At 68.3% G+C, this 112,184-nt stretch carries 115 protein-coding genes and 4 pseudogenes; 48 read left to right on the top strand and 71 right to left on the bottom strand.

The genetic code is table 11. The annotated features are described in order from the left end of the window. Positions 1-515: 515 nt before the first annotated feature. On the top strand, positions 516-773 hold the full coding sequence (locus AB0I94_RS35750) for a hypothetical protein (RefSeq protein WP_363313931.1): 258 nt from the start codon (positions 516-518) through the stop codon (positions 771-773). Positions 774-1,175: 402 nt separating this feature from the next. Here the strand turns inward: AB0I94_RS35750 and AB0I94_RS35755 are convergent, their stop codons facing one another. Together AB0I94_RS35755 and mobF are read right to left on the bottom strand one after the other, a co-directional pair. Continuing rightward, positions 1,176-2,579, bottom strand: coding sequence for a replication-relaxation family protein (locus AB0I94_RS35755; protein WP_363313932.1), 1,404 nt, complete (start codon positions 2,577-2,579; stop codon positions 1,176-1,178). Positions 2,580-3,408: 829 nt separating this feature from the next. After that, positions 3,409-5,379, bottom strand: a complete 1,971-nt coding sequence (gene mobF, locus AB0I94_RS35760) for a MobF family relaxase (protein ID WP_363313933.1) — start codon at positions 5,377-5,379, stop codon at positions 3,409-3,411. 296 nt (positions 5,380-5,675) lie between these two features. Between mobF and AB0I94_RS35765 the strand changes: the two genes are divergently transcribed. The 5 genes from AB0I94_RS35765 to AB0I94_RS35785 all read left to right on the top strand — a co-directional run bounded on the left by AB0I94_RS35765 (position 5,676) and on the right by AB0I94_RS35785 (position 11,436). Beyond that, positions 5,676-6,017: a hypothetical protein gene (locus AB0I94_RS35765; RefSeq protein ID WP_363313934.1), complete on the top strand. Its 342-nt coding sequence runs from the start codon at positions 5,676-5,678 to the stop codon at positions 6,015-6,017. A 1,041-nt stretch (positions 6,018-7,058) separates the two neighbouring features. After that, positions 7,059-7,271 carry a hypothetical protein gene (locus AB0I94_RS35770; protein ID WP_363313935.1) on the top strand — a complete coding sequence of 71 codons (213 nt, stop codon included), beginning with the start codon at positions 7,059-7,061 and terminating at the stop codon, positions 7,269-7,271. 61 nt (positions 7,272-7,332) lie between these two features. After that, positions 7,333-8,820: a helix-turn-helix domain-containing protein gene (locus AB0I94_RS35775; RefSeq protein WP_363313936.1), complete on the top strand. Its 1,488-nt coding sequence runs from the start codon at positions 7,333-7,335 to the stop codon at positions 8,818-8,820. A 271-nt stretch (positions 8,821-9,091) separates the two neighbouring features. After that, a complete protein-coding gene (locus AB0I94_RS35780) occupies positions 9,092-10,246 on the top strand; it encodes a ParA family protein (protein WP_363313937.1) in 1,155 nt (384 codons plus the stop codon). Further along, positions 10,243-11,436, top strand: a complete 1,194-nt coding sequence (locus tag AB0I94_RS35785; protein ID WP_363313938.1) for a ParB/RepB/Spo0J family partition protein — start codon at positions 10,243-10,245, stop codon at positions 11,434-11,436. The genes AB0I94_RS35780 and AB0I94_RS35785 overlap by 4 nt, the downstream gene beginning before the upstream one ends. Positions 11,437-11,679: 243 nt before the next feature. Here the strand turns inward: AB0I94_RS35785 and AB0I94_RS35790 are convergent, their stop codons facing one another. Further along, the gene (locus AB0I94_RS35790) at positions 11,680-12,144 is read right to left on the bottom strand and encodes a hypothetical protein (protein WP_363313939.1); all 465 of its coding nucleotides are present in this window, start codon (positions 12,142-12,144) and stop codon (positions 11,680-11,682) included. A 282-nt stretch (positions 12,145-12,426) separates the two neighbouring features. Here AB0I94_RS35790 and AB0I94_RS35795 point away from each other — a divergent pair, with 282 nt between their 5' ends. From AB0I94_RS35795 to AB0I94_RS35805, 3 genes are all read left to right on the top strand, one after another. Beyond that, the gene (locus AB0I94_RS35795; RefSeq protein WP_363313940.1) at positions 12,427-12,672 is read left to right on the top strand and encodes a hypothetical protein; all 246 of its coding nucleotides are present in this window, start codon (positions 12,427-12,429) and stop codon (positions 12,670-12,672) included. A gap of 131 nt (positions 12,673-12,803) precedes the next feature. Continuing rightward, complete coding sequence (locus AB0I94_RS35800) at positions 12,804-13,244, top strand: sigma-70 family RNA polymerase sigma factor (protein WP_363313941.1); 441 nt, start codon at positions 12,804-12,806, stop codon at positions 13,242-13,244. After that, entirely contained in the window at positions 13,241-14,320 is a 1,080-nt protein-coding gene (locus tag AB0I94_RS35805) for a hypothetical protein (RefSeq protein WP_363313942.1), read from the top strand. Before AB0I94_RS35800 ends, AB0I94_RS35805 begins: the two co-directional genes overlap by 4 nt. 249 nt (positions 14,321-14,569) lie before the next feature. Here AB0I94_RS35805 and AB0I94_RS35810 read toward each other — a convergent pair whose 3' ends face one another. Both AB0I94_RS35810 and AB0I94_RS35815 read right to left on the bottom strand, forming a co-directional pair. Then, positions 14,570-15,202, bottom strand: a complete 633-nt coding sequence (locus AB0I94_RS35810) for a hypothetical protein (RefSeq protein WP_363313943.1) — start codon at positions 15,200-15,202, stop codon at positions 14,570-14,572. Continuing rightward, a complete protein-coding gene (locus AB0I94_RS35815) occupies positions 15,199-15,948 on the bottom strand; it encodes a histone-like nucleoid-structuring protein Lsr2 (protein ID WP_363313944.1) in 750 nt (249 codons plus the stop codon). The genes AB0I94_RS35810 and AB0I94_RS35815 overlap by 4 nt, the downstream gene beginning before the upstream one ends. A 628-nt stretch (positions 15,949-16,576) precedes the next feature. Here AB0I94_RS35815 and AB0I94_RS35820 point away from each other — a divergent pair. The 4 genes from AB0I94_RS35820 to AB0I94_RS35835 all read left to right on the top strand — a co-directional run bounded on the left by AB0I94_RS35820 (position 16,577) and on the right by AB0I94_RS35835 (position 22,794). Beyond that, positions 16,577-16,951, top strand: coding sequence for a hypothetical protein (locus AB0I94_RS35820; RefSeq protein WP_363313945.1), 375 nt, complete (start codon positions 16,577-16,579; stop codon positions 16,949-16,951). After that, positions 16,936-17,892, top strand: coding sequence for a hypothetical protein (locus AB0I94_RS35825; RefSeq protein ID WP_363313947.1), 957 nt, complete (start codon positions 16,936-16,938; stop codon positions 17,890-17,892). The genes AB0I94_RS35820 and AB0I94_RS35825 overlap by 16 nt, the downstream gene beginning before the upstream one ends. 338 nt (positions 17,893-18,230) lie before the next feature. After that, entirely contained in the window at positions 18,231-22,262 is a 4,032-nt protein-coding gene (locus AB0I94_RS35830) for a transglycosylase SLT domain-containing protein (protein ID WP_363313949.1), read from the top strand. Positions 22,263-22,320: 58 nt separating this feature from the next. Continuing rightward, positions 22,321-22,794, top strand: a complete 474-nt coding sequence (locus AB0I94_RS35835; protein WP_363313950.1) for a hypothetical protein — start codon at positions 22,321-22,323, stop codon at positions 22,792-22,794. 365 nt (positions 22,795-23,159) lie between these two features. Here AB0I94_RS35835 and AB0I94_RS35840 read toward each other — a convergent pair whose 3' ends face one another. The 10 genes from AB0I94_RS35840 to AB0I94_RS35885 form a co-directional block, all read right to left on the bottom strand. Then, positions 23,160-23,534 (bottom strand): hypothetical protein, encoded by a 375-nt coding sequence (locus tag AB0I94_RS35840; protein ID WP_363313951.1) that lies wholly within the window; start codon positions 23,532-23,534, stop codon positions 23,160-23,162. Continuing rightward, the gene (locus tag AB0I94_RS35845; protein WP_363314055.1) at positions 23,531-23,710 is read right to left on the bottom strand and encodes a hypothetical protein; all 180 of its coding nucleotides are present in this window, start codon (positions 23,708-23,710) and stop codon (positions 23,531-23,533) included. Before AB0I94_RS35845 ends, AB0I94_RS35840 begins: the two co-directional genes overlap by 4 nt. Next, a complete protein-coding gene (locus AB0I94_RS35850) occupies positions 23,707-24,168 on the bottom strand; it encodes a hypothetical protein (RefSeq protein ID WP_363313952.1) in 462 nt (153 codons plus the stop codon). Before AB0I94_RS35850 ends, AB0I94_RS35845 begins: the two co-directional genes overlap by 4 nt. 10 nt (positions 24,169-24,178) lie before the next feature. After that, positions 24,179-24,670 carry a hypothetical protein gene (locus tag AB0I94_RS35855; RefSeq protein WP_363313953.1) on the bottom strand — a complete coding sequence of 164 codons (492 nt, stop codon included), beginning with the start codon at positions 24,668-24,670 and terminating at the stop codon, positions 24,179-24,181. A gap of 2 nt (positions 24,671-24,672) precedes the next feature. After that, entirely contained in the window at positions 24,673-25,515 is an 843-nt protein-coding gene (locus AB0I94_RS35860) for a histone-like nucleoid-structuring protein Lsr2 (protein WP_363313954.1), read from the bottom strand. A 2-nt stretch (positions 25,516-25,517) separates the two neighbouring features. Continuing rightward, positions 25,518-26,075 carry a WhiB family transcriptional regulator gene (locus tag AB0I94_RS35865; protein WP_363313955.1) on the bottom strand — a complete coding sequence of 186 codons (558 nt, stop codon included), beginning with the start codon at positions 26,073-26,075 and terminating at the stop codon, positions 25,518-25,520. Next, positions 26,072-26,533, bottom strand: coding sequence for a hypothetical protein (locus AB0I94_RS35870; RefSeq protein WP_363313956.1), 462 nt, complete (start codon positions 26,531-26,533; stop codon positions 26,072-26,074). The genes AB0I94_RS35865 and AB0I94_RS35870 overlap by 4 nt, the downstream gene beginning before the upstream one ends. Next, entirely contained in the window at positions 26,530-27,210 is a 681-nt protein-coding gene (locus tag AB0I94_RS35875; protein ID WP_363313957.1) for a GGDEF domain-containing protein, read from the bottom strand. The genes AB0I94_RS35870 and AB0I94_RS35875 overlap by 4 nt, the downstream gene beginning before the upstream one ends. A gap of 88 nt (positions 27,211-27,298) precedes the next feature. Continuing rightward, positions 27,299-27,604, bottom strand: a complete 306-nt coding sequence (locus AB0I94_RS35880) for a hypothetical protein (protein WP_363313958.1) — start codon at positions 27,602-27,604, stop codon at positions 27,299-27,301. Positions 27,605-27,710: 106 nt separating this feature from the next. Continuing rightward, positions 27,711-28,088 carry an NUDIX hydrolase gene (locus tag AB0I94_RS35885; protein ID WP_363314052.1) on the bottom strand — a complete coding sequence of 126 codons (378 nt, stop codon included), beginning with the start codon at positions 28,086-28,088 and terminating at the stop codon, positions 27,711-27,713. A gap of 187 nt (positions 28,089-28,275) precedes the next feature. On the opposite strand from AB0I94_RS35885, the gene AB0I94_RS35890 reads away from it, so the two are divergent. The 3 genes and pseudogenes from AB0I94_RS35890 (at position 28,276) to AB0I94_RS35900 (ending at position 30,723) form a co-directional block, all read left to right on the top strand. Further along, the gene (locus AB0I94_RS35890; RefSeq protein WP_363313959.1) at positions 28,276-29,085 is read left to right on the top strand and encodes an ATP-binding cassette domain-containing protein; all 810 of its coding nucleotides are present in this window, start codon (positions 28,276-28,278) and stop codon (positions 29,083-29,085) included. Beyond that, a complete protein-coding gene (locus AB0I94_RS35895; RefSeq protein WP_363313960.1) occupies positions 29,082-29,843 on the top strand; it encodes an ABC transporter permease in 762 nt (253 codons plus the stop codon). The genes AB0I94_RS35890 and AB0I94_RS35895 overlap by 4 nt, the downstream gene beginning before the upstream one ends. Before the next feature lie 15 nt (positions 29,844-29,858). After that, positions 29,859-30,723 (top strand): annotated as a pseudogene (locus AB0I94_RS35900) (MerR family transcriptional regulator). Between the two features lie 450 nt (positions 30,724-31,173). Here the strand turns inward: AB0I94_RS35900 and AB0I94_RS35905 are convergent. The 8 genes from AB0I94_RS35905 to AB0I94_RS35940 all read right to left on the bottom strand — a co-directional run bounded on the left by AB0I94_RS35905 (position 31,174) and on the right by AB0I94_RS35940 (position 36,049). Then, positions 31,174-31,743 (bottom strand): hypothetical protein, encoded by a 570-nt coding sequence (locus tag AB0I94_RS35905; protein WP_363313961.1) that lies wholly within the window; start codon positions 31,741-31,743, stop codon positions 31,174-31,176. 44 nt (positions 31,744-31,787) lie between these two features. Next, entirely contained in the window at positions 31,788-32,132 is a 345-nt protein-coding gene (locus tag AB0I94_RS35910; protein ID WP_363313962.1) for a ParB N-terminal domain-containing protein, read from the bottom strand. Positions 32,133-32,193: 61 nt separating this feature from the next. Then, positions 32,194-32,829 carry a hypothetical protein gene (locus AB0I94_RS35915; protein ID WP_363313963.1) on the bottom strand — a complete coding sequence of 212 codons (636 nt, stop codon included), beginning with the start codon at positions 32,827-32,829 and terminating at the stop codon, positions 32,194-32,196. A 92-nt stretch (positions 32,830-32,921) separates the two neighbouring features. Continuing rightward, positions 32,922-33,608 carry a hypothetical protein gene (locus AB0I94_RS35920; protein WP_363313964.1) on the bottom strand — a complete coding sequence of 229 codons (687 nt, stop codon included), beginning with the start codon at positions 33,606-33,608 and terminating at the stop codon, positions 32,922-32,924. A 93-nt stretch (positions 33,609-33,701) separates the two neighbouring features. Then, positions 33,702-34,082, bottom strand: a complete 381-nt coding sequence (locus AB0I94_RS35925) for a hypothetical protein (protein ID WP_363313965.1) — start codon at positions 34,080-34,082, stop codon at positions 33,702-33,704. A 107-nt stretch (positions 34,083-34,189) separates the two neighbouring features. Further along, the gene (locus tag AB0I94_RS35930; protein ID WP_363313966.1) at positions 34,190-34,756 is read right to left on the bottom strand and encodes a hypothetical protein; all 567 of its coding nucleotides are present in this window, start codon (positions 34,754-34,756) and stop codon (positions 34,190-34,192) included. Positions 34,757-34,895: 139 nt separating this feature from the next. After that, entirely contained in the window at positions 34,896-35,387 is a 492-nt protein-coding gene (locus AB0I94_RS35935) for a Pycsar system effector family protein (protein WP_363313967.1), read from the bottom strand. An 80-nt stretch (positions 35,388-35,467) separates the two neighbouring features. After that, positions 35,468-36,049, bottom strand: coding sequence for a hypothetical protein (locus tag AB0I94_RS35940; RefSeq protein WP_363313969.1), 582 nt, complete (start codon positions 36,047-36,049; stop codon positions 35,468-35,470). 455 nt (positions 36,050-36,504) lie between these two features. Here AB0I94_RS35940 and murJ point away from each other — a divergent pair, with 455 nt between their 5' ends. Continuing rightward, on the top strand, positions 36,505-38,187 hold the full coding sequence (gene murJ, locus AB0I94_RS35945; protein WP_363313970.1) for a murein biosynthesis integral membrane protein MurJ: 1,683 nt from the start codon (positions 36,505-36,507) through the stop codon (positions 38,185-38,187). A 574-nt stretch (positions 38,188-38,761) separates the two neighbouring features. Next, positions 38,762-39,511, top strand: a complete 750-nt coding sequence (locus AB0I94_RS35950) for a hypothetical protein (protein WP_363313971.1) — start codon at positions 38,762-38,764, stop codon at positions 39,509-39,511. 453 nt (positions 39,512-39,964) lie between these two features. On the opposite strand, the gene AB0I94_RS35955 is transcribed toward AB0I94_RS35950, so the two are convergent. From AB0I94_RS35955 to AB0I94_RS36000, 10 genes are all read right to left on the bottom strand, one after another. Next, positions 39,965-40,450 (bottom strand): Pycsar system effector family protein, encoded by a 486-nt coding sequence (locus AB0I94_RS35955; protein ID WP_363313972.1) that lies wholly within the window; start codon positions 40,448-40,450, stop codon positions 39,965-39,967. Between the two features lie 93 nt (positions 40,451-40,543). Next, the gene (locus AB0I94_RS35960; protein ID WP_363313973.1) at positions 40,544-40,978 is read right to left on the bottom strand and encodes an RRQRL motif-containing zinc-binding protein; all 435 of its coding nucleotides are present in this window, start codon (positions 40,976-40,978) and stop codon (positions 40,544-40,546) included. Further along, the gene (locus tag AB0I94_RS35965; RefSeq protein ID WP_363313974.1) at positions 40,962-41,462 is read right to left on the bottom strand and encodes a hypothetical protein; all 501 of its coding nucleotides are present in this window, start codon (positions 41,460-41,462) and stop codon (positions 40,962-40,964) included. Before AB0I94_RS35965 ends, AB0I94_RS35960 begins: the two co-directional genes overlap by 17 nt. A 146-nt stretch (positions 41,463-41,608) precedes the next feature. Beyond that, positions 41,609-41,773, bottom strand: coding sequence for a hypothetical protein (locus AB0I94_RS35970; protein ID WP_363313975.1), 165 nt, complete (start codon positions 41,771-41,773; stop codon positions 41,609-41,611). Beyond that, positions 41,770-42,498, bottom strand: a complete 729-nt coding sequence (locus AB0I94_RS35975) for a GIY-YIG nuclease family protein (protein ID WP_363313976.1) — start codon at positions 42,496-42,498, stop codon at positions 41,770-41,772. The genes AB0I94_RS35970 and AB0I94_RS35975 overlap by 4 nt, the downstream gene beginning before the upstream one ends. Further along, positions 42,495-43,826 (bottom strand): DUF2637 domain-containing protein, encoded by a 1,332-nt coding sequence (locus tag AB0I94_RS35980; protein ID WP_363313977.1) that lies wholly within the window; start codon positions 43,824-43,826, stop codon positions 42,495-42,497. Before AB0I94_RS35980 ends, AB0I94_RS35975 begins: the two co-directional genes overlap by 4 nt. 169 nt (positions 43,827-43,995) lie before the next feature. Continuing rightward, positions 43,996-46,152, bottom strand: coding sequence for a hypothetical protein (locus tag AB0I94_RS35985; RefSeq protein ID WP_363313978.1), 2,157 nt, complete (start codon positions 46,150-46,152; stop codon positions 43,996-43,998). Continuing rightward, positions 46,152-46,613, bottom strand: a complete 462-nt coding sequence (locus AB0I94_RS35990; protein ID WP_363313979.1) for a hypothetical protein — start codon at positions 46,611-46,613, stop codon at positions 46,152-46,154. Before AB0I94_RS35990 ends, AB0I94_RS35985 begins: the two co-directional genes overlap by 1 nt. A gap of 105 nt (positions 46,614-46,718) precedes the next feature. Next, entirely contained in the window at positions 46,719-46,925 is a 207-nt protein-coding gene (locus AB0I94_RS35995) for a hypothetical protein (RefSeq protein WP_363313981.1), read from the bottom strand. 956 nt (positions 46,926-47,881) lie between these two features. Next, positions 47,882-48,262, bottom strand: coding sequence for a hypothetical protein (locus AB0I94_RS36000; RefSeq protein ID WP_363313982.1), 381 nt, complete (start codon positions 48,260-48,262; stop codon positions 47,882-47,884). A 263-nt stretch (positions 48,263-48,525) separates the two neighbouring features. On the opposite strand from AB0I94_RS36000, the gene AB0I94_RS36005 reads away from it, so the two are divergent. The 3 genes from AB0I94_RS36005 (at position 48,526) to AB0I94_RS36015 (ending at position 51,063) form a co-directional block, all read left to right on the top strand. Next, positions 48,526-49,278, top strand: coding sequence for a GntR family transcriptional regulator (locus AB0I94_RS36005; protein WP_363313983.1), 753 nt, complete (start codon positions 48,526-48,528; stop codon positions 49,276-49,278). 181 nt (positions 49,279-49,459) lie between these two features. Further along, entirely contained in the window at positions 49,460-50,497 is a 1,038-nt protein-coding gene (locus tag AB0I94_RS36010; RefSeq protein ID WP_363313984.1) for an AAA family ATPase, read from the top strand. Next, on the top strand, positions 50,494-51,063 hold the full coding sequence (locus AB0I94_RS36015) for a guanylate kinase (protein WP_363313985.1): 570 nt from the start codon (positions 50,494-50,496) through the stop codon (positions 51,061-51,063). The genes AB0I94_RS36010 and AB0I94_RS36015 overlap by 4 nt, the downstream gene beginning before the upstream one ends. Before the next feature lie 7 nt (positions 51,064-51,070). On the opposite strand, the gene AB0I94_RS36020 is transcribed toward AB0I94_RS36015, so the two are convergent. Then, positions 51,071-51,910 (bottom strand): DUF1932 domain-containing protein, encoded by an 840-nt coding sequence (locus tag AB0I94_RS36020; protein ID WP_363313986.1) that lies wholly within the window; start codon positions 51,908-51,910, stop codon positions 51,071-51,073. Between the two features lie 4 nt (positions 51,911-51,914). After that, complete coding sequence (locus AB0I94_RS36025; protein WP_363313988.1) at positions 51,915-52,559, bottom strand: HAD family hydrolase; 645 nt, start codon at positions 52,557-52,559, stop codon at positions 51,915-51,917. Between the two features lie 257 nt (positions 52,560-52,816). On the opposite strand from AB0I94_RS36025, the gene AB0I94_RS36030 reads away from it, so the two are divergent. From AB0I94_RS36030 to AB0I94_RS36045, 4 genes are all read left to right on the top strand, one after another. Further along, positions 52,817-53,209 carry a hypothetical protein gene (locus tag AB0I94_RS36030; protein WP_363313989.1) on the top strand — a complete coding sequence of 131 codons (393 nt, stop codon included), beginning with the start codon at positions 52,817-52,819 and terminating at the stop codon, positions 53,207-53,209. Positions 53,210-53,319: 110 nt separating this feature from the next. Next, complete coding sequence (locus AB0I94_RS36035) at positions 53,320-53,586, top strand: helix-turn-helix transcriptional regulator (RefSeq protein WP_363313990.1); 267 nt, start codon at positions 53,320-53,322, stop codon at positions 53,584-53,586. A 978-nt stretch (positions 53,587-54,564) separates the two neighbouring features. Then, entirely contained in the window at positions 54,565-56,055 is a 1,491-nt protein-coding gene (locus AB0I94_RS36040; RefSeq protein ID WP_363313991.1) for a transcriptional regulator, read from the top strand. A 274-nt stretch (positions 56,056-56,329) separates the two neighbouring features. Then, positions 56,330-57,076, top strand: coding sequence for a phage Gp37/Gp68 family protein (locus tag AB0I94_RS36045; protein WP_363313992.1), 747 nt, complete (start codon positions 56,330-56,332; stop codon positions 57,074-57,076). Positions 57,077-57,106: 30 nt separating this feature from the next. On the opposite strand, the gene tcmP is transcribed toward AB0I94_RS36045, so the two are convergent. The 4 genes from tcmP to AB0I94_RS36065 form a co-directional block, all read right to left on the bottom strand. Beyond that, positions 57,107-58,285, bottom strand: coding sequence for a three-Cys-motif partner protein TcmP (tcmP, locus tag AB0I94_RS36050; RefSeq protein ID WP_363313993.1), 1,179 nt, complete (start codon positions 58,283-58,285; stop codon positions 57,107-57,109). 385 nt (positions 58,286-58,670) lie between these two features. Beyond that, a complete protein-coding gene (locus AB0I94_RS36055) occupies positions 58,671-59,381 on the bottom strand; it encodes a hypothetical protein (RefSeq protein ID WP_363313994.1) in 711 nt (236 codons plus the stop codon). Continuing rightward, on the bottom strand, positions 59,381-59,935 hold the full coding sequence (locus tag AB0I94_RS36060; protein ID WP_363313995.1) for a sigma-70 family RNA polymerase sigma factor: 555 nt from the start codon (positions 59,933-59,935) through the stop codon (positions 59,381-59,383). The genes AB0I94_RS36055 and AB0I94_RS36060 overlap by 1 nt, the downstream gene beginning before the upstream one ends. After that, the gene (locus AB0I94_RS36065; protein ID WP_363313996.1) at positions 59,932-60,126 is read right to left on the bottom strand and encodes a hypothetical protein; all 195 of its coding nucleotides are present in this window, start codon (positions 60,124-60,126) and stop codon (positions 59,932-59,934) included. The genes AB0I94_RS36060 and AB0I94_RS36065 overlap by 4 nt, the downstream gene beginning before the upstream one ends. A gap of 1,335 nt (positions 60,127-61,461) precedes the next feature. On the opposite strand from AB0I94_RS36065, the gene AB0I94_RS36070 reads away from it, so the two are divergent. Then, complete coding sequence (locus AB0I94_RS36070; RefSeq protein WP_363313997.1) at positions 61,462-62,082, top strand: restriction endonuclease; 621 nt, start codon at positions 61,462-61,464, stop codon at positions 62,080-62,082. 139 nt (positions 62,083-62,221) lie between these two features. Then, positions 62,222-63,787, top strand: coding sequence for a hypothetical protein (locus AB0I94_RS36075; protein WP_363313998.1), 1,566 nt, complete (start codon positions 62,222-62,224; stop codon positions 63,785-63,787). Between the two features lie 48 nt (positions 63,788-63,835). Here AB0I94_RS36075 and AB0I94_RS36080 read toward each other — a convergent pair whose 3' ends face one another. Both AB0I94_RS36080 and AB0I94_RS36085 read right to left on the bottom strand, forming a co-directional pair. Continuing rightward, complete coding sequence (locus AB0I94_RS36080; RefSeq protein WP_363313999.1) at positions 63,836-64,738, bottom strand: DUF4231 domain-containing protein; 903 nt, start codon at positions 64,736-64,738, stop codon at positions 63,836-63,838. Between the two features lie 400 nt (positions 64,739-65,138). Continuing rightward, positions 65,139-65,663, bottom strand: coding sequence for a hypothetical protein (locus AB0I94_RS36085; RefSeq protein ID WP_363314000.1), 525 nt, complete (start codon positions 65,661-65,663; stop codon positions 65,139-65,141). 466 nt (positions 65,664-66,129) lie between these two features. Between AB0I94_RS36085 and AB0I94_RS36090 the strand changes: the two genes are divergently transcribed. Further along, positions 66,130-66,696, top strand: coding sequence for a hypothetical protein (locus tag AB0I94_RS36090; RefSeq protein WP_363314001.1), 567 nt, complete (start codon positions 66,130-66,132; stop codon positions 66,694-66,696). Between the two features lie 247 nt (positions 66,697-66,943). On the opposite strand, the gene AB0I94_RS36095 is transcribed toward AB0I94_RS36090, so the two are convergent. Next, positions 66,944-67,993 carry a hypothetical protein gene (locus tag AB0I94_RS36095; protein WP_363314002.1) on the bottom strand — a complete coding sequence of 350 codons (1,050 nt, stop codon included), beginning with the start codon at positions 67,991-67,993 and terminating at the stop codon, positions 66,944-66,946. A 260-nt stretch (positions 67,994-68,253) separates the two neighbouring features. Between AB0I94_RS36095 and AB0I94_RS36100 the strand changes: the two genes are divergently transcribed. Continuing rightward, a complete protein-coding gene (locus AB0I94_RS36100) occupies positions 68,254-68,463 on the top strand; it encodes a DUF6207 family protein (RefSeq protein ID WP_363314003.1) in 210 nt (69 codons plus the stop codon). A gap of 21 nt (positions 68,464-68,484) precedes the next feature. Here AB0I94_RS36100 and AB0I94_RS36105 read toward each other — a convergent pair whose 3' ends face one another. Then, positions 68,485-68,835 carry a hypothetical protein gene (locus AB0I94_RS36105; RefSeq protein WP_363314004.1) on the bottom strand — a complete coding sequence of 117 codons (351 nt, stop codon included), beginning with the start codon at positions 68,833-68,835 and terminating at the stop codon, positions 68,485-68,487. A 98-nt stretch (positions 68,836-68,933) separates the two neighbouring features. Here AB0I94_RS36105 and AB0I94_RS36110 point away from each other — a divergent pair, with 98 nt between their 5' ends. Both AB0I94_RS36110 and AB0I94_RS36115 read left to right on the top strand, forming a co-directional pair. Beyond that, positions 68,934-69,119, top strand: a complete 186-nt coding sequence (locus AB0I94_RS36110) for a hypothetical protein (protein ID WP_363314005.1) — start codon at positions 68,934-68,936, stop codon at positions 69,117-69,119. 45 nt (positions 69,120-69,164) lie between these two features. Further along, positions 69,165-69,500: pseudogene (locus AB0I94_RS36115) on the top strand (ATP-dependent DNA ligase); the annotation flags it as partial. A 97-nt stretch (positions 69,501-69,597) separates the two neighbouring features. On the opposite strand, the gene AB0I94_RS36120 reads toward AB0I94_RS36115, so the two are convergent. From AB0I94_RS36120 to AB0I94_RS36145, 6 genes and pseudogenes are all read right to left on the bottom strand, one after another. After that, a complete protein-coding gene (locus tag AB0I94_RS36120) occupies positions 69,598-69,891 on the bottom strand; it encodes a sulfurtransferase TusA family protein (protein ID WP_363314006.1) in 294 nt (97 codons plus the stop codon). After that, positions 69,888-70,178, bottom strand: a pseudogene (locus tag AB0I94_RS36125) (MFS transporter); the annotation flags it as partial. The gene AB0I94_RS36120 and the pseudogene AB0I94_RS36125, both read right to left, overlap by 4 nt. Before the next feature lie 57 nt (positions 70,179-70,235). Continuing rightward, positions 70,236-70,802, bottom strand: coding sequence for a carboxymuconolactone decarboxylase family protein (locus tag AB0I94_RS36130; protein ID WP_363314007.1), 567 nt, complete (start codon positions 70,800-70,802; stop codon positions 70,236-70,238). 84 nt (positions 70,803-70,886) lie between these two features. Next, positions 70,887-72,071 carry a PLP-dependent aspartate aminotransferase family protein gene (locus AB0I94_RS36135; protein ID WP_363314008.1) on the bottom strand — a complete coding sequence of 395 codons (1,185 nt, stop codon included), beginning with the start codon at positions 72,069-72,071 and terminating at the stop codon, positions 70,887-70,889. Between the two features lie 49 nt (positions 72,072-72,120). Then, complete coding sequence (locus tag AB0I94_RS36140; RefSeq protein WP_363314009.1) at positions 72,121-73,302, bottom strand: cysteine desulfurase family protein; 1,182 nt, start codon at positions 73,300-73,302, stop codon at positions 72,121-72,123. Beyond that, positions 73,299-73,976 carry a metalloregulator ArsR/SmtB family transcription factor gene (locus AB0I94_RS36145; protein ID WP_363314010.1) on the bottom strand — a complete coding sequence of 226 codons (678 nt, stop codon included), beginning with the start codon at positions 73,974-73,976 and terminating at the stop codon, positions 73,299-73,301. Before AB0I94_RS36145 ends, AB0I94_RS36140 begins: the two co-directional genes overlap by 4 nt. Before the next feature lie 87 nt (positions 73,977-74,063). On the opposite strand from AB0I94_RS36145, the gene AB0I94_RS36150 reads away from it, so the two are divergent. Together AB0I94_RS36150 and AB0I94_RS36155 are read left to right on the top strand one after the other, a co-directional pair. After that, the gene (locus AB0I94_RS36150; RefSeq protein ID WP_363314011.1) at positions 74,064-75,443 is read left to right on the top strand and encodes an MBL fold metallo-hydrolase; all 1,380 of its coding nucleotides are present in this window, start codon (positions 74,064-74,066) and stop codon (positions 75,441-75,443) included. Beyond that, complete coding sequence (locus AB0I94_RS36155) at positions 75,440-76,717, top strand: MFS transporter (protein WP_363314012.1); 1,278 nt, start codon at positions 75,440-75,442, stop codon at positions 76,715-76,717. The genes AB0I94_RS36150 and AB0I94_RS36155 overlap by 4 nt, the downstream gene beginning before the upstream one ends. A gap of 118 nt (positions 76,718-76,835) precedes the next feature. Here the strand turns inward: AB0I94_RS36155 and AB0I94_RS36160 are convergent, their stop codons facing one another. After that, positions 76,836-78,005: a cytochrome P450 gene (locus AB0I94_RS36160; RefSeq protein WP_363314013.1), complete on the bottom strand. Its 1,170-nt coding sequence runs from the start codon at positions 78,003-78,005 to the stop codon at positions 76,836-76,838. A gap of 136 nt (positions 78,006-78,141) precedes the next feature. Here AB0I94_RS36160 and AB0I94_RS36165 point away from each other — a divergent pair, with 136 nt between their 5' ends. Continuing rightward, positions 78,142-78,693, top strand: a complete 552-nt coding sequence (locus AB0I94_RS36165; RefSeq protein WP_363314014.1) for a TetR family transcriptional regulator — start codon at positions 78,142-78,144, stop codon at positions 78,691-78,693. Positions 78,694-78,923: 230 nt separating this feature from the next. Here AB0I94_RS36165 and AB0I94_RS36170 read toward each other — a convergent pair whose 3' ends face one another. Continuing rightward, the gene (locus AB0I94_RS36170; RefSeq protein WP_363314015.1) at positions 78,924-79,625 is read right to left on the bottom strand and encodes an NAD(P)H-binding protein; all 702 of its coding nucleotides are present in this window, start codon (positions 79,623-79,625) and stop codon (positions 78,924-78,926) included. A 114-nt stretch (positions 79,626-79,739) separates the two neighbouring features. Here AB0I94_RS36170 and AB0I94_RS36175 point away from each other — a divergent pair, with 114 nt between their 5' ends. Both AB0I94_RS36175 and AB0I94_RS36180 read left to right on the top strand, forming a co-directional pair. Continuing rightward, entirely contained in the window at positions 79,740-80,459 is a 720-nt protein-coding gene (locus AB0I94_RS36175) for a TetR/AcrR family transcriptional regulator (RefSeq protein ID WP_363314016.1), read from the top strand. 125 nt (positions 80,460-80,584) lie between these two features. Beyond that, positions 80,585-82,333, top strand: a complete 1,749-nt coding sequence (locus AB0I94_RS36180; RefSeq protein WP_363314017.1) for an ISL3 family transposase — start codon at positions 80,585-80,587, stop codon at positions 82,331-82,333. 187 nt (positions 82,334-82,520) lie between these two features. Here the strand turns inward: AB0I94_RS36180 and AB0I94_RS36185 are convergent, their stop codons facing one another. Further along, on the bottom strand, positions 82,521-83,183 hold the full coding sequence (locus AB0I94_RS36185) for a class I SAM-dependent methyltransferase (protein WP_363314018.1): 663 nt from the start codon (positions 83,181-83,183) through the stop codon (positions 82,521-82,523). Positions 83,184-83,383: 200 nt separating this feature from the next. Here AB0I94_RS36185 and AB0I94_RS36190 point away from each other — a divergent pair, with 200 nt between their 5' ends. Further along, positions 83,384-84,328: a hypothetical protein gene (locus tag AB0I94_RS36190; protein WP_363314053.1), complete on the top strand. Its 945-nt coding sequence runs from the start codon at positions 83,384-83,386 to the stop codon at positions 84,326-84,328. A 28-nt stretch (positions 84,329-84,356) separates the two neighbouring features. On the opposite strand, the gene AB0I94_RS36195 is transcribed toward AB0I94_RS36190, so the two are convergent. The 4 genes from AB0I94_RS36195 to AB0I94_RS36210 all read right to left on the bottom strand — a co-directional run bounded on the left by AB0I94_RS36195 (position 84,357) and on the right by AB0I94_RS36210 (position 89,780). Then, positions 84,357-84,818 carry a hypothetical protein gene (locus AB0I94_RS36195; RefSeq protein ID WP_363314019.1) on the bottom strand — a complete coding sequence of 154 codons (462 nt, stop codon included), beginning with the start codon at positions 84,816-84,818 and terminating at the stop codon, positions 84,357-84,359. Then, complete coding sequence (locus AB0I94_RS36200; protein ID WP_363314020.1) at positions 84,815-86,917, bottom strand: integrase; 2,103 nt, start codon at positions 86,915-86,917, stop codon at positions 84,815-84,817. Before AB0I94_RS36200 ends, AB0I94_RS36195 begins: the two co-directional genes overlap by 4 nt. Then, entirely contained in the window at positions 86,914-88,581 is a 1,668-nt protein-coding gene (locus AB0I94_RS36205) for a hypothetical protein (RefSeq protein ID WP_363314021.1), read from the bottom strand. The genes AB0I94_RS36200 and AB0I94_RS36205 overlap by 4 nt, the downstream gene beginning before the upstream one ends. Before the next feature lie 74 nt (positions 88,582-88,655). Further along, the gene (locus AB0I94_RS36210; RefSeq protein ID WP_363314022.1) at positions 88,656-89,780 is read right to left on the bottom strand and encodes an integrase; all 1,125 of its coding nucleotides are present in this window, start codon (positions 89,778-89,780) and stop codon (positions 88,656-88,658) included. 348 nt (positions 89,781-90,128) lie between these two features. Here AB0I94_RS36210 and AB0I94_RS36215 point away from each other — a divergent pair, with 348 nt between their 5' ends. Beyond that, entirely contained in the window at positions 90,129-90,881 is a 753-nt protein-coding gene (locus AB0I94_RS36215) for an ATP-dependent DNA ligase (RefSeq protein WP_363314023.1), read from the top strand. A gap of 179 nt (positions 90,882-91,060) precedes the next feature. On the opposite strand, the gene AB0I94_RS36220 is transcribed toward AB0I94_RS36215, so the two are convergent. Then, positions 91,061-91,636, bottom strand: a complete 576-nt coding sequence (locus AB0I94_RS36220; protein WP_363314024.1) for a CGNR zinc finger domain-containing protein — start codon at positions 91,634-91,636, stop codon at positions 91,061-91,063. A gap of 84 nt (positions 91,637-91,720) precedes the next feature. On the opposite strand from AB0I94_RS36220, the gene AB0I94_RS36225 reads away from it, so the two are divergent. Continuing rightward, on the top strand, positions 91,721-92,929 hold the full coding sequence (locus tag AB0I94_RS36225) for an MFS transporter (protein WP_363314025.1): 1,209 nt from the start codon (positions 91,721-91,723) through the stop codon (positions 92,927-92,929). A gap of 132 nt (positions 92,930-93,061) precedes the next feature. Here AB0I94_RS36225 and AB0I94_RS36230 read toward each other — a convergent pair whose 3' ends face one another. The 6 genes from AB0I94_RS36230 to AB0I94_RS36255 all read right to left on the bottom strand — a co-directional run bounded on the left by AB0I94_RS36230 (position 93,062) and on the right by AB0I94_RS36255 (position 98,458). Beyond that, on the bottom strand, positions 93,062-93,391 hold the full coding sequence (locus tag AB0I94_RS36230; protein WP_363314026.1) for a DUF6233 domain-containing protein: 330 nt from the start codon (positions 93,389-93,391) through the stop codon (positions 93,062-93,064). Next, complete coding sequence (locus AB0I94_RS36235) at positions 93,391-93,615, bottom strand: hypothetical protein (protein WP_363314027.1); 225 nt, start codon at positions 93,613-93,615, stop codon at positions 93,391-93,393. Before AB0I94_RS36235 ends, AB0I94_RS36230 begins: the two co-directional genes overlap by 1 nt. Beyond that, complete coding sequence (locus AB0I94_RS36240; RefSeq protein WP_363314028.1) at positions 93,612-93,812, bottom strand: hypothetical protein; 201 nt, start codon at positions 93,810-93,812, stop codon at positions 93,612-93,614. The genes AB0I94_RS36235 and AB0I94_RS36240 overlap by 4 nt, the downstream gene beginning before the upstream one ends. Before the next feature lie 116 nt (positions 93,813-93,928). Further along, on the bottom strand, positions 93,929-94,528 hold the full coding sequence (locus AB0I94_RS36245) for an abortive infection system antitoxin AbiGi family protein (RefSeq protein WP_363314029.1): 600 nt from the start codon (positions 94,526-94,528) through the stop codon (positions 93,929-93,931). A 262-nt stretch (positions 94,529-94,790) separates the two neighbouring features. After that, positions 94,791-95,648: a hypothetical protein gene (locus AB0I94_RS36250; RefSeq protein ID WP_363314030.1), complete on the bottom strand. Its 858-nt coding sequence runs from the start codon at positions 95,646-95,648 to the stop codon at positions 94,791-94,793. A 137-nt stretch (positions 95,649-95,785) separates the two neighbouring features. Further along, positions 95,786-98,458 (bottom strand): tetratricopeptide repeat protein, encoded by a 2,673-nt coding sequence (locus AB0I94_RS36255; RefSeq protein WP_363314031.1) that lies wholly within the window; start codon positions 98,456-98,458, stop codon positions 95,786-95,788. A 260-nt stretch (positions 98,459-98,718) separates the two neighbouring features. Here AB0I94_RS36255 and AB0I94_RS36260 point away from each other — a divergent pair, with 260 nt between their 5' ends. Continuing rightward, on the top strand, positions 98,719-99,072 hold the full coding sequence (locus tag AB0I94_RS36260; protein ID WP_363314032.1) for a hypothetical protein: 354 nt from the start codon (positions 98,719-98,721) through the stop codon (positions 99,070-99,072). A gap of 74 nt (positions 99,073-99,146) precedes the next feature. Here AB0I94_RS36260 and AB0I94_RS36265 read toward each other — a convergent pair whose 3' ends face one another. Further along, a complete protein-coding gene (locus AB0I94_RS36265; RefSeq protein ID WP_363314033.1) occupies positions 99,147-99,497 on the bottom strand; it encodes a hypothetical protein in 351 nt (116 codons plus the stop codon). Positions 99,498-99,759: 262 nt separating this feature from the next. Between AB0I94_RS36265 and AB0I94_RS36270 the strand changes: the two genes are divergently transcribed. Further along, positions 99,760-100,014 carry a hypothetical protein gene (locus AB0I94_RS36270; protein WP_363314034.1) on the top strand — a complete coding sequence of 85 codons (255 nt, stop codon included), beginning with the start codon at positions 99,760-99,762 and terminating at the stop codon, positions 100,012-100,014. On the opposite strand, the gene AB0I94_RS36275 is transcribed toward AB0I94_RS36270, so the two are convergent. From AB0I94_RS36275 to AB0I94_RS36285, 3 genes and pseudogenes are all read right to left on the bottom strand, one after another. Continuing rightward, positions 99,978-101,777 carry a zeta toxin family protein gene (locus tag AB0I94_RS36275; protein ID WP_363314054.1) on the bottom strand — a complete coding sequence of 600 codons (1,800 nt, stop codon included), beginning with the start codon at positions 101,775-101,777 and terminating at the stop codon, positions 99,978-99,980. The two genes, AB0I94_RS36270 and AB0I94_RS36275, sit on opposite strands and share 37 nt — an antisense overlap. A 12-nt stretch (positions 101,778-101,789) precedes the next feature. Continuing rightward, a pseudogene (locus AB0I94_RS36280) lies at positions 101,790-102,008 on the bottom strand (type II toxin-antitoxin system RelE/ParE family toxin); the annotation flags it as partial. Beyond that, entirely contained in the window at positions 102,005-102,262 is a 258-nt protein-coding gene (locus AB0I94_RS36285; RefSeq protein ID WP_363314035.1) for a type II toxin-antitoxin system Phd/YefM family antitoxin, read from the bottom strand. The pseudogene AB0I94_RS36280 and the gene AB0I94_RS36285, both read right to left, overlap by 4 nt. Before the next feature lie 127 nt (positions 102,263-102,389). Between AB0I94_RS36285 and AB0I94_RS36290 the strand changes: the two genes are divergently transcribed. Further along, positions 102,390-104,591, top strand: coding sequence for a helix-turn-helix domain-containing protein (locus AB0I94_RS36290; protein ID WP_363314036.1), 2,202 nt, complete (start codon positions 102,390-102,392; stop codon positions 104,589-104,591). A 3-nt stretch (positions 104,592-104,594) separates the two neighbouring features. Next, positions 104,595-105,152: an XRE family transcriptional regulator gene (locus AB0I94_RS36295; RefSeq protein WP_363314037.1), complete on the top strand. Its 558-nt coding sequence runs from the start codon at positions 104,595-104,597 to the stop codon at positions 105,150-105,152. A 166-nt stretch (positions 105,153-105,318) separates the two neighbouring features. On the opposite strand, the gene AB0I94_RS36300 is transcribed toward AB0I94_RS36295, so the two are convergent. The 4 genes from AB0I94_RS36300 to AB0I94_RS36315 all read right to left on the bottom strand — a co-directional run bounded on the left by AB0I94_RS36300 (position 105,319) and on the right by AB0I94_RS36315 (position 108,731). Continuing rightward, the gene (locus AB0I94_RS36300; RefSeq protein ID WP_363314038.1) at positions 105,319-106,023 is read right to left on the bottom strand and encodes an AbiV family abortive infection protein; all 705 of its coding nucleotides are present in this window, start codon (positions 106,021-106,023) and stop codon (positions 105,319-105,321) included. Between the two features lie 124 nt (positions 106,024-106,147). After that, positions 106,148-106,942, bottom strand: coding sequence for a hypothetical protein (locus AB0I94_RS36305; RefSeq protein WP_363314039.1), 795 nt, complete (start codon positions 106,940-106,942; stop codon positions 106,148-106,150). Positions 106,943-107,210: 268 nt separating this feature from the next. Next, positions 107,211-108,146 (bottom strand): PIN domain-containing protein, encoded by a 936-nt coding sequence (locus AB0I94_RS36310; RefSeq protein WP_363314040.1) that lies wholly within the window; start codon positions 108,144-108,146, stop codon positions 107,211-107,213. Positions 108,147-108,308: 162 nt separating this feature from the next. Beyond that, positions 108,309-108,731, bottom strand: a complete 423-nt coding sequence (locus tag AB0I94_RS36315; protein ID WP_363314041.1) for a hypothetical protein — start codon at positions 108,729-108,731, stop codon at positions 108,309-108,311. Between the two features lie 149 nt (positions 108,732-108,880). On the opposite strand from AB0I94_RS36315, the gene AB0I94_RS36320 reads away from it, so the two are divergent. The 5 genes from AB0I94_RS36320 to AB0I94_RS36340 all read left to right on the top strand — a co-directional run bounded on the left by AB0I94_RS36320 (position 108,881) and on the right by AB0I94_RS36340 (position 111,499). Further along, on the top strand, positions 108,881-109,492 hold the full coding sequence (locus tag AB0I94_RS36320; RefSeq protein WP_363314042.1) for a helix-turn-helix domain-containing protein: 612 nt from the start codon (positions 108,881-108,883) through the stop codon (positions 109,490-109,492). A 330-nt stretch (positions 109,493-109,822) separates the two neighbouring features. Continuing rightward, the gene (locus AB0I94_RS36325; RefSeq protein ID WP_363314043.1) at positions 109,823-110,344 is read left to right on the top strand and encodes a hypothetical protein; all 522 of its coding nucleotides are present in this window, start codon (positions 109,823-109,825) and stop codon (positions 110,342-110,344) included. Further along, positions 110,341-110,607: a hypothetical protein gene (locus AB0I94_RS36330; RefSeq protein ID WP_363314044.1), complete on the top strand. Its 267-nt coding sequence runs from the start codon at positions 110,341-110,343 to the stop codon at positions 110,605-110,607. The genes AB0I94_RS36325 and AB0I94_RS36330 overlap by 4 nt, the downstream gene beginning before the upstream one ends. 414 nt (positions 110,608-111,021) lie before the next feature. Further along, positions 111,022-111,252: a hypothetical protein gene (locus tag AB0I94_RS36335; protein WP_363314045.1), complete on the top strand. Its 231-nt coding sequence runs from the start codon at positions 111,022-111,024 to the stop codon at positions 111,250-111,252. Beyond that, positions 111,242-111,499, top strand: coding sequence for a hypothetical protein (locus AB0I94_RS36340; RefSeq protein ID WP_363314046.1), 258 nt, complete (start codon positions 111,242-111,244; stop codon positions 111,497-111,499). Before AB0I94_RS36335 ends, AB0I94_RS36340 begins: the two co-directional genes overlap by 11 nt. Positions 111,500-112,184: the final 685 nt, after the last annotated feature.

Consider the following 112,184-nt stretch of genomic DNA (forward strand, 5'->3'; position numbering starts at 1 on the left):
ATGAGTCACGGCGGGATTGTGCGTGGCAATGTCCGGCTCATCCCAGGAGTTCATGGCCCTGAAGCTAAATGGCGCCACCGACAGCGCATCCCTCAAATGGCCTACAGAAAGGCGCATCACGGGTTTTCATTCCCCGGAACGGCCTAATCGTAAGAAGAAGAAGGAACGTCTCTCCGAACATCATTTCCCCCTCTGACGTTGGTAGTTGATGATTCAGATCCGATGTTCATTCGCCCGAAAGAGTGTCGGCTGAGAAGGCGGCCATGGCGGCGTGCGAGGGCTCCTGAGGCAAGTCCGGTGTCCGGAGCGGGCATCGGCGCGGTAGTCACTGCCGATCTGGCGGCTCTACGGCCGAGGCGGCGCGGCTCGACCAGCGCGGGTGAGCTCTTTACCGTGCTCTGATGGTTCTCGTGACCTTCTTCACGGCCCGTCGGTGACAAGACTCGTCGGGCGTCCTAGCGAGAGCCAAGAGCATTGCCTCGTCCTCGCAAGGCACCCATCGAATGGAGTTGTTCGTGAATGGTCCCGATCTGCCCGAGGCCGAGGCACCGATGTTGACGCAGGTGCTCGTAGCGCGCTGGCCGACCGGAGCCACCAAGAGTGAGCTCATCCACGGAGTTCTGTACTTCACCGGAGCCTTCGACCAGCGGGACGTCGCTACCGCCGAGCGGGCCTATCCGGGACGGCGGGCCCTCGTGAACCGTGACGGGGCCCTCGAGGTCCACCCCGCAGGGCAGGGAGAGCCTCATTCCCTGCTCGACAGCCTCATGTGAAATCCGAACGAGAGGGCTCAGCATTCGACCGGGCCGGGATTCCGCAGACCGCTCTCATGAAGGGAGCCGCCGCAGGACCGCCGACCGCGAGGCGTGTACCCCCACGCGGACGACACCACCTCAGGCCCCGCTGTCCTCGAGCCCTTTCAAGGGAGCAGCATCATGACCCGGGACAACTCCCGCGCCGGTCCCAGCCGGTCCGACCCCACGCCCGCCCCTCAGCAGCCCGCTGTCGGTGCCCGCCTGACCGCGCGATAGGCCCGGCGCCGTTCAGGGCGCTGCCCGCTCCATCACCGACTGGCTGGCTCAGAACCCTCCCTATGGCACGCGCTACCGCGGCCCTAGGAGTAGCCGCTGCGGCCGGGCAGGACGGACCTGCCCGGCCGTGTCGCCGCTCGCGCGTCAGCCGCGGAAGCGGGAGAGCCAGGTGCCGCCGGCCTTCTGCTCCGGCACGGCCTGGTCGTGCTCCTGCTCGGGCCTGGCCTGCTCGGCTTGGCGTTCAGCGGTGATGGCGCGCTGTTTGCAGTCATCGCACAGGTACAGGTGGGTGTCGGGCGGGGTGCCCCACCCGGCGGGTTCGATGGCCTTCCACCGTTCGTCGGTGAACTTCGCCCTGCAGCCGGTGCACACGGGGCGGCGAGCCTCTCGCTCAGCTGCCTGCTTCGCCACCTGCTCCTGTGCTGCCCACCGTAGGTCTGCCTGGTACGCCGCCGCGCGGGCCTTGGCCTCTTCTGCCTCGCGGGCTTCGGCCGCCTCACGGCGGGGGTTGCCGAGCGCCTCCCGCAGGGGCTCCATGTGGTCGCGGCCGAAGCGGAGGAACACCGGACCGGTCGGGCCGTGCTGGCTCAGGTTCTTCAGCCCTGTGGCGATGATCGGGATACACCCGTCGTAGTCGTGGAATCCCTTCTCCCGCTGCCCCTGCCACAGGTGCCGGGTGAGCTCCATCAGGCGCGGGACCGTGCGGTTGGGGTTGCGCTCACCAACGCGGTTGAACACCAGCAGCACGGGCGGATGCGTCCTGTCACCGGACCGGGTCTCCGGCGCCATCCAGCGGGTGCGCCACATCGGGCGCTCTCGGCCGTCGGTGTCCTTCACCTTCCGCCGGAAGAACCGAGCGTACTTCTCCAGCTTGGCGGCGAGCTCCTCCGCGGTCTCATGGCAGTTGTCGACCTCGATGAACAGCAGCGGCACCCCAGCCTGCGGGGCCGTCAGGACAAGGTCGGCCTGGGCGCCGCCCCTGCCCGGCGTGTTCCACGTGCCGGTCGCGGGCAGCGGGACTTCGGTCCAGTACGAGGCGATCGCGCCGATCCCATCCGGTCCATCGACGGCGGCCTGGGCGGCGGCGCGGACTTCGGCCGGGTCGTCGGCGAGCCTGGCCATGTTCGGCTTCGGGCGCAGCAGTGCGATCATGGTCTCGTTGACGGCCATCGGGTGTGAGGCCCCGCTGGCGCCCGCGCCGCGTGCGGTGGAGCCCATCTCCGTCGCCGGCCGGTTCAGCTCGTAGGAGGCGGCCTCCAGACCCTTGAGGGTGAGGTTGCGCAGGACATCTCCCGTCTCGGTGGAGCCACCGTTCTCGGACAGGCCGTGCTTGCGCATGTCGGAGAGCGCGCCGGTGTGTGAGGCGGTGCGGGCCTGCTTCTGCTTCGAGGGTGTCGGCTTGTTCGCGTGCCGGAACGTCAGGTGCGGGGCACCGATCCGCTGGATCTGATCGGCTGTGGCGACCTTCAGCGCTCCGAGCACGCGCAGCACGTCGCCGCGGTAGCTGTTCGTCGACCCCGCCGGGTTGTTCCTCCGCTTCCCCGCCATCAGCTCTGCTCCCCCGGTGTCCGCGGCCGGCCGCCGGCCGGCCGGCGCTGCTGGCCGCGCCCGGCCCGGGAGGGCGTCCGGCCCCCCTCCCGGAACCCGATGATCTCCTCCACTACGGACATCAGGAGTAGATAAGAGGGTCGTGACGGCGCAGTTTTCGCGCCGATTACGGCTCTGACAAGGGGGTCTCCTCCGACCCCGGGTGCCGGGCACCAAAGGGGGTTCCCAAGGGGCCTTCGAAGTGGACACCCAGGGAGCCTCCTTGGGCTTGCCCGCCACGGGCCGACCTTCCGGTGTGATCGGCCCGAGCGGTGGCCTTGTCCGGCCCTCGGGTGGGTGGTCGCCATCGTCTCGTCTCCTTCGCTTCGGGCCGCCCTGGTGGGCGGGGACTCGAGGGAGCAGCGTGCAGGGGACCCCCTTGACCGCGGTCTAACCGTGGCCAGGTCAAGGAGAAACGCGACGGTGGGCGGGCGGTAGCAGAGGTGGACAAGGGGTCAGGGTCGGGTTCGCGGTCGGGCCGACCACCCTGGACAAGGGGGCTCGGTTTGGCCCTTGCAGCCCGATTCACCGGCTTCTCTTGAGCAGGGGATGCGGTGCGGTGGAGTGGAGTGGGCCCGGGTGGGGCGGTGCGTTTCTCCTTGACCTGAGCTGAGGTCAAGGAGAAACGCACCGGGTGGTGGCGTCCACTCCCGGTCGGAGTGGGCTCCACTCGGTGGAGTAGATGTCGAGCACGGTGGCGTCCACTCCCACCGAGTGGAGCGCACCGAGTGGGGCCCACCGAGTGGAGTGGAACCGCACCACCGCACCGGGTGCGCACCATCGGGTCCACTCAGTGGCCGGCCTCCCGGCCGCGGTGCGGTCCCGGATCCTGCGGGTGGTGCGCCTGCTGATCGTCCCGGCGCACCGGGTGCGGCGTCTCGGTGTCGTCGCGGCACGTGTAGCGATTCATCGTGGTGTGGGCCCGGTCGGCCGCCTCGCTGAACGCGTCCTGGAGGTGGCGCAGGCGTTCGGCGGTGACGTCGAGGGCTTCGACGTCCGTGCGGGAATCCCGCAGGGCCCGCAGCGCCGTCATGTCCAGCGCCTCGCGGCGGCCGGGCTTCTGCTCCTGATCGTCGTACTCGGGGTCGGCCGGCTCGGGCGCGAGCAGTTGCTTGGGCATCGCCGCCTGCTGGTGGGCGACGACGTCGTACGCCCGGCCCCGCACGGCGGCGGCCGTGGTGGTGCGCAGCTTCTCCCGCACCACCGCACCGGCGAGGACGGCCCGGTCGTACTGGAGCGGGATGCGGGGGATCTCCCACTCCCCCGCATCCTGGCCCGGCGGGCGGGGCGCAGCCGGCTCGCCGGGGTCGGCCGGGGGGTGCCGGTCCAGGTCGGGCGCGGCAGTCGGAGATCGGCGCCGGGCGGGGAGGTCGGACAGGGCCCACCGGGCGGTGTAGAGGCGATAGCCGGCCTCCAGGCCGCGTACGGTCTTCGGCTCGCTGATGTCCAGGCAGTGAGCGGAGATGGCGGCGGCCACGACCTGGTCGTCCAGGCCGGGGTCGCGGCGGCGGCCGCGCAGGACCAGGGCGAGATGGCGGCGGGCTTCGGCGAGGAGGTGGCGGCGGTGGAATCGGCCGCCGTCGTTCATCACGAACACGGTCGCGGTGACGTCGACGGCCGCCAGGGCGACGTCGACCACGGCAGCGACCCGGGCCCGGATCACGGCGGCTGCGGCACGGGCGTACTCGAGGAGAGAGGTGATGACGTCGGCGGCGACACCGGAGGTGAGGATCGCGCTCACCTTCCACCACGCGCGCAGCTGCGCGAGCGGCCGGGCCGACTGCTTGGGCGGGCGGGTCTTGCGGGCGGCGATCTGATTCAGCTTGGCGCGGGCCCGCTCGGAGACCACGGGCAGGAACAGCGGCTCACCGTCGTCGTCGACGGCGGTGACGTACTCGTGCTCCAGCTCTGCCAGGCAGGCTGCGATCTGATCGCTACGCCGGGAGGTCCAGCGGATCAGCTCGTGCGGCACCCCGGCAATCTCCATCACCGGCCGACGCCCCGGGGTGACCGTGTGCGGCTCGGTCGCCAACCCCAGCGCCTCACAGACGTCGGAGGCGACCAGCTCGTTGTAGAGCGCGGACGCCGCGACCGTGTTCTCGTGCAGGGCCGTGGTGTGGATCGAGCCCCACTTCCCGTCCAGGCGTTGCCCCTTCACCGACAACAGCAGATGGTCATGCAGCAAGGGTCGCCCGGAACGCGCCTCGTAGTGGCGGAAGCGGGCGGCGACCAGACCGCCGGGCGGCCGGACCCGGTAGATGCCGTCCTTGCCGTACCGGATCACCGCCACCTCGTCCTCGATCCACTCCAGTACCCGCTCGATCGCCCGCTCGTGCGCGGCCTCGATCACCAGACGGGTCTCCTCATCCCCGAACGCCCACAGGAGGTAGATCGTCGGCTGCGGCCGGAACACGAAGTCGACCCCGGTCACCGTCACCTGGCGTCCGAGGGCGCCGGCCCGATACGCCTTCTTCGGGGAGTCGCCCGCGGCGAGCCGGTCGGCCTCGATCCGGTCCGCGTACGGGTGGCGGCCGCGCTCGCCGAACAGGTTCCGCAGCTGCGCCTCGGTGACCTCCTCTCCCGCCGTCAGCCCGAGCACAGCAAGGCCGCGGCCCATCCAGCGCCCGACCGGGACACCGGCCTGCTCCTGGGCGGCGCGCAGCGGCGTGCGGGCCGGGCGGCGGCCATCGCCGACGACGGTCTCGCGCAGGTAGTAGCGGTACATCTGCCCGGCCCGGATGACCCTGATGTCGACTGTCATGCAGACCACGCCACACGGCTCTGACCTGCAAGAAAAGGCCAATCAGCAGCACGTCCCGCCAGGCGGGAGCAGCGGCCGAAGTTTCTTCTCAGGTGCCCGCCGGGCGGGAAGCGGCGCCGGGCCGGACGCGAATGTCATCGCTCTCCGGCAGCACGCTCACCACGACCCGAACGACACCAACCAGCACCACTGAGCACCGCCAAGCGCCAAGAGACGAGCACCGCCAAGGAAGCACCGCCTAGATCAGCCCCCGGCAACCGCCGGGGGCTTCGTCGTGCTGCCCGGAGGAGACCACCGTGCCGACCTTCGAGACCTGCCCCCGCTTCACCGCCGACCTCCAGCACCTCACCCCCGCCCAGCGCCGGCGTTTCCGCCGCACCGTCCTGGACGCCTTCGTTCCGGACCTGCGCACCGGCCGCCAGTTCCGCCCCGGCTTACGGATCAAGGGCGTGCGCCGCGCTCCTGGCGTCTACGAACTCACCTGGGCGCCGGACGGGCGCGCAACGTGGTCGTACGGCGGGGAGAAGGTCGCCGGACTCCCCCACGTCGTGTGGCACCGGATCGGAACCCACAGCATCCTGGACCGGCCCCTGGCCGAAGGCCATCTCGCGGGCCCAGATAGCCGGTTGGTTGGCTGATCCTCCGATAACCAGGGCGGGGAGCGCCGTGGCAGAGAAGAGGCCGGGACCGAGCTGGAGCACCTGAAGTCGTTGATCATCAGCACCGCACAGGAGCTGTAAGAGGACAAGGAAGCACTGGGCACGTTCCTCAACGTCGTCCGGCGCAGCGAGGGATTCATGAAGCTGGCCGATGCCTTGGAGCAGTCCGACGTCCGGCCTGCGAACCCGTCGTTCTTCGGAGTGAAGAGCACCGAGTTCCAGAGCTGACTGAACGGCCGCGCAGGCCTTAGCGGACCGACGGCATCGGGCCCTTGAGTGCCCGTCAGGCGGAAGCAGCCTGCATCGCCGGTGAGTGCCGTCGCTCCCTGGCTCGGCCGATGAGTCTTCGGCGCACCGCAGCGGGTTCCTGCGGGCAGGCGTGGCAGGCGTGGCAGGAAAGCCTGGCAAGTCGCCGGGACAGCGGAGCCGGGCAATGTTCTGGCGCCGCTGTGGGCGGCGCCAGAACGGTGAGCTTTCCCGCGGCAACGGGTGGCTCTGTCTCCTGGGTGACTGTGTTGCCCGCAGTACTTCGGAGAGCCCGCTGGTGGCCGTGAGGCCGTGCAGTCGGGCACGCATAAAGATCAGGCATGTCGGCACGAAGGTCAAGGCTGGGACGCGGGTGCGGATTTTGGGGTGTCAATTCCCGTTCTGAGCTGGGGTTTTGGGTGTTCCGGCCTGTCCGAAAGCTGTAGTGGATCGCGGGACGCAGCTGCGGATTGTCACCCTGGGTGACGATCATGGTGGTCGAAAGGTGGGACACAACTGCGGAAAGGTGGCCGCCTCGCTGCCTGTGAGCAGGGGCGATGCCCGATGGGGAGCCGCGACGGAGCCAGACCGGTAAAAGGACACATCTGCGGATTGGGCGCACGGCGGATAGTGCTGAAGGCCGGGATGCTGCAACATCGCTAATCACCTGGGCGGCGGCAACCGCCCCGGAGCGCAATAAGCACAATCCGCCGTACCCGCAACTGAGCCCGCAGTACGTGCAGTTGAGCCCGAAACGAACAGTTAGGCAATAAGTTGAAACACGCAACTTGCGTCACGCCGCGTCCTCTGACCACGCCCGAGGCAGTCGTTCTCGTTGTGGTCATCGTCGTCGCAGCCGCCCTGGCCGCCGTCGGCCTGCCGGCCGTGAGCGTGCTCGTCCTGGTCCTCGAGGCCGTCTCCCTGGGCCGCCTCCTGGTGAGGTTGCGGCGCGGGCGTACGGCCGCCCTGAGGGCCGCGCAGGCCTGAACGTCCGATGGCGCGCCGCGAGAACTCGATCCCCCCGTGCAGCCGGTCACTACGGACCCTGGTGACCTGGCTGCGTGACGGCAGGGCTGATGCCGCGCTGACCTACGGGCAGCTCGCCTCTCGTACCGAGTACAGCGCGGACACTCTCGCGCGCGCCGCCTCCGGGCGCAGCGTGCCGCAGAACCTGGCCGTGGTCCTGGCCTACGCAGCGGCCTGCGGACGCAGCACGAAAGAAGCCGAACGGCTGTGGAAGCACGCCCGGCGTGACGAGGCCCGCGCTCAAAGCGTGGTCAGCGGTCGCCGCAGCGGAGTGCACATCAGCGTCGTCAAGGACTTCGCTGATCTGCACTCCGCGCTCGTCGATCTCCACCACGACGACGGCCGGCCGGCCCTGCGTTCCCTCGACGCCCGTCTGGGCGGAGTGGGGCGGCTGCCGCGCAGCACCGTCGGACGGGTCCTCGCAGGCTGCTCGACACCCAGTCGGACGTTCGTGGCGGCCTTCGCCGAGGCCTGCAATGTCCGCAGAAGTGAGCTGCCCGAGTGGACCAAGGCCTGGGACCGTGCGGACGCCGACCGCAGAAGCGGCCGGCTGCGCTCCCGCACGCCCGGCACCGTACGGCGTGTGACCGTCCACGACGACCGCGTCACGCCCAGAGACCTGCAGCTTCTGATGAGCGAGATGGAGTCGACCTCACGCAAGACGCCCGCTCTCAAGCTCACGATCCACGTGCCTGACCCCGCATCCTCCGAAGCAGAAGCCGCCGCGCGAATGAGCCGCGAGCTCCTCATCGACCAGGCGCAGCGCCGCGGCGAGCTCGCCTGCCCCCAGTGCCGCCGGCCCTCCTTCGGCTACAGCGATGAGCGCGGCTGGGCATCGCAACTGTGCTCCAACTGCGCCCCTGATGCGCCACACGAAGGGCATCTCCCCGCCTCCAGCTGCGACGCTCCCAGGCCGGAGCTGCTCGGGCCCACGGCTGGTCCGTCGAAGGTTTCCGCTGCGGACACCCCGACACTGGTCTTGCGCACGCCCGTGCCGGGTGTCCGGCCTCCTCTGCCCCGGCGGAAGGCTGTCGGGTCATGGCCCCAGCCCGCCACGCGGTCGCCCGCACCGGCGCTGGACGCCGACCAGATGCCCACCCTGGACGAACCGGTGAGCCCGCAGCCGTTCATCCCGTACCGCGGCACACCCCGCGCTTTCAGGCCCCGCCCGACGCCAGCTTTTCCACCGGCGACCTGCGAACTGGGCAGTGGGTGCCCCGAGCACGGCGAGGGGAACTCGACCACCGGACAGCGGCAGGACCATCAACCCGCCACGGTGCTGGCCACTCGCATCCGCATCAACATTCCCGGCTTCCGGCCCATCCCGCCCGTAATCGTGCGCACCCCTGGCGAAACGGCCCCGGGCCCGCATCAGCCGAGCGCTCCCACGAGCACCCCGGCAGACGAAGAGGGTTGGCCGGGCGCCCAGCATTCCACTCACCACCCCCCGGGCAGCGTTGAGCCAATCCCGCGCGGTCACCTGACGGACAGGACGCCACCGTCGTCGTGACGATGTCTCCCTCTCTCCGAGCATCTACTGACCCCAGCAGGCAGTCGACCGCAGCCAGCAGCCGGGATCGCAGCCTAGGAGCCTGACATGCGCTGGTACTCGAGCGCGGTACTTGATGTCTGGGCCAGTTGAGGCGGGTATATCGGGACAGCGCCCTGTTTCACTGCCTGAGAGGTCTGGTTCGAATGCACTTCCACTGGCGCCTCATCAACCGTGCGACACGCGTGGCATGTTCTTTCGCCGCACCCACAGCAGTTAGTAAGGTACCCACATGACCGTCCCTTACGATCCCGATGACCGGGAAAAGGTAGTCGCCAAGCTGCCGGGCGCCCTGCGCCAGGAACTCAAGGTCCGCGCCGCAGAGTTGGGCGTGGACATCAAGGATGCCGTCACCGAAGGCATCCACGCCTGGCGTGCCGCTCCCTCGCCTCGCCCTCAAGTAGACACCTCGGGTGGCAGCTCCTTCTCGACATACGTACCGACCGGCCTGTACGCCGCTCTCAAGAGCGACTGCCAGTCCCGTGGGATCGCTATCAACCAGGGCCTGGCGCAGGCAATCCGCCTCTGGCTCGACAGTTCCCCTTCCCCTCGCCGCATTCCGCGGCCGACCGGAGCGCGTCGTCTGGTCTTCGGCAACCAGAAGGGCGGCGTCGGCAAGACCGCCACGTCCGCCGGGGTCGCCGAAGCTCTCGCAGAGTCAGGGCAGCGCGTCCTGCTGATCGACTTCGACCCGCAGTGTCACCTGACCAAGCAGCTCGGCTACCCGATGCTCGCCATCGACGACCCTAGCCTGGCCAAGCACATGCTGGGCGAGGGCAAGGGGAAGCTGCGTGAACTGCTCGTCCCGATAGAGGAAGGCGCCTTCGGCGGCCGTCTGTTCCTGCTGCCCGGATGCAAGGACGCCTTCCTCCTGGACGCCAAGCTGGCGACCACCCGGCACGTGCGGATCAAGGAAACGGCGCTGGAGAAGGCACTGGAGCCGCTGGAGGCCGAGTTCGACTACATCGTCATCGACTGCCCGCCCAGCCTGGGCTACTCCATGGACACCGCCCTGTACTACGGGCGCACCCGCGACGACGAGGCGCCGGGTACCTCGGGGGTCCTGATCCCCGTCCTGGCCGAGGACTCCTCCGCCGACGCCTACGACATGCTCTTCGACCAGATCGAGGACCTGTCCGAGGACCTCGACATTCAGATCGCCAAGCTGGGCTTCATCGTGAACATGTACGACGCCCGCAAGGGCTACATCGCCACCTCTTCCCTCGGCAGCTGGAAGAGCATCGGCGAACCCCCCGTGCTCGCTGTCATCCCCGAGCGCAAGGAGCAGCGTGAAGCGGCCCGCCTCAAGCAGCCTCTGCTGTACTGCGCACCTGACTGCGAGCAGGCTGAGGCCATGCGCACCGTCGCCAAGGCGGTGAACGGATGAAGGCCGCCGACCGGCTGGGCACCGGCTCCTCCTTTGGGAAGGTGCCGCGCGGGCGCAGCGACCGCGGCCGCGCCAAGGCCATCGCGCAAGGCGACGTGCCGGCCTACGAGCTTGTACGGCTCCACCTCGAGGAGGTCGCCCCCACTCCCCTCAACCCCCGGCGGAACTTCGGTACCGACGACGAGAAGTCCCGCTTCGGCGAGGAGCTGCGCCAGGCGCAGCTCGCCGCCTGCGTGGTCGTTTCCCGGGATGCCTACCTCGCGCTCTGGCCCAACCACGAGGCGCAGATCGGCGCCGCGGTACATGTGCTGGTGAACGGTGAACGCCGTTATCGCAGTGCCGTGCACGTCGGTCTGGACGCACTCGACTTCGTTGTCCGCGACGATCTCGCTTCCTCCCGGGAGGAGTTCGTCAACCACCTGCTCAAGGAGAACCTTGACCGGGAAGATTTCGACGTCATAGAGCGTGCCCGCGGTGTGCAGGAACTCGTAGAGGTCTGCTCCGAACAGTCCGCGCGGGGTGCGCGTACCCGGGCCGCGGAGCGGCTCGGCAAGGACCGGTCCTGGATCACCAACCAGCTAGTGCTGCTGGAACTGCCGCACGAAATCCAGCACATGCTCAGCTCCGGGGACATCGCAGAGCGGGACGGGCGCGCCCTGGCCCGCCATCTGAAGGACCACCCCGGTCTTGAGGCAGACGGCCTCATCGCCCATCTGAAGGCGGTGAAGGAAGGCGAAGCCCAGGCCAAGGCGGAACAGAAGGCCATACTGCAGGCGGCGAAGACGGCCGGTGTGGCCGCTGCCGACGTGCCGTTGTTGTCCGCGGACAACAACGTTGATGCCGCTCCCCCGCAAGCATCCGAGCCGCCCGCCTCGGGGAGTTTGTTGTCCGCGGACAACAAGCCGAGCAGCCCGCAGTCGGCGGGCAGGCCCGTCAAGCCCACGACGGATGCGCCGGAAAGCGGAAAGGAAGCCGGTTTGTTGTCCACGGACAACAAGTCGCGTCCCAACCGGGCTGCCGGGCCTGTCGCGGACCAGGTCGTCGCCGTGCCCCACCAGACTGGCCCCGAACTGGTGGACACCCTTCCCTGGACGGACCCGGCCTGGGTCGATCGGCAAGTGCGTCGCCACATGAACCGGGAAGACCTCGAGAAGCTGGTTTGGCTTCTCCAGGCCGAAGAGGACGCGTAGGCCGGACGCTCTCGCGGTCACCGATCAAGAGGCCCCGCCTGATCGTTCTGGTGGGGCCTCTTGCTTTGCGGGAAGCGGGACTCGGGTCCCAGCCCCGTATCCCTCAGACGACGGACAACCTCATTGCCCAGCCGGTAGACGCACGTGGCGATGTTGTCCGGCAGACCATGCGCACCTGAGTAGCGACACCCATACGAGAGTTTGTTGTCCGCGGACAACAAGTGAAGCGGATCGCGGTAGGCGCTACAGGCCGGTGCAGACTACCGGCCGGGACTTACTCGCCCAGTAGCAGCGCAGCGTCTTTTCGTTGGTGAACTTCGTCCAGACCCCCTTCTCCCGGTAGACCTGGCTGCTGCTGGTCTTCAGGTAGTAGCCGGTGTGGTTGAAGGTGAAGGCATCCACATCGGTGCCGGTCCCGTCACCTCCCCGCTTCCCGGGGGCGGGGAGTTCCACCTGCGTGCACTTCATGTTCTTCCAGGCACGTTCCCAGTTGCCGTGTTTGTTCCATACGTCGCACGTTCCTGTGCCCCGCTTGGAGCCGAGGTTCGTCGTGTAGTGCATCTTGGTCCGGGTGTCATTGATGACCTTGCCGCAGATGTACCCGACCGTGCACCCGCCTGCCGCGGCAGGCGGGGACGTGGCGATCAGCCCTCCGGTCAGGAGCGCTGTGCCGACGGCAACAGAGAGCCACCGATTTCGTTGTGCCATGTTCCGTCTCCCCCGTGTGACAGACATTCAGCAGCCTCATGTCAGGCTGCTACCGCCTACGACGCGGTCGATCAAGGGTTGGTTTCCGGTTTGTTGTCAGCGGACAACAAACCGGGGGCGGCGCTCCTGATCACGTGGTGCTCTGAGCGGCGGTGCGTGCCGCCATAGCGCGTTGAGATTCCGAGAAAAGACCGCCCTCGGGTTCACGATCAAGGCCTAGGGCGCCCCTTAGCTCATGACCGGCACCGAAGCGGCTCCGGCTTGAGGAAGGGCAGGACTTCGATGGACGAAGCCTGGACTGTCATCGTCTCTCTGATCAGCGCCAAGACGCTCGCATTGCTGGGACTCTGGCTGCGTTTGCGCTGGCGCGCGCGGCTGGAGCAGCAGCGCCAGCGATACCTGCTACAGGTCACTGAAACGGTAGCCGCGGGCAGGCAGGTGGAGTTGGATGACCGAGACGGTGGCGGCCATCACCTGCGCGTGATGATTCACCATGTGCCGGGTTCCCGGGAGGTCGAGGAAAGGTGAGTGCGCACGATCCAGCAGACGGTACTGACCGGCCGACAGCAGCGACTTCGGACCCGGCCGACCAGCACTTTCTAGCCCGTCGACGAGTGGATGCGGAGTTTTCCGCCTTCTACCGGAGCACTATCCGCTCTTTGACGGCCTTCCTGGTCAATCAAGGGGCCGGTGTGGACGTCGCCTCGGACATCGCCCAGGAAGTCATGACCGACGCGTTCCGGTGCTGGACTGGCATCCAGCACCCCAAGGCATGGGTGTACAAGGCCGCTTCGCACGTGCTGATCCGTAAGGTCGCTTCCGTTGAAGAACCCGTCGCCGACGTCCCTGTAGCCACGTCCCTCCTGCCACAACCGGATCACATCGCGGAATGGGAAGCCGAGCACGACGCGTTACTGCTGGTGCGAGGCCTCGCGCCGCGGCAGCGTCAGGTCCTGGCCTGGACCCTGGCCGGGTTCACGCCCACCGACATTGCCGAGCACCTAGGGCTGTCGGCTGAGACCGTACGCGCCAACCTGAAACGGGCCCGCCGTAACGCCACAGCCGCCTACCGCACAGCACAAGGTGAGGAGGAGCGATGACCGGCCACAAGGAAGCCGATGTGCACCAGCAGAGCGACCGCCGCTTGCAGCACGCCTTGGAGCAGGCTCTCGACGGGCTCCTCGATGTCGAAGCCGGCCTGAGCGAGATCCTTCTGTCCTCCCGCCATGACAGCACCGTCGACAGCCTCCAGGCCGTTCTCGACACTGAAGCCGGACTCGCCGCCATCCTTCCTCCCGACGACGCCGGCTCGGCCTGCCCTGCCGACACTGCGCAAGCCGCCGTACACCACCTGCACGATCTCAGCCCCGCTCAGCTCCTGGCCCTGCGCAGCCATCCTGAAGTCAGCGCAGCCAGCCATGCTCTCGTCCGCACCATCCGCCAGGTTCGTGACCTCGCTGTCGAGTTCGACCTCGCCCTGGACCTCGTTCTCGACCTTGCCCACGCCATCGTCCGCGACCTCGACCAGGACCACACTTCCACCTACGACCAAGCCTCCGCCCGCGAACTCGCCCTGGCCCGCGCCCGCGTCATGATCCGTGGCCTCGACCGCCCCTACCTCCCGGTCGGCGTTATCGGCCGATACCGTGCCCTCGAACGCGCCCGAGCTCGCGCCGTCAACATCACCCGCGTCCTCAGCTACGACAACTTCGACCGCGACCTCGCCCGTCTTCGCAGTCGCGCCCGCGCGCACGATCTCACCCGCTTCCTCGACGGTTATCGCCTCGCCGACCGCGACCGCAATCGCGGCCTCGAAAGTGTCCCCGACGGCTATCGCGTCGACCGCGACCGCCATCGTGTCCTCGCCAGCATGATGATCGATGTCCGTACGGCTGAGGTTGGCCGGGCCATCGGCCTGGCACTCGACCAAGTACCGCCCGCCCTGAGGACCAATGACGTGGCTGCTCTGAACGACTTCACCACCGCCAATCTGAGCAGCACTGACTTGACCGGGGTCGACCTCAGCGGGATCCGCTGGTCGGAACACGGCACACGGTGGCCACCGCCGATCGACGTCGATGCGTTGAAGGCTCGCTCGGACGAAACCCGGGCAGGGAGCGGAATCTGGATCGTCCGTTCCGGCACCACAACCGCCCACGATCTCGCCGGAATCTGACCGGCATCAGGTCCCTCTTGAGCAGCCGCCACAGAGCCTTTGTTGTCCGCGGACAACAAACAGCCGGCTGGAAGGGAACGCAAAAGCGGCCCTCGTCGCCCGGGCCGAGGTCCGGGCGGCGAGGGCCGCTCAGTGGGTGCTCAAGTCAGGCTGACGCCGACGGGGGAGTCGGGTTGAGGGCGGCCTTGTGGCTGTCGCGGTGTGTGCTCTGCGCCGGTTCGGCGAGGCCACGGAGTCCGTACGGGTCACCTACCGGGCCGCAGGCGCTACAGACCACGGCGTAGTTGCGGCGGCCGACGCACCCGGCGTCGGGGTCGCGGGGCTTGCCGGAGGGCGGACCGCGTGGGTGCACTCGGTTCCGTCGGGGTGAAGCGGGGCGATCTTCACGCTGATGCGCGCCACGGGTTTCGTCTCCTGGTCGGGGTCGGGGAAGGGAAGCTGGTGGAGTTCGGCTGCGGGGGAGCGACTGCGGGTGGGGCGGTGCGGGGTGGGCGGCTCGGTGCGGACGAGTGCGGTGTCGGGGAGGAGTCCGAGCTGTCCGGCGGCGGCCGCGCGGGCGGCGAGGGTGATCGAGCGGGTGACCCGGTGGTGTCCGTGGTCGATCCGCAGGTGGCAGAACTGGCAGGCGGCGAGCAGGTTCTGCTCTCGCACGTCTTCGGGGGTGTGGTTGAGGTGGGCGGTGGTGAGGCCGACCACGGACCCGGCATCTGGGTGGATCTCCTCATGGGCGGCGGGGCAGCGGCCGCCGGAGTGTGTCAGGCCGCAGTGGCCTGTGCACTCGCAGCGGCCGCCTGCCCGCTCGAACCGCGCCCGCGCACTGTTCTGGGGCCAGTCACGCGGGTAGCGGTGCAGGTTCTCGGACGGATGAGCACGGCCGGTCACTCGCCGTCGGCGGCCTGGCGCTGCTCGAACGCCTTGATCAGTTCGCCCAGCGCGCCCGGGGCGCCGGCAGTGCCGAGCCAGGTTCCCGCTACCGTCCACACCGGTACTTCGCTGGCGTCCTCAGCGTCGAAGTAGTAGAGGTAGGGCCCGTGCCGCTCGATGACGGCTGTGGCGACGGCGGCCGGGTCGGACAGTTGGGGTGCGGTCTCCAGCACGGCGAGGGTGGTGACGTCCAGCCACATCGGCTCGTCCGGCGTGCGAGGCAGCCGGAGGTGGCCGGTGACGCGGAGCTGGTCGCCCGGCTGCAGGTCGTTGATGAGCGCGTGGGCGAGCTTCGGGTCGCGACGCTGCAGTGCAGGATCATCTCGTCCGTACGGTCGTCGGTGGGGGAGATGGTGAGGCGGAACCGCGCCATGCTGGCGTGTACGTCGCCCGGGCACGGTCTCGTCCAGGAAGCCGACCAGGACTATCGCGTCGTCGGCGGCCATGGGACAGCCGGCCGTCCGAACCGGCGCCTGGTGGGCAGCGCCGTACGCCTCGAGGACCGCCTTGCGCACCATGCCCGCGTCGGCGACCTGGTGGTCGTTGGCGCGCGCCCACGTCCTGATGGCGGCGAGCTCCTGGCGGCTGCGGCCGCTGCCCAGGCCCGCACGGATCGGGGTGGCCGCGGCGGTGGCCGTCGTGGCGGAGGTGGTGCGGGCGCCGGCCTTCCGGGTGCGCAATTCCTCCTGCGCCTTTTCCAGCACGGCCTTGGCCTTGGCAACCTTCTCTTCGACCTCGCGCTGCGTGGGCCTCGCTGCTGCTGCGAGGTGGCCTCGTTGGGCCCTCTACAACGAGCGCGTGGGCTGCTCGCGGATTCTCTAGCCTCTCTTCACGCTCAACACGGCGCTGCTCAGCCTGATCGGAACCGGCCATTAGCAGCGGAGGAAACCCACAGAGCCATCACCAGGTCTCACAAATCCTTCACAGGTCCTGGTGCAGACCAGACGTGGTGCGCACCGACTGCAGCGAAGCCTGATGCGCGCATTCTCATTTGGCCATGGTGACGAGAGGACACTGAGGGGCTGCCTTTGTCGACGTACCGTCATCTCGCCGACGGTCGGCGTGACCGTTTGCAGCACCTGCGATGCCACGCGTCGCCGCTGACGGGCGACAAGCCGGGGCGCATGCCTCATGCGCGTCTCCTTCACCCTCTCCATTCGGCATTCGGCATTCGATGGTGCGCAACTCCCGTAGGTGATCGAAGCAGGCGGACGGAGGCACATGCGTAGGGCACTCACGCTGGCAGCTGGAATGGCAGCCGCGTTCTCACTCTCACTGGCTGTGGCACCTGGCGCGCAAGCATCTAGCAAAGACGATGCCAACCTGCACAGCATGGAAGTCTGCAAGCCAGCGTCCACCTCGAAGTTCAAGTTGCACCTCTACTTCAACTCGGGGCAAAACGGTTCGTACAGAAATATCGGCTACTCCGTCTTCGACATGGACAGGGTGCGTCCTGGAGGGAGTGATCCTGGGGCTTACCCACTGCGGTACTGCATGTTCGGAGTGAGCAACCCCTGGCCGGGATCCGGACAGAAGATCAAGAACAACGCGGCATCCGGTGAGAACGATCATCACAGGTACATAGCACGGGTGTACTTCAACAGCGGTTACAAGGGAGCCCAGGATGCGATGGGCCCGGGTCAGAGCAACGCCCGCTTCCGGCACGTGTACAACAACAACGCTTCGTTTAAGTGGACGAGCCGGTGATTGAGACCAGCAGGGATGGGGGAGGGCGAGCAGTGAGCTCGAAGAAGACGTTGTCGAAGGTTTCGGTTCCTGTCCTGGCGGCCGCGGCGGTGGGCGCGATCGCGTTCGCCGGGATCTCAGCGGGCCTGTCCTCGGACGGAGATGAGCCGTCGAAGCCGGGTGCCGTCCCGGCATCTGCGGCTCAGGCGCCGTCGCAGAGCAAGCAGACGAAAGCGGTGGGGGACGACCCTGCGGCTTGGCGGTTGCCCATCGAGGCGTACATGCCGACCAAAGCCGAGACGAAACTGGTCGCCTCCGTGCGGGATGACCTGCTTGACGCCTGCATGAAGAACGCCGGGTACGCCGACTGGACGCCGGCGCCCGACCTTCCTGACGTAGGCGGCAAGACGCTCACGGACTGGCGTTACGGCATCCACGATGCCGGGGACGCAGCCTCGCGCGGCTACCACCCCGATGCCGCTGAACAGCAGGAGTACGACAAGGCCATGGAAGCCGGGGCCGTGGACACGTCCGGGGCAGACGAGTCCAAGGTGCGCGAGTGTGTGGCCGAGACAGACGGCGTCGTTCCGTCGGCTCAGAATGCTGATCTTGTGCAGCAGATCAGCGGAGATGCGTTCTTGGAGTCCCAGGAAGCCCCGCAGGTAGTCGACGTCTTCTCTAAGTGGTCCTCGTGTATGAAGGAGAAGGGCTACGACTACAAGAAGCCGCTGGATGCCAGCGACGACCCTCGCTTCACCGACCCGGGCACGGTGTCGGGTACGGAGATCGCGACGGCGAAAGCCGACATCGAGTGCCGGGGCCGCTATGACCTGGAGAAGACCTGGTTCGAGACCGAGGCGGCGCTGCAGGCGAAGGCCATCTCAAGCCACCAGGGTGAACTCGACGATGTGAAGAAGGTCAACAAGGCTTCTGTGGCCAAGGCTTCCGCCTTGGCGAAGTAGGCGTCCTTCTTCCAGCCTGCGCGGTGCACTGCTTGGTCTCCGCTCGGGCCTGGCCGTTGTTCGTGCGCCGTGACGCATGCCAGGCGCCAGGACACCACCGCTTCACCACTGAGTCACGTCCGCTGGCGTGAGGGCTTAGCGGAAAGCTGAGAAATCACGCGCTCCAGCCGATGCCCCTGCCAAGGGGCATCGGCTGGAGCCGCGCTGAGCAGATGCCATACGGAAACAGTGCTTCCTGGTGATACCGGATGTGTGCCGATCCGCTCCACTGACCAGCTCCGTAACATCCTTCGGGGAGACGTGTGTTGAGACGGAAAAGACAAGCCATTCACGCGGTCGTGGGCCTGGCAGCCTGCACCATCGTGGCAAGTTTCATGCAACCGCCAGCCTTCGCTGATGACCAAGTGCCGCCAGGAGCAGCGCAAGGCTGGGCCACCAAGGCCAAAAAGGCCAGCGGGGCGGACGGTGCCGAGAAGGCCCTGCAGCCTCCTGCTGTGCCTGGACCAAAACGCAAGAGTGTGTTGGGGGAGGGCTTCCAGGCGTCAGATGACGTGGCCTGGACGTCCTCCGGTGACGGAACGGGCTTTCACCTGCTGACCGCCCATGCCAAGGACGGGTACCGGTGGAAGACTGCCGCCACACTGTCCGAGCCGGGATTTGATACCGACACGTGGGTCGGCAACGCGTGCGTCACCGGTTCAGGCAAACACGCCGCCGTCGCCTACGCTCCGCGCACATTCACCAACAAGCCGGACTTGATGGCCCGCGGTGCCTTCACCGCGGTTGTGGACCTGACCACAGGGAAGGTCACAAAGCTGCCGTTCCAGGCAACACTTGGGTACTTCTCACCAGGGTGCGGGACGAGTAGCAAAGCGGTCTTCTCGCAGTTTACCGACGACGAGTCGAAGGAGAACGCCACTCGGCTGGTCACGGTTGACGGCCAAAGCGGCAAGACGTCAAAGCCACTGAAGCTGACCGGGCAGGTCACTTCAGCCGTGCCCGTTCGCGATGGCCTCGTCGCCGCCCGCGGCGCCAGCGTCGTCAGTATGGATACCAACGGCGGCTTGCAGACCGTGGCTCACACCACTGCCGTCCCGTTTCAGTTGATGCCAGACTCCGATGACGGAGTCGTCTTCCTGGACCGCTCCGCGGACAGAGACCACCAGACTCAGGCCCGCGTACGACGCCTGTCCGCCACGCAGATCACCGCGGCGAACCCCAAGGACACCGGCACACCCTCGACGCTGGCGACAGGGGAGATGACGGAACTCGATCTTGTACGTTCCGCTACCGGGACCGTCTACATCACAGGCACTGCCGCAACCGCGCGCCACCTGCCGTCCGTAGTGAAGAACCCGGGCGGCCTCAAGAAGGACGCCGTCTTCTCTACCCGCGGCAAGGTGGCGATAACGACGCGATGGGCGGACGGAAAGGATTCCCGCATACGTCCCGACGAAGCCCTCACCGCCCGCACGGTCCATATAGATCTACGCGCCCTGGCCACAGGGAAGTCCATCACTCTGGATGCCGAACCCAACTCGCCCATCGGCGGGCAGAAAGCAGCAGCGGCAGGACACACCGTGTCACCCGCCTTACTCTCGGCCAAGGCCAGCGCTCAAAAGCGTGCGGCGGCCGATACGCCCGTGGATGACGGGCGGTACTGCTCCGTCCCGCGTGGTGACCCACGCAAGCAGGCCTTCCAGCCCACGCCGCGCCAGGTCGAGTGGGCCGTGAACCAGGCCGTCATCGGAAAGTTGAACAAGCACATCTCTCGTCCCGCGGATTGGAAGGGCACCGGTATGGCTGCCTACAAGCCGCAGTCGCTGTTCCCTCTCCGAACCATGACGGGGGACCCCAATGGCACTCCAGACCGGGACGACGAGTATCACGTTCCGTCCCAGGTGATGCTCGGCATCACCGCGCAGGAATCCAACATGTGGCAGGCCACCCGCTCCGCTGTTCCGGGGGTGACCGCCAATTCGCTGATTGGCAACTACTACGGCATCGCCTATGACGCCGACGGATCCCAGAACGACCCATGGAAGATAAACTGGGCGAAGGCTGACTGCGGCTACGGCATCGCTCAGGTCACTGACGGCATGCGCAGGCACGGGCACGAGAAGCCCGAGGAATCTCCGCTGACCACGACACAGCAGGAAGCCGTAGCACTCGACTACACGGCCAACATCGCCGCGGGCGTCAACATCCTGATTGAGAAGTGGAATCAGACACGCGGCGCCGGCATGACCGTCAACGAGGGCAACCCGAAGTTCATCGAGAATTGGACCTTCGCCCTATGGGCGTACAACGCCGGCTTCCACAAGGAGTCCGACAAGGGCGAGAACGGCGGCCACTGGGGTGTGGGCTGGACCAACAACCCGGCTAACCCGCTGTGGAAGGCTAATCGAACCCCGTTCCTGGAGAACTCCGAGGGCAAGGACGACTACTCCCACGCCGCGCATCCGCAGGACTGGCCTTACCAAGAAAAGGTCATTGGCTGGGCCGCCCGGCCCATATCCTCCATGTTCGCGCCCGGTGACATGCAGCCCGGCTACCGTGCGGCCTGGTGGAACAACAACAGCCTGCGCACCGGTGCCAAGCCGGCCAACGATCTCTTCTGTGATGCCTCCAACGACTGCAGCCCCGGCAAAATCGGCGACAACGACTCCAACGACCCCGGCAAGGGCGCCTGCAACCTCGACAACCCGAGCTCGCCGACCCACCTGTACTGCTGGTGGAACAAAAAGGTGAAGTGGAAAGACTGCGACGCCGGCGCCCAGTGCGGCAATCCCGTCCACCGATTCAACGACACCTACACCGAACAGCCCGACGGAAACCCCTACCCCCCGCGGTGCACCCCTGGTGTCCCCTCCGGTACGTACGTGATCGACAACCTGCCGGACGGTACCCGTCCCGCGGGATCCGATCTGCGCAGCTGCGGCAACGTTTCGTCAGCAGGCTCCTTCAGTTTCGACTTCGCTGACTGGAACAACACCAAGCCCGGCAAGATGGATATCCACCAGATCGGCGCCGGGTACAACAACCATTTCTGGTTCACCCACACCCGCGACCCCTCCACCCACGACGGCACACGGATGCTCACTAAGGGCACGTGGTCGCTGAAGTACAGCATGAACGAGTGGGTCCGCATCATGGTCCACGTCCCGGACCACGGAGCGCATACGCAACAGGCCGCATACAAGATCGACACTGGCAACGGCACGTTCGACAGAACCCGTGTTCTTGGGCAAGAGCGTGGCAAGAACTCATGGGTGTCGCTCGGTGTCTACAAAGTCAGCGGCAAGCCTCGAGTCCAACTGTCCAACGCCACCCTCGACGGAACCGGAGACGATGACGTCGCCTGGGACGCAGTGGCCTTCCAACCAGTCGGCGACAAGCCCAAACACATGGTCGCAGTTCTCGGGGACTCCTACACCTCCGGTGAGGGCGCGGGTGACTACTCTCCCGAGAGCAACAAGGATCACGGCACGAAGCAATGGAACGCATGCCGCAGGAGCGACAACGCCTGGGCACGCAAGATCGTGCTTCCCGGCACGTCAAAGCCTCTGGGCGACATCAACGACAACTGGGACTACGACGCCGAGCTTGGCTTCGTTGCCTGCTCCGGAGCGATGACGAAGAACGTCGCCACTGTGCCCTCAGGTAACACGCCTCAAAGACACCGCGAGGGGCAGTTCAACGAAGTACTCCAAGTGGACTCCGGAGTGCTCAGCAAAGACACGACACTGGTGATGCTCACGCTGGGAGGCAACGACGAGGGAGGATTCGCCCGCGCGATGCAACAGTGCGGCAGCATCAGCAACTGCAGCAACGACTCCGGTTTCCTTCCGAAGTACAAATCGATCATCGACGCCATGGTCCCGGACGTAAGAAGCGTTCTTGAGACCGTCGCAACCAAGGCGCCTAATGCGCACATCGTACTCATGGGGTATCCCGAGCTCCTGAGCCGCAGCACCAAGTGTGCTGGCTCGTGGTACTACGACATGAGCGAAGCCAGAACCCTAGCCGAGCTGGTCAACTACGCCAACGCCGAGCAGAAAAAGGCCGTCGACGGCCTGCGCACCGGATCGTCGAAGCTCAAGGTCGAGTTCGCCGACCCAGTCAACGCGTTCGTCGGCCACGGCGGGTGCGACGACCCAGAGTGGATCAACAAGATCGTCATCGGGCCCAACGGGGACGGCGACTTCCATGAGCAGGACCCGGCCGCAGAACCTGCGTCCTGCCTGTGGGGTGCCGCCAACAACAAGTGCCTCAGCCGGGAGTCGTTTCACCCGAACAGCGCTGGCACCACCGGATACGCCGCAGTGATGCGCAAACGACTCGGCGACATCGGATACACGGGATCCTGACGGAGTGACCAAAGAGACCGCTAGGCGCACCCGGCAGACCACGGCCGGGTGCGCCGCCATGACCGTACTTGCAGCCGCTCTCATACTCATCGCGATCGGCCTGATCGTCAGCATCGCCGTGCCAGCCTTCTTCGAAAGGCCCGAGCCTTCAGGGAAGGAACGGCTTGGCAAGCTGTCAGGGCTGACTCTGCACCGCCTTCGCCTGGCGGCTGAGGACGGCCGGTTGACCGACGCGGAAATCGCTCACGCAACTGGAGGGGAGTGGACCGCGAAACGCGACCTGGACGCAATTCGTATTGTGGTCGGCTATGAACCTGGTCCCACGTGCTACCTGTTCGAAGTTCCCGCGCCGCTAGGTCCAAAGACCTCCGTGAGGCGTGAACGCCTCGAGCATTGCCCTGCCTTCGATGAGAAGAGCAGCACAGCTGGAGTGCGGAGTTCGATCCACGGCACGCAGCCGAGGCCCAAGCAGGGCGGCCGAGACAGGTCTCCGTCGATGCCGACGCAGTACGGGCAGAGGGTGGAGCAGTAGTCGACGGGTGCGCTTTCGTGGCACTGGAGACTTGCCGCGATGTCGTTGCCGTAGCGGTCGGTGAGCATCGATCGGAGTGTGTCCAGTTGCTCAGCGAACGCAGCCCGCTCGTCGGGCAGCATCTGGCCCACGATGCGCTGAGCCATCGCTGCACGAACCCTCCTCGAAAAATCACGGCGTGATAATCACGAACCACTCGGCTGACTCCTCTACTCGGCCCCTGCCATGTGAGTCCCCCGCATCGGGTGCGCCCGGAGCCCCACAGGGTGCGTGCCTGCGATTAACCCGGTTAACTCCCGGCCTCAAAGTGCAAGAAGCGGCCTGCCCCCGGATCGAGGTCCGGCGGCAGGCCGCTTCTTGTGTGCTCAGGTGCTCAGGTCGATGTCAGGCGGGAGGCCGCGCCCGGCGAGGGCGTAGGTGAGGAGTCGGTAGGGCTCAGTCCACGTGCCGTGGATTCGTGCCCGGGCGCAGTGGAGCGTGCCGGTGAGGGCGGTCTCGGTGTCGGGGTGGATGAGGACCAGGGTGACGGGGTCGGCGTCGGCCTTCTGCCCTTCGGCGGGACGCCCGCGCTCCAGGGCACGGGCGTCAGGGGCGATCCGCACGGCGACGTCGCCGCAACCGGACCAAGGGACCAGCCTCTGTCTGGCGGCGAGCATCGCGGTGAACTCCGCGACGGCCTTCTGGTCGCCGGGGTGGAGTGGGCCGGTGCCGTGGCCACAGCGTCGGAAGCCGGTGGTCACGCGGCAGGGCTGTCGGCGATAACGAGGAAGCTGTCGGAACGCAGGTCCATGACGACTCGGGCGGGCTGTCCCTGGTCGCGCTTCTTGGCCGCGTACTCGTCTGCGGGCCAGGAACCACGGGGGCCGCCGGCGGGGAAGCGCTCCAGGACGGTGCGCGTGGACTGGTTGGTCATCATGACGCCTCCTGGTCGATGAAGGAGAGTTGGAGTGCGGGTCGTGCTGTGCGGGGCGTGGACGGCCGAGGGAGGGGCGGCGGCTCGATGCGTTCGAGGTCGGCGTCGGTGAGGAGGCCGAGCTGTCCGGCGGCGGCCGCGCGGGCGGCGAGGGTGATCGAGCGGGTGATCCGGTGGTGTCCGTGGTCGATGCGCAGGTGGCACAGCTGGCAAGCGGCGAGCAGGTTCTGCTCTCGCACGTCTTCGGGGGTGTGGTTGAGGTGGGCGGTGGTGAGGCCGACCACTGAGCCGGTGTCGGGGTGGATCTGCTCGTGGAGGGCCGGGCAGCGGCCGCCCGGGTGCGCCAGGCCGCAGTGGCCTGTGCACTCGCAGCGGCCGCCTGCCCGCTCGAACCGGATCCGTGCGCTGATCTCGTTCCAGTCGCGCGGGTAGCGGTGCAGGTTCTCGGGACGGATGGGCACGGCGGCTGTCCTACTCGCCGCCGGTGGCCTGGCGGTGCTCGAACGCTTCGAGCAGCTCGCCCAGGTCGTTCGGCTCGAGTGCGGTGCCGACCCAGTGGCCGCACTCGGTGAACACCTCCACCTCGGTGGTGTCGGCGTCGAACCAGCAGACGTACGGCCCGTGCCGCTCGATGACGGCCGTGGCGACGGCGACCGGGTCGGACAGTTGCGGCGCGGTCTCCAGCACGAACAGCGTTGTGACGACCAGCCACATGGGCTCGTCCGGTGTGCGGGGCAGCCGGAGGTGGCCGGTGACGCGGAGCTTGTCGCCGGGCTGCAGGTCGTGGATGACCGCGTGCGCCAGCTCCGCGTCGGCGACGCTGCACGGCAGGATCATCTCGTCTGTGCGCTCGTCGGTGGGGGAGACGGTGAGGCGGAACCGCGCCGTCGACCCGTGCAGGTCGCCGGGGACGGTCTCTTCGTCCAGGAAGCCGTCCAGAGCTATCGGATCGCTGGCGGCCATGGTCAGCCTGCCTTCCGGACCGGTGCCTGGTGGGCGGCGTCGTACGCCTGGAGCACCGACTTGCGCACGATGCCCGCGTCGGCGACCTGGTGGCCGTTGGCGCGCGCCCACGTCCTGATGGCGGCGAGCTCCTCCCGGGTGCGGCCGCTGCCCAGGCCCGTGCGGATCGGGGTGGGCGCGGTGGCGGACGCCGTGGTGGTGCGGGTGCCGGCCTTCACGGTGCGCAGTGCCTCTTGCGCCTTCTCCAGTTCGGCCTTGGCCTTGGCGACCTTCTCTTCGGCCGCGCGCTGCGCGGCCTCGCTGTTGTTGCGCTCGGACAGCTCGGACAGGTCGGCGGTGATGCGGGCGGCGCGGCTGCGGACCGAGGCGGCCGGGTGCGCGGCCGCCCAGGCGAGCAGCTCCTGGATCTCGGTGGAGACGGGGAGCGGGACGACCGGGACGTCGATGGCCGGGGCGTCGGCGGCCGCGCGGGGCAGTCCGAGGACCTGTTCGGCGATGAGGTCGCTGAGTTCGGTCTCGCTCAGACCGGTGGCCTCGCGGATCGTCTGCTGGCTGTCGCCGTTGTTGTGCATGGAGATTGCCATGGCCTCGTGCGCGGACAGGGCCGGGGCGGCGGGGGTGTTGGTCATGTTGGGTGTGTCTCCGGTTTCCGGGGTGAGGGGGAGCAGGGCGGTGAGAGTGTCGGTGTCGGTGGGCAGCCCGAGGGCGCCCAGGAGAAACGCCATGTCGTCCTTGTTGCGGGAGTTGCGGGCGGTGACCCGGGCCGCGGCGGCGAGCTGCTGTTCCGGGTTCGGGTCCAGGGGGAGCGATTCGGCCTCGAGGGCTTCGGTCCAGTCGCTGAACACCGCTAGGCCGCCTTGCCGCTGACGGCCAGCTCCAGCACTCGCCGGTTGCTCGCCGCCTGCTGGGGGGTGATCGGTTCCTTCCAGCGGTTGTACGGCTCGGGCCGGGTGGGGATGCTCTCCCGTTCCAGGTGCGCGAGGGCCTGTTCGCGGACGGTCGGCGGTACGACGCGCGCCGTGCGCTGCCGCTCACGTCGACGGCGGTCCTGTTCGGCGACCACGCCGACCCAGTCGTCACCGAGCCGCGCGGTGAGCTGCTGGCGCAGCTGCTTGCGGTCGCGAGCGGTGGTGGCCGCCCACACTCCGGTCTTCGTCAAGTCGGGGTTGGCGAGCGCCCACTTCAGGCAGCCCTTCGCGATCGGGCACCCGGCGCAGGCGTGTTGGGCCTTGGTCAGTGCCTCCTGGCGGGCGTAGCGGTATTCGGAGGTGTGGATGTCCTCGATGGCGAAGAGCGCCGGCTCGGTCCGGCAGCGCAGGGGGACGTCGGTGTGGGGGAAGGGGATCCGGTTGTCGGCGGGGATGAAGGTCGGCGGCTGGGGGATGCCGGTGCGGGTGCCGGTCATGGGGTTCCCTCCGGTGCGTGCAGGTGGGGGAGTTGGAGGCGGACCTGGTCCACGAGGTCCTGGGTGGGCCTCCACGGTCCGAGCGCGCCGGCCTCGATGGGGATCGGGAGGGCGAGCTCGTAGACGTCGGTGAGGACCAGGTGCCACGCGTCGGGCTGCGCCCAGCGGGAGCACCGGGCAGCGCCTTCGGCGTCCTGGTGGCAGTCGGTGAGGCGGGCGACGCCGATGACGGCGCCGGTCTCCAGTCGGCGGCCGCGGATCGCGGTGGCGACCAGCGGGTCACGTAGCGGGGTGCGTTCGATGCGCAGGCCGGCGTGCAGGAGCAGCCAGCCACGCCAGGACCAGGGGCGCGGCCGGTTCTCCACGTCCTTCCCGGCGAGGATGCAAGTCGCCCAGGGCTGGCGGATGGTGATGCCCCGGATCCAGGTACCAGGCTGGGGGAGCGGGGGAGTGCTCATGCCGCTCGCCCCAGACTGTGAGTGCCTGGCCGTCCGGCGCGGCGGCCGTTGATGGACGGCACTGCGGCGTGCTGCGGTCCGGCGAGTACGGCGCGGCCGGTGTGCTTGCCCTCGTACATCGCGGCGTCGGCGGCGCGCTGGAGCAGCTCCAGATCGTTGGTGCCGATGGCGTCAGGAGAAGCAGCGCCGATCGACGCGGCGGTGTCGACCAGGACGCCGTCGTCGGCCTCTACGGGCTGGGCGAGCAGGGCGTAGAGCTGGGCGAGTCGCAGAAGGCGTCGGGCGGGTGCGATTCGTACGGCAAGGGCGAACTCATCGCCGCCCAGGCGGCCGACGGCACCGTGGCCGCCCGCCCAGGCGGTGAGCCGTTGCGCGGTCACGGCCAGGACGCGGTCGCCCGCGGCGTGGCCACCGGGTCCGTCGTTGACGTCCTTGAAGTGGTCCAGGTCCACGACGACCACCAGGGAGCTGTCGCCGTACCGGGCGGTGATCTGGCGGGCCTTGGCGGTGTAGCCGTCACGTCCGAGCAGCCCCGTCAGAGGGTCGCGTCGGGCGGCGGCCAGCTTCCGGTGCAGGCTGAGGGCGTGCACGGTCCAGCCGGTCAGCGGGATGGCGAGTGTGGTGATGAGGACAGCGCGATTGCCCGCGGGGGCGTGTACGCGCGCGATGGAGGCCATACTGGTCTCTCCCTCTCGTCTCGTACGGGATGGGTGGCCCGGGGCAGGCGTCAGGTTTGAGACGCAGGGCGTCTGTCCCGGGGCGTAGCTACAGCTCGAAGTCGCCGCTGATGCGGGTCCAGTCGTTGGGGTTCTTCCAGGGCTTGGCCTTCGCGGCCTGCCAGTCGAGAGCCCAGTCGGGCCGCAGCCCACGCGCTCCCCAGCCCCCGGCCTGTTTGCCGGGGATCTCACGTCCGGCCGTGTACGCGGCGAGTGCTGCGTCGTACACCTCGTGCGCCTTGCGCAGGGCCTCTCTCTTGGACGACGCCTCGCCGGTGAACACGTGAACGCCGTGCGCCTGTTGGTCGGTGTTGTGGTGAATCGGGACGTCAACCTCGAAGTAGCGAAGTGGCATGACGGCCCATCTCCTTCCATCGCTGGTCGTGGCGGAACACCGCGACCGCCCCGGCCAGGTGAGGCCGGGGCGGCACGGAGGAACGCCGCGTCCACGCGGGGCGGGGTCAGCGGTTCGCGGCAGCGGCAACGATCTCGGCGTGGTCGAACGCGAGGTCCGGGAGCGTGTCCAGGGACCACCAGCGGGCGGCGGTGGCGGCGTCCCCTGCCGTCGGCTGGACCAGCGAGGCCAAGGTGGCCGTGTAGGCGACGCTGACGTACCGGCCGCGCGGGTCACGGCCGGGGGCGTCGAAGACGCCTACCTGCCGGAGATCGTCGGCCGGGACGATGATGCCGGTCTCCTCCTGCAGCTCGCGGGCCGCGGCGGCCTGGCTGGTCTCTCCCTGGTCCAGGTGGCCGCCGGGCGAAGCGGGCGGGTTCGTTGATTTCTGGCCGGTGAGTCGCAGGAACCGACGCGTGAGTGGTTCACCGACAGCTACGAGTATGGCGGGTTCGCGGCCGAACGAGCTCGGGGAGAGCGGTCCGTCATCGCTGCGGTGTGTCTGGCCGGTCGGCGATCTGAGTGCCGTGGTCGGAACGGGCTTGACCTTGACGCTGGGTCAACCCTCCATCCTTCCGGGTGGAGCTACCGCGCAGTCGCCTGGAACAGCTCCGCGAAGGAGGCAGATGACCATGACAGCCCAATCGATCGCCGGTCCGGCGATTCGCGTGCAGGGTCTCGAAAAGTCGTACGGGAAGCTCGAAGTGCTGCGCGGTGTGGACTTCGACGTGGCGCCGGGCAGCATCTTCGCCCTGCTCGGTTCCAACGGGGCGGGCAAGACCACGACCGTGAGGATCCTTGCCACGCTCCTGAAGGCCGACGCGGGGACGGCGAGCGTCCATGGCTTCGACGTCGCCACGCAACCGGCGAACGTGCGGGAGTCCATCAGTCTCACCGGGCAGTTCGCGGCCGTCGACGAGATCCTCAGCGGTCGGGAGAATCTCGCTCTCGTCGCCAGGCTGCGCCACCTCAAGAACCCTGGCGCGATCGCGGATGACCTGCTGAGGCGTTTTTCGCTGAGCGAGGCGGGCGCGCGGAGAGTGTCCACGTATTCGGGTGGGATGCGCCGCCGGCTGGACATCGCGATGAGCCTCATCGGGAATTCGCCGGTGATTTTCCTGGACGAGCCGACGGCAGGACTCGACCCCGAGGCGCGCATCGAGGTGTGGGAGGCGGTCAAGGAGCTCGCCGGTCACGGAACGACGGTGCTGCTCACCACGCAGTATCTGGACGAGGCCGAGCAGCTGGCCGACCGGATCGCGATCCTCCACCAGGGCCGGATCATCGTCAACGGCACCCTCACCGAGCTCAAGCAGCTCTTCCCGCCCGCCAAGGTCGAGTACGTCGAGAAGCAGCCGACTCTGGAGGAGATCTTCCTCGCCGTCATCGGCGGCGGCCACGAGAGCGGCGTCACTGGCACGACAACGGGGGGACAACGATGACCACGTACTTCTTCAGCGACACTGCCGCGCTCACGGGGCGGACCCTGCGCCACGTCACACGCAGCATGGACACCATCATCACGACCGCCATCACGCCGGTCGCCATGATGCTGATGTTCGTCTACGTGTTCGGTGGCGCCATTGATACCGGGTCGGTTCCGTACGTGAACTACATGCTGCCCGGCATCCTGCTCATGACCATCGCCTCAGGCATCTCCTATACCGCGTACCGGCTGTTCACCGATGTGAAGAGCGGGATCTTCGAACGATTCCAGTCCATGCCGATCGCGCGGTCGGGTGTGCTGTGGGCCCACGTCGTCACCTCTTTGGTCGCCAACCTGATCGCGCTCGTGCTCGTTGTGGGCGTCGCTGTGCTCATGGGCTTCCGCTCAGGGGCAGGCGTGTCGGCATGGCTCGCGATCACCGGCATCCTGCTCCTGTTCACCCTGGCGCTGACCTGGCTCGCCGTGATCCCCGGCCTTTCTGCGTCGTCGGTCGAGGGCGCTGGCGCGTTTGCCTACCCCCTCATCTTCCTGCCGTTCGTCAGTTCGGCGTTCGTGCCCACAAAGACGATGCCCGGCCCAGTGCGCTGGTTCGCCGAACATCAGCCGGTGACGTCGATCGTCAACACGATCCGCAACCTGTTCGCCCAGCGACCGGTCGGTGACGACATCTGGACCGCCCTCGCGTGGTGCGTCGGCATCCTTGTCGTGGCGTACATCTTCGCGATGGCCGCCTATCGCCGGAAGATCGCCTGAGGCAGGCTGAGACCCATGCTCACCATCAGCCAGCTTGCGGCGTACGCCGGGGTGACGGTGCGGGCGGTACGTCACTACCACCGGATCGGGTTGCTGCCGGAGCCCGAGCGCGACCGGTCCGGATACCGGACCTACGACGCTGCCGCGGTCGTGCGACTGATCCGGATCCGCATCCTCGCAGACGCCGGCGTGCCGCTGGCCCGGGTGCAGGAACTCCTAGACGCCGGCCCGGAGGAGTTCGCCGGCGGCGTCCAGAAGGTCGACAAGGCCCTGCGCGCCGAGATCCGGCGGCTGCAGGACACTCGCAGCCGACTCGCCAGGCTCGCTGCCGGAGAGCACCTGGCGCTCCCGCAGAGCGTCGTGGACTACCTCGACCGGCTGCGCGGTCTCGGCGTTGAGGAGCGGTACATCGAAATGGAGCGGGACGCCTGGATCATGATCGCCGCCCAGGTGCCGCATTCGATCGACTCCGTGATCGCCAAGAAGCACGAGGAGCTGGACGACCCCGACATGGTGAAGCTCTACAGCCTTCTCAGCGGAGCACTCGACTGGCCGGACAACGATCCGCGGATCGTCGAGGTCGCCGACATCATGGAACGCTTGATGATTCGCGCTGTGGAGGCTGGCGAGGTGGGTGCCGACGACGGCATCGACGACCAGTTCGTCGACCTGCTGGACTCGACCATGGTCGAGTCCTCACCGCAAGCCGCCCGGCTGTTGGCGATCCTGGAGGAGCGGGGCTGGAGGGGCTGGACCCGCGTCGAGCGAGTGCCTGCCGACAGACCTCAGCACTGACCTGCCGCCATCTCGGCTCTCGGGGTCGGAGGCCCACTCTTCGGCCCACTGCCGGGCGAGGTCGGGCAGTTGGGCGAGCGTCTGAAGGACCTGCGCGCCGTGGTGCCCGAACGCACGCCAGGAGTCGGTCTCTTCCACGCCGCGGATCTGGTGGGACATCAGCCAGTACGGGGCGAAGTCGTCGCCCCAGTTGCCGGTCTCACCGAGCGGCTCCACGACGAACAGCCGCACCGGCCAGCCGTCCTCGATGCGCTCCAGGATCTCGCCGGGCTTGGAGTACATGTGGAAGTACGAGAACGGCTTGTCGGTGTACCAGCGCTTGCCGGGGCTGGGGTGGTCGACGGTCTCGCCGATGTGGTCGGCGAGGTTGACGGTCGGAATGGTCTCGCCCAGGCCGCTGTAGTAGCGGGCGAGGTGCTCGCAGGTGGGTGGGACGGTGCCATCGGGGCGGGTCGCCATGTAGTGGACGACGGGCCGGGTGCTGCGTGCCATGGGTTCCTCCGTGTCGGTCAGGAACGTGCAGTGGGCGGTCTGGTCAGCGGCGGGTGTTCTTGTGGCCGCGCAGCTCGTCCACGCGGGTGGCGATGTGCGCGAGGCCCTGGGCGAGGGTGGCGAGCTGCTGGGCGTCGTCGCCGACGGGCTGGGACCAGATGAGGCCGGCCGCGAAGTGGGAGACGTGCGCGGCGAGCTCCTGGGCCTGCTTGGCCAGGAGCTCCCGCTCCGTCTCCAGCGGCGTGACGTGCACGGCCCGCTCGGGAAGGGGCAGTTCGACCAGCCGCTCCAAGATGACGGCCAGGGCGTCGGCGACGACGTCCAGGTCTCCGTCGGCGAGCCAGCCGTCGATGGTGTCGTGGCCGGTCAGGTCGGGGGTGTACTTCGCGAAGCGCTGGCGGGCGAAGTTGTCGGGGTCGTCGGCCGCCGCCGCGATGAACACGAGCCGGTGGTTGCGCCGGTCCGGGTAGACGGTGAGTTGCCGGTCGACGGCCTCGTTGGTGAAGACGGCGGGCCAGTTGGGGGCGGCGGGCGGCGTCCAGTCGGTGCCGAGGATGCCGGTGACGAGGGTCGTGAGGCGTTCGGCCGGGAGCTTGGTGAGGGTGCGGGGCAACGGGTCCTCCGTGCGGTGATGGGTGAGGGGGCCGAGCTGCCGTTTCAGTGCTCCAGCAGCTCGTAGGGGAAGGGCTCGTGCTCGATGTGCACGGACGCCCACCTGATCCAGTGCCAGTGGAAGGGGAACCGGGGCAGCTCCAGCTCGAGGACGGCGATGGCGCGGTGGTGTCCGTCGGACACATAGATGTCGCGCCAACGGGGCTCGATGCACAGGAGGATCGGCTCTTCGAGGCCGTTCGCCTCGATCGACTCCTTGAGCATGTCGATCTTCTGCCGGTCCTTGCCCTGGGCGAACTGGCGGCGTGCCTCGGCCCACCGCCGGAAGTCGGTGGGCATGATCTGCCGGTCGTTGAGCGTCGATGTCCGCATGCGTCCGCGGTACTTCATGCCGGGCTCCCTACGGTGTAGGTGACTGACGATCACCGCCCCCGGCGGGGGCTGTGCTTGGTCAGGCGTAGCTCTGCTCCGCCTGGCGGGCTTCGCGTCCGGCCTCGTTCTCTGCTTTCCGGTGCTTCCGGACAACCTTGCCGATGATCTTGTGTGTGATCTGCTCGGCCTCGGATTCCATGTCCTCCTCGGCCCTGTACAGGCGTCGCGCCTTGCCGGGCGTCAGGATGTGGGTCCCCATCTCGTGCCGGGTCAGCGTGAGCCGCCGCTGGATGGCGGCCTTATCCGAGAGTTGATCGACTTCGATGAAGCCATAGACGAGGTTGGCTCCGAGCTCCCGCGGCTTTGTCCTGGCGAGGCGGCTGTTGAGCAGCATCCAGACTTCGCCGTTCGGGGCGACGACGGTGACGACGTAAATGTCGTGGGGCCGGGCGGTGATGCTGAGGTCCTTGTCCTCCCAGACCGCCTTGGGGACCCCCGCGGCGGGCCCTTGTGCGGATGCGGCCAGCCCCGGGATGAATCGAGGCTTCGCCACGATGACCGTGACGGCCCCCAACGGGCGCCGCCCGAAGTGGTCCTGGACCAGGCGTTGGGCCATGGGCACCGTGGCTTCGACATCCGCACGGACCCGGCGCGGGATGAACAGCCCGGCCTTGCCGATGCTGACCCGGTCGAGCTTCGTCTTGCGTCGGAACACTGTTCTTCTCCTTCGGCAGAGCGGTGCGGTGTAGGGCTGATTGGCCACCGCACCGTCCCGGCCGGGGAGGCCGGGGCGGAACGGGCAGTCCGTCAGACCGAGTGGACGCCGGTGAGGTCGTCGTTCCGGGCCTCGTCGTCGGCGGATGTGACCGGGGCGGTGGGAAGGCCTGCGGCGCGGGCGGCGAGCCGGTGGCGGATCTGCTCCATGCCGGTGATGACCACCGGCATCTCGCCGTCACCGGTCAGCAGCGCGAAGCGCGGCTCGGTGTTGCCGTACTTGTTCTTCTCGCTGCGGTAGTGGAGCCAGACGCCGGGGGCGAGGTAGAAGCTGGCCTCGCCGTCCTCGTAGCCGCGCCACCGGTCCACGTCCCGCAGGAAGCCATCGCCCTGGTCGATCCGCCACGCAGCGCTGGCGGCGCGGTTGGCGGCGTCATCCTCAGTCGCCGTAGCGACCTGTGCGAGGGCCTGGTCCAGGGTGTCCGCCGGCGCCGGGGCCGACGTACGGCCGGTGTTCGCGCTCGCGGTGCTGCGGCTCTTGTGCATCAGGCGGCGCATCGGGGCGAGGACGAGTTCGGCGAGCCCGTCGATGGCGACAGCACCGACGACGGCGACTGCCCCGGCGAACGCGATACGGGCCCCGTCGGACCAGTCGGTGGGGGCGAGCTCGTAGCCGATGTAGGCGCCACCGGCGCCGCCGATCAGCGCGGTCGCCATGCTGGCACCTTCAATCATCGAGCTGGCGACGGTGTTGGCCGTCTGGCGCAGGGTTGCGGTCATGATGATGGGGCTCCTTCTTCTGTCAGTGCGCTCTGGGAGGGGAGGGGGTGCTCCGGGGCGGCCGGGTTCGATGCCTGCGGCCGCCCCGGGCGTTCAGTTGGCCGCATGGGCGGCGGCGGTGGTGCGGACGGTGTCCGCGAGCAGCACGGTCAGCTCGTGGCCGTGGTCGACGGCGTCCTCCAGGCGCTCGATGAGCTCCGGGGGCAGGCCGCGGTTGCGGGCGCCGGCCAGGACACCTTCCAGGTAGAGGACATCGGCCAAGACGCGGCCGCGGACGTCCAGGACGCCGGGCTGAACGGCGAGTTCGTCATCGTTCTTGGCGGTCGCCAGCTGCGTGTGGTCGGCGGCCGCGGCGTACGCGGTCTCGGTCTGCTCGGTGAGCAGCGCGTCGACCTGGGTGGTGTCGCCGTAGGCGCGGCGCCATCCGAAGCGGGCGGCGGCAATTTCCATGAGGGAGCGGCGGGCGAGGGACACGGTGACCTCCGGGGGAGGGCCAGACGCCTGGTCTCGGCTGACCGGGCGGACACCGCCCGACCCCGGCCGCCGACGTGCGGCGGGCGGGACCGTACGGAGAGCGCCGGTCAGATCTCGGGGTAGGACCGGGCGTAGAACCGGGTGACCTCGGTGTACTCGCTGGTCTTGGCGACCACGATGTCCGGCTGGGTATCGGCCAGTTGCCGCAGCGCGGTCTCGATCCAGATGTTGGTGCGCTGGAGGGTGGGCCGTACCGGGTCCAGGAAGGAGATCCACAGCTCGGTGTCCTCGCTCTGATGTCGCCGCTGGCCCACCACCCACTGGCGCAGCTGGTCGCGGACCGCGTCGTCGTCCGGGCGGGACGGAATGTCGCGGGGCAGGGCCCGGCAGGTGGTGGCGTGGCCGTTGGCGATGTCGGCGGCGCCCTTGAGGTCGAGCCAGCCGCAGCTGCGGGCGGCGCTGTTGGCCTTGGTGAAGTGGCAGCCAAGACAGGCGACGACGTGTCGGTAGTTCTCTGCCGCGGTGTAGACGAGGACGACCGCGTGGGCCTGGTTGTAGTACCGCTGGACGACGGTGGCGCCCTCAGGCTTCCAGGTCTCGCCGATCTCCGGCCACGGCGCGGGGGCCGGCGCTTCGACAGGCTCGGGACGGCGGGCGAACAGGGTGAGTGCCATCGGTTTACTGCTCCTTCTGCTCGGGCTGGGCGTTCATGCGGGCGACGGTGCGGCGGGTGGCGATGACGACGACTGGGCTGGAGAGCGGCCGTGATGCTGGAGAGGGAGAGCAGGAGTGCGTCCGTCTACTGAAGGCTGCTCACGCCAGTGCGCCGATCGCCGCGAAGGTCAGCAGGGCGAGCGCGGCGAGGATGATGTCGACCGCGCGGGTCAGGCACTCGAACTTGGCGACGGCGATGAGGGACTGCGACCTGATCCGTGTGATGCGGGTGTCCTCGCGCATCGCAGTGAGCAGGGCTTCCTCACTCAGCTGCGCCCAGTGAGGGAAGCCCTCGCGGACAGTGCGACCCTTGCCTCCGAGGTTGGGGCGCACGACCAGGAGCAGCAGTACGGCGGCGGCCGCAAGCGCGAGGACCGCGGCGCCGCCGGCGAGTTGAGCGGGCAACGGCAGCTTCTTGTCGGCGAGACTGGCGAGTCCGGCGAGGACCGCGCCGTCGAACGCCAGGAGCAGCGACGCCTTGCTGTCGGTGCGGCTGATCTGCGCATCGACGTCGTGGCAGGCCGCGTCCAGGTTCTTTCCCGGGTCGAACGCGGGTCGGGGCGCGGCGTCGGGGCTGGTGCCGAAGGTCATGTCGATTCCCTTCCGGCCGGGCTGTCCGGCTCCCCTTCACCACCCGGCCCGCGGTGCGGGGCGAGTGGATCAGGCAGCCGTCAGGACCGGTGGAAGACGTTGACCACGGGGCGCAGGGAGAATCCGCGCATCGCGAGCGTGGACAGGATCGTCCAGGCGATGACGCCGAGGCCGGCGGCGACGGTGCGCCCGGCGGCGGGGGAGGCGTCCCAAACCATGAACACGGTGGTGGCGCCGTAGGCCAACCACGTGCTGCGGGGGCCGAAGCCGCTGGAGAGCCAGGCGGCGATGAGTGTGCCGACGCCGATGGCCTGCCAGATGGCGAACACCATGGTCGCCGTGATCGGCAGGCCGACCGTGTGCGCACCCAGGTAAGCGTGCACGGGATCGGTGATCGTCGCAGCCCACTGGGTGAACCAGGACCAGTCCTGGTGATGGGACCAGTCGATCACCCTGGGGATGCCCGATTTGAGGGTGAGGGCCAGGGCGATGACGCCGACAATGGCGATGGCGGCGATGGCACCGGCCGGAATGTCGTCGACGGCTTTGATCGGCTGCGGTCGGGGCGGGGCGGGCCGTCGGGGCGGCGGGATGCGCCGGCTGTCGTCGATGGTGTCCAGCGGCGGTACCTCGGGGTCATGGGGCTCGGTGGGCTCACTCACCGGTCTTCTCCTTCGCGGTGCGACGGCGATATGGACGGGGCGGTGCTGCGGGGGGGCTGAGGCAGGATGCCGATCACGGCGGGCGGCTTCTTCGCCATCAGGGATGGGCTCTCCAGGCACAGGGGACAGATCGTGTGCGCAGGGCCGGGCTGCCCGGCTCCCCTTCACCGCCCGGCCCGCAGGGTGCGGGACGGGTGGATCAGGCAACCGCCAGAGGAGGCGTCAGGCCGCACAGGCCAACTGGCCTGCGCGCGGGCAGGTGTAGCTGCCGGGGTCGGCCGGGGTGCCGTCGTAGCACTCCAGGCAGGATCCGAGGGTCTTGAGCGGTACTGGCGCAGAGCACTTGTTCCGTTGCTGCCGTATTCCTGTGGCCACGTCCAGGCGATGGGTCGCTGACCTGCTATGTGTGAGGGAGCGAATTGGGGCCCTGAGACCTTGGGGCATAGGTTGACGGCATGGTGGAGGGGGCGAACTCCGCGGCGCAGACCATGCCGCAGGAGCAGCAGAGAAGGGGGCGGCATGCCGCCCGGAGGAAGAAGGACAAGGGCGGGCTGGCTCGTTCGTCCTTGTTGATGGCTGTTGGCACGGTGGTGTCACGGGCGACGGGACTGATCCGCCAAGTGCTGCAGGCCGCAGCGCTAGGAACGGGCTTGCTGGCCAGTACCTACAACACGGCGAATACCGTGCCGACGAGCCTGTACACGCTGCTGATCGGTGGCGCGCTCAACGCTGTGCTGGTGCCGCAGCTGGTCCGGGCCAGGGCAACGCAGCCCGATGGCGGACGCGCTTACGAGCAGCGTCTGGTCACGCTCGTGGTCTGTGTACTGGGTGTGGGGACGGCGCTGGCGGTGTGGGCGGCGCCGCAGATCGTGGGCTTGTACATGCGGGACACCCCGGACAGTCACGAGGCGTTCGAGCTCACGGTGACGTTCGCGCGGTTCCTGTTGCCGCAGATCTTCTTCTATGGGCTCTTCAGCATCTACGGGCAGGTGTTGAACGCTCGCGAGAAGTTCGGGGCGATGATGTGGACCCCGGTGCTGAACAATGTGGTGCTGGTCGGCATGTTCGCCGCCTATCTGGGGCTGATGACGGTTCCCGACCGGGTGGAGGACATCACCGCCGACCAGGTGCAGTTGCTGGGGATCGGGACGACGGCAGGTATCGCCGTGCAGGCCCTGGCACTGATCCCGTTCGCGCGGGCGGCCGGGTTCCGGTTCCGCCCGCGGTTCGACTGGCGGGGCTCCGGCTTGGGCAAGAGTGTCCACGCGGCGAAGTGGACGCTGCTGTTCGTCTTGGCCAACCAGGTCGCCCTGACGGTGGTCACGAACTACGCCAACGCCGCCGACCAGGAACTGCCGCAGGCCGGCGCGGGTTACTCGGCGTACACCTACGCGCAGACCATCTGGATGCTGCCGCAGTCGATCGTGACGGTGTCCCTGGTGACGGCGTTGCTGCCACGGATGAGCCGGGCCGTCGCTGAGGGGCGCATCCCGGATCTGCGCGCGGACCTGTCCCGGGTGCTGCGGATCAGTGGCGTGGTCATTGTGCCCGCCGCGTTCCTCTTCCTCGCTCTGGGGCCGCAGATCGCCTCGCTGCTGTTCGCCCACGGGGCGGCAGACGCCGAGTCGGTTCGACCGCTGGGGTACATGCTGCAGGCGTTCGGACTCGGGCTCATCCCGTTCTCCGCCCAGTACCTGCTGCTGCGCGGCTTCTACGCGTTCGAGGACACGCGCACTCCGTTCTTCATGGCGGCTTGGATCGCGGGCGTGAACATCGCCCTGGCCACCGCGTGTCATGTGCTCCTGCCCGCCCGCTGGGCGGTCGTCGGGATGGCCGGCGCCTACACCCTCTCCTACGTGGCCGGTCTCGCGCTCACCGCGCGTTTGCTGCGCAGGAGGCTTGGGGGCCGCATCGACGACGGCGGCCTGCGCCGCACCTACGTGAAACTGTTCTGCGCTGCGGGCCCGGCGGCTGGGCTGGGCTGGGCTGCAGCGCGTGCGTGTGCGGGCCTGGGAAGTGGAACGTGGCCTACGGCCGTCGCGCTGGCTACCGGGGCGCTGGCGACAGCCGTGGGGTACCTCCTTCTCGCCCGGCTGATGAAGGTCAACGAGTTGCGTCGCCTGCCCGGGATGCGCTGAGTCCAGGCAGACGGTGCGAGGAGGCGCGCTTCATGGACGGTCCGGCGCGCGTCCGGCCGGGTATCGGCCACTTGCCAGCGCGGTCTCGATCCAGATATTGGTGCGCTGGCGGGTGGGGGCCGTATCAGGTCCAGGGAGAAGATCCAGAGCTCGGCGTCCTCAAGGGAGCGGCGGGCGAGGGACACGGTGACCTCCAAGGGAGGGCCGGGCGTCCGGTCTCTGCTGACCGGGCGGGGAAGGGGCCCCACAGGGGGCAGATGCCGCTGGGGTGGTTACGAACGGGTGGGCTCCCAGGCTGCGTATGAGGGAGACAACCCCCCATGCCGTTCACGTAGGTTGCACAGAACGGACCGCGCGATGTCGGCGATCTCTTACTTGTCACCCGCTACAAGGGTTCGTCTCAAATTGTTCGTCTCAATAGTGGTGTCACTGTTCATCTGACGTGTTCATCGCTTACCGCCCTACTGACCGGCATGTCGCTGAAGCACCGGGCGGAGTTCCAAGCTCGCTCTCAACGCATCCCGTGCGCTTGAGTGAGGGCATGACAGTGAACAGTCCGCAGCATCCTGCGCCCTTGGACCAGCAGGAGACGATCAAGCTCTTCCTCGCTCGTTCGAAGCGGAAGAACGAGACGGTGCCGATCCGCCACTCTTTCGTCCAGCGTGGGTCTCGGGGAGCTACGAAACCTGGCCCCTTGTCGCAACTGGTACGGCGTAACCAGTCACGAGCTTTGGACCTCTATCTGCTCTTGAGTGCTGTGACCGGAGCAGGGGACTACTCCGCGACCGACTGGGCTGGGAATTGGGCACGTTCACTCGGCCTCTATGACGAGAAGTCCGGAGCGACAGCGGTGTCCCGGGCTTGGAAGACCCTCAAGGACCTGAACCTGGTGGCATCCGCCCGGGGCGAGGAAGGTAAGGCAAAGATCACCAAGCTGCTGGAGGACGGCAGCGGTGCCCCCTACCGGCCCCCCGCCACCGGGGACTTCTACTTTCAGCTGCCCTTTTGGTACTGGCGCGACCAACTCAACGAGAAGCTCACGCCCCCGGGCAAGGCCATGCTTCTGATCGCTCTGGACCTACGGAACGACGAGTTCGCTCTCGTTCAGGACAGAATCGGCGAATGGTACGGGTTAGCCCCTGAGTCAGTGCGGAAGGGCGTGGACGAACTGATCCACAACCAAGTCCTCCTCCGACCACGGTACGAGTGGTTTTCCACCCTCCGCTCAAGGACCGGCAAGGCAGCCCGCCCGCTCTACCAGTTCGCGCTTGAGTACACGCCCCCCGGCCTCAAGAACCACGCCTCAGCACTCTCGGCGGAGTAACCGCTCCCCGAGTTCACCACCGCGCTGCCCTCCACGGCTGCAACCAACGAGAGGGCAGCGCGGCACATACCCCCGGAATCCCGGGAGTAAGGAGGTTGCCGTAATGGCTACCTGCGAGACTGATGGTAACCAGCAGGGGGAAAATCAACGTCCCTTGCATCCGCTCTCTCTGCGGCGCAGGACCGTACGTGCCGTACTGATCATCCTCATCGTTTTCGCCTGCCAGGTCTCGGACAACGCGGCTGTGATGGGAAGCGTCGGCCTTTGGCTGAGTGTCCTTCTGTCGCTGCTCCCGCTTGACCAACGCATCTGTGCCAGGAAGCAGCACCGCCTCACGCTCCGGCGTGAGGCGGTGCTCATGCCCCGGGCCTGATCCACCGGGAGGGGCTGCCCCCGACTTTCGTATGGGACAGCCCCTCGCACGCCCAGGAGCGCGGCCGTCTGCTGAGCTCCTCACGCCAGTGCGCCGATCGCGGCGAGGACCAGCAGAGCGAGCGCGGCGAGGATGGTGTCGACCGCGCGGGCCAGGTGCTCGAACTTGGCGACGGCGATGAGGGACAGCGACCTGACTCGGGCGATGCGGGTGTCCTCACCGATCGCGGCGAGCAGGGCTTCATCGCTCAGCTGCGCCCAGTGGGGAAAACCCTCGCGGACGGTACGGCCCTTGCCTCCGAGGTTGGGGCGCACGACCAAGAGCAGCAGCACGGCGGCGGCCGCGAGCACGAGGGCGGCGCCGCCGCCGGCGAGTTGGGCGGGCAGCGGCAGCTTCTTGTCGGCCAGGCTGGCGAGCCCAGCCAGGACCGCACCGTCGAATGCCAGGAGCAGCGATGCCTTGCTGTCGGTGCGGCTGATCTTCGCTTCGACGTCGTGACAGGCAGCGTCCAGATTCTTATCGAACGCGGGCCGGGGCACGACGTCGGGACTGGGGGCGAGGGCCATGTCGGTTCCCTTCCGGCCGGGCTGTCCGGCTCCCCTTCACCGCCCGGCCCGCGGAGTGCGGGACGGTGGATCAGGCAGCCGTCAGAGGAGGCGTCAGGCCGCGGCGGCCAGTTGGCCTGCGCGCGGGCATGTGTAGCTGCCAGGGTCGGCCGGGGTGCCGTCGTAGCACTCCAGGCAGGATCCGAGGGTCTTGAGCGGGATACAGCGGTGATACCGCCTGAAGCACGATGGGCAGGTCTGTCGTTTGGCCATCGCCCGGTCGAGCGCGACCTCCTTGGCGAAGGTCATCGGCCGTATCGGCCGCGCCTTGTCGATCTCGTACAGCCATGCCTTGCGCTTGCCGCCCCGGCACTCGATCGCGGCGACCGGTTCCTGGCCGCCGGGCCGTAAGCGCCGCTCCCGCAACTGCCGCCGGGTGGCCAGGCCCTGAGGAGCCTGCCGCCAGCGGTAGACGGGGAAGTCGTCACTGTCGTAGAGGTCGATGTCCCGGACGGCCGGCGGGGACGTCGTTTCAGCGGCGGCGGCCACGGTTGTGCCCGCGGCCGGTGTGGATCTGCACCCTGGAGCGGCCCCGGGCTTGGACGTTGATATTGCCGCCGCCGGAGGAGCCGCTGAACAGCATGATGAGGACGACGCCGCCCAGCAGGACGGCCGCGAGGATCGCCAAGGCCTTGAGGAATGCGGCCAAGGCGAGAATGAACTGCCCGATGAAGTAGAGGGCAACCGCGGCTCCGGCGACGATGACCGTGCCCAAGGCGACCTTGACGAGCAGCGGCGACACCAGCGGGTCGGGGGCCGGGGCGGGCGGCGGCGTGTAGTAGGCGACGTGCTGGCCGTTGGGGCCGGGCACCATGACAACGCCGTCGATACCGGCGGTCGGCGGGTAGACGACCGTGTTCTGGGGGAGCGGGACCACCTGCTGGCCGTACACGGGGGCGGGCGGCTGCCCGTACTGAGGCGGCAGCGGCGTCGGGTAGTAGGTGGGCTGGGGCTGCTCGCCGTAAGACGGCATGATGGGTCCTCTCCTCGATGGGGAGCTCGGGCGGTGTCATTTGGCGTGAGTTCGCCCGGGGAGGCTTCGGCCTCTTCACCGGCTCTCGGGGGTGCTTCTCTCATCCCCGAGAGCCAGTGGAGCCGTCGAAGCACGACGGTCGGTGGTCAGTCGGTGAGCTGGCTCCATCGCGTGGGCAGTAGCGCCTCGTGTCGCAGCAGGATGGTGGGCGGATGTTCGGGGCCTGCCAGGGGAAGCAACGGGACCGGCTCCGGGCCCCGGTGGGTGAAGTCGAAGTCGATGTCCATGGTGTTCTCCTCTTCGTCGGTCATGAGGGTTCGGTCTCTGCAGTCGTCCGGTCCAGCTGGGCGCGTACGGCGCGGATGCGGTCGCCGCCCCAGGTCTCGCCCATGTTGTAGCGGCGGCCGATGTCTGCGGCGTTGAGGGATTCGCCCCGCTGTATTGCTTGTTCGATCGCCAACTCCGCGTCCGCGCGAGCTTCTCTTCGTCGGGCCCGGGGAATCCGCTCCCGGCGCTGGGCTGTGTGGCGAGGTCGAACGGTGGTGACGGACTGCTTCCTGGCGATGAACCCGACCATGTCCACGGACAGTTCGAACCATTCGCTGCCGCCGATGCGGTCGCGGGCGAACTTCTGGTGCAAGGCGCGTTCCAGGCTGGGGCCGCCATGCAGAAGCAGCACGACCGCCTCTTCGCGCAACGACAATGCACGTACGCGGGCCGCAAGCCCTCGCGTGTGCCCGATCTTGACGCGCCCTCCGTTGAGGAGGAAGTACACCAGCGCGGGGTGCCGCGCGCCGGTGGGCAGAACTGCGGCGGTGGCGCTGTCGATGATGTGCGCGAGCTCTTCGGGCAGCGGCCGGGCGGTGTTGTAGTGGTCGGCTCGAATTTCGACCAGCGCGCCCGCCAGAAGATCGGGTACGACGGCGAGCGCGACGGCGATTTTGTGTTCCTCACACAGCTGCAGTGGTTTGGCCAGGGTCACAGGGCGGGGGCAGACACCGCTCTCCGTGGCCACCGAGCACTGTTCGGCCGTCACGCGCTCGCGTCCAGGTCGAGCAGACCGTTAGTGATCTCCTCGTTCAGGACGTCGGCGATCTCCTGGAGAGTCTCCGTCTTGCCGGTGAGGCCAGCGGCCTTGAGCGAGCGGCGCGAGACCTTGCCGGACCCGGCGCGGATGATGCCGCGCGCGAGGTCCCGGGCTTCGGCGAGCTTGATGTCGTCGATATCCGGGCGCGCAGCCGGCGCCTGGTGTTCACGGGCGCGGGGGCTGGTCCCTTGAGTCCGGCTCGCCTGCGGGTAGCGGTCCTCCGCGAGGGGGCCCGAGGTGCCCGTGCGCTGAGGTCCGGGGCCGGGCGCGGGGGCCGCCGTCTGTCCGGTGGTCCCCTGCTTGTCGTTGTGGTCCCCCTCGGTGGCCCCCGTGGGTGCGGGGTGGTTGTCCTCGGCGGTGATGTCAGCGGGGGCCTTCACGGTGCTGGTTCCCGGTGTGTGGGCGCGCGCGGCGGCGGTCTTGGTCGGGCGGGGGCCGGTCTCCTCGCTGGTGGCCGAGCCGGGCAGTGCTGCGGTCCGCGCGGGAGCGGGGGCCATGCCCTCTGGGGCGGGGGCCAGGTCGGGGGTCCTCTCGGCCGAAGTGGGGGCCGCAGCGCCCTGTTGGTCCCCGCTGGCGGCGGAGGTGGTCCCCGTGAGCTCCAGGGCGAGGTCCAGCATCCCGCCGCGCAGGGGCCACAGCTTCTCTGCGGGGGCCTTACGACGCCAGCTGCGCCCGTACTCGGAGCGGAGGTCCCCGACGGTCTTACGGCGGTGCTTCTCGAGGACCAGGCCGGTCCGGTAGGAGCGGACCTCCCAGAGGACCATCCGGCGCCAGATGCCGAACGTGCCGGCGGGGGAGAGGAACCAGCGGCTGAGCCGGATGCCGTCCATGCGGCGCTGGCTGGTCATGCCGGTGCGGCGCCGGACGGCGTGCCGGACGCCCTCCATGAAGGCGATGAACAGCAGCGGCATCGCGGCGTGCATGCCCTGCCCGGTCACGCGCTCATGCCAGGGCAAATCGGCATCAACTGCCGCCATGTTGAACCAGATTGTTGCTGCCGTGAACGCCCAGGCGAGCCATCGCAAAGGAGCGAGAGGCATATCGAGCTGCTCGAGCACCAGGTCGACCACCAGGAGGGCGAGAATGCCCAGGTCAACGCCGATTGGGACGATCCAGGAATGGGTTCCGAAGCCGTAGTCCTTGGCGACGGCGTCGACAGCGGCGAAGGAGCCGTATCCGCCGAGCCCGGCCAGGCCGGCGAAGAAGACTCCGGCGATACCGATGGCCCATTTCTGGGCCCGGCTGAAGGGTGGCGGCGCCTCAAGATGGCCTGCCATATCGGTTACCTTCCGTAGTGTTCGGGGGAGTGTCCGGCGCACACCACACAGCGCGCAAACCGGGATCAATCGTTTGTGTGCGGGGGTGCACACCGGAAAATCCCTAAGGGGAGGAGGGGGGCGAACAGTGCGGTGTGCGCTGCTCGCCCCCTCACGGGTTTGGTGACTGTCAGTTGCCGTCTTCGAGCGGGGAGCGGATGAGGTCGTACGATCCGTAGCCGTCCTCGGAGTCGTCCTTGGCGATGACGCCCTCGTCCAGGAGCTGCGTCTTGAGGCGGTTCCACCAGTCGCGCGCGCCCTTCAGGTCGACCCGCATCCACAGGTCGTTGAGCTCCTTGGGCTCGAAGCTTCCTTTGCCTTCGCGCACCCATGAATCGAGACGCGCAAAGATGGCGGACCGGGTTTCCTCGGGGGAGAGCTTGGCGTCGTCGGACACCGGGTCCGGCAGCTCGAAGACCGGGCTGTCGTCGGCCGGGGCCTCGATCTCCGCCTCCACGCTGAGGTGCTTGTAGGCGCCGGGCTCGGGGTCGGCGGCCAGGATCTGGCGCAGTTCCTCGTCCAAGTCCTCGGTCTCCTTTGCGAGCAGTTCCGGGTCGACCTCGATGTCCATGTCGTCGTCCTCCTCGTGCTCGCTGTCGTCACCGCCGTCGTCGTACGCGGAGTCCGGGTCCGCCGCCGGGGCGGCGGGCACGGCCAGCGGCTGGGGGAACGATCCAGCGCCCTCGGTGTCGCCCTCCAGGAGCGGGGTGGTGTAGACGGTGCGGTTGGTCCACAGCGCGCCGAACGCGGTCGCGGTCGTCTCGTCCATGGGGGTGCGCACGTTCATGCCCGCGGTGACGGCGGCCGCCAGGGTGGGGCGGTCGGCGTTGTAGGTGCGGGCGGTCACCGCCCAGCGGTCTTCGGCGATGCCCATCCCCGCCGCGTACAGGTAGCCCGGCTTCCTGTTGGCCCAGCCTGGGAAAGCGCCGGCGTCGATCGCCTCGGGCGGCAGAACGTACTGTGCTTCCGACCCGTCGGACAGGCCGTAGGCCATGCCGGCGGGGTGGTTGGAGCGCGCGGTGGTGTCCATCTGGTCGTGGGTGGCGCGCTGGATGGAGGAGAGGAACCATCCGCCGGTGGAGCGCAGGGTGCGCAGTGTTTTGCCGTAGGCGTCGCCGTCGGCGAAGTCGGCGGCCTCCTCGCCGATGATCAGGAGGAAGTTCAGGCCGCAGCCCGGCTTCCACTTCGACAGGCCCTTGGCGGCGAGGTATTCGCCGCGGGCCTTGATGACCGGGCCCATCTGCTTGAAGAAGCGGCGGGCGTCTTTCTCGTTGGTGATGACCATGTCGGCGGCGTGCCGCACGTGCCCGTAGTCCTGCATGAACTTCGAGCAGTTGATGACGATGACGGAGACCTCGGTGCGGGTGGCGGCCTCGGTGACGATGATGCTGTTGCCGACCGTCTTGCCCGCGCCGTTGACGCCCTGGGCGACGCAGTGTTCGACGTTCTGGCCGCCCTCGACTTCTTGGGGGTCGTTGAGGATGCCGGGCAGGTTGAGCTTGAGCGTCTCGCCGTCCTCGTAGCGTCCGAGGCTGATCGGCAGGTCGCCGAACCCGGCGCCGAACGCGGACGGGCCGGGCCAGGCGACGCCCTCTTTGAGGAGGTCGGCGACCTGGACCCGGACGGTGATGTCGGAGTCGTCGTCATCGTCGACGGTGTGCGTGATGCGGCCCCGGCCGAGCTTGAGCGCGGATGTCATGGCGGGGATGCGGCGGGCGAACTCTTCCGCCGTCGCCCCGTCCTTGGCCTCCACCTTCGCGACGACCGTGCCCTTGCCGTTGGACTGAGCCTCCTTCAGCTCGTGCTTGGCCAGCCCGATCTCGGATTCGAGCTTGGCCCACTTGCCCTCGCTCTTCTCGCCCGAGCCCTTCTTGTACAGCGCCGACCACAGGTGGTTGGCGATGCACAGGCCGGACCCGGCGAGCAGCCAGGTGCTCAGCGTGGCGCCCTCCACACCCACCACGGTGCCCAGGGTGATCCCGGCGGTAGTGGCGATGGAGTTGACCTGGTGGAAGTAGCGGACGTCCTTCTCACGCTTGGCCTTGACGTCCATGTGGTTGATGAACTTCGACAGGGCCGCGCCGGTCCCGGCCAGGCCGAGCGCGGCGAGCGCCAGGGAGGCCGGGGTGGTGGCGAGCAGCATGTGGGCGCTCTGCGCGACGATGCAGCCGCCGACGTTGATGCCCCACGGCCCGCCGTAGGTGACCCACGCCTTCTTCGAGGCTTCCTGCTCTTCGGGGGGCCGGGTGTCGATCTTTTTCGACCGGGAGGAGATACGGCGGGCCATCACGCGGCCTTCCCTGATTCACCGGGCCTGCCAGCGGCACCGCGGGGCTTGTCACCGATGGAGAACCCGGGCTTCTTCTTGCCCTTGCCCTCGCGCGCCTTCTTCTCCGCCTCGACCTCGGGCTGGATGAAGTGCTTCACGAACGACGCGTACATCTTCACGCCACTCAGGCCCAGGACCTTCGCAGCCGAGGCGCCGCCCTTGAGGTGGGCGCCGACCAGCTTGGCGCGGATCTTGGACTGGACGCCGAACGTGTACCACTTGCCCTTGTACTGGGCGAGGATCGCGCTGATCACGTCGGCGTCCATGGCAACCCGCATGTGCAGCTCCAGACCGAGCGCGCGCAGGATCCGGGCGTACTGGTACAGGTCACGGTCAGTCTTGAACTCCATCTTCTCCAGCTGCTTGACCAGCTGAGAGAGGTTCGAGCCCAGCTTCTCGCCGCTGTCGCTCTCGCTCATGACGGGGTGATTCCTTTCAGTGAGGGGGTGGTGCGGGGGCGGGGGCTGTCACCTCCCCGCGGCCCCGCACTTGCCGGTGCGGAGCCACGGGCAAGCGGCACACGGTCACTTGCTGCTTGCAGTGCTGTTGTTGGCGTTGGAGATCGCGGCGCCGATGCCGGTGCCGATGCCGTCGATCGCGTTCGCGAGCGGCGACGTCGCCAGGGCGTAGCCGCACACGAGCGCGGCGATCAGGACGCCCGCCTGAATCTGGGAGCGCCAGAACAGCCAGGTGCCGAAACCGGCGAGCAGGAAGAGAGGCAGAGAGATCACGAGGTCCTCCAAGGACGGGGAGTCGGGGAAGTGCTCTCCAGCCGCGAGGGCCGAACAGAGCGGGGATGCGGGCTCCTTCGCTCTCCACCGCCACCGCGCCGCGCGGGGCGGGCCGGTGGCGACTGGGCAACGCAGGATGCGGGTCGGGTCAGCGGGCCAGGAGCACCGCGGTGATGACGATGAACGGGCTGGACATGCCGAGCAGGTAGATGAACCTCATGTCGCCTCCTTACGGAGGGAGTTGGGTCAGGCAGCGGCGCGGTCCTGGTGGCGGGCGGCGCCGCGCTTCATCGGCTGTCGCGGTTGGTAGAGCGGGCGTCCACCGCGCTCTCCACCGCCCACCGACCGACCCGAAGTCCGGGCGGCGGGCGACTGGGCAGCGCGGGGCTGCGAAGTGCTTGGGGTGTTGCGGTGCGCGGCCTTCTGCCTTCCGCGCTGGCCACCTTTCGTCCGGGAGGTGGCGTGCCCGCGACCACTGGCTCACCCGCCGGGTCGTGCGATGTGCCGCTTACCGGCTGGGGGTTGTCGTCGCGCTACCGCCGCAAGGTTCTGCGGGGGAGGGTGATCGCTCGGCCCACGCGGCAGCCGAAACAGACATGGTCTGCCTTGCTGCCGCTCCGTGGCACGAAGAAGAGTCGCTCTCGCTTCCCCGCCTCGCGCCGCCGTTCACGGTGACCGGATTCGTGGCTCCGGTCGGCCCTTCTGACGCATCCGACAGCCCCGCAAGGACTGGAGTCCGGTCACCCTTGCCGCAACACCCGGCCAGTTGCCTGGTCAGGGGCGGTAGTCGTCACCCGGCGTAGCGTCTTCGGTTCTCAAGGGACAAGCACTCCCCGGTCCGGCTGCGTGGTGCTGGTGCGGCTTTTCCGGGAGCTAGGCGGTCGGTGGATCTGGCCGCTTCGACCGCCGCCACCGAGGTGGCGACGATGGGAACCGTCAGAGCCGGGAGGCTGTGGTCAGGCCGCGAGCGGCAGAGGCGCCGCGGTGGCCGCCGGCGTGATGCGCAGCTGCGGGGCGTAGGGGAGGAGCACGTCGACCAGGCGCTCGCGCACCAGCTCGGTAGCCCTCGGGTCGGTGGCGGCGATGTCGCGGGCGGCGAGCATCCGGTTCTCGCGGGCCTCGATCACGGCGACGGCCGCGGTGATGTCCAGGCCATCCAGCTGCTCGTGAGGGAGGAGGCCGGCCTCGTACATCTCCAGCGGCGTGCCGAACGCGACGTCCAAGTCGAGGTCGGCGAAAGGGGGGAGCGGCACCTCGACCGCCTCCAGGAGCGCGAGCGTCTCAGCGTCGAAGGACTCGGTGGCGAGGCTGGCGGCGGGGCGGCGGGTGACGTTCATGGGGTGGTGCTCCTCTCGGTAGCAGCGAGTTCGGGAGGCATCCCGAGCGCGGTAGGGCATGGCGAAGCAGCACCTCTTCGGCGCTTCTGCACTTACCTCGTTAGCGAGGTTCGGCACTGCCTTCAGTAGAGCGAAGCTCGTTAACGATGTCAAGAAGTACGTTAACGAGGTACGCTCTGGCGAACTTCCAAACGGATCAAGGCGCCCACGTCAGCCCCTCGGTAACTGGCAGCCGTAGGATCGTTAACGAGGTAAGGAGATGTATGGCGAGTGAGACGGGCGCGCGGCGACCCAAGTACCAGCGGATTGCGGACGACCTGAAGGCGGCAATCGAGTCCGGCGAGTACGGCCCCGGTGATCGCCTCCCAGGGGAGAACGCGCTCGCAACTCAGTACGACGTTGCTGGACTCACGGCCCGCCAGGCCCTGAAGATCCTCCGCATCGAGGGACTGGTGGAGACGAAGAAGGGTGCCGGGGCTCGGGTGATCGAGTTCCGCCCGATCCGGCGTCACGGCATCCAACGGCTCGCTCGCGCACAGTGGGGTGCAGGCAAATCCATCTGGTCCGCGGACGAGGAACGACCGGCGACGATTGGTGTCCGTGTCGACACCTTGCCTGCCCCGGCGCACATCGCCGGCATGCTCGAAGTGAACGAAACTGACCTGGTATGTGTACGGTCCCGCCGTTTCGCGCTTGAGGATCGGCAGGTAATGCTCGCCACCTCCTACCTGCCGCTCGACTTGGTCGAGGGAACCGCGATCATGCGCGTCGACACTGGTGATGGCGGTACGTACGCCCGCCTTGCTGAACTGGGCCACGGACCTGCTCACTTCCGCGAGGAGATCCGCTCCCGACTCCCCACAGCCCAAGAGGCCGAAGGGCTTGGGATGCCACTGGGACGGCCCGTTATCAAGCTTTGCCGCACCGCCTTCGACGCAGACCTTCGTGCAGTCGAGGTCAACGAGATGACCATGGACAGCGCCGCGTACGTCTTGGAGTACGCATTCGATGCCTAAGATCTTCAACTCGCCCACAGCAGGCTCCCTCTGACGGTTCGTCTTGTGGGGTCAATCACACCGGCGTCAGCGGAAACGGAACATCACAGAGGCTTGTCGAAGCCCGTACGCACTTCCATTCACGGGTTTTCAACATCCACGTACACATGGGATTTGGGGCCCGCGTCCTAGGCTCGCGGGCATGGCGATCACGGAGGGGCACAGGGTGGGGAAGCATCGGGCGGGGTGGCGACCGGACCGGCTGCGCGAGCAGCGGGAGGCTCACGGCCTGACCTTGGAGAAGGCCGGCGAGCGCCTACGTGAGATGGCCGAGCAGGCCAAGCTCAAGGGCATCCCGGCCGCCAACCCTCAGACCCTGTGGCAGCACGAGCAGGGCGAGGTCTACCCGGGCCCGCACTACCGCCGCGCCTACTGCCTCCTGTACCGGGCGACCGAGCCGGACTTGGGATTCCGCACGGCGTTGCCGGGTGAGGAGAGCAGCTTCAAGCTCACCCCGGTGGATGACCGCCTCAACGGCTCGCAGGTCCTGGCCGTGGAACGCGCGGTCCACCGGATCGCTCCGGGTAGTGGGGACGCCGACCATTTCTCCCTGCAGCAGCGCATCATCGATGCCTGGAAGCGTCGGCACACCGGCGGCGACCCCCATCGGCCCGTCCTGATCCTGGTCGGCGGCTTCGCCGGCAGCGGGAAGACCGAGTTGGCGCGCTTCTTCGTCCAGCTCACCGGCTGGCCGCTGCTCGACAAGGACCCGCTGACCCGGCCGCTCGTGGAGAAGCTGCTGGTGGCATTGGGCGGGGATGCAAACGACAGGCACACCGATCTCTACCGAGAGAAGGTCCGCCCGGTGGAGTACGACTGCCTCATGCAGTCGGCCATGGCCAACATCCGGTGCGGGATCAGCACCGTCCTGTCCGCGCCCTTCGTCGCAGAGATGACGGATGAGGCCTGGATGCAGCGCCTGTCCAACCGCGCCGCGTCCATGGGTGTCGACGTCTTCCCGGTCTGGGTGCGCTGCGATGAGGAGTCGATGCACGAGTACATAACCTTCCGGAGCGCGGCTCGGGACGCCTGGAAGCTCCAGCGGTGGGAGGAGTACGTAGCCACGATCGACCTCGAGCTGCGCCCGGCGATGCCGCACCTAGTCGTCGACAACCGGATGGGCGCTGCGGTGTCCCTGGCCGATCAGGCCCGGCATGCGATGGGGGCGGTGTACGCGTGAGCCGGAAGCAGGGTGTTGTCCTGTATGGCCCGCCCGCGTCGGGCAAGGACACCGTCACCGCGGCGCTCGCCGGTCTGGACCCCCGGTACGCGCAGTTCGCGCGGCTCAAGGTCGGGACAGGTAAGAGCGCGGGCTACCGGATGGGCACAGCGGAGCAGCTGCACGACCTCGAGGCCGCGGGCTCTGTCGTCTACGCGAACTGCCGGTACGGCAATACCTACGTTATCGACCGGCCGGGCCTGGACGACGCGTTCGAGGCCGGTGTGCCTGTGGTGCACCTGGGGCAGGTCGACGGCATTCGGGTGCTGGTCGACGGCTACCCGGCCGACTGGTCGGTCGTGCTGTTGTGGTGCTCGCGTGAGGTGACAGCTCAGCGGTCCGCGGGGCGGGGGGACCCCGACACCATGGCGCGCCTGACGGCGTGGGATGCGACCCGCGAGGATCTGGACTCGCACCCGGACGTCACCTGGGACCTGACCGTGGACACCACAACGGCAGCACCGCAGGATGTGGCACGGCTCATCGACCAGCTGCTGATGCGGCAGGCCGGAGCAGGGACGGCATGAGCGCTGGCTACGACTGGGCGAGCCGGTTGAGGGCGTCGGTGAGCGTGAGCTCGCAGTCGTCTTTGACGTCGTTCCACCGTGCCAGCGTGGATGCGGCCGCGCGCAGCATCTCCGGTGGGAGGCCGGCGGCCGCGAGTGCGTCGGCGGCTTCCTCCAGCTCCGGGCCCCAGCGCCAGGCGCGCGAAGCCGTCTTGGCGACGTACTCCGGTTCGGCGAGATATGAGTCGGAGCGCCGTGAGGCGACCTCGATGAGCTCCTGGTCGACGCCGTGTTCGTGCGCCATGCCGACTGCGAGCGCCACCAGGACTCGCGACGTCTTCTGGAAGCTGGCGTATGCCAGCTTCAGCGCGGATGCCTTTCCGATCTCCGTGCCCAGCACTGCCGTCCGGACGGCAGTGCCTGCGAAGAGCGTCTCGATCCTCTGGGTCGCGGCGTGCGGGCCGGACAGGTACAGGGTCGGGGTCTTGCCGCGCACGGGCGGGGAGCCGATGACGCCGCCGTCCACGACGGTCGCGTCCGGTCCGAAGCATGAGGCGATCCGCTGCGCACGCTCGGGGTTGATGGCGTTTGCTTCCACGTACACGCCGGTGAAGCGGTGCCCGGCGACGTCTCGGGCGAGGTCCTCTGCTGCGGCTGGCGGGCAGAGGCTGATGACGATGTCGCTGCGGTCCAGCAGTTCGGCCAGCGTGGCCACCGGCGTCAGGCCGAACTGGTCGGCGCGCGCCGCGGATGCGGGACTGCGCCCGGCTTTGCACCACAAGGTCTCAGACGCGTTGCCCGCGGCGCAGGCCGCGACGGCGGCGCCCATGCTGCCGGGGTGGAGGATGCCGACGGCCGGCTGGTCCACAGTGCTACTCCGTCTCGTTGAGCAGGATGGCGATGGCGTCGACGACGTCATCGACGACGTGGTGCGCGGCAGGGAGGCCCTCGGGCCAGGGGCGGCCGCGCAGCCAGATGGTGTGCAGGCCTGCCTGGTGGCCGCCGCCGATGTCGCCGCCCGGGTTGTCGCCGATCATCCAGCCGCCGTCGGTAAGGCTGACGCCGCAGCGGGCGGCGGCGAGTTCGAACAGGCGCCGGGCCGGCTTACGGATCTCCAGGTCACCGGAGACCGCAACGCCGTGCACCAAAGCGGTGAGGCCGGTCGCGGCCAGCTTGGCGCGCTGGATGTCGGAGGCGCCGTTGGTGACGATGCCGATCGTCCACGCGGCTGCTCGCAGCCGCGCCAGTGCCTTGAGCACCACCGGTCGGCACGTGGACGCGGCCGCCATGAAGGCGACGTACTCCTGCCACAGGTCCGCGGCCGAGATTTCCAAGCCGAAGGCTTCTCGCAGGCGGGCGAAATCTTCGACGTTCGCGCGGTCGGCGAGTGCGGTGCGCAGCTGCTGCTCAATGGAGGCATCGAAACCGTGCGTGCGGCACAGCCTGGAGATGGCGTCGGTGAGCGCGCTCTGCCGAGCAACGAGTGTGTTGTCCAGGTCGAAGAGCGCAAGCGGCATGAGCTGGACACTACCGAGGCACGGCCTACCGCTGTCCACGGGGTGCTCCGGTCGGGCATGTGCGGCGTTGGCGGGAGGGATTGCTGATGGCGGAGAGGTTCGTTCACTGCGCCGGAAGGACTGAACTCACTGCGAAGCAAGCCGAGCTTCTCCGACGTGTGGACCCTCGGTACACCGCATCCGGGATCGATGGCTTCGCACGGGAGCAGTGGTGCGAATTGTCGAATTGCCATGATGGCGTCCTGCACCACAGCGAGGTGGCTTCGTTCCAGGAGGACCACACCAACTGGTGGCTGCGCTGGGATGAAACCCGGCACGAGTTGCTGACACAGGCCATGTGCCCGGTTGAGTCCGGCGCTCCTCACGCGGTCGACACCTACCCCTGTGGGCTCTACGAGGGGCACCCCGGCCAGCACGGCTGGGAGATCAAGGACCCGGATCTGTGCGCGCACGCCGCTCTTGGTACGCCGGTGCTGATCTCCGAGGGGGTCTCGCACGACAACCGGTACATCGCTGTCCTTGAGGCTCCTTGCCTGGGATGTCCCGAGCGGATGGTCCAAGTCAGCGCCGTCGATCCGACGCGCGCGCGGCCTCCGGAGCATCTGGGTGCCCGGACCAGCCAGTGGTCGTTGTACGGGGAGGAGGAGTGATCGTGCTGACCCGCACCGGCCGAGGCACATGTTCCCCTCCGAGTCGCGTTCCGTTTCAGAGATCACTTCGTGTATCTTTTCCGGAACTGTTCTTTACGATGGAGGCAGCAATGTCGGATCCGCTGCGTCGAGTTGATGCTCTGGTGGATGACGACACTCTCCCGTCGCCTCGTACCCGGCAGCATCTGCGGGTAGAGGCTGGTCTCACTCAAGCGGAAGTCGCGGAGGCCATCGGCGTCCAGCGCGTCGCTGTCGCGCGGTGGGAGGCAGGGCTCACCAAGCCCCATCGCGGCAATCGCCTCAGGTACGCGCACTTCCTTCGCCGACTGGCCGAGAAGTATCCGGCAGCTGCTCAGGAGGCACCGGATGAGAACTGATCGCGTGTCCGCTCTCGGGCATGCCGACTCCACCTTCGGAATCGAGGGGGTCGGGATGACCTAGTGGCCATCGGCCACGCGCGCCAAGAAGCGGATTAACCACCCGCCGGCCTCGCGCGGCCCGTCTACCGACCGGCTTAACCACCCGGTCGGCCGCTCTGATCCCGGTTTCCGCCGGTCCTGAGCTGCGGCTTATCAGGCCGCTCATTTCCATCGGCCCCTTATCAGGGCCATCTGCACAACCGCACAACTACGCAATCGCACAACCACAACCACAACCCGGCCACTAACCACGGCCACCACAGCCGAGGCAGCGCCAGCTGCGCTCACCAAACCGCGGGCCCCCACCACAGGGGCTTCGCAATTCAGCACCACCGAACAGAGAGGAGAACCTCCCACCCGATCGGTGTCACCCGCTTCTCACGAAGTGGGCCCACCACTCCCGTCCACGTGCCGACCGTTCCGCGCTGCGGACTGTGTCAGCTTGCTTATGGAAGTTGGTGTCCTCGTCATAGTGCCCGATGTTCTGGCGCAAGAAAAGCTGAACTTTGCCCGTTTCAACCCGGTACGCCCGACTCGCCTGGTCCTGACCTCCGTCCGTTCTCAGCCTTTTTGCGTTTTTCACGCACTTAGTGCCGATCACTTCTTGATCACAGTCCGGGCGGACCCCCGCGTTTCATTGGAACTCCGCGTCGCGGCGTGGGAACCCGACGTCGCGGTGCTGACGGCCGTCGGGCCCGGCCCGTCCTACGGGACGCGTGAGCGAGTTGTTCACCACCTGGCGGGACCGTTCGTGCCTGCTGCGGGTTCCACCGATCTGTCCACAGGCCACCTGGTGCAGGGTCGGCAGATGCATCACGCATCGGCTGTTTCGGCTGCTCAGAAGAGTGTCCGCTTGTGCGCGTACGCCTCTCGGACACGGCCCAAGACGGTCACTGGCGGTTCGGCTCGCGCCGCTCTCGCCGGGGCGGGGGGCCGTTGAGTGCCCTGGCGGCGCCGGCCGCCGTGATGCTGCCCGCGCCGCGCCCGTCGGCCGACGACGCCGATGCGGCCGTCGTGCTGCCCGAGCTGTTCGTGGCGGAGGCCTCGCAGTGGCTGTCGACGTCGGCGGGCCGCATCGCGGGCGAGGGCTACTCCTGGATGCAGGCGGTCCATTGGGTCGCCGGGTCCGGGCTGTACCGGCCGCGCCGCCACCGCTCGCACGGGCCGCGGTCGTTCGGGCCGACGACGGTGCGCGTCGCCCAGGAGCTCGCGAAGCTGTTCCCGTGCCGTCCGGGCATCGACTACCTGGTGCGCCGTACCGGGCTGTCGGAACGGTCAGTGGAGTACCACTTGGGGATGCTGCGGGAGGCCGGACTGCTCGTGTGGATCGTCAAGGGCACCCGGGTGTCCGGCGGTCCGGCGCAAGCCAGCGAGTTCGCACGGATGATCCCGGTGGAGTTCGACGCCGCGCTGGGGATCCGCACCGTGCAGCGTGATCAGGACGCTCCGGCGTACACGCGGGCAGCGTCCGGACTCGCGGAGAGCGGCCGGGCGTTGATGGCGAAGCTGGCGAGGAAGGCATCACGGAAGGTGCGCAGGCCGCGCTCGAAGAGGCCGCCGAAGGCTCCGGTAAATGGCCCTGAGCAGAGGCTTGTTGCGCCTATTTCTGGTGAGACCCGTTGCACCCCAATGCAGGTAGGTTCCTCTGGGTCTTCCTCTGCGGGTACTACTTCCTTCCCCTCTGAGAGCAAGCTCGCAAGCGGGGCCCGCAAGTCCCCCACCCCGAAGAAGTCCAAGGCGAAGGCCAGCGGTCGCCGCAAGCTCAACGTCGTCGGGCGCCGCTTCCAACTGGCCCGCGAGCTCACCCAGGAGCTGGACTGGCTGCGCGGCTGCTCGGTGCCCCGGATCGCCTGGGTGGCCCGGAACGTCGCCGATGCCGGATGGACCGTGACCGACGTCCGCGGATGGCTGCACCTGCGCGGCGAGGCGGCCAGGGTGCGCCGGGGCTCGGGTCTGCTCGCCGTGCTGCTCACCGGGGCGGAGACGGCCCTCGACACCCCGGAGAAGCGGGCCGGCGCGGTGGAGCAGTGGCGCGGCGCCCAGGAGGAGGCCCGCCGTCACCGCATCCAACAGGTCCGCGCCCGCACCGAGCGGTACGAGGGCGACTGGGAACCCCCGGCCAGCCCCGCGGTCCGCCGCGAGGTGGAAGGGGCCTTCGCGCAGGTCAGGGACGCGGCCACCGGCGGCCGCCGTCAGGACAACGGCGACGTCGCCGACGACCGGGACCTCGGGCAGGAGCCGGGCGAGCAGGAGCTTGCCGAGCTGCGCGCCACCGCCGCAGGCGAGCTGATGGGCGGCGAGACCAGGCTGATCCGCTTGCTGGACCCGGAGATGGCGCTGCGCGTCTTCGGCGAGCGCATGGTGGCCCGCGCCGACCAGCTCGAGGCGGCCTCCCTCAGCTCGCTCACGACCATGGGACGCCCATGACACCGAAGGGCACGTCAATGAGCAAACACGACGCACCGCCACATCTGGCCACGCGGATTGGCTCGCCGACGAGACGAGCTGGTGACCGATTTCCGTTCGCCCGCTTCCGCCAGGGCTGGAACTCACGTTCGATGTCCGGGGGGTAGTGAAGTCTGCCTGGCCGCTGGATGGTTGGATGCCTGTGTCTGGTGGTGTGACGGTTCGTTGGGCATACAGCGAGCCGTATTGGCGCCATCGATGGACGGGCTCGGTTCGAGGGGATGGAGGGCCGGCCGTGAGTGATCGCAGTTCGATCGAGTGGACCGAGGCGACGTGGAACCCGACAACGGGATGTGACCGCGTTTCCGATGGTTGTGACAACTGCTATGCGCTGGCGCTGGCGAAGCGTCTGAAGGCCATGGGGTCGCCGAAATACCAGGCCGATGGTGATCCGCGGACGTCGGGACCTGGCTTCGGGCTGGCGCTGCACCCGGATGCGCTGGGCGTGCCCTACGGATGGAAGAGCCCGCGCACCGTCTTTGTGAATTCCATGAGCGATCTGTTCCATGCCCGTGTCCCGCTCGACTACGTGCGCCGCGTCTTCGAGGTGATCGCTGATACGCCGCAGCACACCTACCAGGTCCTGACCAAGCGGGCGCGGCGCCTGCGGCAGGTCGCCGACCGGCTGGAATGGCCGGCGAATCTGTGGATGGGCGTCTCGGTGGAGAGCGCGAAGGAACTGCCGCGCGTGGACGATCTTCGGCAAGTGCCGGCGGCGGTGAAGTTCTTGTCGTGTGAGCCGCTGCTGGGGCCCCTAGACGGACTCGAACTGTCGGCGATCGACTGGGTCATCGCGGGGGGCGAGTCAGGGCCGGGACACCGGCCGTTGGACGAAGCGTGGGTGGCGCAGATCCGCGATACCTGTCAGGAAGCGCAGGTGGCGTTCTTCTTCAAGCAGTGGGGTGGCCGTACGCCGAAGGCGGGCGGCCGCGAGCTGGGCGGCCGTACCTGGGATCAAATGCCTTTGCCGGCGGCCGTATGACCGGGTGCGGCCGGCGCCGCACCCGGTTCATCACGCGGCCAGACTGCCGGGATGGACGGTGATCTCCCGGGTCCTCTTCACGCCGACACCGTTGCTTGGCGTCCTGCCCTGCTCGTGCAGGAGACGCACGGCCTTGCGTACCACCGGCTCGGTCACCTGGCCGTAGAAGTCGCCGAAGATTTCGAGTGTGTGGTCCACGACTTTGACGGGACTGCGGGTGCGCAGCAGCAGCTTCCCCAGGTTCTCTGCGATCTTCGGGATGGCGAGGGCCGCGACTTCGTCCGGATCCGGGCGCATCGGCCACAACGGCAGCATCCCTCCGCTTTCCTCGCGTGCGTCCAGCGTCTTCCACCACTCGTCCCGTGCGCGGGCGACCGTGTCGCCGAACACCCACAGGCCGTACTGACTGCGGGTGGCGAACACCAGCCGGTAGACGGCGCGTTTGTGGGGAGCGTGTGAGACCGGCACCGACTGCACGAACATGCCGGTGCGCTGCGCCAGCAGACGCGAGTACTCAGCGGCTACGGCTTCGATCGCGTCCTCGGCTGCGCCCTCCGTCGCGGTAGGGGCGGCGGCGTCGGCGAAGTGTTCCCGCCACCAGGTCCCGCCGCATACGTCGTCGAAGCGCTGCAGCGACCTCTCGTTGCCTTTGGGTGAGCGGACGTGTCCTCCCAGGCGCCAGACGGCCATCATGGAGAAGTTCATGAGCAGCTCGGTCGCCGGCCGCTTCTGGGGCCGCTGCCGTGCCAGCACATCCACGAGCCGGTCTTGCGGCAGGACCAGCCCGCACGGGTCCAGGAAGAGGAAGAGCGGCTCGCGCGCTGCCCGCTGTATGACAGCGTCAAGGACGGTGTCGACCTCGCCACGGCGGGCGTGGGCGACCACGCCGCCTTTGCGGTAGTGCTCCACCACCTGGTCCAGCTTCTCGAACGACCGCTGCTGAGCCTCGGTGAAGAAGCACTCCAGCGTGATTCCATGACGGGCACGGAAGTGGGAGGCGACGCGAAGGGCGATCTCTGCTGAGGCGGGCAGACCGTTTTCGTATCGACCCTCGCCTGCGTAGCCGTCCAGATAGACGACACGTTTGTCGTGGGACTGAGTTCCTGTCATGCCACCGAACTGGGGCACGTAGCGCTTTAGCAGCTCGTGCTTGAAGACGCTGGGGAGCGCCTTGTCCTGCCAGAAATCCGCGCTGGTTCCCGTCGACATGGGCCCCCCACTTCGTCACGGCTCAACTAACCGTCCAAAACGCATAGTCAGCCACCGGCCACCGTCCGACAAGAGGCCCATTACGCCACCCGCCCCGCTGTCGATGCGGCTGTGCCGGGTGGGACTTCAGCGCTCCCGTCTACGGTTGCAGGGCATAGCTGTTCGAGCGCTCCGTCCCTTTGGCGTCCGGACAGGGCGGCCTTACCTCTGTAACCAGATGACGGCGAGGCTGGCGGCGAAGGTGCCGGTGCCGTAGGCGAGGCCGCGCAGGAAGTGTGCAGCTGCGGGGCGTTGTTGAGCGCGCAGCCATCGGCGTAATGGGGTGCGGGGAATGCGGTCGGCGGGTTCGGAGGGGTGCATGACGTTGGCTCCTGGTCAACGGTGGTCAGTGGTAGAGGAGGTGACGGGGCAGGCGGTCCTGGAGGTCGAACTGCTGCAGGTCGGTGTCGGTGAGCGGGGCGGGACACAGTGGCGGTGGCAGGGGGACTTCGGCCTTCAGCGCGAGTGGTGCGGGCAGGTCGCGGCGCGGGCTGTAGCCGAGGTAGCGGGAGAAGGCGTGCCAGCTGCGGGCGTCGCTGACGCTGCCGTGGGCGGAGTGGTGGGCGGCGAGGAGATGAGCGGCGAGGGGGTCGCCGCTGCCTGCGGCGAAGCGCCACCAGTACAGGGCGGTTTCGTTGCGGCTGCGGGTGTACTGCAGGCAGGCGAAGGTGCGGGCGCCGGCAGCGTCGTAGGTCTGGTCGAAGGCCGCGATCAGGGAAGTGAAGTCGTTGGCGCGCAGGAGCGTGGTGCACAGCCTGCGGACGTAGTCCAGTACGGCACTTGCCTGGACTTGTGGGTCGCTGGTCACGATCGGGGTGGGACGCCGGCGCCGGACGCGCCGTGTCGCGCGGGGCGGGGGTGCTGCTCCGTTCTGGGTGGGGGGCGCGCTGCGAGCGGGGGTCGGGGCAGGCCGGTAGGAGCTGTTCTGGACCCGGGCGGTGCGTGGCGGAGTGGTCTCGATGCGCTGCTTAAGGCGGCGAATGAAGTCCTCAGTGTCGTGTGTGCTGACCATGTCGTGAAGCACCTGCGCTTCGGCGCGCAGGACGTCCTCGATCATCAGTTGTCCCCCTTGTCCCCCGAGGTGAGGTTCATGAGCGTGTGGAGGGTCTTGAGACCCAGGTGGATGTTGGTGGCGACGGAGTTGGGTGCGATGTTCAGGTCGGTGGCGATCTCGGTGTTCGTCTTGCCCTCGTAGTAGCGCTGGCGGATGCACTCGGCCTGGCGCGGCGCACGCTCCGCAAGGACGGCCCAGGCGTCGTCGAGGGGTGCGTAACCGCGCATTTCCATAAGGGTGTCGGCGTCGATGGCCCGGTCGACGATCGTCGTGTGGCGGGCGTCGTGCCGGCTGCGCTTGCGGTAGAAGTCCACTGCAGCGTTGTGGACCATGCGCTTGGCCAGGGCCGACGGGTTGGCGTGCGCTTCCACGCGCGGCCACTTGGCGTGTATCTGGAGCACGGCCTCCATGACGGCGTCGTCGGCGTCATGGAGGTTGCGCAGTCGCTGGACGGCGATGCGCATGAACTCGGGCATGTGGTCGCGGATGAAGTCTTCATAGCCGCGGCCGCGCATGGGCTGGTCCTCAGGCTCGGCCAGCTCGTGGGGGCCGTTCACCTGGCCTCCAGGCGGATGCGGCCCCCGAGCGGGCAAAGGTCTCGGTGGCCATTGATGGGGCGCACGGCGGTGTGGGGGTCCGCGTGAGCCTGCGAGGCGGGGCGGGCCCGCAGCCGGGTGGCGTGCGTGTCCGCGGCGGTCAGCCGGCAGGCGCTGGGACGCAGCGTGTGCCGGGACTCGGGATGCCTCACGGACTCCCTCCTTACATGTGTTGTCCCGGGGCGCTCCTTTGCGCGCCGGGGTTGGTCAGTTGCACCCCTAGACCGTTTGGGGGACCCCTCAGAGTTAAGCGCTGGGGCCAGAAATTTGTTCGCTGAGTGTCCAAGTGGTCACCCGCAGCCACAGTGAGCTGCCCAAACACAAATTCAAGTGGCCTACATCACACGAGAGTTGAGAGTTCACGCCCGGGTGCGCCACCCCAACGCCACGCCTTCTGCGATCAGCGGGGGTGGTCTCGGCGGTGACGGAGTACCTGAACTCTTCGGCAGCGCCCGCAGTAACGCGGGCGGCACATCCCAGAGCCACGAGAGCTCCGAGGCGTCGACTCATTCCCGCGGCGCCGACGCCCCGGTCGTCGTACCAGCCATGGGGGAGCCGTCGCGGCCAGGTACGACCTACCGTCACTCTCCTCCGATTCAGGGGCGTAAAGCGGGCCTGGGCAGGGCATTTCGCCTACGCCAGGAGGCTCACGCCCGTGTGCATCGCCCAGATGGCTCCCGGGCGTCGCGCTAGCGGGCCTATCACGCCAGGTTCGACAGCAACACGCAAACAAGCGCGGTATCCGGCACCGCCCTGTGCCACATCCGCCGGCACGTCGATCACATCGTCTGTCTCCACGAGGGGCAGAGCACGCACTGCCCGGTCTGCGGAACTGGCCCCCGGACCCCCCAAGGTCGGCCCATTCGGCTGGTTCCATGTCGCTGCTGCACGCGAAGAGCCTGGTCGCCGAATGCTGCTGCGCCCCAGGGGGAGGCGTCAGCGGCTGGATCCCGCTGCTTTCGGCTCTCCCCTCCCGCTGGGTTGTCAGTCCCAGATGGTGTCCTCGTCCCAACAGACGTCCAGGGATGACAAGTTGGGGCGGGGGAACGCGAAATGCCGTGGGTGGAGGAGCACGAGCGCGGGGGGACGAGGGTGCGCCGGTACTTCCGGTGGGCGCCAGGCGCGCGACGGGACTTGTCGATTCTGGTCCTGCTGGGGATCGCGGTTGCAGGCTACGGCCAGACGAGCGGCGCAACCGGCAGCGGAGGTTCGGAGCCGGCGCCACGGCCCGCGCACACGTACCCGGTGCACTTCGAAAGGCAAGAGGACTCAAAGCCGTTGCCGCGGCCGACGGTTTCGTACCCGATCCGGTTCCAGGACCAGTGATGATGGCGGGCCGTGCAGGAGCCAGGCCCTCTTGCTGGGGGCGAGCAGGCCTTTCACACTGCGGATCACGGGCATGAGGGGGCGGGGGAGTGATGGCAGCACGACGACGGCGCCGGCGGATGGAAAAGCGCACTCGAAGGCAGTTACAGGGGTGGGGCGCGGTGGCGACAGTGGTCGTCACGGTGTGGGTGGCGGGGAACTGGTCGGCAGTGTGGCCGGTCCTGGTGGCGGTGCTTGCCCTCGCGGCGGTGGGCGGTGCTGGGTGGGGAGTGTGGCGCGCGCACCGGATCGCGGTCAGGCAGGACCAGCAGTGGCGGGCCAACGATGAGGCAAAGGCGCGGGAGCTGTCGATGGCAGAAGTCGACGCGCTGTCCTGGCAGGATTTCGAGACCTACGTCGCCGACCTGTGCCGACGGGACGGTTGTAAGAAGGTCGTCGTCAGCGGCAAGAGCGGCGACCTGGGCGCCGACGTCATCGGCTATCTCGCCGATGGACGCAAGCTCGTGGTCCAGTGCAAGAAGTACGCGCCGCACCGCAGCGTGTCCTCGCAGGACATGCAGAAGTTCGTCGGCACCGCCCGCCTCGAGCACGGCGCGGATGTCGCCCTGTTCGTCACCACCTGCCGCTCGTTCACCAAGGCCGCCCTCGGGCAGGCTGTGCGCCAGAACATAGTGGCCCTGCACCGCGACCTGCTGGGCTCCTGGGTCAAGGGCGCTCACCTGGAGACCCTGATCCCACTGAGCGGAAGCGGCGGCGGCACCGCGCGCCACCCCTTCGCCTAACGGGAGGACGCGATCTGGCTGCTGCACTCCGCTGGTGACAAGCTGAGTTGAAGCAGGGCGGAGGGGGACCCTTTTGCATCGTGACAGGCGGCAGATCCAGACCGCAGTGCTGGGCAGCGCGGACTCGGAGGAGCCGCTAATGCTGCCTTTGGAGGCGATCGAGCTGGACGCTTTTCGCCACCGGCACGAGCACCACACGTTCTGGTGTGGTCTGCTGTTGGGCGGCTGCGGCGGCCAGTTGACGACCAAGCTCTACACCGACCGGGTCTGCCACTTCGCACACCACGCGGACCCCGACGGGCTGCCGCACATTTGCGGCCGCCATGCCCGCGGCGTGAACAGCGCGGACCACCTGTACGTGAAGTCGGCGGCCGCAGCCTGGCTCGGTGACCGTGGCGAAGAGGCCCACTTCGACTACGCCCGCCCCGGCGGCGCGCCGCTCGGCTCCGTCGTCGACGTCCGGTGGCCGCGGGGAGCCCTGCGCGTGCACCTGGACCACACGGTTCCCCCGGAATGGGACAACGGCATCGAGCCCGTGTTGGGACTGACCGTTCCCGTAGACCGCGACACCCTGATCCGCCGCTGGTACGTGCACCGGATCCGCCTCGACAACGACGGCACCAACCGGCTGGTGCGTATCGGCACCGAGGCCTTCGCCCGGCCCACTGAGTGGTTCGCCCTCGAAGACTGCGAGGTCACCAGTCACGGTTTGTCGACGCCGGCGGTCCAGCGGATCATCCAGGCCCGCAGCGCGCCGTCGCCTGCGACGTGGACGCCGGGCAAGAAGACGGGCACGGCACAGGACACCCGGGCGCAGGAGCTGTTGCGCAGGCTGCTCTACGCCCGACGCATCGGATCCATCGCCCTGGCGGACTCAGTGTGCCGCAAGATCCCGGGACTCACCGGCGTGAGCCCGCGAGTCCAGGAGCAACTGGATGCCGCCGTACGCTCTGGACTCCTCTGGCTGCAGAAGGAAGTCACCGCCCGTCAGGAACTGTTCGCCGGCCTGGAGAAGGCAGTGACCGAGCAGCGGGTCAGGATGGTCAAGAAGCTGTTGCGGCAGGCCAGGGCCGCCGCCCAGGACGATGGTTCCGAGGAGGAGAGCCGCGTGATTGCTGCGGCCGCCGACTACCTCGCCGCCGTCGCGGCGGCCCGGAGCGAGCGCCTGAACACTCTCCTCTACGACCTCGACCAGCTTCCCGCCGACCCGGACCCGGACGTCCTGCGCATCAAGGTCCGCGAGCTGTTTCGGGCAGCGAGCGAGGCCGGCAGTATCGGGAGGCGCCGTCAGGCGAAGGTCGTTGCCTGGAGGGAGCGCATGCGTCGCACAGCAGGCGCTGGCCAAGCTGCGGAAGAAAAGAGGCATCCGCAGCTTCATCGGCAAGTTGCCCGGAAGAGGTGGCTGGAGAAGAGCTGCCCGCGCTGTGAGGCGGGCATCGGCCAACAGTGTGCTGTCGACAACATGCCCAGTGAGGTGCGACGGGTGCCTCACGACGAGAGACTGCAGCCGATCATCGACAAGCGCAGAGAACAGCAACAGACGCGTCGTCCGTGGCGGGTGTACGAGGTGACCTGCCCCGACTGCGGCCAGGAAGCCGAGCAGAGGTGTACCACCTCTGGAGGCCCGCACCGCTCACGTGTTGAACTGGCCCAAGAGTTCACTCGCCAGCGAAAGCTCCGCCCATCATCCGCTGAACAGTCGTGAGTCTTCTTGGTCAGTCACAGCGCCGCCCCGTCGAGGCTGAAGCCGCGGTCAGGCCGCCGGGGGCTGACCAGCGGGCGCGGCCTGGTCGGCAGGCTGGTCCAACTGCTGCTGGCGGCGCCGCTGCTCGTTGCGGTGCTCTTCGACCCGCTGGGTGAACAGCTTCAGTGCCTGCTGGTCCTGGTCGGCGTCGAAGTCGCTGTAGGGGCCGACGCCAAGGGTGAAGGCGTTGGCTTCTTCCTCGATGGCGTCGGCGGTCTGGAGCAGGAAATAGCTGCGCTCGCGGTATTTGTAGTAGCCGGTGAAGGCGGCTGCCAGCGTGACGGTGAAGCCGATGGCGACGATCGTGATGTTCTGCCATGTGAACTGGTTGCGGGTGTCCAGGGCTGCGACGGTGGTCGTGGACGCAGCCCCGATCATGATGAGGTTCTGCAGCAGGTTGTGGATGAGCCGATACTTGCGGCTGTCCGTCCGGTGCTGCTCGATCACCCCGACCACATCCTCGCGGTAGAGGCTGCGGCGCTCCTTCAGCGTTGGGTGGGTGAGCGCGTTGAAAAACCGGAGGGCCTCACGGTTCGTCTCGAGCATGTCCTCCAAGGCGGCCAGGCTCAGATGGCCGCGGGGAGGCGCGGTGACCCAGGCCATGACGCCGGAGACCAGCGCCAGCACTCCGCAGGTGATGTCGACCCGGAGGAATCTGGAGGGGGAGCCCCATGTCAGCACAGTCCACAGCAGGCCTATCAGGACGGCGCCGCTGGCGACGGTCAGGGCCAGGACCATCGCGCGAACCCTCCTCCTTCGCCGCACCAGGTCCCGCTCCGTCTGCCTCACGCTGTGCCGCAGCTTGCTCAGTGAGGCTTGTTCATCGGCTTCGGCCTGCCGTTGTTCGGCACTCAGATGATCACCGGCGTCGTTGATTCGGCGAGGCGCATCGTCGTCAAGACTGCGGGCCACGGCTTCGGTCCTCTCGTCTGCGCAGGCTCAGCGGGCGAACGCTTCGGTCAGGCTGATGCCGTAGCCGTCCTCTTCCATCAGCACGACGGTGACGCCGAACGGGTCGGGGTGGTCCAGCTCGATCGGGGTGAAGGAGAAGTTCACCGCGGCCTGGATCGCGGCACCAGCTCGCCGCGCACCAGCGGCATCATGAGAAGCTGTGTCACATCTCTTTGCGCAGGGCACGGGCATGATCTGGGACGGTGATCCTGGTTGCCGTTCGGTTTGGCGTCGATGGACGGACGGCCGGACGGCAGGTATTGAGGCTCTTTGGATTTCCACTAGTGCTCCGCACCCCCAGTTGGTTGCAGAGCCAACCATGAGACCGTTGCACTCGGTCGTCGGCGCCGGGAAGCCCGTCTCACTCTCCGGAACGTGGCGTGGGCGCGTAGGGCTCGATCTCGCGCCAGGGCGGCGGCCCACCCAGCTGATGCCCGAGAGGCTGCTGCGAGGCGTCGAGGGAGCGGCGGGCCGCGTTCACGAAAGAGACCTGCCGGGAGGCAAGGTCGGACCTGATCTGTCGGAGCTCTTCGCGGTCCTTCGGGCCTTGGTCGGCAACCATGAGGGCGAGGCGTCCAACGGCCTCCGTCAATTCGCTGGCGGCGTCGGCGGCCTCTGGCGTGGCAACCAGGCTGAGCGACGTCAGTGCGGCGTTGAACGGGGCCCAGTCGGCGGTGTTGGAGCGGTCGTCGAGGTATGCCTCCCGCAGCTCGATCTCGATCGCGGTGAACTCCCGAAGGTATGCCGCGTATGCCGCTGCCTGGGTATCTCGCAGCCATTGCTGGTTCTGATTGCGGCGGCCGACGACCCCGCCCACCAGGATGCCAGCGACGGTAGCGGCGGCACCGATGCCGGTGGTCACGATGGCGTCCCAGGGAGCGGACACGTCGGAGCCTCCTTCATAGCTAATGCTGCTCGGGATCGGGTCTGGCACACGATCCGATCACGGTGGCGGCCGTGTTCGCCAGCCCACCTCGTCCGACACACGCGAGGGTCAGGCGGCTGCCGTCCGTCCATCGACGCCAAACCGAACGGCAACCAGGATCACCGTCCCAGATCATGCCCGTGACCTGCACGAAGAGATGTGACACAGCTTCTGAGCGGGCGCGGCACGACCCCCTCGCCCAGCGAGGCGGTGTACGTCTCCTTCGCGACGCCGATCAAGCCATCCCACATCCGTGCTTCCACGGAAGCCCCCTCCGTCTACCGATCCGATCACCGCACCCTGCCACGGGCGTTGAGGCCGTGTCAGCGGGATGATCAGCCAGCTCCTCAACGCCGGCTCCTGGTCGGGGGCAGCCGGTACAAAGGCCGTCTGTCCGACGGCACCCACATCGGTGGAGACTCGTTCGATGGACGCAGGTGTAGCCGCCGTACTCGGCGCGGCAGTTGGGGCAGTTGGGACCGGATTAGCGGCCCTGGCCAGCGGTTGGCTGGGAGCCCGGAACGTACAGCAGCAGATCATCGCGCAGCACATTCAGGCAGATCATCAGCGGCTTTTTGAGCACGCCCGAGAGCGTCGAGAGCCGCGAAGCCAGGCGTATGCCGAACTCATCACCCAGACCCAGACCGTCGGCAATCTAATCAGCTCGATGAACCGCTCTGGGGACTACACCCCGGAGAAGGTCCGCGCCGCACTTGAGGAGATCACCAAGACGCTCCGGGCCCGTGCTCGCGTCATGGTTGAAGGCCCCCTCGATGTCGCAGTCAGCACCGAATACCTGATCGAAACCATGTGCGACTTCAGCGACCGGCTGAGGAGTCTGGCCTCCATGCCCGGAGGTCCCCCAGAACTCCAAGCAATCCCCCGGGAGGCGCTGATCGAGCAATGCAGCGAAGAACTCAATTCACTCGCGGAAGGCCTGGAGGCGTTCGTAGAAGCCGCCCGGCAGGCACTGGACGCCGACGGCGTGACCTAGTGCCGAATCCGGCGATGCCGGCCTTGAACCAGGCTGCCGTCACTTCCTCCGACGGACAGACCGAGATCACCGGCGCCCTGCTGAGCATCATGATCACCAACTAGGCGGTGCAACGGCCGGGGCGCGAGAGGACAGTCAGGGCCAGGCCGAGGTCGCCGCGGTGGACGACGGATTGCCACTGCGGCCCAAGCCCGCCCGTATTCGCCGGTGGCGAGCGTTGCTCGGGGTGAGCGCTCTAGCGTGGTTGTCATGCGATGTTCTCTGGATCGCTCTGGTCTCGGCAGTCGGGGCACAGAGCGGCAGCCGAGCTTTCGACGTCGGCCTCGATGGGCCACGGGCGACTGCAGGCGGCGCAGGAGATCAGTTCACCTACGGTGTAGCGGGCGGTGCAGTTGAAGCAGAACAGCGTGTCGGCGGCCTCGGGTCCGTCTGCCGCGAGCACAACGCCTTCCACCAGGTCCAACCAGTCGCACTGCGGGCACCGTTGGCCTCGCTCATACACGCTGCCCAGGTAGGTGAGGTAGTCGCCGGCCAGCCAGTCGTCCGGGGACCATGTCTCGCCGCAGAAGTGACAGGTGCCTCCGCCCGGGACGAGGGCGAGGGCCATCTGCTGGCAGGCGGGGCACCGGATGGTCAGCGCCCTCTTTCCCTTTAGCACGGTGCCGCGCAGCCGGTTCATCCGCCGGGTGACGAAGGACTGGATGACAGTCAGGCCCGTCCGGACCTGGTCCATGTTTGCGGCGATCTCATGGAGCTCCTCAGCGGTCAGTTCGGGCAGCAACTCCTCGTCGAGGAAGCGGACCAGGAAGTCGAGGGCGCTGGCAGCGCGAGCTTCGATCGCGCGCGCGTTGTGGGTCAGGCCGAAGTGCTGGAGCGCGTTGCGGTCGTCAGCCAGATCCTTAAGCGCTTTGACGTCCTGGTCGCTGACGCTGATCCGCGCGATGTTACGCAGCCGCTCTACGGCGGCGATGGTGCTGCAGCTGTCGAAGGAGGAGTCGCCGAGCGCTTTGGTGGTGGCTTTGCCGGGGTCCTTGAACACCAGACTCCAGTGTTCGCGGAAGAGGCGGGCCTTGAGCAGGACTTCGGCCGCGGCCTGCAGGTGTAGGACGGCGTACTTGATGTCGCGGAGCTCAACCCCCGTGCTTTCGTCCAGGTGGTCGATAACGCTGCGGAGGTAGTCGACTCCATTGGGGATCGGCGGGAAGTCCAAGTCCGCCCTTTCCAGCGTGCGCCGCCGGTTGATCGGCATGACCTCGTGAAGCCGCCGGTCCGCATGGGACTGCTCGTTGTCTTTCACGCGACCTTCTCTGTTCGGCGGGGTTCAGCGGCTCTTCTCTGAACCCACTGCTCTGGCCTGCCGGCCGCCCGCAGACGCAACCGCGGACCGTGTGATGCGGACACCTCATAGGAGGCCGCCGCCGCGCCCTCGCCTCGCCAGCACCAGGGCTGCTTGGGTACACGAGGCTTCCTTGGCCGTCCCCAGACGGGTGAATCCGCCAGCATGCCCGAACTCCTGGGGCCGGTCCGGGCGTCGGTGCAGGCATGACCCTATGCCCCGTGTACCTGAACCATCCCGGTCTGGCTCGCATTACCGTGGCGGCTGCGGACGAGCAGACCGCTCTGGCCGTAGCCCACCGGCTCATCGACGGTCACAACCTCACCGGTGCCTCCGAGCCCTACCGGGTGCCTGATGAGGACGGTGTTCATGTGTGCATGTACGGGGACGCAGCGCCGCTGCCCGATAATTCCGAGACGACCAGCGAGTGACGGGGCTTCGTGCGGAGCGCGCTAGGCGGCCGCTTCCTCCGGGTTGGTCGGCGCCTCGTGGGCGTGCTTGAGCTTCATACGGGCCGTGACCAGATCCGGGCCCGAGAGGGTTTCCCAGTAGGCGTGTTCCACGATCGCCGTGGCGAGCTCGAGTTCCCGGGCGCGGAGGCGGTCCCATTCCTGCTGTTGCTCCGGTGTGTATCCGGGCGAATCCGGCCGTTGCCGTGGACGCCACAGGTTCGCGTCGTCGTAGCCGGGAAGGGGCTGCGCGGACCAGGGAAGGCGCCCTGCGAGGGCTCGGAGGTCAGCTTGCGTCTGCGCCAGTTCCAGCTGTGCCGCGAGGAGGTCGGAAGGAAAGTCGGGGTCTGCCACAGCTGTGAATGATATGGGAGTTCGAATCTGCTGCCGTGCGCCCACGCCGCGGGGCGGATCGAGTCGCGCGAGGGTCCCCGGTCCCTTAGACCGGATGTATGAGCGACAGCGAAGAGCAGGTCTACTACCCCGGCGAGATCGTCCCCGAGTCGGGGATCTACGAGTGCGAGTGCGGGGATCACCACCGCTACAGCGCCGACGTGCGCGGCCACCGCTTTCCGCCGCCGAACGAGGGCTGCACCGGCAGCGGCTGGAAGCTCGTCATCTCCGCGCACGATTCCTGAACCGCGAGGATGAGCGGGGTGGTGCTTCGCCCGCCGGTGGAGCCGATGCTGGCTCAGGCGCGCGACAGCCTGCCTCCGCCCGGCGCACTCCCCGGCGATCTGATCTTTCAGCCGAAGTGGGACGGCTTCAGAGCGCTCCTGTTCACGCCCGGCGCCCCGGCATCTGGGCCGGTGCTGCTGCAGTCCCGGAGAGGCAACCTCATCCAGGACCGGTTCCCGGACCTGGTGCGCGCGGCCGCAGACCTGCCGCCCGGCCTGGTCCTGGACGGCGAGCTGCTCGTCTCGTCCGAGGGCCGCTTGTCCTTCGAGGCCCTGCAGCGCAGAGCGGCGACCAGCGGCCGGAACGCCGCCCGCCTCGCCGCCGAAACCCCCGCGATCTTCGTCTTCTCTGTCAAGTTCAGCGTGTTGAAGTCAGACGTGTTCCGGCCTCGTACGGGGCCCATCGTTCGACTGCTGCCAGCCCTCATGGGACCGGCGGCTACGAGGTGGCGGGGTGCCATGGCGCATCTGTCCGGGTGGGCAGCGCGTCGGCGGTCAGTTCGAGCGCGTACACCGGCCGTTCGTCGTCGGGGACGGGGCCGAGGTAGTGGTGGCCGGTCATGTGACACCAGGCGGGCAGGTCCAGGGGTGCGGCGGGGTCGGTGGCGATGACGTGGACGATGGTGCCCGACTTCGCGCCGTCGATCTCCTTGCGCAGGCGCAGCAGGAGGGTGACGCAGAGCAGGCCGGTTCCGTCGACGGTGACGTCCGGAGCAGGAGGCTCGTGGCTCATCGGCGGTAGGCAGTAGCGGCGACGGCGGGCAGGAGGGCCAGGGAGAGTGCGCCGCCGGTGAGGGCGAGGGCGGGGTAGCTGGTGGCGGCGACCATGATGCCGGAGGCCATGCCGCCGGTGGCGCCGGCGATGGCGATGGAGACGTCGACCAGCCCTTGGGTCTTGGCGCGGGTGGCGAGGGGGACGCTGTCGGTGATGATCGCGGTGCCGGACACGAGGCCGAAGTTCCAGCCCAGTCCCAGCAGGGCGAGGGCGAGCGCGAGGAGGGCAATGGAGTCGCCGGGCGCGGTGCTGGTCATGTCTCTTCCTGCGTGCGGCGGTGGGCAGTGGGTGTGTCAGGGGGATCAGGGGGTTGTGGTTGCTGGCGGTGTCCACTGCTGGTCGTTCCACGCCGGGTCGACGGGTGTGTGGGTGAGGTGGTTGGTGTAGTTGGACAGGGTCTTCATGCCGACGCCCAGGACGATGTCCAGGATCTGGCGGTGGGTGTGTCCGGCGGCGAGGAAGCCGGCGATGTCCTGCTCGTCGGCCCAGCCGCGCTTGTCGACGATGGCCTGGGTGAGGCGGCGTATGGCTTCCAGTGACGGGTCCTGCAAGGGGGTGGCGTCGCGTAGGGCGTTGACGTCGTGTGGGGTGAGACCGGCGCGCAGGGCGAGGGTGGAGTGCGCGGCGACGCAGTGCGGGCAGGCGTTGGCGACGCTCGCGGTGAGCAGGACGACCTGCTGCGCGGGCTTCGGCAGGGAGGAGGCGGCGAACTGCTGGGCCAGGGCGGTGTAGCCGGCCAGGAGTTGCGGGGATTCGGCCATGACGGCGTTGAGGGTGGTGAGGAAACCCATGCGTTCGCGGGCCGCAGTGAGGTGCGGGAGGGCCTCGGCGGGTGCGGTGGCCTCGTCGTGGAGGGGGAAGCCGGTCATGGGATGGATGCCTTTCGTGCAGAGGTCGTACGGGCCGCCCACCGGGCCCTCGTACAGGTCCGGTGGGCGGAAGGAGGAGGGCTGTCAGTGGGTGTCGAGGGCCTGGGCGAGATCGGCGATCAGGTCGTCGGCGTCTTCGAGGCCGACCGAGAGGCGGACCATGCTGTCCGCGATGCCGCGCTTGGGGCGTTCGGCCGGGTCCAGGCCGTGGTGGGTGGTGGTGATGGGCTGGGTGACCAGGGACTCGACCCCGCCGAGACTGGGCGCGATGGCGAACAGCCGCAGCCGGTCCACCACGGCGGCGGTCTGGTCGGCGTCTGCGTCCAGGACGGCGCTGAGCATGCCGCCCCCGCCGCGCATCTGCGTGTCCACGATGCGCTTCTGCTCGCCGGTGGCCAGCCCGGGGTAGTGGACGTGGGCCACGCGCGGGTGCGTCTGGAGGAAGGCGGCGACCGCCTGTGCGGTGTCGTTCTGGGCGCGGACCCGGACGGGGAGGGAGCGCAGGGAGCGGGCGAGGAGGAAGGCGGTCTCGGGGGCGATGACCTGGCCGAGGTTCTTGCGCCACCCCGCTATCGGGGCGAGGTGTTCGGCGGGGCCGATCAGGGCTCCGGCGGTGAGGTCGGAGTGCCCGCCGAGGTACTTGGTCGCGGAGTGCACGACCAGGTCCGCACCGTGGTCGAGGGGGTTCTGGTTGACCGGGGTGGCGAAGGTGTTGTCCACCACCGTCAGGGCCCCGACGGTGCGGGCCTGTTCGGCGATGGCGGCGATGTCGAAGACGGTCAGGGTGGGGTTGGCCGGGGTCTCGAAGAACACGATCCGTGTGCGGTCGGTCAGGACCTCGGGAAGGCGGTCGAGTTCGTCGGCGCGCAGGAAGGTGGTGGTGATGCCGACCTGGGGCAGGTTGTCGCCGAGAAGTTCGAAGGTGCCGCCGTAGACCTCGCCGATACACACGATGTGGTCGCCGGTGCGGCAGTGCGCGAGGAACGTGGCGGCTTCGGCCGCCATGCCGGAGGAGAACGCCAGGGCCTGTTCGCCGCCTTCAAGGTCGGCGAGTTTGGCCTCGGTGGAGCGGATGGTGGGGTTGAGGCCGTAGCGGGTGTAGAGGTTCCCGCTCTTGCGGCCTTCGACGACGTCCAGGAGGTCGGCGGTGGTGTCGAACGCGAACGTGGAGTGGTTGTAGAGCGGCGTGTGGACGGCGCCCTCGGCGTCGCGGCGTTCGCCGGCGTGGACACTGCGGGTGGACAGTCCGTGCGCGGTGTTCTCGGTCATGCCTCTCCTGCTCATCGTCGATCTCTTGGCTGCGGGCCGGTCGGCCCGGTCACTGCGCGGAAGTCGCCTCGATCAGGGCTGCTGCCGCCGTCTCGATGGCCTTCTCCGTGGTCCAGCGCCCCAGAGACAGCCGCAGCGCGCCGAGCGCGCGGGCCGTGTCGAGGCCCATCTCGGAGAGGACCGGTGAAGGGGTGTGGGTGCCGCTGTGGCAGGCCGAACCGGTCGAGGCCGCGACCCAGTCCGCGGCGGCCAGGATTTCGTGCCCGAGGGCCCCTTCCACACTGATGTTCAGCGTGTTCGGTAGCCGCTCCTTCTCCGGTCCGTTCAGGCGGATTCGATCCGGCAGGGCCGCCGCCAGCCGCTGGTGGAGGTCGTCCCGCAGGACCGCGAGGCGGGCCGGGGCCCCGGCGGCGAGCTCATCGGCGGCGAGTTGGGCAGCGGTGCCGAGCGCGGCGGCCAGGGCGACGTTCTCGGTGCCGGCGCGCAGGCCGCGTTCCTGCCCGCCGCCATAGACGACTGGCTCCAGCCGTACTCCCTCGCGTACGTACAGGGCTGCCGCACCCTTCGGGGCGTACATCTTGTGGCCCACGATCGTGAGCAGGTCCACGCCCAGCTCGCCGACATCGAGGGAGATCTTTCCGGCGGCCTGTGCTGCGTCGCAGTGGAACAGCGCCCCGTGTTCCCGCGTGAGGGCGGCGAGTTCGGCGATCGGCTGGAGGGCGCCGGTCTCGTTGTTCGCCGCCATCACCGACACCAGCACCGTGTCCTCGGTGAGCGCCGCAGCCAGGGCAGCTGGGTCGACGAGCCCGTGGCCGTCGACGGGCAGGACCGTCACCCGCACTCCGTGCAGGCGCTCCAGAGAGCGGCAGGTTTCCAGGATCGCCGGGTGCTCGGTGGCCTGGGTAATCACATGCGGGTGTGAGTGGCCGGAGGCGAGGACCGTGCCGCGCAGGGCGAGCAGGTCCGCCTCCGAGCCGGAAGCGGTGAAGATGACCTCGCCGGGCCGGGCCCCGATCAGGCCGGCGACTTGGGCGCGCGCCTGATCGAGCGCTCGCCGCGGTGCATCGGCATAGGGGTGGTCGCTGGAGGGGTTGCCGAAGAAGTCGGTCAGGTACGGCCACATCGCAGTCGCGACCCGGGGGTCGACGGGGGTGGTGGCGTTGTAGTCGAGGTACACCGGCCCGTCTGCGAGCCCCGGGTGGGGCGGGAGGCCGCCCGCCGGGCCGGTCACGTCAGCTCTGCGGCGTCGACGGGCAGCTCGGACAGGCGCCACTCCAGCATGCCGTCGTTGAGGCGGATTGCCCGGCGTCCACGGTCGGTCAGCAGCCGTACGGCGTCGTAGGCCAGGACGCAGTATTCACCCCGGCAGTAGACGACGATCTCGGCCTGCTCGGGAAGTTCGTTGATCCGCCCAGCCAGCTCGTCCACCGGGATCGATACGGCGCCGGGGATGTGCCCGGCGAGGTACTCCTCCACCGGCCGTACATCGAGTACGACGACGTCCCCGGCAGCGGTGCGGGCGCGCAGCTCCTCGCGGCTCACCTCGCCGGTCGTGTCCTGGCCGAGGTAGGCGTCACGGGCGGCGGGCACGGCGGCCTGGTGTTTCTCGGCGACCTTGCGCAGCAGCGCGAACAGCTGGGCGACATCGTCGCCGGCGAGCCGGTAGTGGATGCGCACCCCCTCGCGACGGGTCGCGACGAATCCGGCCTGCTTGAGGGTCTGCAAGTGCGCCGACGCGGTGGTCAGGTTCAGCCCGGCCGCCTTGGCGAGTGCGTCGACGGTGCGCTCCCCCTGCGCCAGCAGATCGAGCAGTTCCAGCCGCTTTCCGCTGGCCAGCGCCTTGCCGCTGGCCGCGAACGCGTCGTACAGCGTGGCCTTCGTGGTGCTCTTCATGTTCTCCGCCATGACATCCTCCATAAATCCATGGATTATTGTATTCGATGGTGGGCGTGGTGACCACACGCCCCGCTCCCAAGATCGTTGGAGGACACCGTGGGCTTCGCGGACGACCACCTGATACCCCTCGTCGACGAAGGGCTGGGCAACAGCGCCTATCTGCTCGACCTCGGCGACGGCCGCGCCCTGGCCATGGACGCGAGCCGCGACCTGCGCGCCCTGCACCAGGCAGCTGGGCGGCGCCGTCTGAGTGTCGCGTTCGCCGCCGACACCCATCTGCACGCCGACTTCCTCTCCGGCGCCGTCCAGCTCGCCCACGATCACGGCGCTGCCGTCCTCGCCTCGGCTGCCGGGCACCGCGCGTTCGACCACCAGGGCTTGACCGACGGAGACGAAGTCGACCTGGGCGGGCTGACCCTGCGCGCGCTCGCCACCCCCGGCCACACCGACGAGCACCTGTCTTTCCTGCTCCTGGACGGCTCCCATGAGCTCGGGGTGTTCACCGGCGGGTCACTGATCGTGAACTCCGCCGCCCGCACCGACCTCCTCGGCAAGGAGCGCACCGACGAACTCGCCCGCGCCCAGTACCGGTCGCTCAAGCGCCTGACCGCGCTGCCGGACGAGGTCGCGGTGTGGCCCACCCACGGCGCCGGATCGTTCTGTTCCGCCCCGCCCGGCACCGAGCGCACCACCACCATCGGCGCGCAGAAGCAGGCCAACCCCCTGCTGGCCGCCCCCGACGAGGACGCCTTCGTCCGCCAGCTCGTGGCGAGCCTGGGCACCTACCCCGCCTACTTCGACCGCCTCGCCGAGACCAACCGGCGCGGGCCCACGATCCTGACCACCGCGCCGCTGCTGCCCGCACTGTCCACCGCGCAAATCCGGGCTCTGCTCGCCGCAGGCGGCCACGTGGTAGATGTCCGGCCCGCCGCGGACTTCGCCGCCGGCCACATCCCCGGGGCCCTGTCGATTCCGCTGCGCGAGCAGTTCGCCACCTGGCTCGGCTGGCTCCTGCCCGACACCGCACCCCTCGCCTTCGTCACCGGCGACAACCAGGACCTGAGCGAAATCGTCTGGCAGGCATACAAGATCGGCTACGAACGGCTCGCCGGACGTCTCGCCGGCGGCATGAGCGCCTGGCTCGCCGACGGCGGCCAGCAGAACACCACCGACTACGTCCCAGCCGATCAGGCCGGGAACGCTCCGGTCCTCGACATCCGGCAGAGCGCCGAGCACACCGCCGGGCACATCCCCGGCGCCCTGCACATCGAACTCGGCGACCTCACCGACCGCGCCGCCGACGCACCGGCGGGCGCGATCGTCCACTGCGGACACGGCGAGCGCGCCATGACCGCCGCCAGCCTGCTGGAGCGCGCCGGACGCAACGACCTCACGGTCCTGGACGGCGGGCCGGACCAGTACGCCGCAGCCCACGGCCTGCACCTGGCCGACGGCACGGAGAACGCTCGCTCGTGAACGCCAACCCTCACACCGCCACACCGACCGACGCCTCCGGGCGGCCGGTCCGCCTCGGCCTGCGCGAGAACTGGCTCCAGTTCACGCTGCTGGTCATCGTCAACATCTGCGTCGGCGGCCTGGTCGGCCTGGAACGCACCACCGTCCCGCTCATCGGCTCCGAGACCTTCGGCCTGACCAGCGACCTGGCCGTCTTCTCCTTCATCATCGCCTTCGGCCTCACCAAAGCCTTCACCAACCTCGCCGCCGGTGCACTGACGGCCCGCTTCCGCCGCAAGCAACTGCTCGTGGCCGGCTGGCTCCTCGGCATCCCCGTCCCCTTCGCCCTGGCCTACGCACCGTCCTGGGGCTGGATCATCGCCGCGAACGTACTGCTGGGCCTGAACCAGGGCCTGACCTGGTCGATGACCGTCAACATGAAGATCGACCTCGTCGGCCCCTCCCGCCGCGGGCTCGCCACCGGACTGAACGAGGCCGCCGGCTACACCGCAGTCGGCGTCACCGCCCTGCTCACCGGCTACCTCGCCACCAGCTACGGCCTGCGCCCCGTCCCCGAACTCATCGGCGTCATCTTCGTCGTCGCGGGTCTTGCCCTGGCCCTCGTCGTCCGCGACACCGCCGCCCACGTCGCCCTCGAACTCGCCAACCACACCAAGCCGCTGCCCACCGGCGAGGACACCGGCCTCAAGGCCACCTTCGCCCGCACCTCCTGGCGCAACCGCTCCCTGCGCGGCGCCAGCCAGGCCGGACTGATCAACAACCTCAACGACGGCCTGACATGGGGCGTCTTCCCCCTGCTGTTCACCGACCACGGCCTGGGACTGGCCGCTGTCGGCCTCATCAAGGGGCTGTACCCGATCCTGTGGGGCATCGGCCAGATCCCCACCGGACACCTCGCCGACCGGATCGGCCGCAAGCCGCTGATCGTCTACGGCATGCTCGTCCAGTCAGCCGGCTTCGTCCTCGCCCTCGTACTCCTTGACCGGCCCCTGCTCGCGGGCATCATCTCCGCGGTCTTCCTCGGTCTCGGCACGGCCATGGTCTACCCGGCCCTCATCGCGTCCATCTCCGACCACGCCCACCCCGCCTGGCGCGCCAACGCCCTGGGCACCTACCGCTTCTGGCGCGACATCGGCTACGCCGCAGGCGCTCTCGTGGCAGGAATCCTCGCCGACGCCCTCGGCCTGAACGCCACTGTCATCGCCGCAGCCGTTCTCACCGCCGCCTCCGGCCTGCTCGCCGCACGCTGGATCACCGAACACCACACCAAGTAAGCGGCCAGTGGCTCGGACGGACCCTGATCTGCAGTGGGCAGCCCACCCCCGGCCCCCGAGGTGTGCGAGCTCGCGCATTGGCCGGGGCGTCCCAAGGCGGTGAGCTGCTGCGGTGCTGTCACCAGGTGACCGGCAGCTCGACGAGACCGCCGGTCAGGACATCACTGCGGACCCGCAGGTCCTCGACCGGCACGGCAAGCCGCATCGTGGGAAAACGGGAAATCAACTGGCCGAAGGCCACCTGGAGTTCCAGGCGGGCCAGGGGCGCGCCGATGCAGTAACGCACGCCGTGTCCGAAGGTGAGGTGTGCGGTAGCCCGCCGGGTGACATCGAAGCGGTCGGGGTCGGCGAAGACGGCCTGGTCGTGGTTGGCGGCGCCGTTGTCCAGCATGACCAGGTCCCCGGATCGGATGGTGACGCCGCCTACCTCGATGTCGGTGTGGGCGTAGCGCGGGATGCCTCCCCCGCTCTTGCCCGGGACGCGCATGATCTCCTCGACCGCTCCGGGGATCAGGCCGGGGTCGTCCAGCAGCAGCCGCCATTGGTCCGCGCTGGTCAGCAGGAGCAGCGCACCCATGCCGATCTGGACGACCGTGGTCTCGTGTCCTGCGAACAGCAGTGCCATCGACAGCATGGCGATCTCGTCGTCTCCGACGCCGTCGGTCGCGCAGAGCCAGGAGATCACGTCGTCGCCGGGCTGGTCCCGTTTGCGGGTCACCAGTTCCTGGCCGTAGGCGAAGAGGTCTCCCAGCCCCTGCTCCGAGCGGGTCCTGTCGAGTACGTCGGCGGCGGCCTGCGTCCATGCGCGGAACTGCGTGCGCTCTTGGTAGGGCACGCCGAGGAGTTCGCAGATCACCAGGACCGGCAGGGGGATGGCGAGCGCGGCGTTGAGGTCGGCCGGGGTGCCTTGCTGCGCCAGATCGTCCAGGAGGCTGGCGGCCAGCGCCTCCACCCGTCCGCGCAAGGCCCGCATGCGGCCCGGAGTGAAGTGCGGCTGCAGCAGTGACCGCATCCGCGCATGGTCGGTCTTCTCTGTGTCGTAATTGCCCAACGGCCCTCCGAACAGGGCTGACTCCCCGGATCGGGCCGCGCTGTCCGGGTCGGGGTGGGACCGGCCGAGCCGGTCGTCGCCGAGCAGGCGCCGTACCTCCTCGTACCCGGTCACCAGCCAGGCGTCGTCGCTGACCCGGGTGCGGATCCGGTGGACGGGGCCGTCATCCTGCAAGGCGCGGAGCGTCGGTGGTACTTGCAGCGGGCCGCTCTGGTCGAAGGGCAGCTGGACCGTCATGTCGCCTCCCAGGTGAAGCCATTTGTATACTCGGCTTTGTACAAAGCTACTTGTACACTTTGAAGTAAACAAGATGGAGGGGTGGCTGATGGTGGCAGAGCAGACGGCTCCCGGCGGGCCCGGTCCTGTCAGGCGTATGCGGAAAGACGAGCGGCGGGAGCAGATCCTCGACGCAGCGACCCGGGCCTTCGCGCGGGCCGGTTTCACTGCCACGAGCCTCGATGACGTCGCAGGCGAGGCCGATCTCACCCGTGTGATGCTCTACCGGCACTTCGCATCCAAAGCCGACCTCTACCGCGCCACCCTGGATCGCGCCTGCACCCGGCTCGCCGTAGCGGTGGGCAGCGACGACTTCGATGACGAGTCGATCCCCGCCCTCCTGCGTGCCGCCTCGGCCGACCCCGAAGGCTTCCGGCTGCTGTTCCACCACGCGGCCCGGGAGCCGGAGTTCCGCGACCTCATCGACAGCCTCACCACCGCCTCAGCCGAGATCGCACAGCGCAATCTCGCCCGGCGCATTCCGGCAGGGCCCTGGCTGAACTGGGCAGCGCGCGTGATCCCTGCCTTCACCACCGACGCCGTCATCGGTTGGCTGGATGCGGGACAGCCCGACCCGCACCTGGCTGCCGCCCGGATTGATCGTGCCGTACAGGGCATCATCGAAGCCGCCCAGCGGACCGAGAAGTAGCCCGGCGACCACTGATGGCGCTCTTTGAATCTGGGTCTGGTCGGAATTTCGTGACGGTCACGATCACGTAGTCCTCAGCGTCTGTGAACAGTCACATAATCTCCCTGGGGAAGTCCATGAACTTCCCCAGGGAGATCCCGAACGCGCTTCCGCGGTTTTCCGGTCCTACCGGCGCGGCGGCGCACGCTCAGGGCGATCCGACAGATGCAGCCTTGGTCCGTTGATGTCGGTCAGTAGCCGATGGTGAAGCGGCGTTGGACGGAGCGCGGCAGTTCGGCCTCGTCGACAAGGGCGACGGCGGAGTCCTCCATGGAGATACGGCTGCGCCCTTCCGCGTCGAGTACCGGCTGGTCGCCGCCGATTCGGAACCGGCCCGTACGTTCGCCGGGTGCGATGTCCTCCGCGGGGCTGAAGTAGGTCCACAGCCGGTTGGAGGTGCGCAGGACGTTCAGGGCGTCGCGGTGACCGCGCACCGCGGCGGCGTACTCCCTCGGCAGGCCGATCTCGTCGAGGGTTTCGTGCAGGAGTTCGTCGGAGTCGGCCCGTACGACTCCGGGCTCGATCTCCAGGCTGCCGGCACCGCCGATGACGATGAGCCGGGTCCGTGGGTGGCTTTCCAGCGCCTTCAGGAGTGCTCGCGCGGCGGTGGCGTACACCGTGGGATCGGCGATCGATCGGGCCACGGTGTCGGCGATGTCCTTGGCGGCGTTTCCGGGCTGGAATCCGCTGATCAGTACGTCGAGGCCGGGTATGACGGCGGCGACGGCGTCGGCGTCGAGGACGTCGACGCTCTTCCAGACGACGTTCTTGCGGTCCTCGTCGATCCGCGTGGCATCGCGGCTGAAGGCCGTGACGTGATGCCCCCGGTCGAGGGCTTCGGTGACGACGCGACTGCCGATGCCGCCTGTGGCCCCGATGACTCCGATGTGCATGGCTCTCCCTGGGTAGTTGCTCGTACTGCCGCCTACCTTCGCGGCAGACAGAGACTATACGGCGTGAAGTATTAATACGGTGCACAGTATTGTGACGCTGTAGAGTGAGTAGCCATGGAAAGCGTGGGAAACACCAAGGGGCGCCGCGAGCGGTTGAGGGCCGAGACGACCGCTGAGATCAAGAAGGTCGCGCTGGAGTTGATGGCCTCGGGGGGACCAGACGCGATCACGCTGCGGGCCATCGCACGCGAGATGGGTATGACGGCCAACGCCATCTACGGCTACTTCGCCACCCGCGACGACCTGGTCACCACGCTGATCAGCAACGTCTACACCTCGCTGGCCGACACCGTGGACGCCGCCTGGGACGCCGCCCCAGCTCAGGATCCGGCCGCTCGGATCCAGGCATGGGCCCGCGCCTTCAGGAACTGGGCGCTGGCCAACCCAGAGGGCTTCCGCCTCATCTACGGCGACCCCGTCCCCGGCTACCATCCGCCCGAGGGCGGCGCCGCTCCGGAAGCCGCCCGCCGTGTCTGCACTGGCATCACCGCACTCGCAGCGGCGGCCTGGCCGCACGCCGAACTCCGTTACTCGAACAGCGACTTCGAGTGGTCCGACTTCGACCTCGGTCTGCTGGACAAGGTCCGCCCGGCCTTCCCCGACCTGCCCCCGGCCGGCGTGGCGCTTGCCCTGCGTATCTGGAGCCACCTGCACGGCCTGGTGTCACTGGAGATCTACGGCCACCTGCAGACCCAGGCCCTCAGCCCGGAGAAGCTCTTCCGCGAAGAACTGGCCCAGCTCATCCAGTCCTTGGGCATCACACCGCAGAGCTGACTGCCCTGCGCAAGCGACCCAGCTACAGGACCCTTTGACTCGCCTCTGTAGGGCAAGCAACTACCGCCGGGGCATCAATCCCACGAGCGTGCGCGCCGCCGCCGGGGGTGCCTCCCAGGCATTGCGTGACGCTCAAGCCGCCGTCAACGGCGAAAAACCTGACCCTCGACAGCGTCGTGTTTCCGTGCGGGAATGCCCTGGTTATGAGGTTTCTGTCCGCGATGAAGGACGTGCTGTTCCCGGATGCCATGGGGATGGTGCTGGACCGGTTGGCCGAGGTGGACGGGGTAGTTGTGGCCGAAGCCCGCAGCGTCCTGCCGGAGTTGACGTGCCCGGACTGCGCGACCGTGTCGCGCCGGGTGCACAGCCGTTACGGACGACGGCTCGCCGAGTACCCGGTCAGCGGGCGCCGAATGGTGGTGAAGCTGGAGGTCCGGCGATTCTTCTGCGACGCCGCCGGCTGCGCAAGGCGCACGTTCGTCGAGCAGGTCGAGGGCCTGACCACGCGCTATGCCCGTGCCGGGCCCGGCGTGAAGACGCTTTGGCGCTCCGTTGCGCTCACGGCGGGCGATCGGCCGGGTATGCGGCTGTGCCGCTCGCTGGCCATACCCACCGGCCGGGCCCGGCTGCTCGGCCAGCTGCACGCGCCCGACGTTCCCGCCCGCAGCCCACGAGTGCTGGGCGTCGACGACTTCGCCTTCCGCCGCTCGCGCACCTACGGGACCATCCTGCTCGACGTCGAGACCTCCACACCCATCGACCTGTTGCCCGACCGCACCAGCGAGACGCTGGCCGCCTGGCTCACCGCACACCCCGGCGCCGAGATCATCTGCCGGGACCGCGACAGCGGCTACAGTCGCGCGATCAAGGAGGCGGTGCCAGATGCCACCGAGGTGGCCGACCGCTGGCACATGTTGCAAAACCTGTCCGCCGCGATCGAGAAGACCTGCCACCAACACCGCGCCTGCCTGCACAAATACGCCCTGGACGACGTGGACGCACCCGCGCCGCCGACCGCACCACCCACGGCCCTGCTGCCACTGACGCCGCCGCTCGACAACATCCCCGCCACCCCGCTCATACAGCGGGTCAGCGAACGGTATGCGGAGATTCACCGATTACGAGAGGCGACGTGGACGATCAGCGCCATCGCCCGCCGGTTCGGACTGGACCGCAAAACCGTCCGCCGCTACCTGACCACCGATCTCGAGGTGCTGATCGCCTCGGCCCGCGACCGCCGCCCCCGTCAACTGGACCCCTACCGGCCTTACCTGCAACAACGGTTCACTGACGGCTGCACCAACGCCGCCCAGCTCTACCGCGAGATCCACGAGCACGGCTACCGCGGCAACCACCAGGCCGTCCGCCTCTACATCCGCACCATGCGCGGCGGCACCGCCGCGGCAGAGCCTCCCCGTCCCATCCCCACACCACGCAAGATCACCTCATGGATCATGAGACCGCGCGACGGACTCAGCCGTGAGGAACAAGACCAGCTCGGCGAAGTGCGCATCGCCTGCCCGGACATCGCCACCGCCTGCGACCTGGCACGCGTCTTCACCGGCCTGGTCCGCGACCGGCGAGGGCACCTCCTCGCCGACTGGGTCCGCGAGGCCGAGACCAACGGGCCCGGCCCCGTGCGGGGCTTCGCCGGATTCCTCCGCCAGGACTGGGACGCCGTCCTCGCCGGCATGACACTCGACTACAGCTCCGGCGTCGTCGAAGGCCACGTCAACCGTTTAAGACGATCAAGCGGCAGATGTACGGCCGAGGCTCCTTCAGGCTCCTCCGCACCCGCGTCTTGCTGCGATCGTGACCGTCACGAAATTCCGACCAGACCCAAAATTCGAGATCGTCATCACCACTGCAGATGACTTGGAACTGGACTGCTCTCGAGAGACCCGGAGCGTGCGGCACGCGGTCACTGCGTGGAACCGCCGCAACCCCGCGCTGACTTCGCCAGCCTTCCCGTCGGCGCATCCTGCCCGCCCGCCGCCTGCCGGATCGCTGAGCGCCGTCCCGGCACCCGCTGAACCGAGGCGCTCCACCCAGTCCCTGCCTCTACCGAGGGAGGGACTGGGTGACCCGCCACAAGCGACGGGGCAACTCGCCTTCCTCGAACGGGTGGACCTCCTGCAGCCTCCAGCCCCCGGCCAGAGCGTCGACGAGGTCGCGGTCGAAGAAGCGCACAGCGAAACCACCGTGCTCGAAGATGCCGTCCCCATGAGCGACACCCGTGCCGTAGTGGGCATCGCCGGTGTGACGGACGGTGTACACAAATGTGCCCCCAGGCCGCAGCACGCGGCCAATTTCATCCACTGCCGCAAGGATTTCCTTCGTCGACAGCGCCATACACAGCAGCATGTGCGCGAACACCGCATCGACCGAAGCGTCCGCCAGGGGCAGCGGCTCTCGGACATCGTGCACGACTGCGGTCACCCGGTCCTCGAGCCCCCGAGTACGAGCGGCTCGCCGCAGCTCCTCCAGCCCGGTCCCGGAGAAGTCGGCAGCCTGCACGGTGAAGCCCCGGGCCGCGAAGTACAGCGCGTCACGGCCATGGCCAGCGCCCAGCTCGAGAACGTTCCGCGCCCCGGCAGCACGGAAGACCCTGGAGGTGTGGACTGCAGCTGCGGACGGCTCCTCGCCGTACATCCCCGGGTGGGCGGTGTAGGTGTCCTGCCAGTGCCGCCGCTGGTTCTCGGCCAGCTCCTGCGCGTCCGCCAAAGCCTTCGACCTCCTGCTCGTGTCGGGGCAGCTTAGATGTTTCGGCACGGCTTGGTTGGCAGCGCAGGGACCTGAGGGGTTGGGCTGGGACGGTGCGTGGAACAGCTGCCGTTGTCCGAGGCTGTTGACGCCTCGGGCGTCGCCGCTTGGAGTCTGGCTTGCAGGTCAGCAGTCTGGACGAAGCGGGGTATGGCTCGTTTATGACGTCCCTTTCCCTTCCGCTCCCGTTGGCGCTGTGTCGTTCTGTCCTGGAAGTCCCAAGCGGAGCAGATCTGAGTCTGGAGCCGAAGTTCGACGGATGGCGCTGCCAGGTCCTCACGAGGGCGGGTCGCCTGTGGAGCCGTCATGGCACTGACCTCACCGGCCCCTTCGGCGACATCGCCCGTGCTGCGCGGGCGATGCCCGAGTGTGTGCTGGACGGGGAGCTCGTTGCAGTCCTGAACAGTGGAGTCGTGGCCTTCTCACGGCTGCAGTCCCGCTCCGGGCGGGGGCCTCGACGCGGGGAAGATTTTACAGTCCATCTGGCCGTTTTCGATCTCCTGGCGGTGGGGGACACGGACTGGCGGCCGCGCAGGTATCAAGAGCGCCGACAGAGGCTGCTTGAGGTACTGGAGGAAGGTCCGGCACTCATCCGACCGGTCCCCGCCACCAGCGACGTGGAGCACGCTCTTCGGTGGGTGGGCAGTCTGGGCGGTATCGAGGGCCTGGTGGCCAAACCGAACCTGCCCTACATCGCCGGCCGGTCCTCGGGCTGGCTGAAGTGGCGGCGCACGCACACCAGCGAGGCCGCCGTGCTGGGTATCAGCGGCCAGACCCCGGCCACTCAGTGCCTGGTCCTGGGACTGCCCCGGGCCGATGGACGGATGCGGGCGGTGGGAGTGAGTCTGCCGGTGGCCCGGGCGGTCCGCCGCGTTCTGGCTTCCTTGTTGCAGCCCACCGGCGACGCAACGGCCACGCTGCCGGGAACAGTTGGTGGCCTGCCCGGCGCCGCTCCGGTCAGCTACCTGCCGGTGGTCGCGAGCATCGTGGTGGAGATCGAGGCCGATCAGGAACGCCCTGTGGAGTTCGGCCGGTTCCGCCATCGGCCCCGCGTGCTGCGAGTCCGCGGTGACATGACGGCCAGCGACCTGCCGACCGAAGGGTGAGGGTGCGGTCAGCGGATGGACGCATGATTCATGAACCCGGTGCTGCGGGTGCGCCCGAGGGCTTTTCGCCCGGACGAGCGTCCGCAGGTCGTGTCGTGGGGAGCGCACGGACGTGGCCGTGGAGGGCGGCCGCCGCGGTGCGCAGCTGATGGTTATCTGCGCTGAGCTCGTGGAAGGCGTAGACGAGATATTCGACGTCCTGGCGCAGTTGGGCGAGTTTCTCGGCGTCCCGGGCCCGTAGTTCCTTGAGTTTGGTGATCTGCTGGCGCAGCCGCCGTTCGTTGTCTGGCATCCGGCCGCGGGCACGAACCGCCTCGTAGAAGTGGTTCTTCAAGTCCAGGTGGCGCTGGGTGAGCGCGTTGCGGGGCACGCCGGCCTCCTCGGCAAGGGCGACGATGGTCAAAGCGCCGGTGGAGCGGTGCGGCGCGCCGGCCAGGATGCGGTCCATGGCGGCGCGGATGCGCTCGCGCTCGTCGGGGGCGGGAGTCACGGTGTCGGCTCCTCGGAAATCAGGCGGGTGCGTTGATGGGTGGCGGCCAGCTCGCGCAGGCGGGTGGCACGGGCGCTCAGGCGCTGGGCCAGCGGGGACGGGGTGAGCGGGCTGCCTGCTTGCTGGTCAACGTGGTCGGCTTCGGCGGCGAGTTGGGTGGCATGGTGGTCGGTGCGGGCAATGTTGGCGCAGCCGGGTTGGCAGCGCTCCAGGGCAGGGGCTTCGGGGCGGGGCCCAGACCGGCTGCACAGGGCCTTGTCGCGGTCGTAGATGCACATCAGGTAGCTGTGCGGGTTCTCATGCACGGCCAGTTGCGGGTTGGTCAGGACTTCGCGGGCCTGGCGGGCGGTGTGCAAGGCGCCGGCGAACGCGGGAGCCTGGGTGGCAGCGTGCAGGGCGCGGCGGGCAGCAGGGCCGGAGACACCGCCCCCGTCTTCCAGATCCTCATGAAGGCGGGTGAGGGTGTCGGCGGTGGTACGGGCGGTTTCGATGTCGAGGAGGTCGTGGATGCCGCCGCGACTGCGAGAGGCATAGCCGGCGCTGATGGCGGTGCGCAGGTGGCCGTACTGCAGGGCGAGGGCGACCAGTCCGCCGGGGCGGCGGGCGATGTGCCAGGCGAGGGTACGGCGGAAGCGGGCGGTGCCGATCGGGCCGTGGGGGTCCTCAGGGATGCGCTCTGCGCCTCGTCCAAGCCCGTCGGCAAGCGTGTTGGCCCAGTGGCGGAAGGCGTCGATGCGGTCACGCATCGCCTCGGGGGTGAGCGCGCCCCTGCGGCGTTGCTGGTCATACCAGTCATGTTCGGCGAGGTCGAACAGGAGCAGGCTGGTGCCGGTCATGCGCTCCAGCAGGCGTACGGCGGAAACCACCGGGCCGACCGCGACCCAGGGGGTCTCGCGCAGCCGTCCGCTGCTGAGGTGACTGCCCTCGGGTGTGGTGGCCGTCTTGTAGGTGTGCGCGCGTAGCAGAGGCGGGCCCGTGTCGGGGGTGTGGCACGCGCCGCGGCGCAGGGCGAGAGTCTCACCGGGGCGCATACCCGTGAGGTAGTTGATGACGATGAAGGCGGCGGTGCCCAGGTGCCGCCTCAGGGTGGGAGCGTCGTAAAAATCGATCGCTTCGGCCCAGGGCTGCCCGTCGACGGTTCCGGCGAGGGGCATGGCGAGCGGGCAGGGGCCGGGGTGGGCTTCCAGGTAGGGGCGCCAGTGCGCCCGTTCCGTCCGCATCACACGCTGCACCTGGTGTGGGACGGAGCCCGTGCGGGCCGCGATATAGGTCAGGGCGAGGGTCGGTCGGCCGTTTCGGAAGGTGGTCGGCAGCGGGCGCCCTGCGGCCACGAGATCGGATAGGTAGGTGCGCGCCGCGCTGCGGGCGGCTGGGGTGGCACGAGACTGCGCGACCTGGGCCGTCATGGTCTGCCAGAGCTTGTGGGCGGTGAGGATGTCGTCGGAAAAGTCCTCGACCAGGCGCAGCGCCCAGATCAGCAACGGGCCCATGGTGGCCGGTGTCAGCGGCTCGATGGCGTTCTCCCCCTGGGCAGCAAGGGGAGGGAGAAAGTCCGCCGGCGCGCGGCTGAAGGGCGGTTCTGCAATGCCGACGGGCTGCGGCGCGCACAAGGCGTCCAAGGCCCACAGCCGGGTCAGCGCCGTGAGCTCGTGCTGGGCTTCGACCCGGCCGCGTGGCCTGGCGGGCCGGTTGAGGAAGTCGGTGAAGACCTGTGCGGTACAGGAGGCAAGGCCGTGGACGCCGTTCTCGTGCAGCCAGTGAGCCAGGCGCCGCCAGCACAGGTGGGTCTGGTAGACGCCAACGCTGCTGAGCCGGGTGCGCCAGGCGGCGCCGCGCTCGGCGACGAAGCGCTCGGGCAGCGGCCGGTTGATCAACAGCCAGGCCAGCAGCCGGAACTGCTCCCGCAATGGCGCGGGGTAGGAGTTCCAGAACAGCCGTTTGGGTTGGACGGCGGGATTTCCCTCGAGCGCGGCCAGCGGCCAGATGGCATCACCGTAGCGGGGCAAAGGCGTGTGGTCAGCGACGACGCGGTCGGGCAGGAAGGCAGGCCCTGGGGGGCCCGGCAGACCGCCGGGCGCGAGGACGAGCGGGTAGGTCACGAGTCCAGGTGGCCTTTCATCAACGCCTCGATGAGGGATCGCTCTTCGTCGGTGACCGTGGCCTGGGCACGCTGCCAGGCGGTCTCGCCTAAGCGGTGCCGCAGATCTTCCAGTCGCAGGTAGGGGTCGCGCCACTCGGCCTCCCACACCGCGTCGGGCAGCACCGGACGCAGACTGCCGATGGCCCGGTGCAGATGAGCCAGGCGCGGATGGTGGCCGGGGTGGACGCGAGCATTCGGGCAGGCGGTGCACAACAGGAACGATGCCTGGCAGCCTTCTGTGCCGGGGGCGAGCGGGCTGTGCGCGAAGTCCACGCAGTCGGCCACCGCGGTGGGTTGATCCTCTGCCCGGCGTTGGGCGCTCAGGCGGGCGCGCAGCACGGTGGCGCGGGCCGCTTCCAAGGCGTCGGTGGCTCCGGCGGCGATGACGGGGGCTGCGGCCTCCCGCGCCTGTGGCTCGCGCAGCACGTACACCGCATCGTGCACGCCCTGGCTGTTTTGTCCCGACTCCCGCCGGTGCAGCACGTTCACGGTGCGGCGCAGCCGTCGCAGCGGCGAGCCGGCGAGCCCGTGCGCACGGCCCCACGACTCCACCTGGTTCCCCGACAGCCCCAGGGCGAAGGGCCCGGTGCGCAATGCGCGCCACTCTTTGCGGCGACGGCTGTCGGTGGCCTCCCGCCAGATCAGCAGCCGCCCGGCATCACCACCACCCTCCTCGACCAGGCGGCGGGCTGGGGCGGTGGCCTCCAGCACCATCGTGAGCAGTCGCCCCGGTGAGTCGGCGCCCCAGTCGGTCAGGTTCCGCGTCTCCGTGTTGCGCGCGCCGCGCCGCATCTTGTGCAACTCGATGCGGTAGACCGCCCCTACCCCGGCCTGCGCCACCGCGGAGACGATCTGGGGCACTCTCAGCTCCGAGACCGTGGAAGCGTTCCAGCCGAACTCGGCCACCAGCAGCACAGCCACCGCGGCGACCTCCTCTCGCCCCAGGAAGAGCCGCTTCCATGTCGTCTCCGCCGCCGCGCCGCCCAGCGCTGCCGCATACGCTCCCGGCACCTGGTCCGGGCGACTGAGCGGCCATGGCGGGCAGTACCCGGTGCGCGCCAACGCCTCCAACGTCTCTCCCACCAGACACTGCGCAGCGGCTTCCGGGCGCGCGCCGCTACCGCGCCAGACCTCCAGCAGCTGAAGGTTGTGAGAAATGCGCAGATGGGCAGCCCGGACCATGCGCCGGGCCGTGCTGCGGATGTGCTCGAACTCGGTCGGGGAGAAGGCTTCTTCCTTGGCAGGAAGGCGCCCCATCCGCTGTTTCATCGCCCCCCGGGCCGACGCGGAAATCTCCGGGTCACGACGCAGGAAGGCTGCGAGGGTCGCCAGCTCGTTCAACGACGTTGCGGTGTGCGGGCGGCTGAGCCGGTAGGCGCTCCAGACCGCTGGCGTCAGGTCTGCCGAGCTGGTGGGCGCAGGTTCGCGGTCGGATAGGAAACAGGCGAAACGGGCCAGGATCGTCCAGTTCGTCGTACTGGAGTGAGTCGAATTCCAGCCGCCGCCTGGGGCGCACCGGGTGGCGAACAACCGCGCCCAAGAACCCGCCAGCTTCGGCGCTACGGGCAGCTGACCGAAGTCGTAGCTCTGCGTCCGGCCCACGGCATCGTGATGCGTGACCACCAAGTCCTGTGAGTTCAAAACCGGTTGACGGCGGTGTCCTGCTTCCGGGCGCGCCGCACGCCGCCCACGCCCGCTCACCCGAGCCCCGAGGTCACATCAAGGTCCTGTACGCCCTCGCTTTCCTGGGCAATCCGTGCCATGAGCACGCTCACCCACTGCGCCGAGGGCGCAACCGCCCCCTCAGCCAGGGGTGCCGGCTCGGCCAGCAACGAGCGCAGCCGCAGGTCCGCTACCGGTGCCAAGTAGATGTCGCGGGTCGTCTCGACCTGTGCATGCCCCAGCAGATCCTGCACCATCCGCCACACATCCCCGTATAGCAGTTGAAAGTTTCGCCGCTCCTGAGGGCTCAGCCCCATCCGACGGTCCATCACGTGATGCAGCACCACCAGCATGTGCAGCGCGAAGGAGTGCCGGCACATGTGCGGGGTACAAAACGGCGGCTCGGCCACTCGTCCCGCCAGCATCCGTTCGCACCGCTGCGAAGCGGTACGGAACACGTTCTCCCACGAGGCCGGTCGCAGCGGGAGCCCCTCCTCCGTCAGCCACAGCCACAGAGGCTCCAGCCCCTGAGGCCCCTCGCGATAGAAGCTCATCCGCTCAGCGACCCCGGCGTCCGTCAGCGGGGTCCGCCCCTCACGGCCTTCCACATCGCTCCAGTGCAACGTCTTCTGCCGCAGCCCGGTCACGGCCCGCACCACCCTGCACTGCAGCAGGCCCTCATAACGCCCCTGCCGTTGGGCTCGCCGTACCGCCGCCGCGCGCGAGGACTCCACATAGCCCGCGACCTGGGCGACCACCGCGGCCGCCACATAGAAGGTCCGGGCCCGCTTCGACTTGGTCACCGCCCGCCCCAGCCGCCCAGTGCAGAACCGGCCCGCCCCCAGCGCGGGCTGTGGCATCTCGAAGGTCAGCAACGAGGCTCCCTCCGTCAGCCGCACCCCCGAGGAGAACAGCAGTTCGGCGAAGGCCGTGTTGCGTGCCTCCATCCGCCCCGTCCAGTCCTGCTCTGGGACGCCTTTCCAGGTGTGCCCGCGCAGCCCCACCTCCAGCCACAGGCGGAAGGCACGTGGGGTCAGCCAGCGCACATTGCTGCGCCGCGTCTGAGGAGCCCGCGCCTCCGGAACTCTTACCCGCGTTCCATAGCGGCCTGGCACCTCCCGCATCACCACCGGCGAGCGGACCAACACCCCAGTGCTCACGCTCCATGCGTACAGTCGACTCAAGGCAGCCAGGCCGCGGTTCCACCTCGCTCCGCCCACCCGCACCGGGTTGCGTGGAGAGCGAGTCCGCCAGTCCTCGAAGTCCCACAGGTCCTCTGCGTCGGCCTCGTGCCACCACCTGTCCCGCTGCCACAGGAAGTCGAAGAAGAGCCGGTAGTCGTCCGTGTAGTTCCGCTTTGATTCCCCACCCAGACGAGCGAACGACGAGCGGCACAGGTAGCGGCTCAGCTGTGGGTCCATCCGGTAGTCCGGAGACAACATCACCGGGTCTCCAGGGCGTCCCGCACCCACGCCGTGTGACTCTGACACCTCACGCTGCAGCAACCTTTGAACCCGCGCCGAGGGCTTCGCACACTGCTCCGGCACCCAGAAAACACGCCAACCGACCACAACACCCATCCCTGTAGATCCGCTTCAACACATCGACCCAACAGGGAATTCGTTGCCTTCGACATTCTGCAAGCGGACGAGGGGCAACCCCTGCTGCGCACCCCCTACGGCGAGCGCCGCACCCGGCTCGAAAGGCTCTTCACCGAGCACCAGCTGGCCAGCCCCTGGACGCTGTGCCCCGAGACGACGGATGAGGCGCTCGCGCAGGAGTGGCTTGCCTCCTGGACCGAAGTCCCCGGCATCGAGGGCCTCGTGGTGCGAGGCAGCCGCCAGCACTACCTCCCCGGCGCACGCGCGCTGATCAAGGTCCGTCGCCGGGACACGACCGAGGCGATCATCGGCGCCATCACCGGCACACCGAGCCATCCCCGAAGCTTGGTCCTGGGCCGTCTCGACCAGCACGGGAAGCTGCGCTCCGTCGGGCGCAGCACAGCGCTACGGGCCGACGCCGTCCGTCAGCTGTCCGGACAGCTGATGGCGGCCGGACCGGACCACCCCTGGAAAGGCGTCCGGTTCACCGCCTCCTGGGGATCACGGACGCCGCTCGATGTCGTCCTGGTGGAGCCCGACCTGGTCGCGGAGATCACCGTTGACACCGCCAGGGAGCGGGGGGCCTGGCGGCATCCGGTGCGCTTCGCCCGGATCCGAGCGGAGTTGCATCCGATGCATGTTCCGCTCTTCGGCGAGTAAGACGATTCGGCTGGTCGAACCGGCAGCCAGTATGAGGGATAGACGGTCCTGAGCTGGTTCTTTCTGTGATGCATCGATGTTGTATTAGATGCAACGCATGGACTGGCGAGTCGACCTGCCGGGTGACGCTGTGGCCACACGCACCTGCCCGGTCTGCGCCCATGCCGGTGTGTTGCATCTCAGCTCTGTGAGCTGTTGCGTGCGCGGAAGGCCGCGGCTTTGACGCGGTTGCGGCATGCGTTGGAGCAGAAGTGGCGGACGGCGTTGCGGGAGTTGTCGACGTAGACGCGGTCGCACTGCGGTGCCGTGCAGACGCCCAGGCGCCCGGCGAGGTTGCTGCCGATGGCCAGAGCCAGTGCGGTGGCGCATCCGGCGCTCCAGCCCACGGCGAGGGTGTCCGTGGTGCCGTGGAAGTGGACTTGCCAGGGTTCGCCGCCGACGCGGTCGAGTTGCGGGCGCGCCCCGGTGGTGCGCAGCAGGGCGTTCACGAGTTCCGCCGCGTCATCGGTGCGGCCGTTGTCGACGGCGTCGAACACGGCCCGCAACTGCTGGGCTGTGCGCTCGAGGTAGGCCGCGTGTTCCGGCTCGACGGCGGCATCACGGGCCTCTGCAAGAGGCAGTGCGTCGTGGATGGCCTGGGGGAGCTGATCGCCGTGTGGGGCGGTGTAGGGGCGGCCTTGCCGGGAGCCGTCGGTCAGCACATTCACGAGCGAGACAGCTGCATCGAGCAGCGTCAGCACGTGACCATCGAACATCACTTGACTGGTCACTCCTTCGGGCCTTAGCTTCCAGGCGTCACCGACGATATCCGATTCGCTAGTCACGGCTGAGGGGGTTTCATGCATGGCAGCGGACGGTTGCCGCGTGCGGTGCGGCTGCTGATCGTGGCACGGGCCGGCAACCGGCTCGGCGCGTTCTCGATGTCGTTCCTCACCGTGCTCCTCACGACCAGCTTCGGCGCCAGCACCGCCGTCGCCGGAGCTGTCAGCGCCGCTTTCGGGCTGGCCACGATTCCCTCACGCCTGGCCGGGGGGCGCCTGGCCGACCGGATCGGCCGACGCCGCACGATCGTGGCGGGCCTGACAGGCTGCGCAGTGGCGCAGCTGGGGCTCGCCGCAGCCAGCAGCCTGACACTGGTCATCTGCTGTGCGGTTCTGCTGGGACTGGTCTTCGAGCTCTACGAACCACCGAGCCAGGCCATGATCGCCGACATGGTGGCGCCCAGTGAACACGTGCGCGCATATGGCCTGTTGAACGCGGCCCTGGCTGCGGCCGGCATGGGTGCCGGGCTCCTCGCGGCGGGCCTGGGCCGCTGGGATCTGCGCTGGCTCTTTGTCGTGGACGCCCTCACGTGCCTGCTCTGCGCGCTCACCGTGCACCTGGTCCTGCCCGCCGACCACCGCACGCCCCCGCCAGCCCTCGAGCCCTTTGTCACGGTCGCCCCGTGGCGCGACCGTGCCCTGCTACTCCTGCTTGCGACAGGGACGCTGTTCGCCGTGATCTACCTCCAGATCATGATCACGCTGCCGCTGGCCATGGACCATCAAGGACTGCAGCCTGCCGATGCCGGTCTGCTGTTCACTGCTTCCGCACTCACCATCTGCGCGGGCCAACCGCTGATGCGCTGGAGCCGGCTGAACACGCTCTCGGAGCCCGTTGCCTTCGTTTTCGGGTATCTGCTGCTGGCGTCGGGGCTCGGTGGATACGCGCTCGCTCATGATCTGGCCGCCTACCTGGCGGCGACCGTGGTGTGGAGTGTGGGTGACCTCCTCCTGGTGGGCCGCGTGTACGCGGTGGTCGCCAGGCTGGCCCCGGCGAGCGCGAAGGGCCGCTACCTGGCCGTGTACGGCACCAGTTGGGGTATCGCGGGGATCGCAGCACCTCTCTTGGGGACGCAACTGCTCGAACACGCCGGGCCAGCCGGGCTGTGGAGTGCAATGGCACTCGCATGCCTGCTGCTCGCGATCCTGCAGCCAGCTCTTGTCCGCTACGTCACCTCCCGTGGTGATGACGACCAACGCCGGTCAGCCCCCGCCGAACTGAGCTGAAGGACGCCGGACTGCGGGGCATACCGCAGGGTTCGAATACGTACCTGCTACCAGCTCTGAGACTGGACGTCGCCGCCGCGGACGTACCCACCTTCGGCGCGGGCGCCGAACCGTCCGGATGAGCAGCGCGTGCTACTCCAGCACGCCCAGCTCGGTGTCGGGTCGGCAGTGCGGGCAGGCATCGACACCCTCGGCCAGCGTGCGGCGCGCCTGGTCCCGGTCCGCGCCTCGTGACCGCTTGCCCGCCATATGGCAATCGCCCCGGTGCACATACACCGGGACACGTCCGCCCAGGCCCTGCTCGATGACCCAGTCCGGAGCCGGCGGCCGAGCCTGCTCACCGCGGATCCGCTCGGTCTCCCGCCGTTCCTCGTCCGCGATCCAGACGCGGGTGCGTGCCAGGTCGCTTTCCTGCACCCGTTCTAGGAAGCGGAGCACGTCGATGCGCCGGATCTCGGTCATCAGCTGAGCCGGTAGTCCCGCCAGCCGGTGCCGCTGGCGCGCACGACGGCCCCAACCTGTTCGAGGCGGCGCAGCTGGTAGAGCACGGAGGAGGGGCTGGACAGCCCGACGGCGCGACCGATCTCCCGGACGCTGGGAGCCTCACCCCGGTCGAGGATGTGAGCGCGGATGCAGGACAGGACTGCTTGCTGCCGGTCGGTGATGTCCCACGAGCGCCGGGTCATGACCGTTCCTCGGTGCGGCGGCGAAGGTCGGCCAGCTGGGCTCGTGGCACCTCTTGGGCAAGGCGGCGTGACAGGCCGATGAGCCGTCGGCGCAGAGCGGTGTTGCTGGTGGCGGGGGCTTGGGCGAGGGCGTTGTAGGTGCGGGTCCAGTCGCGCTGGGTCTGCACGATGTCGGGGGTGTGTTCTGTGTGCACCATGCTTTTAGTAGAGCATGCGTTCGATTTCTGGTGCGAGTCAGACGCAAGCGTCGGGCGGCACTGCTGTGACTGAGCCTTCACTTGGCCATTGAGCGCCAGGGTTGGCCAGGCTTGCGCTACTCCGGGAACGGGCCGGGCTCGGAGACTCCGGCGAGCGCGGCGATCATCCGCTCTAGACCCCAGCTGGCGTCGACCAGGCGAGGGAGCCTTCCTCTCTTCTTCAGCTCCCTCAGGTACTCCTCGAACTCGTCGTGCTCTTCCTCCGGAGCGAAGACCACTACCAGGTCCGCGAAGTGGAAGTGGAAGTCGCCGACGTGGCGCCACTCCCGCTCCCACCAGAACTCCTTGCGGGTCCCCAGCGGCTTGCCCATCTGCTCGATGAAGGGGGTCAACCGCAGGATGTCCGCCTGTGCCGCCGCGTCCTCTCCTCCCTTGGACGGGTGGCAGGCGAGTTCTCGGGCCTCGTCGACCATGTTGTTGATCGGGACGGTCAGCCAGTTGTGGCCGCGTGTTATGTCGAGGTACCACACGGGGTTGGCGCCCATGCGTCGCGCGAAAGTGCGGGTGAACGCCAGGCCATAACCGCTGAACCTCATGGTGCGGTTAGGAATCTTCTCGCACATCATCCAGGCATGTTCGAGAGGCGTCTCGGTGAAGCAGACGGTCCGCTGAGTATCCGCGATGACCTCGTGCTTCTGGGCAAGGTCGGCTGCCATGCCGAAGACGTTGCGAGCCTCGATCGCGCGATCTACCAAGATCGCCTTCAAGTTGTCGCTGGCGGTGGCGCGTGCGGTGGCGCGAGTGAAGTGAACTACGAAGGCGGATAAGTCGGTGCGCCGGTGGAGCAAGGCCTCGATCGATGGCATATACGCCTCTCCTAGAAAGATGCCGGTACGGGGTGACCACTGAGAACCCGTCCTTAACCTCAGGCGATCCGTTCCGCCCTCTGCCAGGATCTGTTCGTCACCAGATACATGCTCATGCCAGACCCAACTCTTGCCGGATGAGAGGAAGTGCGTTTAAGCACTCCTGCAGGGCAGGCGGCTCTTCCGGGCTGTCACCGGAAGCAGCTTGCCGGGATTCCACATATGCGGTGCGGATCCGAAGCAGATGCTGCTCGTAATCGCTGACGCAACGACGAACAGAAGGCTGGAGACTACGCGGATCGTCATCGATCTCGCGCAAGGCCTCCTGCATCTGCGCCACGAACTCATCAGGGGACCAAAACCGTGGTGGTCTGCGCAGCGGAGAGCACACCGCTTGCGGAGAAGTGACAGTCTCGATGGCGTTGTAGGTGAGAATCGCACGAAGCCGGAACCAGGCGAGGTAGCTCCGGGGTCGTTCCGGAAGCTCGTCGACCAGGACAACGAACCGATCTACACCTCCCGGGGGGAGGACATGGCTGATCCGTTGCCGCTTGGTGTGAAGTACCTCGCCGTCCCGCCCAGATCCGGGGCTCCCCAGGATCACGTTGTAGGTACCGTTGGAGGGCTGTGTGCTCATAGGCACAAGGTGGAGCACAGTCAGTTCTGGGGGCGCTTCGTACAGCACGTCCGACAACTCCAGGGACAGCTCCGTGACATAGGCGCTCTGGCCGCCGCTGTTACGGAGCTTGACATCCAGGCCTACGGGAGGGATCCCGTGGCACGCAGCGAGCCACTGCCGGATGTCGTCTGCGTCCTGGTCTCCGGAGTCCGCGTCCGCATCCGGATAGAGCACTGCCAGATCGACCACCTCCACCCGGGCCTTCACCGGTATACGCGCTCTCAGCGCTGCCCAAGCTCCAATAGCGGCGCCCAGGAGGCCCGCTCCGACGCCGATGAGGGTTTCGACCATGGCTCGCACCGTAGCCCGCTGGGACCCTCCGACGGGGGCGTAAGCACGAGGTCGCCTGGGGTTCAAGGACGGGTTCTGAAAACGCAGTGCGTATGGCCAACTCCCCACTACCTGGCCAACTGAAATGCTCAACTGCCCTACGAGGCGCCGTTGAGGGAGCGCCTTCGGGTGGTGACCAGGGTGTGCCAGCGGTTACGGGTGGTGTCCGGGGCATCGAGCCAGCGCGCGGAAGAGGGGATGGGCAGGGGCAGGCCGGCCATGAAGGCGGCGATGTCCACGTAGTACGGGTACTCGCCGCTGGCGGTGAGGGTGCGCAGCCGCTGAAGGCCTGCGTCGGTCAGTTCGCTGCGGACGGCGTGGTGGAAGGCGACGGCGAGTTCGAGCAGGACCTGGATGGCGGTGAGTCCGGCGAGTTCTGCTTCGGTGCGTAGCAGGTGGGCGCGGTCGTCGAACTGGGTGGTTGTGGTGCCGGCGTCGCGGATGAGTGCGGCGATCTGCACGGTCAGGGACGTGGCGCGCAGGTCGAGGCCGGTCAGGTACTGCCTTGCGAGGTCGATCTCGTCATCGGCGCCGGCGGGGTCGGTGAAGGACACGGCCAGGGCGCGGTGGGCCTGGCCGTGGGCGCGTTCCCCGGCGACACCGTGCTGTTCGGCCTCGCTGCGGGCAGCCTCGTACGCGGCGGCCGCGCCGGTCATGTCGCCCTGGGGCCACAGCACGTCCCCGCGGACCCGGTGGTGGCGGCCCTTCCAGCCCAGAGTCTGGGCGGCCTCGAGGGCGGTGGGGAAGTCACCGCTGATGCGGGCAAGGTGGGCCAGACCGCGGCGGGCAGCGGTGGCGAGGCGGCCGCCAGCGTCGGCGACCCGCTGCATGCCGTGCCGCGATTCTGCGGTGCGGCCGAGGTCGCGCTGGGCTTTGGCCTGGTAGTACACCGCCATCTCGGAGAGCTCGGTGGGCAGCAGCCCGGTGTCGATGACCGCCTGGAGCCGGTCGACGGTGCGTTCGCGGTGTTCGTGCTGGCGCCGGGCCAGCGTGCTCAGCACTTCGAGAAGGGCGTCGGCCGGGCTGTCCAGCTCTCGCTCGCCGCCGGCGGGCGGGACGAGCGGCTCCCAGACGGAGTCGCCGACGTACTGCCACGCCGCGGCAGTGAGCCAGTCCAGGTCGAGGTCGAAGTCGGCGGCCAGGGCGAGGCCTTGGCGCAGGCTTCCGACCAGCAGCATCCGGTCGGGGCCAGGGTGCTGGGTGTACTGCTGGCCGACGGCGTGGAAGGCGCGCTGGGCAGCTTGGTGCCAGTCGCCTGGGGTCCAGCGGTCATCGGTGTGGTCATCGGTGCTGCGGAGGGTGGAGCGGATCAGGGCGTGCAGGTAGTAAGGCCAGATCCCGTACGGGTTCTCGCGGACGAAGGGCCGCTCGATCAGGCGTTGCGCGGGGGCTTCGCGGTCCAGGCCCGCGGCCTGGGTGGCCAGGGTCAGGTCGAAGGAGTCGAGCAGGGCCACCGAGCGCAGGACGTTGCGTTCCTCGGGGGTGAGGTCTTGCAAGGTGCGGGCGATCAGGGCGCTGAAGTCGTGGTCGAAGTCGCCGGGTTGGGGTGTCTGTCCACTGCGGCGGATCTCCAGGTAGCGCAGCACGGCGAGATCGAGATGGAGCGGCAGACCGTGTGACCGGGCGGTGATCACGGCGCGGATGCTGGGGACGATCAGGGGCGTTTCGTCGCGGGTGAGGCGGTGGGCGAGGTAGTCGTCGCAGTCCTCGGGGGAGAAGTCGCCGATCAGTACCTGGCGGTGGCGGTGGCCGACGGCTTCGGGGGCGGTGCGGGCGTGCGGAACATCGTGCACCGTCAGTCCGGGCCATGCGGTGGGGCCGGTGAAGTCCAGCTGTCCGCTGAGGGCTTCATCTCCCCACTGCAGGCGGCTGCGGCCAGTGATAATGAAGAAGGCGTTCGGCATCAGCCAGACGATGCGCTGCAACAGCCTTTCCAGATCCCGGCGGGTGCGGTCCCCGGTGTCCTCCCACGTATCGAAGAGGATCACGGGTGTGACCTGCTGGTCCGGCTTGAGTTGGGCGAGCTCCCAGGCCAGCAGGTGCGGGTAGTAGGAGAGCGCGTCCAGATCCGGCTCGGCCTCCAGCAGGTCGGCCAGGCGGGCGCAGCCGGCCAATGCGCGGACGGTCTGGCGGCGCTCGCGCAGAGCCTGGACCAGGGAACCGGTCACCTGTCCGATGGCGGATCCGACGCTGCCGGGCAGCAGCAGGGCCTGGGCGACATCGGACATGGCGTTCTGCATCTGCTGGGGCAGGGCCTGGCCGAAGCGGGAGGCCAGGCCACCGCGACGGAGGTACTCCTCCAGCGGCTCACCGGGGTGGGCATGTTCCCAGTAGCGGCGCAGAGCCAGGTCGAAGGCGGGCAGCGGGCGCCCCAAGGCTGCGGCGAGCGCGAGCCGGATCGTGAGGATGACCTGTTCGAAGTCGGTGTTCGCGGAGCGGGCGAGATCGATGCGGACTGGGACCAGGCGTGAACCTGTCCAGCGGGGTGCGCCCCATTGGGCCGGCCGTTGCGTGGTGTCGGCGAGCGTGACTTCCAGCTTCCTCGACAACGTCGTTTTGCCGATGCCGCCGATGCCGTAGAACGTCAGCACGTTCTCACGCGGCGCCTCGAGGTCTTCCACGCTGAAGTCCGGGGCGGCGACGCGCTGCAGGTGCTCACTCAGCGCGGCGGTGACGATGTCCCACTGTGCCTGGCGGTTGGTGAAGGCCTCCGTGGCGGCCAAAGCCCGGTCGTTCACGCTGAACAGCGCCCGCAGATCCCGCCCAGCCACGCCCACACCCCCGAAGTGATCACTCTGAGCACCACCCTAGGCCCGTACCCGTCCCGTGAACCAAGCATCCCCCTGATCCATAGACACCATCGCGTACTCGTGGCGGTTTGTTCACGTTCCAAGCCACTGGCCTGATTCTTGCTCGCTCAGCTAGCTGAGCTGAATTACGTTCTCCCACTTTCCCGCAAGGGATTTACGTTCACCACCTCCCCAATTAGTTTTGCCATGTCCATACCAGAAGGCCGAAGAAAGGGTTCCGTGTGAGAGGCAAGACTCTCTTGAATATCGCACTGGCTGCCAGTGCGTTCATGGCCATATCTGCCGCTCCCGCTCTGGCGGATCAGCGGGCGTCATGGGTTTCCACGTGGCAAGAACTCGGCGGCGAGTACGTCAAGGTTGCCAGCTATGACTGTGTGCCGTACAACGAGAGGTGGCCGTCATGGCCCATCGATCGGGTGCACAACGACAATTGCCATCGCAGGGTGTGGCTGCATGAGAACGTCGACAAGACCGGGCATGACATCTGTATTCCAGCTGGGCGGATCGCCTACATTCCGGAGAGGTGGAACAACCCGGCGGTGTTCACGGTCGGCGACATAAGAAATTGCCCCTGATCTGCAGTCGCAGCAGCAGCTTCCTCCCCCTGTCTGCTTCTGCTACAGGAGGAAGCTGCTTCCCTCGGCACCGTTCAACCATCCAAACTGTAGACGGCCCCTAGGTCCTCCATCCGGAAATCAGGAAGCTCACCGGGCGGCCTTATCGTGTACGGCCCTGCGAGCATGGATTTCTGGTCGATTAGCACTGCCGCCCAGATTCCGTCACGAGTGCGCCACGAGAAAGCGCCCTCGAAGGTGACAAAATAAGTCGGGTCCATGGTCGAGCTGACGCCTGGCCCACCCAGTGATCGTATTGCAGAATCCCGGGTCGTAGCCACCACGCGAACCCCCCTCAGTCCGCTGCCGCCGTGATCGGCTGCCCACTGGAATGCAATTCCACGAATTTTACTCAGCTTCTCCTGCGAGATCTCTTCACTCGGCATGGCGTGCAGAATAACAGTGCACGTCAAAGCGGGACAGTTCCTCAAGTCCTCCAGTCGTAGATCCTTTTACTGCAGTGAACGCATCTCAGCCAGCCCAGGAACTCGTGAGTGCTCCTACCCCTCTCGCTCACAGCGGAGAGGACTGGCGTGCACGGATGCCCCAGAGCACTGGTGAGACTGAGTCGCCCGGCCGGTGCTGGGCGCGGTGGTGCACCGGGAGACAATTGCCGTCCATATTCTTCGATTTACTTGGACGGTTGTTGTGAACGACGATGCTGCAGGTCCCAGCTACGAGGGCGCTGTCGACCAGGTGAACCTCGTGATCAACTGGTACAACGAGCAGCTGCTCGCCCAGCGCCGCTCCGGCGCCCCCGACCCGGCCCGCGTGAAGCAGCTGACGGCCGAACGGCAGGAAGCCATCGACGCGATGCAGGCTCTCGATGACGCGGACGCAGCAGAGAGGCGTCGGATCACGGAGCGCTACGAGGCGCGCTTGAGGGACCTGGCCGGCGAATAAAGCGGCTCGGCCAGACGCATGGGCAGAGCCGCGACGGGTGCGGAGGCCGTCAGTCGCTGAGGCTGCAGTTCGGCGGGCATCAACGGTTGGGCCAGCCACATGATCTGCTTCAGCTCGCCGCGGTGCTGCGGCAGCGCCGCCTGCAACTGGCGCTGCCGGGCCAGGAAGCGGTGCCCTTCCTCGTGGGTGTAGGGCCGCTGCCGCTCTGCGTGCAGCGCCCACACCGCGGCCGGGGTACGGCTCCAGCTCCCGGCGGGGGTGCGCTCGTTGCGGTACAACGCGGTGGCGCCTCGGTGCATCACCACCACGGAGTCGACCGCCCCGCTCTCCTCCGCGGCCCGCACCGCCTCGGGGAGCACAGCGAAGCAGACGTCGTGCCCCGAGGCGCTGGTGAATCGCCCCCCGCTGCCGCCGCTCAGCCTGCTAACCTCCGCATACCGTGCGGCGGTGCCCTGACGGCTGTCCGCGGCGCGCACCGCGAGCACCACCAGCTCGACCCGGTAGCCGGCCGCGTGGAACGGGCGGGCGCTCTCCAGGAACTGGTCCGCGCTGCCGGGGGCGATCTCGATGACCACATCGCCTCGCCGGGCACGCACGTAGGCCTCGGCCTGGGTCTGCCACGCCTGGTAGTCGCCCCTGATCCGACTGCTCGCCGTGCGCGGGTCCTCGCGCAGCAGTTTGCCGTAGTCGGGATGGTTGGACTTGAAGTCATCGCCGACGATGCGCGCCGGTTTGCCGCGCAGGGTGCGCCGCACCATATGGGCCAGCCGCGTCTTGCCCGCCCCGGGCTGGCCCATCACGTACACCACAACGGGGCGTTCCTGGGCGGTAATCGATCCGAAGTAGGACGGCACGATCAGCTCGTCGAAGATCCACCGGTGTTCGTCGTGGGTGAGCCGGTAGTAGTCGACGCCCGGCGCCTGGCTGCACGCCTGGGCGATGCGTCGCACCGGCTCGGCCAGTGCGGCCACCCGCTCGGCATCGCGCTGGACCGCCAGGCGCTTGTCCTCGGGGATCGGTCCGTAGTGTGCCCGCCGGTCGGCCTGGGCGACGTCGCTGCGGAAGCGGGCCGTCTCCTGTGCGTCCCAGGGGCGTGCCCGCTCGGCCAGCAGCGCCTGGCGCGCGGCCGGCTCCCGCAGCCACCTGCGGTGGGTGAGTTCGTTCTCGTAGACCACCTCCAGGCCGCGGCGCACCACCAGCAGCCGGTCGCACAGCTGCTCGTGTTCGACGGCGGCCAGGACCTGCGGCAGCTGGGCCGCGCAGTGATCGTGGTTGCCCCACGCCACATACCGTCCGCTGCCTTGCTCGGCCTCGCCCAGGTAGCGCTCCAGGATTCCGAGCTGGCTGAGGGCTTCGGGCACCGCGAGGGCGACGACCTCGATGCGATAGCCGGCCGCCCGGTAGGCCGTCGCCGCCTGGCGGAACTCGTCCGCGTCGGCCAGGGCACTCTCCACCACCGTGTCGTAGCGGTGGGCGCGGACGTGTTCTTCGACCGCGCTCTGCCAACGGCTCGTGTCGGCTCGGACCTTGATGCCGGCGGTGCGGACGTTCTCTTCCAGCAGTTCGCCGTAGTGCTGGTGGGCACTCTTGTAGAAGTCCCTGCCGACCGTGACCGCGCCGCCGCGACGGTTCAGCACCAGCTGCAGCACGTTGGCGAGCCGGGTCTTGCCCGCGCCGGGCTGCCCGGCGACGAACACCACCACCGGCTTGTCTTGTGGCACCGCGTTGCGGGTCCAGGTGGGCAGGATGAGCCGGGTCAGCACGTCCCGGTCCTTGGTGACCGTGTCCTCGGTGATCTCGTACATGATCCGGTAGCGGCCCACATGCATCCGGCGCAGATCGGGCGAGCCGTACGCTGCGCTGCCCTCGGGGCGCGGATCGTCGACAAGGAGGTCGGTGGCATCCAGGACCTGGCGCAGCCCGTCGGGGTCGTCTTTGAGGAACCGGGCGGCCGCGTTCAGTGCGGGCTCGTCCCAGATGACGGTGTGGCTCAAGCCGTGCGCTCCAGCCCCAGTCGAGCACGGACCTCAGCATGGGGAACTCCGGTGACCTCTCCCGCAGCCTGACGCGCGCGGTATTCGGCGAGCGCGAGGGCGTCTTCAAGGTCGGCGAGCTCCTGTGGGTTGATCAGCACGGCTGCGGGCGTGCCGTGGTCGGTGATCGTGATGCGTTCCCGGCCGTGGGAGGCACGACGGACCAGGGTGCCGAACTTGGCGCGGGCCTCGGTGATGGGCAGCGTCTCACTCATAACAGAACTGTACACTTCTGTCAGTCTGCTCGTACACCCCCCACCCTCCTCAATGCGCGATCCAATGTGCGTTTCACGTGCGATCCCAAGAGCGATTGATGTACGATGGCGGCCGGAGGTGACCTCTGTGTCCACTGAGAACGAGCTGTTCAGTGCTGTCGATGCGCTGCTGGAGCAAGTCGCGCAGGACGATCTGCCGGTCCCCGCGGAGCGCAAGAGGCTGCGCGAAGCGGCCGGACTGAGTCAGGCGCAGATCGCTACGGCACTGGACGCCCGCCGCGAGGCGGTCGGGAACTGGGAGGCCGGGCGAACCGAACCGCGGCCGCCGAAGCGCGCCGCCTACGCCCGGCTGCTGGAGGGTCTCGCCCAGCGGTACCCCGCCCCGGCTGCCGACGTGCCCGACACTGCCCCCACGCTGACCGTCCCGGAAGCGTTCACCGGTCCGGGACCGGCTCAGGAGCCTGAGCCGGTCCCGGCACCCGACGCCGTCCCGCCTTCACGTCCGGCGGCGAGCAGCACCAAGCCGACCGCGTCGTCGCGGCGCCCGGGTGCAAAGAAGGCGGCGGCGAAGAAGAACACGGCTGCCGTCGCCGTCGATCCGCGCTTCGAGAACGGGCCGCTCGCGGTCGTGGACTGCGACCAGGACGGGCAGGTGTCGGCGTACTGCGTCGGCGGCCTGGTCCTGGACGTGTCCGCCAAGTCGATCCCGGCACTGGTCGACTGGACGCTGACCGAGGCCCGGCTCGGTCAGGCCCGGCTGCACCGCAACGGCCGTGACGCCGACCCGATCCTGGTCCTGACCCAGTCCGCGCTGGAGCGCTACGGCCTGCCCGTCGCCCTGTCGGAGGAGGAGCGGCACGCGAGCCGACTCCCGGCCGGCCACAAGGTGGTCAAGCAGATCGAGCGGGCCGGACTCCAGCTCACCCAGCGCGGGTTCGGGCCGTGGGCCCGCATCTTCCGCGAGCCCGAGGGCTCCCGGCGGCGCTGCGTCCAGCTGTGCATCCTGTCCTGGAACGCGCTGGACACCCGGCAGTGGGACCGTAAGGACGACCCGCAGCTGCCGACGATGCACCCGGCCGACCTCGCTCGCTACCTGGGCCTGTACGCGGCACGGGTGATGACGCCGCGCGGCACCACCGCAACGACCGGCCTGGAACTGATGGCCGCGCTGCGCCCGCCGACCCGCGCGGAGAAGGACCCGGCCACCGGGGAATTCAAGCGGGCCTTCAACGACGACGCGCTCACTACCCTGTACCCGGTGGTGGAGTGCGAGGTCCCCGACGAACACCCCATCCTCAAGGACAAGTTCGCCCGCCACCACCTGCGCACCCCGGCAGAGATGCTGATGGAGGAGCCCTACGACTGGTGCCGGCCGCTGACCGATGACGAGTGCATGAACCAGTTCCTGGTCGCGATCGACATCAACATGTCGTTCGCCGCGGCCGCCAACGGACTCACCGTCGGGCTGAACGGACCGACCCACCTGACCGGCCACCCGAAGTTCGACGCGTCGCTGCCCGGCTCATGGCTGGTCGACCTGAGCCACGTTGACCTGTCCCGCGTGCAGATCAACGGCCGCACCGTCGACGGAGACCGGCTGCCCTCACCGTTCACGCCGAAGGGCGACCGGCCCGAGGGCCCGGCCTGGTACGCCACCCCGACCGTCGCCTACGCGGTGGAGCTCGGCTTCGACGTCGCCCCGCTCGAGGCGCACGTCCGTACGCAGACCGGCCGCTACCTGGACGCCTGGTACAAGCGGCTACGCGACGCCTACATCGAGACCATGGCCGACCTCGGCGTCACCACCGACCTCGGCGGCCAGGAGTTCCTGGACGCCATGGCCCGCTCCAAGAGCGTCGACCCGACGATGGCACTGCTGGCGACCGCAATCAAGGCGACGGCCAAGGGCGGCATCGGCAAGCTGCGCCAGCGCAGCCGGGGCCAGGTGCCCTACTACGAGCCCTACCCGGCGCTCAACCGGGAGACATGGCGCCCCGACATCCGCGCCGCCGTGCTGGCCAACCAGCGGATCGGCGTGCACCGCAAGCTGATGAAAACGGCGGCCGCCGCCGACCTGTACCCCATCGCCATCGGCACCGACGCCATCGTCTACCCCTCGCCCGGCCCGTCCCCACTGGACGTCCTGCCGCACACCAACGAAGGCAAGCCCGTGCCGGGCACGTTCCGGCTCGGCATCTCGCCGGGGATGGTCAAGCACCAAGGCACCCAGACCGTCCTGTGGGCGGAAGAGCAGTTCGAGGAACGCGGCGGCGTCTTCAACATCGCCAACCTCATCAAGACCGACCAGAGCGCCGGAGAAGGGGAGTAACCCGTGGTCGACTCGCTCGGGGAGAGCCTGGATCGCGCGCTGGAAGGGGCGTTCACCCGCCGCATCCCGCAGTCCGCGCAGGCGCAGATGAAGTACTTGGTCAAGCAGCTCAAGGGCACCAAGGCCGCCGCCCAGGCGCTCGGGATCTCCCAGCGCACGGTGGAGCGGTACGTGGTTGGCAAGCTCAAGCGGCCCCGCAAGGACCTCCGTGGCCGCCTGGAGCGCGAGGTCAAGAAGCGGTGGCAGCCCCAGGTGCGCGCGAAGGCGAGGAAGAAGGCGGCGTCCACAGGCGGCCTGGTCGTCTCCACCCGCGCCCGGTTCGGATTCGAAGCCGCGGGGGGCACGACCGACGATGCCCGGATCCGGGACATCAACCAGGCCCTCACCCCCGAGTGGGCCGACCGCTTGTTCACCGCCCGGGAGCAGGGGGCCAATGAGCAGCAGCTCCAGCAGATCGCGGCCGACGGCCTCGCGCAGATGTACTTCCGCGCGAACAACTCCCGCGCCCACGGGTTGGGCGTGGAGTTCACCGACGTGGAACGGCTCGACATCGAGCTGTAGAGGCCCGGTCGTCAGTGAGGCCCTGCACCGTGCTCCTGGAGCCGGTGCAGGGCCTCACCCGCGTATCCGTGGGGGACGGAGTTCATGTACGCGTCGACCCGTTCAACGCCGACGGTCTGCGTATCGTCACGGGCGGCGCTGACCGCAGGGAAGAGGCCCGTGGGTGTCAGTCGGTGTCGGCGCGAGGCTGCCCGTCTTCTTCCGTTGGGTTGGGCGCCTCCGAGGCGGCCGCCCAGTCGGCAGGGTGCGATACGGGCAATAGTCGAAACTGCTGTGCGTGAGTGCTGTCGTAAGGGGCGCCAGCGGACTTCATTCGAGTGTGGTCGCGAATGAGCAGCATCTCGATCACGCTCGCCGCCGTTTGCAGGTCCTCCGCAGTCGTCCCCGCTGGAAGAGCTGCGGGAGACGTGACGATGCCGTTCGCGCCGCGGTCTACGTAGAAGCCTCGCTGTTTGGCGAGGTTGGCCTCACGCGCCGCGACCTCAGCTTCTGCCTGCCGCTCTGTGTGGGCCGTCTCCCATGCTTCATAGCCCGAACTCATATCGCGCAGGGCTGCGTAGTCACCCCAGAATTCCGCGAGTTCGTCGCCGAAGACGATGGCCTCAAGGTACTTCTTCGTGTGGCTTCGCCCGTGTTGAGCCAGCGCGTCCACGACTCGTGGTGATGCATCCTCCTGACTCCAGGCACTCTCGAAGGCCTCATAGATCCAAAGAGCCTTGCCGAGCTCCTCCTGTGCCAGGACGGTGAGCGATCGTGCCCGCCCATAGGACTCTGCGGACAACAGCATGTGTGCATCGGTGATCAGTGAGGAGGCGTTGTCCACCAACGCCTTCCAAAACTCGCGCGCCTGCACCGGGCTCATCTCGACCATGGCCTCAAGTGTGCCCTGCCTGCAGACACCCGTTAGGTGGTGGCCAGCCCCCGCTTTCTCACCAACCGGCGAGGAAGCGCCGCAAGCCGAATGCACGCTCAGCCTGGCACCGCAGAGGCCCTCATCACATGCGCCGAGGACGCGATGTCGCTGATGTCGGCAGTTCACCGTCGAGCACCTGACGGGTAGCCACCAGAAACTCTCGCCGTGCCGTATCCAGGCGCGTGTACTCCCCATCCATGAGGTCCAGCATCGCGATGCGCCCGTCGTCCATAGTGTCTCGCATCAGTACCTCGACTTCGCGGGGCGGCATCCCCAGGCTCGCCTGCAGACACGCAACTGCTGAGTCGTAACACCGGCTAAGTGCTCCGTGGGCAATGTGAGGGTCGGCCATCAAGGCGTCCGGCGGAGGCGTATAGCTGCTGAGCGCTGCCATCGTGCCCGGTCGCGCGTGTGTAGGCGAGAGCACGACGGAAGTGTGCGCCTCTCGCAGGCTCTGCAACGCATGTTGGAGTTGCGCAAGCGCGGTCCAGGCATCATGTACAGGAGCGGCAAGCTGCTCTCCCCGGGCAATGGCACGACGCTCGTCATCCAGTGCCGAGTAGAAGTTTCTCCATGCGCGAGCCCCGAAGCCGTCCTCGTTCGCCAAGGAGACAGTCTCCTCGCAGCACGCCACTAGCTCTACTGCGGCCTCGATCACGGCAAGCGGCCCCTCCAACTCCAGCACAACGAATGCCCGTTTCAGATCACGCCGTGCAGCTCCCAGCGCATCGTCGCCGGACGTACGTCCGTTGAGCATCCCAATTGCCTGAGCGGTCACCTCTTCAGAGGCGAGGAGGAACGAGGACCACGCCTCCCGCCGCACCCCGCGGCGCCAGTGATCGTGGGCCGAGTCGGACTGTGCGCGTACGGCATCCAAGGCGGCCCTGTAAGTCGCCTCTGCTTGACCCAAGCCAGCTTGATGTGTGGCCTCAGCAGATTTCAGAGCCGCTCGCAGCTGCCATCGGCCGATCAAGAGGCTGGAGGGGACTCCGACGACTGCCACGGCTGCTGCGGCGATTGCTCCGACCCCCTGTAAGTCCATCAAAGGGAGATTCTGCCGACCGGTGGGGTCGATGGCCAGCGAAGCCCAAATGTCGTCGCTGCTCGATAGCTGTGGCCCCAAGGCCCGTGGTACTCAACCGCCCCTACGGCGCCTCGTCACCCTCGATGGCGTCGTCCTCTGCAGGTACCTCGAAATCGATGGAAGCCAGGTTCTCAGCCTTCTGTTCCGCGCTTAGCTTCTTGATCCTGTACCTCTCGTCCAGCTTGCGCGCCTTCAGCCCCCAGGCCAATGCCCGCGCTCGCATCCCGTTGTCGCCCGTGACCACGGTGACGGGCGTGGGGAAGATGGCCTGCTGCAGGTAGAGGGCGCGGGAGACGATTTCGTCGTCGTTGTTCGGCAGCCGCACATGTCCTGGCTCGTCCAGCAGTACCTCGATCGAGGTTCCCGCAACCTCGTGCCGTCCGGTGACCTCGATGGCAGTCAGCGTCTTCTCCAGAAGCGCGAAGACACCCCGCGCTCTTCTCTGGACCGTGTCACTGATCGCGTACGACTTCTTGTCGATTTCGTCCACGACGACGTGGGGGATCACGACGGTGGTGCCCTTGCCGAAGATTCTCTGCCACGGGATCTTGTCGTAGCGCATGTGGTGCAGCAGGTCGTTGGTGTCCAGGACCACCGTCTTGGCCTGGTGATCCTTGAATCGCTCCTTGGTCTCGCGCAGCTCGTTGGCCAGCTGCGCGAAGAACGCCCGCAGCTCAAAGAACTCCCCGTTGAGGAGATACGCCAGCCGTGCCGGCTCATAGTGCCCGTACATGATCGAGGTATAGCGCTCACCACGCAGCCGGGCCGCGACGGACCGGTCGGCGAACACCTCCAGGAGCTCCTGGGCCGCCTTCAGAGTCCACTGGTCGTACTCGCGCACCACGGGCACCATCGCATCGCGGTCCTCGGATCTGCTCCAGTTGTTCCCGCTACTGATGTGCGGGATAGACACCTGCACGTTGTTCAGGCCCTGCTCGGTCAGGGTCTCCAGGAACTTGATCGCTTCGTCGCACGTCTTGCTGGGCTTCAGCAGCATGGCCGCTCCCTGCTCCATGGCCGTCAGCGCTCGTTGAGGACGGCTCAGGAAGCATCGTCTCAATGCCCGGCATGGCTGAGGACGAGAAGGCCAGCCGCGGGGCGTTCCACGTCGCCGATATCGCAGACCGGGCACAGCTCCAGATGGATCGGGCGCCCATGGTCATGCCGAGCTGTCCGGTTGTGCCGCCCCCGTCTCATCTCCGGGGGCAACGAGGCCATCGAAGTTGCCCATGGCGGTGGAGGCTTCGCACACGCCGGTGGCGTCGGTGTCGATGGGGGTGAGAGTGCCGTCGCTTCGGACGGTCCAGGCCACCAGAGGGTCCACATTGAACGTGCCGTCCTGGTTCTTGAACCGAGCGCTCCACCCGCCCCCAGGGATGGCGGCGACAACGGGGTGCCCACCTTCCGAGAGCCCGGTGAAGGCGCGGCCGTTGTTCGCCGGGACAAGTCGACCGCTGCGCTCATCGACGACGAGCGCTTGGCCCTCGTCGTCCCAGGCGATGACGGGCTTGCTCCTGTAGACCGTGCGGCCGCCCTCTTCCTGCTTGTAGTTCGCTTCGTAGGGGTGTTGTGCTGGGATCACTACGTCTCCTGGGCAGGTGGGTACTGGTCTTGGTGTGACCGTAGGGCCGGGGTGGTCTGTCCGTCCGGAGAATTGGTCAGGCCAGACCGGTCGTACGACGTCCCGCCACCGGGCCTCTGTCCACAGGCCGGGTCGGGCCTGATGATCAGGTGACTGCTGACGACGTGAAGCGTGCGGCCAAGACCCGCGCCAAGATCCTGGACGGCTTCGCCCGCGCGGAGCGGGCCCTGTTCACCCGGCCCGCGCCGAAATCCGCGCGGGCGCAGATGAAATTCCTTCGCAAGCGGGAGAAGGGCTCCACCAAGTCCTTGGCGGCGCGGCTGGGCGTCTCCCGCAAGACGGTGCAGCGCTACCTCTCGGGTGCCTCCACCAAGCCGAACAAGCGCCTCCAGGAGGCGGTGCAGGAGACCGAGTCGGAGTGGCAACCGCAGGTCAGAGCACAGGCGAGGCAGCGCGCGACGTCCTCGGGCGGGCTGGTCATCTCCTGCCGGGCGTACTTCGGATTCGGTCCGGAGGGCACCTCGGACGCGGGCCGGGTACGGGACATCACGGTCGCGGTCACCCCCTCCCATGCGGCCGCCATCCTCGCCACACAGGAGGACGGTGCGACGGAGAGCGTTCTGCATGACGCGGTTGCGGAGGCAATCGCAGACGCCTATTTCCGTCAAGCCGACGGTGGTCGCGCGGGCCTGGAGGTGAAATTTGCAGACGTGGAATGGCTCAACTCGGTTTTAGCAGTGCGCAATTCGAGAGTGCTGTAGACCTGGGTGACTGGCCCGCCGAACTGCATTCCCGGCCGGGCCCTCGTTTCCAATTCCGAGCTGATAGCGAGTCCTGATGCACACGTCCGACGGGTGGCGGCGGCGCCGTGTCCCCGAGGCCCGCGGCCGTGTCGGCGCTCCGCGCACGCCGATCGACTACGCGAAGGTCGGCCGGTCCTCGGTGCGGCGCCGCGCGCGGGGCATGACGCCCAGCGAGGCGGTGGAGGCGCTCGGGGAGGCCGAACTGCGCGCGCACCTGGACCGCCGCGACGAAGCCGCGCCGACGACGGCGGCCGCCGTGAAGCGGAGCTCGCGGAGTGGCGGCGCATCGTGCAGCTGCTCGCCGCGACCGGCGGCCCGTACGACCCGGACGCCGACGCGGTCGTCCAGGAGGAGCTCGCCGAAGACCGGCGCCGCGAAGAAGTTGAGCAGCAGCGCCGCCAGGAGCAGCAGCGGGTAGCCGCAAGGGCCGACGAACTGGCGGGCCTGGCCGGGGCCGGCCGACTCGATCGGACTGTGGCGAGCCGCCCCGGGGACGAAGCCGCCCGTGAACTGCTGGCCGACCGCGGCGACTATCGCGCCGGTGCGGTCGACGACTGGCTCGCCCGCGCCCTCGCCGACCGCACCGGCCACTACGCCGACCCGGACGCCCGGACGGCCGCCGTCGCCCTGCTGCCTGTCCCGGTGCTCGCCCGCGCCGCGCTGCTCGCCGCCCTCGCACGCACCGGCGCCCCGGCCGCCGACGGCGACCTCGAGTTCGTCGGCCGCCTCGCCCAGGCCGACCCCGCCGCCACGACCGCGCTCGCCTCATGGCTCGACACCGCGGCTGCGGTGAAGGACGGCACGCCATGAGCGCGGCGGACGAGGTGGTGGCCACCTGGAGCGAGCACAGCGCCGTCGGCCACCACGACGAGGACCTGCTCGCCGACGGCCGGGCCATCGCCTGGACCCAGCCGCCCTCCGGCGAGATGCTCCACCCCGGCGACGGCGTCCCTGACTACAACCCGATCTGCTCGTGCCCGCGCGTTCCGAAGGAGTTCTGCATGGAGTGCGCCGGCTGCGCTGCCTGCGGGCAGTGCACCGGACCGCACGTCTGGCCGCCACCCCGGAACTGATCACCGAGAGCAAGCCCCCAGACCCCCAGCACTCCTGTGAGGCGGCTGGGGATCTGGGGCCAGAAATGGGCCTGTTGTCCTGTATGCCTGTGAGGTAGGACCGATGTTTTCCCACGTGGACGCGTTCCTGTGAGGCGACCTGTGACCCTGTGACATGGGAGGTCACCGACACCCATCACGCTCACCGTGCGTCACATTACGGTGTCACGCGCCGTGTCACGCCGACTGTCACGCCCGCCGTGCCACCACGCGATAGCACCCTTCGAATGTCCGTAGACACACTCACCTGGGTCCTGGGTCCACCTGGGTCCGGGGATCTGCGTCATCGGGTGGGTTTCGTCCGTACCGCAGACCGGTGCCGCGCCCCGGCGATACCGTGATGACACACGCCAGATGACGCCCCAGGAGCCCTCAATGAGCCAGGAGCCTACCGCCGCACCCGACCGTCAGCCGCTCGACGAAGCCGCCGCCGAATCGGTCCGCAGGTACGCGGCCGACCAGCGCGCGCGAGTCGACGTCCTCGCCTCCGTGCTGGAGGACATCGCCGAACACGGCTACCCCTCGCCCGAATCCGGTGTGCCGTGGGAGGTCGCCCGCGACGCCCACCTCACCCATCTCGCCGACGGGGAGCCCCGTGTCGCCTGAGCACGGCTCGCGGCGCTCCCAGGTCATCCTGGTGGAGCCCGCGCTCACCCAGCTGGCGAAGCTCACCGCGTCCGAGACTCACCGCCTGGACCGCGCGATCGTCGCCATCAGCGTCAATCCGGAGCTCGGCACCGAGGTACCGGGAACCTTGCTGCGCGACTACGCGGACGAGATCGACGGTGTGCGGGTCATCTACTACGTGACCGCTCTGCGGACGATCACGATCGTGGCGTACGTCGAAGCCTGACCGTGGGAACAGCAGCGCCCCGGATTCGAGCAGATCCGGGGCGCTGCTGTGTCTGCTGCGAGTGGTTGGGAGGGCCGAAGAGCGATGACATTCGCTTGCTAGCGGAATCCGATCGAGGCACCGCAGCTCAGGTGACGCTCTCAGCGCCCTCGGGTCGGTGCACCCCCGGCCCTTGGAGGCCTGCGGCGCACCGACGGGGCCTTGCCCTGCGTACGAGGCAGCAGCCTAGGGCTAGCCCTAAAAGGACAACGTGGCTGAGACCGGGGACGGTTGACGGAGACACCTCCAAATGACTCCCCAACGAAATGACACAGCCGGGTGGTGTCGACCGCAGGCGTGTCCTGGCGGGCATTCGTCGGCCGAGGAGGGTGGGTGTTTACCAGGAAAATGGCCAACCGCGATCGGCCCTGCTTCACCACAGAGTGTGGCCCCTGCGCCATGGACAGCACCTACAGCGACTCTGATCCGGTATACGCCAGGCAGAGTCTCCTGCGGCACCCTGCCGGTCAGCGGCTGGCCCGCAGCTGGGGGCGACGTACGGGGCTGACGGGACTGAACTTTGCAGATGACGGAAGTCCCTGCACTGGCGGGACTCTAAAATCCCGCACACTTTTTGGTCCCGCCCTCAAATCCGTAGAAAAAGTGCAGGTCAGGAGGCATCTACCCGCCGATTACGGGACTGACG

This window comes from Streptomyces sp. NPDC050147, assembly GCF_040660195.1.
Taxonomy (GTDB): domain Bacteria; phylum Actinomycetota; class Actinomycetes; order Streptomycetales; family Streptomycetaceae; genus Streptomyces.

Bases quoted from the DNA above. Each gene is read 5' to 3' on its own strand.
- AB0I94_RS35875 (WP_363313957.1), bottom strand. From the start codon at position 27,210: ATGGCCTCCATCGCGCGCGTACACGCCCCCGCGGGCAATCGCGCTGTC.
- AB0I94_RS36175 (WP_363314016.1), top strand. From the start codon at position 79,740: ATGGAAAGCGTGGGAAACACCAAGGGGCGCCGCGAGCGGTTGAGGGCC.
- AB0I94_RS36265 (WP_363314033.1), bottom strand. From the start codon at position 99,497: ATGCCGAGTGAAGAGATCTCGCAGGAGAAGCTGAGTAAAATTCGTGGA.
- AB0I94_RS35980 (WP_363313977.1), bottom strand. From the start codon at position 43,826: ATGGCAGGCCATCTTGAGGCGCCGCCACCCTTCAGCCGGGCCCAGAAA.
- AB0I94_RS35930 (WP_363313966.1), bottom strand. From the start codon at position 34,756: ATGGCACTCACCCTGTTCGCCCGCCGTCCCGAGCCTGTCGAAGCGCCG.
- AB0I94_RS36250 (WP_363314030.1), bottom strand. From the start codon at position 95,648: ATGGTCGAAACCCTCATCGGCGTCGGAGCGGGCCTCCTGGGCGCCGCT.
- AB0I94_RS36035 (WP_363313990.1), top strand. From the start codon at position 53,320: ATGTCGGATCCGCTGCGTCGAGTTGATGCTCTGGTGGATGACGACACT.
- AB0I94_RS36110 (WP_363314005.1), top strand. From the start codon at position 68,934: ATGAGCGACAGCGAAGAGCAGGTCTACTACCCCGGCGAGATCGTCCCC.
- AB0I94_RS36005 (WP_363313983.1), top strand. From the start codon at position 48,526: ATGGCGAGTGAGACGGGCGCGCGGCGACCCAAGTACCAGCGGATTGCG.
- AB0I94_RS35920 (WP_363313964.1), bottom strand. From the start codon at position 33,608: ATGACCGCAACCCTGCGCCAGACGGCCAACACCGTCGCCAGCTCGATG.
- AB0I94_RS36240 (WP_363314028.1), bottom strand. From the start codon at position 93,812: ATGGTGCACACAGAACACACCCCCGACATCGTGCAGACCCAGCGCGAC.
- AB0I94_RS36335 (WP_363314045.1), top strand. From the start codon at position 111,022: ATGAGCCAGGAGCCTACCGCCGCACCCGACCGTCAGCCGCTCGACGAA.
- AB0I94_RS35835 (WP_363313950.1), top strand. From the start codon at position 22,321: ATGACCGTACTTGCAGCCGCTCTCATACTCATCGCGATCGGCCTGATC.
- AB0I94_RS36190 (WP_363314053.1), top strand. From the start codon at position 83,384: ATGACGTCCCTTTCCCTTCCGCTCCCGTTGGCGCTGTGTCGTTCTGTC.
- AB0I94_RS35790 (WP_363313939.1), bottom strand. From the start codon at position 12,144: ATGGCACAACGAAATCGGTGGCTCTCTGTTGCCGTCGGCACAGCGCTC.
- AB0I94_RS35795 (WP_363313940.1), top strand. From the start codon at position 12,427: ATGGACGAAGCCTGGACTGTCATCGTCTCTCTGATCAGCGCCAAGACG.
- AB0I94_RS35780 (WP_363313937.1), top strand. From the start codon at position 9,092: ATGACCGTCCCTTACGATCCCGATGACCGGGAAAAGGTAGTCGCCAAG.
- AB0I94_RS36230 (WP_363314026.1), bottom strand. From the start codon at position 93,391: ATGACCGAGATCCGGCGCATCGACGTGCTCCGCTTCCTAGAACGGGTG.
- AB0I94_RS36010 (WP_363313984.1), top strand. From the start codon at position 49,460: ATGGCGATCACGGAGGGGCACAGGGTGGGGAAGCATCGGGCGGGGTGG.
- AB0I94_RS36055 (WP_363313994.1), bottom strand. From the start codon at position 59,381: ATGATCGAGGACGTCCTGCGCGCCGAAGCGCAGGTGCTTCACGACATG.
- AB0I94_RS35755 (WP_363313932.1), bottom strand. From the start codon at position 2,579: ATGGCGGGGAAGCGGAGGAACAACCCGGCGGGGTCGACGAACAGCTAC.
- AB0I94_RS36120 (WP_363314006.1), bottom strand. From the start codon at position 69,891: ATGAGCCACGAGCCTCCTGCTCCGGACGTCACCGTCGACGGAACCGGC.
- AB0I94_RS35845 (WP_363314055.1), bottom strand. From the start codon at position 23,710: ATGATGACCAACCAGTCCACGCGCACCGTCCTGGAGCGCTTCCCCGCC.
- AB0I94_RS35935 (WP_363313967.1), bottom strand. From the start codon at position 35,387: ATGACCTTCGGCACCAGCCCCGACGCCGCGCCCCGACCCGCGTTCGAC.
- AB0I94_RS35870 (WP_363313956.1), bottom strand. From the start codon at position 26,533: ATGAGCACTCCCCCGCTCCCCCAGCCTGGTACCTGGATCCGGGGCATC.
- AB0I94_RS36330 (WP_363314044.1), top strand. From the start codon at position 110,341: ATGAGCGCGGCGGACGAGGTGGTGGCCACCTGGAGCGAGCACAGCGCC.
- AB0I94_RS36245 (WP_363314029.1), bottom strand. From the start codon at position 94,528: ATGGCAGCCGACCTTGCCCAGAAGCACGAGGTCATCGCGGATACTCAG.
- AB0I94_RS35910 (WP_363313962.1), bottom strand. From the start codon at position 32,132: ATGAAGTACCGCGGACGCATGCGGACATCGACGCTCAACGACCGGCAG.
- AB0I94_RS35965 (WP_363313974.1), bottom strand. From the start codon at position 41,462: ATGCCGTCTTACGGCGAGCAGCCCCAGCCCACCTACTACCCGACGCCG.
- AB0I94_RS36075 (WP_363313998.1), top strand. From the start codon at position 62,222: ATGCTGCCTTTGGAGGCGATCGAGCTGGACGCTTTTCGCCACCGGCAC.
- AB0I94_RS35880 (WP_363313958.1), bottom strand. From the start codon at position 27,604: ATGCCACTTCGCTACTTCGAGGTTGACGTCCCGATTCACCACAACACC.
- AB0I94_RS36225 (WP_363314025.1), top strand. From the start codon at position 91,721: ATGCATGGCAGCGGACGGTTGCCGCGTGCGGTGCGGCTGCTGATCGTG.
- AB0I94_RS35970 (WP_363313975.1), bottom strand. From the start codon at position 41,773: ATGACCGACGAAGAGGAGAACACCATGGACATCGACTTCGACTTCACC.
- AB0I94_RS36025 (WP_363313988.1), bottom strand. From the start codon at position 52,559: ATGCCGCTTGCGCTCTTCGACCTGGACAACACACTCGTTGCTCGGCAG.
- AB0I94_RS35895 (WP_363313960.1), top strand. From the start codon at position 29,082: ATGACCACGTACTTCTTCAGCGACACTGCCGCGCTCACGGGGCGGACC.
- AB0I94_RS35785 (WP_363313938.1), top strand. From the start codon at position 10,243: ATGAAGGCCGCCGACCGGCTGGGCACCGGCTCCTCCTTTGGGAAGGTG.
- AB0I94_RS36000 (WP_363313982.1), bottom strand. From the start codon at position 48,262: ATGAACGTCACCCGCCGCCCCGCCGCCAGCCTCGCCACCGAGTCCTTC.
- AB0I94_RS36310 (WP_363314040.1), bottom strand. From the start codon at position 108,146: ATGCTGCTGAAGCCCAGCAAGACGTGCGACGAAGCGATCAAGTTCCTG.
- AB0I94_RS35805 (WP_363313942.1), top strand. From the start codon at position 13,241: ATGACCGGCCACAAGGAAGCCGATGTGCACCAGCAGAGCGACCGCCGC.
- AB0I94_RS35890 (WP_363313959.1), top strand. From the start codon at position 28,276: ATGACAGCCCAATCGATCGCCGGTCCGGCGATTCGCGTGCAGGGTCTC.
- mobF (WP_363313933.1), bottom strand. From the start codon at position 5,379: ATGACAGTCGACATCAGGGTCATCCGGGCCGGGCAGATGTACCGCTAC.
- AB0I94_RS36220 (WP_363314024.1), bottom strand. From the start codon at position 91,636: ATGTTCGATGGTCACGTGCTGACGCTGCTCGATGCAGCTGTCTCGCTC.
- AB0I94_RS36235 (WP_363314027.1), bottom strand. From the start codon at position 93,615: ATGACCCGGCGCTCGTGGGACATCACCGACCGGCAGCAAGCAGTCCTG.
- AB0I94_RS35820 (WP_363313945.1), top strand. From the start codon at position 16,577: ATGGAAGTCTGCAAGCCAGCGTCCACCTCGAAGTTCAAGTTGCACCTC.
- AB0I94_RS36165 (WP_363314014.1), top strand. From the start codon at position 78,142: ATGCGGAAAGACGAGCGGCGGGAGCAGATCCTCGACGCAGCGACCCGG.
- AB0I94_RS36130 (WP_363314007.1), bottom strand. From the start codon at position 70,802: ATGACCGGCTTCCCCCTCCACGACGAGGCCACCGCACCCGCCGAGGCC.
- AB0I94_RS36090 (WP_363314001.1), top strand. From the start codon at position 66,130: ATGGACGCAGGTGTAGCCGCCGTACTCGGCGCGGCAGTTGGGGCAGTT.
- murJ (WP_363313970.1), top strand. From the start codon at position 36,505: ATGGTGGAGGGGGCGAACTCCGCGGCGCAGACCATGCCGCAGGAGCAG.
- AB0I94_RS36170 (WP_363314015.1), bottom strand. From the start codon at position 79,625: ATGCACATCGGAGTCATCGGGGCCACAGGCGGCATCGGCAGTCGCGTC.
- AB0I94_RS35990 (WP_363313979.1), bottom strand. From the start codon at position 46,613: ATGAGCGAGAGCGACAGCGGCGAGAAGCTGGGCTCGAACCTCTCTCAG.
- AB0I94_RS36285 (WP_363314035.1), bottom strand. From the start codon at position 102,262: ATGAGTGAGACGCTGCCCATCACCGAGGCCCGCGCCAAGTTCGGCACC.
- AB0I94_RS36145 (WP_363314010.1), bottom strand. From the start codon at position 73,976: ATGGCGGAGAACATGAAGAGCACCACGAAGGCCACGCTGTACGACGCG.
- tcmP (WP_363313993.1), bottom strand. From the start codon at position 58,285: ATGTCGACGGGAACCAGCGCGGATTTCTGGCAGGACAAGGCGCTCCCC.
- AB0I94_RS36300 (WP_363314038.1), bottom strand. From the start codon at position 106,023: ATGGTCGAGATGAGCCCGGTGCAGGCGCGCGAGTTTTGGAAGGCGTTG.
- AB0I94_RS36160 (WP_363314013.1), bottom strand. From the start codon at position 78,005: ATGACGGTCCAGCTGCCCTTCGACCAGAGCGGCCCGCTGCAAGTACCA.
- AB0I94_RS35955 (WP_363313972.1), bottom strand. From the start codon at position 40,450: ATGGCCCTCGCCCCCAGTCCCGACGTCGTGCCCCGGCCCGCGTTCGAT.
- AB0I94_RS35855 (WP_363313953.1), bottom strand. From the start codon at position 24,670: ATGGCCGCCAGCGATCCGATAGCTCTGGACGGCTTCCTGGACGAAGAG.
- AB0I94_RS35865 (WP_363313955.1), bottom strand. From the start codon at position 26,075: ATGACCGGCACCCGCACCGGCATCCCCCAGCCGCCGACCTTCATCCCC.
- AB0I94_RS36135 (WP_363314008.1), bottom strand. From the start codon at position 72,071: ATGACCGAGAACACCGCGCACGGACTGTCCACCCGCAGTGTCCACGCC.
- AB0I94_RS35985 (WP_363313978.1), bottom strand. From the start codon at position 46,152: ATGGCCCGCCGTATCTCCTCCCGGTCGAAAAAGATCGACACCCGGCCC.